Source organism: Rhodovarius lipocyclicus, from assembly GCF_009900765.1.
Taxonomy (GTDB): Bacteria; Pseudomonadota; Alphaproteobacteria; order Acetobacterales; family Acetobacteraceae; genus Rhodovarius; species Rhodovarius lipocyclicus.
Map to the genome: position 1 here is coordinate 1 of NZ_JAAABL010000002.1, position 111,791 is coordinate 111,791.

Annotated in this window: 105 protein-coding genes and 1 tRNA gene (1 of these 106 running past the window's edge); 53 read left to right on the forward strand and 53 right to left on the reverse strand. The window is 70.1% G+C overall.

The features are described 5' to 3' along the window. A partial coding sequence (locus GT007_RS02855; protein ID WP_160120067.1) for a HAMP domain-containing protein occupies positions 1–1,333 on the reverse strand: 1,333 nt, incomplete at its 3' end. A 307-nt stretch (positions 1,334–1,640) separates the two neighbouring features. Between GT007_RS02855 and GT007_RS02860 the strand changes: the two genes are divergently transcribed. Then, complete coding sequence (locus tag GT007_RS02860) at positions 1,641–2,600, forward strand: tripartite tricarboxylate transporter substrate binding protein (RefSeq protein ID WP_160120068.1); 960 nt, start codon at positions 1,641–1,643, stop codon at positions 2,598–2,600. Positions 2,601–2,605: 5 nt separating this feature from the next. Then, entirely contained in the window at positions 2,606–3,283 is a 678-nt protein-coding gene (locus GT007_RS02865) for a GntR family transcriptional regulator (RefSeq protein ID WP_160120069.1), read from the forward strand. 52 nt (positions 3,284–3,335) lie between these two features. Here GT007_RS02865 and GT007_RS02870 read toward each other — a convergent pair whose 3' ends face one another. The 9 genes from GT007_RS02870 to GT007_RS02910 all read right to left on the reverse strand — a co-directional run bounded on the left by GT007_RS02870 (position 3,336) and on the right by GT007_RS02910 (position 12,216). After that, positions 3,336–5,573 carry an FAD-dependent oxidoreductase gene (locus tag GT007_RS02870; protein ID WP_160120070.1) on the reverse strand — a complete coding sequence of 746 codons (2,238 nt, stop codon included), beginning with the start codon at positions 5,571–5,573 and terminating at the stop codon, positions 3,336–3,338. A 26-nt stretch (positions 5,574–5,599) separates the two neighbouring features. Continuing rightward, positions 5,600–5,776, reverse strand: coding sequence for a hypothetical protein (locus tag GT007_RS02875; RefSeq protein WP_160120071.1), 177 nt, complete (start codon positions 5,774–5,776; stop codon positions 5,600–5,602). Then, positions 5,776–5,928 (reverse strand): hypothetical protein, encoded by a 153-nt coding sequence (locus tag GT007_RS02880; protein ID WP_160120072.1) that lies wholly within the window; start codon positions 5,926–5,928, stop codon positions 5,776–5,778. The genes GT007_RS02875 and GT007_RS02880 overlap by 1 nt, the downstream gene beginning before the upstream one ends. Before the next feature lie 27 nt (positions 5,929–5,955). Continuing rightward, positions 5,956–6,552, reverse strand: coding sequence for a cysteine peptidase family C39 domain-containing protein (locus GT007_RS02885; RefSeq protein ID WP_160120073.1), 597 nt, complete (start codon positions 6,550–6,552; stop codon positions 5,956–5,958). 275 nt (positions 6,553–6,827) lie between these two features. Further along, positions 6,828–7,820, reverse strand: coding sequence for an ABC transporter ATP-binding protein (locus GT007_RS02890; protein ID WP_160120074.1), 993 nt, complete (start codon positions 7,818–7,820; stop codon positions 6,828–6,830). Next, complete coding sequence (locus GT007_RS02895) at positions 7,817–8,788, reverse strand: ABC transporter ATP-binding protein (RefSeq protein WP_160120075.1); 972 nt, start codon at positions 8,786–8,788, stop codon at positions 7,817–7,819. Before GT007_RS02895 ends, GT007_RS02890 begins: the two co-directional genes overlap by 4 nt. 1 nt (position 8,789) lies before the next feature. Beyond that, the gene (locus GT007_RS02900; RefSeq protein WP_160120076.1) at positions 8,790–9,686 is read right to left on the reverse strand and encodes an ABC transporter permease; all 897 of its coding nucleotides are present in this window, start codon (positions 9,684–9,686) and stop codon (positions 8,790–8,792) included. Beyond that, a complete protein-coding gene (locus GT007_RS02905) occupies positions 9,683–10,657 on the reverse strand; it encodes an ABC transporter permease (RefSeq protein WP_160120077.1) in 975 nt (324 codons plus the stop codon). The genes GT007_RS02900 and GT007_RS02905 overlap by 4 nt, the downstream gene beginning before the upstream one ends. A gap of 68 nt (positions 10,658–10,725) precedes the next feature. Then, a complete protein-coding gene (locus tag GT007_RS02910) occupies positions 10,726–12,216 on the reverse strand; it encodes an ABC transporter substrate-binding protein (protein WP_328798930.1) in 1,491 nt (496 codons plus the stop codon). Positions 12,217–12,448: 232 nt separating this feature from the next. Here GT007_RS02910 and GT007_RS02915 point away from each other — a divergent pair, with 232 nt between their 5' ends. After that, positions 12,449–14,038: an ABC transporter substrate-binding protein gene (locus GT007_RS02915; RefSeq protein ID WP_160120079.1), complete on the forward strand. Its 1,590-nt coding sequence runs from the start codon at positions 12,449–12,451 to the stop codon at positions 14,036–14,038. Positions 14,039–14,044: 6 nt separating this feature from the next. On the opposite strand, the gene GT007_RS02920 is transcribed toward GT007_RS02915, so the two are convergent. Next, positions 14,045–14,686 (reverse strand): glutathione S-transferase, encoded by a 642-nt coding sequence (locus tag GT007_RS02920; RefSeq protein WP_236571464.1) that lies wholly within the window; start codon positions 14,684–14,686, stop codon positions 14,045–14,047. Positions 14,687–14,781: 95 nt separating this feature from the next. On the opposite strand from GT007_RS02920, the gene GT007_RS02925 reads away from it, so the two are divergent. The 10 genes from GT007_RS02925 to cysG all read left to right on the forward strand — a co-directional run bounded on the left by GT007_RS02925 (position 14,782) and on the right by cysG (position 25,784). After that, positions 14,782–15,342: a TetR/AcrR family transcriptional regulator gene (locus GT007_RS02925; protein ID WP_160120080.1), complete on the forward strand. Its 561-nt coding sequence runs from the start codon at positions 14,782–14,784 to the stop codon at positions 15,340–15,342. A 71-nt stretch (positions 15,343–15,413) separates the two neighbouring features. Next, positions 15,414–15,848 (forward strand): hypothetical protein, encoded by a 435-nt coding sequence (locus GT007_RS02930; RefSeq protein WP_160120081.1) that lies wholly within the window; start codon positions 15,414–15,416, stop codon positions 15,846–15,848. Positions 15,849–15,943: 95 nt separating this feature from the next. Next, a complete protein-coding gene (locus GT007_RS02935) occupies positions 15,944–16,495 on the forward strand; it encodes an ANTAR domain-containing response regulator (RefSeq protein WP_236571465.1) in 552 nt (183 codons plus the stop codon). 203 nt (positions 16,496–16,698) lie between these two features. Then, complete coding sequence (locus GT007_RS02940; RefSeq protein ID WP_160120082.1) at positions 16,699–17,736, forward strand: ABC transporter substrate-binding protein; 1,038 nt, start codon at positions 16,699–16,701, stop codon at positions 17,734–17,736. Positions 17,737–17,742: 6 nt separating this feature from the next. Continuing rightward, positions 17,743–19,002, forward strand: a complete 1,260-nt coding sequence (locus tag GT007_RS02945; protein WP_160120083.1) for a CmpA/NrtA family ABC transporter substrate-binding protein — start codon at positions 17,743–17,745, stop codon at positions 19,000–19,002. A 3-nt stretch (positions 19,003–19,005) separates the two neighbouring features. Next, positions 19,006–19,884 (forward strand): nitrate ABC transporter permease, encoded by an 879-nt coding sequence (gene ntrB, locus GT007_RS02950; RefSeq protein ID WP_160120084.1) that lies wholly within the window; start codon positions 19,006–19,008, stop codon positions 19,882–19,884. 11 nt (positions 19,885–19,895) lie between these two features. Beyond that, complete coding sequence (locus GT007_RS02955) at positions 19,896–20,690, forward strand: ABC transporter ATP-binding protein (RefSeq protein ID WP_160120085.1); 795 nt, start codon at positions 19,896–19,898, stop codon at positions 20,688–20,690. A gap of 2 nt (positions 20,691–20,692) precedes the next feature. Beyond that, positions 20,693–21,907 carry an NAD(P)/FAD-dependent oxidoreductase gene (locus GT007_RS02960; RefSeq protein ID WP_160120086.1) on the forward strand — a complete coding sequence of 405 codons (1,215 nt, stop codon included), beginning with the start codon at positions 20,693–20,695 and terminating at the stop codon, positions 21,905–21,907. Then, complete coding sequence (locus GT007_RS02965; RefSeq protein ID WP_160120087.1) at positions 21,904–24,456, forward strand: nitrate reductase; 2,553 nt, start codon at positions 21,904–21,906, stop codon at positions 24,454–24,456. The genes GT007_RS02960 and GT007_RS02965 overlap by 4 nt, the downstream gene beginning before the upstream one ends. After that, positions 24,456–25,784, forward strand: a complete 1,329-nt coding sequence (gene cysG / locus GT007_RS02970) for a siroheme synthase CysG (protein ID WP_160120088.1) — start codon at positions 24,456–24,458, stop codon at positions 25,782–25,784. Before GT007_RS02965 ends, cysG begins: the two co-directional genes overlap by 1 nt. Before the next feature lie 234 nt (positions 25,785–26,018). Here the strand turns inward: cysG and GT007_RS02975 are convergent, their stop codons facing one another. The 12 genes from GT007_RS02975 to GT007_RS03030 all read right to left on the reverse strand — a co-directional run bounded on the left by GT007_RS02975 (position 26,019) and on the right by GT007_RS03030 (position 37,655). After that, positions 26,019–27,593 (reverse strand): ABC transporter ATP-binding protein, encoded by a 1,575-nt coding sequence (locus tag GT007_RS02975; protein ID WP_160120089.1) that lies wholly within the window; start codon positions 27,591–27,593, stop codon positions 26,019–26,021. A gap of 58 nt (positions 27,594–27,651) precedes the next feature. Further along, positions 27,652–28,689: an ABC transporter permease gene (locus GT007_RS02980; protein WP_160120090.1), complete on the reverse strand. Its 1,038-nt coding sequence runs from the start codon at positions 28,687–28,689 to the stop codon at positions 27,652–27,654. Then, positions 28,686–29,405 (reverse strand): DUF3891 family protein, encoded by a 720-nt coding sequence (locus tag GT007_RS02985; RefSeq protein WP_160120091.1) that lies wholly within the window; start codon positions 29,403–29,405, stop codon positions 28,686–28,688. Before GT007_RS02985 ends, GT007_RS02980 begins: the two co-directional genes overlap by 4 nt. 3 nt (positions 29,406–29,408) lie before the next feature. Further along, positions 29,409–30,500 (reverse strand): microcin C ABC transporter permease YejB, encoded by a 1,092-nt coding sequence (locus GT007_RS02990; protein ID WP_160120092.1) that lies wholly within the window; start codon positions 30,498–30,500, stop codon positions 29,409–29,411. A 98-nt stretch (positions 30,501–30,598) separates the two neighbouring features. Then, positions 30,599–32,431 carry an extracellular solute-binding protein gene (locus GT007_RS02995; RefSeq protein ID WP_160120093.1) on the reverse strand — a complete coding sequence of 611 codons (1,833 nt, stop codon included), beginning with the start codon at positions 32,429–32,431 and terminating at the stop codon, positions 30,599–30,601. Between the two features lie 155 nt (positions 32,432–32,586). Further along, complete coding sequence (locus GT007_RS03000) at positions 32,587–33,027, reverse strand: copper chaperone PCu(A)C (RefSeq protein ID WP_160120094.1); 441 nt, start codon at positions 33,025–33,027, stop codon at positions 32,587–32,589. A gap of 12 nt (positions 33,028–33,039) precedes the next feature. Next, positions 33,040–33,357, reverse strand: coding sequence for a hypothetical protein (locus GT007_RS03005; RefSeq protein ID WP_160120095.1), 318 nt, complete (start codon positions 33,355–33,357; stop codon positions 33,040–33,042). Next, positions 33,357–33,866: a YcnI family protein gene (locus GT007_RS03010; protein ID WP_160120096.1), complete on the reverse strand. Its 510-nt coding sequence runs from the start codon at positions 33,864–33,866 to the stop codon at positions 33,357–33,359. The genes GT007_RS03005 and GT007_RS03010 overlap by 1 nt, the downstream gene beginning before the upstream one ends. Before the next feature lie 3 nt (positions 33,867–33,869). After that, entirely contained in the window at positions 33,870–35,939 is a 2,070-nt protein-coding gene (locus GT007_RS03015; protein WP_160120097.1) for a TonB-dependent receptor family protein, read from the reverse strand. A gap of 63 nt (positions 35,940–36,002) precedes the next feature. After that, positions 36,003–36,374, reverse strand: coding sequence for a DUF2946 family protein (locus GT007_RS03020; protein WP_160120098.1), 372 nt, complete (start codon positions 36,372–36,374; stop codon positions 36,003–36,005). A 31-nt stretch (positions 36,375–36,405) separates the two neighbouring features. Continuing rightward, positions 36,406–37,011 (reverse strand): RNA 2',3'-cyclic phosphodiesterase, encoded by a 606-nt coding sequence (gene thpR, locus GT007_RS03025; RefSeq protein WP_201451780.1) that lies wholly within the window; start codon positions 37,009–37,011, stop codon positions 36,406–36,408. An 89-nt stretch (positions 37,012–37,100) separates the two neighbouring features. Continuing rightward, positions 37,101–37,655 (reverse strand): arylesterase, encoded by a 555-nt coding sequence (locus tag GT007_RS03030; protein WP_457852332.1) that lies wholly within the window; start codon positions 37,653–37,655, stop codon positions 37,101–37,103. 88 nt (positions 37,656–37,743) lie between these two features. Here GT007_RS03030 and GT007_RS03035 point away from each other — a divergent pair, with 88 nt between their 5' ends. The 4 genes from GT007_RS03035 (at position 37,744) to GT007_RS03050 (ending at position 42,125) form a co-directional block, all read left to right on the forward strand. Beyond that, a complete protein-coding gene (locus GT007_RS03035) occupies positions 37,744–38,463 on the forward strand; it encodes an ABC transporter ATP-binding protein (RefSeq protein WP_160120100.1) in 720 nt (239 codons plus the stop codon). Next, entirely contained in the window at positions 38,460–40,961 is a 2,502-nt protein-coding gene (locus tag GT007_RS03040) for an ABC transporter permease (RefSeq protein ID WP_160120101.1), read from the forward strand. The genes GT007_RS03035 and GT007_RS03040 overlap by 4 nt, the downstream gene beginning before the upstream one ends. 205 nt (positions 40,962–41,166) lie before the next feature. Continuing rightward, positions 41,167–41,952 carry a Bax inhibitor-1/YccA family protein gene (locus GT007_RS03045; RefSeq protein WP_160120102.1) on the forward strand — a complete coding sequence of 262 codons (786 nt, stop codon included), beginning with the start codon at positions 41,167–41,169 and terminating at the stop codon, positions 41,950–41,952. Positions 41,953–42,050: 98 nt separating this feature from the next. After that, a tRNA-Gly gene (locus GT007_RS03050) sits at positions 42,051–42,125 on the forward strand. Positions 42,126–42,223: 98 nt separating this feature from the next. Here GT007_RS03050 and cobA read toward each other — a convergent pair. Continuing rightward, positions 42,224–43,033, reverse strand: a complete 810-nt coding sequence (gene cobA, locus GT007_RS03055) for a uroporphyrinogen-III C-methyltransferase (RefSeq protein ID WP_160120103.1) — start codon at positions 43,031–43,033, stop codon at positions 42,224–42,226. 295 nt (positions 43,034–43,328) lie between these two features. After that, positions 43,329–44,876 (reverse strand): bifunctional metallophosphatase/5'-nucleotidase, encoded by a 1,548-nt coding sequence (locus GT007_RS03060; protein ID WP_160120104.1) that lies wholly within the window; start codon positions 44,874–44,876, stop codon positions 43,329–43,331. A 134-nt stretch (positions 44,877–45,010) separates the two neighbouring features. Here GT007_RS03060 and GT007_RS03065 point away from each other — a divergent pair, with 134 nt between their 5' ends. The 3 genes from GT007_RS03065 to GT007_RS03075 are packed head-to-tail and all read left to right on the forward strand — an operon-like array spanning position 45,011 to position 47,232. Continuing rightward, positions 45,011–45,916, forward strand: coding sequence for a sulfite exporter TauE/SafE family protein (locus tag GT007_RS03065; protein WP_160120105.1), 906 nt, complete (start codon positions 45,011–45,013; stop codon positions 45,914–45,916). Beyond that, on the forward strand, positions 45,916–46,749 hold the full coding sequence (locus tag GT007_RS03070) for a TIGR02186 family protein (protein ID WP_160120106.1): 834 nt from the start codon (positions 45,916–45,918) through the stop codon (positions 46,747–46,749). Before GT007_RS03065 ends, GT007_RS03070 begins: the two co-directional genes overlap by 1 nt. After that, positions 46,750–47,232 carry a universal stress protein gene (locus GT007_RS03075; protein ID WP_160120107.1) on the forward strand — a complete coding sequence of 161 codons (483 nt, stop codon included), beginning with the start codon at positions 46,750–46,752 and terminating at the stop codon, positions 47,230–47,232. Between the two features lie 234 nt (positions 47,233–47,466). Here the strand turns inward: GT007_RS03075 and GT007_RS03080 are convergent, their stop codons facing one another. Further along, positions 47,467–48,840 (reverse strand): leucyl aminopeptidase family protein, encoded by a 1,374-nt coding sequence (locus tag GT007_RS03080; protein ID WP_160120108.1) that lies wholly within the window; start codon positions 48,838–48,840, stop codon positions 47,467–47,469. Further along, positions 48,779–50,251: a leucyl aminopeptidase gene (locus GT007_RS03085; RefSeq protein ID WP_160120476.1), complete on the reverse strand. Its 1,473-nt coding sequence runs from the start codon at positions 50,249–50,251 to the stop codon at positions 48,779–48,781. The genes GT007_RS03080 and GT007_RS03085 overlap by 62 nt, the downstream gene beginning before the upstream one ends. 97 nt (positions 50,252–50,348) lie before the next feature. On the opposite strand from GT007_RS03085, the gene GT007_RS03090 reads away from it, so the two are divergent. Genes GT007_RS03090 through GT007_RS03105 form a run of 4 tightly spaced genes read left to right on the forward strand, consistent with a single transcriptional unit; the run spans position 50,349 to position 53,176 of the window. Next, the gene (locus tag GT007_RS03090) at positions 50,349–51,116 is read left to right on the forward strand and encodes a 3'(2'),5'-bisphosphate nucleotidase CysQ family protein (RefSeq protein WP_160120109.1); all 768 of its coding nucleotides are present in this window, start codon (positions 50,349–50,351) and stop codon (positions 51,114–51,116) included. Further along, positions 51,113–52,078, forward strand: coding sequence for an L-threonylcarbamoyladenylate synthase (locus tag GT007_RS03095; protein WP_160120110.1), 966 nt, complete (start codon positions 51,113–51,115; stop codon positions 52,076–52,078). The genes GT007_RS03090 and GT007_RS03095 overlap by 4 nt, the downstream gene beginning before the upstream one ends. Before the next feature lie 16 nt (positions 52,079–52,094). Further along, positions 52,095–52,655, forward strand: coding sequence for a chromate transporter (locus GT007_RS03100; protein WP_160120111.1), 561 nt, complete (start codon positions 52,095–52,097; stop codon positions 52,653–52,655). Beyond that, a complete protein-coding gene (locus tag GT007_RS03105) occupies positions 52,652–53,176 on the forward strand; it encodes a chromate transporter (protein WP_160120112.1) in 525 nt (174 codons plus the stop codon). Before GT007_RS03100 ends, GT007_RS03105 begins: the two co-directional genes overlap by 4 nt. A 9-nt stretch (positions 53,177–53,185) precedes the next feature. Here GT007_RS03105 and GT007_RS03110 read toward each other — a convergent pair whose 3' ends face one another. Together GT007_RS03110 and GT007_RS03115 are read right to left on the reverse strand one after the other, a co-directional pair. Then, positions 53,186–54,040, reverse strand: a complete 855-nt coding sequence (locus GT007_RS03110) for an SAM-dependent methyltransferase (protein WP_160120113.1) — start codon at positions 54,038–54,040, stop codon at positions 53,186–53,188. Beyond that, complete coding sequence (locus tag GT007_RS03115; protein ID WP_160120114.1) at positions 54,040–54,396, reverse strand: hypothetical protein; 357 nt, start codon at positions 54,394–54,396, stop codon at positions 54,040–54,042. The genes GT007_RS03110 and GT007_RS03115 overlap by 1 nt, the downstream gene beginning before the upstream one ends. Positions 54,397–54,473: 77 nt before the next feature. Here GT007_RS03115 and GT007_RS03120 point away from each other — a divergent pair, with 77 nt between their 5' ends. Continuing rightward, complete coding sequence (locus GT007_RS03120; protein ID WP_160120115.1) at positions 54,474–55,424, forward strand: ArsR/SmtB family transcription factor; 951 nt, start codon at positions 54,474–54,476, stop codon at positions 55,422–55,424. An 18-nt stretch (positions 55,425–55,442) separates the two neighbouring features. Continuing rightward, on the forward strand, positions 55,443–58,949 hold the full coding sequence (metH, locus tag GT007_RS03125; protein WP_160120116.1) for a methionine synthase: 3,507 nt from the start codon (positions 55,443–55,445) through the stop codon (positions 58,947–58,949). A gap of 175 nt (positions 58,950–59,124) precedes the next feature. Here the strand turns inward: metH and GT007_RS03130 are convergent, their stop codons facing one another. Further along, the gene (locus GT007_RS03130; RefSeq protein WP_160120117.1) at positions 59,125–61,845 is read right to left on the reverse strand and encodes a valine--tRNA ligase; all 2,721 of its coding nucleotides are present in this window, start codon (positions 61,843–61,845) and stop codon (positions 59,125–59,127) included. A gap of 104 nt (positions 61,846–61,949) precedes the next feature. On the opposite strand from GT007_RS03130, the gene GT007_RS03135 reads away from it, so the two are divergent. The 3 genes from GT007_RS03135 (at position 61,950) to fabF (ending at position 64,650) form a co-directional block, all read left to right on the forward strand. Beyond that, on the forward strand, positions 61,950–62,912 hold the full coding sequence (locus GT007_RS03135; protein ID WP_160120118.1) for a D-2-hydroxyacid dehydrogenase: 963 nt from the start codon (positions 61,950–61,952) through the stop codon (positions 62,910–62,912). A gap of 189 nt (positions 62,913–63,101) precedes the next feature. After that, positions 63,102–63,341: an acyl carrier protein gene (locus GT007_RS03140; RefSeq protein WP_160120119.1), complete on the forward strand. Its 240-nt coding sequence runs from the start codon at positions 63,102–63,104 to the stop codon at positions 63,339–63,341. A 28-nt stretch (positions 63,342–63,369) separates the two neighbouring features. Continuing rightward, positions 63,370–64,650: a beta-ketoacyl-ACP synthase II gene (gene fabF, locus GT007_RS03145; protein WP_268894537.1), complete on the forward strand. Its 1,281-nt coding sequence runs from the start codon at positions 63,370–63,372 to the stop codon at positions 64,648–64,650. Positions 64,651–64,765: 115 nt separating this feature from the next. Here the strand turns inward: fabF and cmk are convergent, their stop codons facing one another. Together cmk and aroA are read right to left on the reverse strand one after the other, a co-directional pair. Next, positions 64,766–65,392: a (d)CMP kinase gene (gene cmk, locus GT007_RS03150; RefSeq protein WP_160120120.1), complete on the reverse strand. Its 627-nt coding sequence runs from the start codon at positions 65,390–65,392 to the stop codon at positions 64,766–64,768. Continuing rightward, on the reverse strand, positions 65,389–66,732 hold the full coding sequence (gene aroA, locus GT007_RS03155; protein ID WP_160120121.1) for a 3-phosphoshikimate 1-carboxyvinyltransferase: 1,344 nt from the start codon (positions 66,730–66,732) through the stop codon (positions 65,389–65,391). The genes cmk and aroA overlap by 4 nt, the downstream gene beginning before the upstream one ends. 82 nt (positions 66,733–66,814) lie before the next feature. On the opposite strand from aroA, the gene GT007_RS03160 reads away from it, so the two are divergent. Together GT007_RS03160 and GT007_RS03165 are read left to right on the forward strand one after the other, a co-directional pair. Next, the gene (locus tag GT007_RS03160) at positions 66,815–67,135 is read left to right on the forward strand and encodes a TIGR02300 family protein (RefSeq protein ID WP_160120478.1); all 321 of its coding nucleotides are present in this window, start codon (positions 66,815–66,817) and stop codon (positions 67,133–67,135) included. 296 nt (positions 67,136–67,431) lie between these two features. Then, positions 67,432–68,169 (forward strand): response regulator transcription factor, encoded by a 738-nt coding sequence (locus GT007_RS03165; RefSeq protein WP_160120122.1) that lies wholly within the window; start codon positions 67,432–67,434, stop codon positions 68,167–68,169. Positions 68,170–68,215: 46 nt separating this feature from the next. Here GT007_RS03165 and GT007_RS03170 read toward each other — a convergent pair whose 3' ends face one another. Both GT007_RS03170 and GT007_RS03175 read right to left on the reverse strand, forming a co-directional pair. Then, positions 68,216–69,385 carry a pyridoxal phosphate-dependent aminotransferase gene (locus tag GT007_RS03170; protein ID WP_160120123.1) on the reverse strand — a complete coding sequence of 390 codons (1,170 nt, stop codon included), beginning with the start codon at positions 69,383–69,385 and terminating at the stop codon, positions 68,216–68,218. A 1-nt stretch (position 69,386) separates the two neighbouring features. After that, positions 69,387–70,820: a gamma-glutamyltransferase gene (locus GT007_RS03175; protein ID WP_160120124.1), complete on the reverse strand. Its 1,434-nt coding sequence runs from the start codon at positions 70,818–70,820 to the stop codon at positions 69,387–69,389. A 169-nt stretch (positions 70,821–70,989) separates the two neighbouring features. On the opposite strand from GT007_RS03175, the gene GT007_RS03180 reads away from it, so the two are divergent. Continuing rightward, the gene (locus tag GT007_RS03180) at positions 70,990–71,718 is read left to right on the forward strand and encodes a DsbA family protein (RefSeq protein ID WP_160120125.1); all 729 of its coding nucleotides are present in this window, start codon (positions 70,990–70,992) and stop codon (positions 71,716–71,718) included. A gap of 94 nt (positions 71,719–71,812) precedes the next feature. On the opposite strand, the gene GT007_RS03185 is transcribed toward GT007_RS03180, so the two are convergent. Genes GT007_RS03185 through GT007_RS03205 form a run of 5 tightly spaced genes read right to left on the reverse strand, consistent with a single transcriptional unit; the run spans position 71,813 to position 77,601 of the window. Then, complete coding sequence (locus GT007_RS03185; protein ID WP_160120126.1) at positions 71,813–73,405, reverse strand: ABC transporter ATP-binding protein; 1,593 nt, start codon at positions 73,403–73,405, stop codon at positions 71,813–71,815. After that, the gene (locus GT007_RS03190) at positions 73,402–74,232 is read right to left on the reverse strand and encodes an ABC transporter permease (RefSeq protein WP_160120127.1); all 831 of its coding nucleotides are present in this window, start codon (positions 74,230–74,232) and stop codon (positions 73,402–73,404) included. Before GT007_RS03190 ends, GT007_RS03185 begins: the two co-directional genes overlap by 4 nt. Before the next feature lie 4 nt (positions 74,233–74,236). Further along, positions 74,237–75,214, reverse strand: a complete 978-nt coding sequence (locus GT007_RS03195) for an ABC transporter permease (protein WP_160120128.1) — start codon at positions 75,212–75,214, stop codon at positions 74,237–74,239. Further along, complete coding sequence (locus GT007_RS03200; RefSeq protein ID WP_236571466.1) at positions 75,215–76,807, reverse strand: ABC transporter substrate-binding protein; 1,593 nt, start codon at positions 76,805–76,807, stop codon at positions 75,215–75,217. Positions 76,808–76,812: 5 nt separating this feature from the next. After that, positions 76,813–77,601, reverse strand: coding sequence for a VOC family protein (locus tag GT007_RS03205; RefSeq protein WP_160120130.1), 789 nt, complete (start codon positions 77,599–77,601; stop codon positions 76,813–76,815). A 288-nt stretch (positions 77,602–77,889) separates the two neighbouring features. Between GT007_RS03205 and GT007_RS03210 the strand changes: the two genes are divergently transcribed. Further along, on the forward strand, positions 77,890–78,201 hold the full coding sequence (locus tag GT007_RS03210; RefSeq protein WP_160120131.1) for a hypothetical protein: 312 nt from the start codon (positions 77,890–77,892) through the stop codon (positions 78,199–78,201). Between the two features lie 88 nt (positions 78,202–78,289). On the opposite strand, the gene GT007_RS03215 is transcribed toward GT007_RS03210, so the two are convergent. Both GT007_RS03215 and typA read right to left on the reverse strand, forming a co-directional pair. Next, the gene (locus GT007_RS03215; RefSeq protein WP_160120132.1) at positions 78,290–78,928 is read right to left on the reverse strand and encodes a hypothetical protein; all 639 of its coding nucleotides are present in this window, start codon (positions 78,926–78,928) and stop codon (positions 78,290–78,292) included. Between the two features lie 277 nt (positions 78,929–79,205). Beyond that, entirely contained in the window at positions 79,206–81,047 is a 1,842-nt protein-coding gene (typA, locus tag GT007_RS03220) for a translational GTPase TypA (protein WP_160120133.1), read from the reverse strand. A gap of 287 nt (positions 81,048–81,334) precedes the next feature. Here typA and GT007_RS22735 point away from each other — a divergent pair, with 287 nt between their 5' ends. The 3 genes from GT007_RS22735 to GT007_RS03230 all read left to right on the forward strand — a co-directional run bounded on the left by GT007_RS22735 (position 81,335) and on the right by GT007_RS03230 (position 83,218). After that, on the forward strand, positions 81,335–81,466 hold the full coding sequence (locus GT007_RS22735) for a hypothetical protein (RefSeq protein ID WP_268894538.1): 132 nt from the start codon (positions 81,335–81,337) through the stop codon (positions 81,464–81,466). Positions 81,467–81,532: 66 nt separating this feature from the next. After that, positions 81,533–82,465 carry a DMT family transporter gene (locus GT007_RS03225; protein WP_236571467.1) on the forward strand — a complete coding sequence of 311 codons (933 nt, stop codon included), beginning with the start codon at positions 81,533–81,535 and terminating at the stop codon, positions 82,463–82,465. Positions 82,466–82,546: 81 nt separating this feature from the next. After that, on the forward strand, positions 82,547–83,218 hold the full coding sequence (locus GT007_RS03230; protein WP_236571512.1) for a class I SAM-dependent methyltransferase: 672 nt from the start codon (positions 82,547–82,549) through the stop codon (positions 83,216–83,218). On the opposite strand, the gene GT007_RS03235 is transcribed toward GT007_RS03230, so the two are convergent. Genes GT007_RS03235 through GT007_RS03250 form a run of 4 tightly spaced genes read right to left on the reverse strand, consistent with a single transcriptional unit; the run spans position 83,187 to position 86,609 of the window. Next, positions 83,187–84,110, reverse strand: a complete 924-nt coding sequence (locus tag GT007_RS03235; RefSeq protein WP_160120135.1) for a metal ABC transporter permease — start codon at positions 84,108–84,110, stop codon at positions 83,187–83,189. The two genes, GT007_RS03230 and GT007_RS03235, sit on opposite strands and share 32 nt — an antisense overlap. After that, the gene (locus tag GT007_RS03240) at positions 84,107–84,940 is read right to left on the reverse strand and encodes a metal ABC transporter permease (protein ID WP_160120136.1); all 834 of its coding nucleotides are present in this window, start codon (positions 84,938–84,940) and stop codon (positions 84,107–84,109) included. The genes GT007_RS03235 and GT007_RS03240 overlap by 4 nt, the downstream gene beginning before the upstream one ends. After that, a complete protein-coding gene (locus GT007_RS03245; RefSeq protein ID WP_236571468.1) occupies positions 84,937–85,638 on the reverse strand; it encodes a metal ABC transporter ATP-binding protein in 702 nt (233 codons plus the stop codon). The genes GT007_RS03240 and GT007_RS03245 overlap by 4 nt, the downstream gene beginning before the upstream one ends. A gap of 8 nt (positions 85,639–85,646) precedes the next feature. Then, positions 85,647–86,609: a metal ABC transporter solute-binding protein, Zn/Mn family gene (locus GT007_RS03250; RefSeq protein ID WP_236571469.1), complete on the reverse strand. Its 963-nt coding sequence runs from the start codon at positions 86,607–86,609 to the stop codon at positions 85,647–85,649. A gap of 168 nt (positions 86,610–86,777) precedes the next feature. Here GT007_RS03250 and GT007_RS03255 point away from each other — a divergent pair, with 168 nt between their 5' ends. The 10 genes from GT007_RS03255 (at position 86,778) to thrC (ending at position 96,087) form a co-directional block, all read left to right on the forward strand. After that, positions 86,778–87,047, forward strand: a complete 270-nt coding sequence (locus GT007_RS03255; RefSeq protein ID WP_268894542.1) for an ArsR/SmtB family transcription factor — start codon at positions 86,778–86,780, stop codon at positions 87,045–87,047. Positions 87,048–87,197: 150 nt separating this feature from the next. After that, positions 87,198–88,079 (forward strand): cytochrome c oxidase subunit II, encoded by an 882-nt coding sequence (gene coxB, locus GT007_RS03260; RefSeq protein ID WP_236571471.1) that lies wholly within the window; start codon positions 87,198–87,200, stop codon positions 88,077–88,079. A gap of 20 nt (positions 88,080–88,099) precedes the next feature. Further along, positions 88,100–89,683: a cytochrome c oxidase subunit I gene (gene ctaD, locus GT007_RS03265; RefSeq protein WP_160120140.1), complete on the forward strand. Its 1,584-nt coding sequence runs from the start codon at positions 88,100–88,102 to the stop codon at positions 89,681–89,683. Positions 89,684–89,692: 9 nt separating this feature from the next. Continuing rightward, positions 89,693–90,643, forward strand: coding sequence for a heme o synthase (locus GT007_RS03270; RefSeq protein ID WP_160120141.1), 951 nt, complete (start codon positions 89,693–89,695; stop codon positions 90,641–90,643). Continuing rightward, positions 90,640–90,765 carry a hypothetical protein gene (locus tag GT007_RS22740; protein ID WP_268894539.1) on the forward strand — a complete coding sequence of 42 codons (126 nt, stop codon included), beginning with the start codon at positions 90,640–90,642 and terminating at the stop codon, positions 90,763–90,765. The genes GT007_RS03270 and GT007_RS22740 overlap by 4 nt, the downstream gene beginning before the upstream one ends. Further along, positions 90,762–91,400, forward strand: coding sequence for a cytochrome c oxidase assembly protein (locus GT007_RS03275; protein WP_160120142.1), 639 nt, complete (start codon positions 90,762–90,764; stop codon positions 91,398–91,400). Before GT007_RS22740 ends, GT007_RS03275 begins: the two co-directional genes overlap by 4 nt. 97 nt (positions 91,401–91,497) lie before the next feature. Then, entirely contained in the window at positions 91,498–92,349 is an 852-nt protein-coding gene (locus tag GT007_RS03280) for a cytochrome c oxidase subunit 3 (protein WP_160120143.1), read from the forward strand. 64 nt (positions 92,350–92,413) lie between these two features. Then, positions 92,414–93,169 (forward strand): SURF1 family protein, encoded by a 756-nt coding sequence (locus GT007_RS03285; RefSeq protein ID WP_160120144.1) that lies wholly within the window; start codon positions 92,414–92,416, stop codon positions 93,167–93,169. Between the two features lie 23 nt (positions 93,170–93,192). After that, positions 93,193–94,674 carry a carboxypeptidase M32 gene (locus GT007_RS03290; protein WP_160120145.1) on the forward strand — a complete coding sequence of 494 codons (1,482 nt, stop codon included), beginning with the start codon at positions 93,193–93,195 and terminating at the stop codon, positions 94,672–94,674. 3 nt (positions 94,675–94,677) lie between these two features. Then, entirely contained in the window at positions 94,678–96,087 is a 1,410-nt protein-coding gene (gene thrC / locus GT007_RS03295) for a threonine synthase (protein ID WP_160120146.1), read from the forward strand. Between the two features lie 218 nt (positions 96,088–96,305). Here the strand turns inward: thrC and metX are convergent, their stop codons facing one another. Continuing rightward, positions 96,306–97,442, reverse strand: a complete 1,137-nt coding sequence (gene metX, locus GT007_RS03300) for a homoserine O-acetyltransferase MetX (RefSeq protein WP_160120147.1) — start codon at positions 97,440–97,442, stop codon at positions 96,306–96,308. A gap of 73 nt (positions 97,443–97,515) precedes the next feature. On the opposite strand from metX, the gene GT007_RS03305 reads away from it, so the two are divergent. The 3 genes from GT007_RS03305 to GT007_RS03315 are packed head-to-tail and all read left to right on the forward strand — an operon-like array spanning position 97,516 to position 100,290. Further along, positions 97,516–98,325 carry a chorismate mutase gene (locus GT007_RS03305; RefSeq protein ID WP_160120148.1) on the forward strand — a complete coding sequence of 270 codons (810 nt, stop codon included), beginning with the start codon at positions 97,516–97,518 and terminating at the stop codon, positions 98,323–98,325. Beyond that, positions 98,322–99,410, forward strand: coding sequence for a histidinol-phosphate transaminase (gene hisC, locus GT007_RS03310; RefSeq protein ID WP_160120149.1), 1,089 nt, complete (start codon positions 98,322–98,324; stop codon positions 99,408–99,410). The genes GT007_RS03305 and hisC overlap by 4 nt, the downstream gene beginning before the upstream one ends. Further along, positions 99,403–100,290, forward strand: coding sequence for a prephenate/arogenate dehydrogenase family protein (locus tag GT007_RS03315; protein WP_160120150.1), 888 nt, complete (start codon positions 99,403–99,405; stop codon positions 100,288–100,290). Before hisC ends, GT007_RS03315 begins: the two co-directional genes overlap by 8 nt. A 94-nt stretch (positions 100,291–100,384) precedes the next feature. On the opposite strand, the gene phbB is transcribed toward GT007_RS03315, so the two are convergent. Together phbB and metW are read right to left on the reverse strand one after the other, a co-directional pair. Then, positions 100,385–101,107 (reverse strand): acetoacetyl-CoA reductase, encoded by a 723-nt coding sequence (phbB, locus tag GT007_RS03320; protein WP_160120151.1) that lies wholly within the window; start codon positions 101,105–101,107, stop codon positions 100,385–100,387. Positions 101,108–101,199: 92 nt separating this feature from the next. Further along, the gene (gene metW / locus GT007_RS03325; protein WP_160120481.1) at positions 101,200–101,799 is read right to left on the reverse strand and encodes a methionine biosynthesis protein MetW; all 600 of its coding nucleotides are present in this window, start codon (positions 101,797–101,799) and stop codon (positions 101,200–101,202) included. 82 nt (positions 101,800–101,881) lie between these two features. On the opposite strand from metW, the gene GT007_RS03330 reads away from it, so the two are divergent. The 4 genes from GT007_RS03330 to proC are packed head-to-tail and all read left to right on the forward strand — an operon-like array spanning position 101,882 to position 106,024. Then, positions 101,882–102,601: a glycerophosphodiester phosphodiesterase gene (locus GT007_RS03330; RefSeq protein ID WP_160120152.1), complete on the forward strand. Its 720-nt coding sequence runs from the start codon at positions 101,882–101,884 to the stop codon at positions 102,599–102,601. Further along, positions 102,598–103,866, forward strand: a complete 1,269-nt coding sequence (locus GT007_RS03335) for a M16 family metallopeptidase (RefSeq protein WP_160120153.1) — start codon at positions 102,598–102,600, stop codon at positions 103,864–103,866. Before GT007_RS03330 ends, GT007_RS03335 begins: the two co-directional genes overlap by 4 nt. Continuing rightward, complete coding sequence (locus GT007_RS03340; RefSeq protein WP_160120154.1) at positions 103,863–105,188, forward strand: TldD/PmbA family protein; 1,326 nt, start codon at positions 103,863–103,865, stop codon at positions 105,186–105,188. The genes GT007_RS03335 and GT007_RS03340 overlap by 4 nt, the downstream gene beginning before the upstream one ends. Before the next feature lie 29 nt (positions 105,189–105,217). Next, positions 105,218–106,024 carry a pyrroline-5-carboxylate reductase gene (gene proC / locus GT007_RS03345; protein WP_160120482.1) on the forward strand — a complete coding sequence of 269 codons (807 nt, stop codon included), beginning with the start codon at positions 105,218–105,220 and terminating at the stop codon, positions 106,022–106,024. 74 nt (positions 106,025–106,098) lie between these two features. Here the strand turns inward: proC and GT007_RS03350 are convergent, their stop codons facing one another. The 5 genes from GT007_RS03350 to GT007_RS03370 all read right to left on the reverse strand — a co-directional run. Continuing rightward, positions 106,099–106,632 carry a hypothetical protein gene (locus GT007_RS03350; RefSeq protein WP_160120155.1) on the reverse strand — a complete coding sequence of 178 codons (534 nt, stop codon included), beginning with the start codon at positions 106,630–106,632 and terminating at the stop codon, positions 106,099–106,101. Positions 106,633–106,812: 180 nt separating this feature from the next. Next, a complete protein-coding gene (locus GT007_RS03355) occupies positions 106,813–108,279 on the reverse strand; it encodes an NADP-dependent isocitrate dehydrogenase (RefSeq protein WP_160120156.1) in 1,467 nt (488 codons plus the stop codon). Positions 108,280–108,464: 185 nt separating this feature from the next. Then, on the reverse strand, positions 108,465–109,469 hold the full coding sequence (locus tag GT007_RS03360; RefSeq protein WP_160120157.1) for a C-terminal binding protein: 1,005 nt from the start codon (positions 109,467–109,469) through the stop codon (positions 108,465–108,467). A gap of 58 nt (positions 109,470–109,527) precedes the next feature. Further along, on the reverse strand, positions 109,528–110,544 hold the full coding sequence (locus GT007_RS03365; protein WP_160120158.1) for a MerR family transcriptional regulator: 1,017 nt from the start codon (positions 110,542–110,544) through the stop codon (positions 109,528–109,530). Between the two features lie 64 nt (positions 110,545–110,608). After that, a protein-coding gene (locus GT007_RS03370) for a serine hydrolase domain-containing protein (RefSeq protein WP_160120159.1) crosses the window boundary here: on the reverse strand, positions 110,609–111,791 show its 3' portion. 392 nt of this gene lie beyond the right edge of the window; the window shows 1,183 of its 1,575 coding nt (coding positions 393–1,575); the start codon falls outside the window, past its right edge; it ends in the stop codon at positions 110,609–110,611.

Here is a 111,791-nt window from a genome sequence, read left to right on the forward strand (position 1 = left end):
TGACCACCGTGCCCGCCTGGTCATTCGTGCTGGCCGCCGTGTTGCTCATCGAACGCGCCGTCGCCTCCAGCTCCGTCGAGGCGGAGGACAGCATGCCCGTCAGCTCGCCGATCTGGCCCTCGAAGCCACGCACCAGGCCCGCCAGATGCTCCGCACGGCGTTCCTTCACCTGGCGCTCCGCCTCCTGCGCGGCGGACAGGCGGTCGGCCTCCGCCGAGCGTTCCCGCAGCTTGCCGACGGCGCGCGCCATCTCGCCCAGCTCATCGGGGCGGTCGGTGCCGGGCACGGTCACGTCCAGCGCGCCGTCGGCGATGTGGCCCACGGTGTCGGTCAGCGCGCGCATCGGCTGCACCAGCCGCCGCAGCAGGAACCACAGGCTGCCCAGGATCAGCAGGCTGGTGACGGCCAGCAGGCCCAGCGCGCCCAGCAGCATCAGCCCCGCCTGGCGGGTGTTGGCCGCGACCAGCGCCACCGCCTCATCCAGCGCGGCGTCGCGCATGTCGAGCAGGGCGGCCTGGGCCGGCGCGCTCCAGCGGCGGATCTCGTTGCTGGTCTGGCTCCAGCTTCCCGCGGGCGCCGCCCGGCCGATATGCGGCGCGGCGGGCGCGATCAGCGTCGTCAGGCGGGAGTACAGCTCCTCGCTCTTCGCCGTATAGGCGCTGGCCGCCGCCTGCAGGCGCGGGTTGGCGCCCAGCACCGCGATCAGCCGCCGCACCGTGTCGGATGCCTGGGCCATATGGCCCAGATTGGCCAGGGCGGCGTTGAATTCCGGCCAGGCGATGGGCCGGCCGTCGATCCAGCGGAACAGCAGCACGGTGGCGCGCCCTGAACGGTCCCGGTGGTCCATCACGGAGGAGGAGATCTCGATCAACGGCGTGGCACCGGGCTGGCTGACGGCGAGCACCCGCGCGATCCGCGCGGCTGGATCGACCAGCTTGCCCGCCAGTTCGTTGCGTGCCTGGGCCAGATCGGCCGAGAGCCGCTGGTCGCGCTGGTCCACCGGGCGGGCGAAGGCTTCATCCGCGCGCTGGCGCAGGCCGGACAGTTCGCGCGCGATCTGGGTGGGGATGGCCACGCTGTCCGCCCCCAGGGAGGAAGCCGGCATGATCTCGGCCAGCCTGGCCAGCAGCCGGTCGGCATTGGGGCGCGGGGCGCGCAGCACCGGCAGGTCGGGCGCCGGGTTGCTCATGGAACTGGTGTATTGGCCCACTTCCAGGATCAGCACGGTTTGGGCCCGCTGCAGCACGCTGATGGCTTCCGTATCCACCGAGGCCTGCCGCGCGGCCCGCCAGGTGTCGAAAGCGTGGCCGGCCGCGAAGAGGGATGCCAGCACCCCAGGCAAACCAACCGCGCAAAAACCGGCAAGGAAGAGAGTCCGAATTCTCATCGGCAAGGGCCTCCGCAATGGATCGGCTTCCTGGATAGCGGCCCGTTATGAAGAGGAGATAAAGCGCCCGCATGAAAAGGCGAATGGCGCGCCATTGCGCAAAAGCCGCGCCTGCTCCGTCATCGAGCGGGCAAGATGGCCGTCTTGGCCAAAAATGTAGTATGAAGATATGTAGTTTGCGGATTTATGTAGGATATAAAGCTGCGTCCCGCCTTCTCCGACGGGCGTCACCCTCCCGCAGGAGCATGCCGCCATGCAGCGCCGCACTTTCCATATCCAGATGGGCGCGGCCCTTGCCGCCTCGGTCTTCGCCGCCCCCGCCCGCGCGGCCAGCCTGCCGGCGTTGATCAACCTGGTGGTGCCCTTCTCCTCCGGTGGCGGCGCGGACCAGTTGGCGCGGGACTTCGCGGAGGCCGCCGGCCTGCGCGACAGCACCATCGTGGTGGACAACAAGCCGGGCGCCAACGGCGCCATCGCCACCCGCCAGGTGGCGCGGCAGCGGCCGGATGGCACCACCATCCTGCTCGGCACCTCCAGCACCCAGGCGCTGGGGCCCTTGTTCCAGAACGCCGCGGCCGACCCGGTGAACGAGTTGGCCCCCATCACCCTGCTGGCCGAAACCGCCAATGCCTTGGCTGTCTCGGCCGACGCGCCCTGGCGCACGCTGGAGGAATTCCTGGCCGCCGCCCGGCGCGGCGCCCTGACCTATGGCACCTTCGGCACCGGTTCCTCCGCGCATCTGTACGGGGTTGTGCTTGCTTCCGGCGCGGGGGTGGAGCTGGAGCACGTGCCCTATCGCGGCTCCAGCCAGGCGATGGCCGACCTGCTGGGCGGGCATGTGCAGGCCGTGTTCCTGACCACCAGCGCGCTGGATGGCCAGGCGCGCGCCGGGCGGGTGCGCGTGCTGGCCGTGACCGGCGGCCGCCGCACCGGGCTGTTCCCCGATGTGCCCACCTTCGCCGAGCACGGCATCCGCGACCTCGATTTCAACGGCTGGTTCGCGCTGTTCGGCCCCAAGGGGCTGGACGCGGAGGTGACGGAGCGCTTCGCGCGGATCAGCGCCGAGCTTGGCCGCAATACCGCCTTCACCCAACGCATGGCCCAGCAGGGCTACGACTGGGTGGGCTCCACCCCCGCGCAGCTGGAGGCCGAGCACCGCCGCTCGGTCAGCCTCTATCGCCGCATCCTGGCCGCCAACCCGATCACGCCCTGAGCACCATGCGCGAAACCGTGCCCGATGAGGCCTCCCCCCTGCGTAAGGAGGCGGAGGACGAGCTGCGGCGGATGATCCTGTCCGGCCGTTTCGCCCCTGGTGAGCGGATGAAGGAACGCGAACTGGTGGAGCTGCTGGGCATCAGCCGCACCTCCATGCGTGAGGCGCTGCGGCGCATCGAAGCCGAGGGCCTGATCACGTTGGAGCTCAACCGCGGCCCCGCCGTCACCCGCGTCACCTATGAGCAGGCCGAGGAGATTTACGAGGTCCGCAGCAGCCTGGAGGCGCAGGCCTGCGCGGGCTTCGCGCTGCGGGCCTCCAGCGCCGACGTGGCGCGGCTGCGCCAGGCGCATGAGGCCCTGCGTGTGGCCTCGGCCGCGGGCGATGTGGAGGGCGTGCTGGCCGGCAGCGATGCTTTCTACGGTGCCATCCTGCGCGGTGGCGGCAACAGCGTGCTGCGGGACATGCTGCGGCAATTGCAGAACCGCGTGGTGTTCCTGCGCCGCACCTCGCTGTCCGAAGCCGGGCGCATGCCCGAGACCTTCATCGAGTTGACCGCGATTTTCGAGGCGCTGCTGGCCCGCGACGAGCAGGGGGCGGCCAAGGCCTCCATCCATCATGTGCGGCAGGCGAGCCGTGTGGCGCTGCGCGCGATCCGGCGGAAGGACGCGACCGCCGGATAGGACCGCACGGGGGGAACGGGCCGGCGCCGCGTGAAGCGGCGCTGGGGCGCGGTCAACCCCGCCCCAGCGTCCGCTTCACCAGCGCATACCCCTGCTCCTGGTGAAACCGCACCGCGGGTTCCGAGAAATCATAGTCGCGCGACGACGCCTCCCCATCGCGCCCGTCGCGGACGAAGCGGGTGATCTCCATCCCCACCCCGTCGCCCATCCGCTGGATGTATTGCGGCCATTGCCGCACCCGCGCCCGCACCGCCGGGCCCGCCAAGTCCAGGATGTTCTCCACCAGCTCCCGGTACGCGCCGGTTAGCTCCTGCAACCGCACATCGCTGCGCACCCGCTCGGCGTAGAGGATCTCATCCCGCCGGGCCAGCACCTCCATCATGTTGCGCGGCAGGGCGCGTTCGCCGGCGAACAGGTCCACGATGAACACCCGCTTGCCGTCCGGCCCGCAGCGATCCATCACGATATCCAGCGGCGAGTTGCTGATCACCCCGCCATCCCAATAGGCATTGCCGCCGATCTCGGTCCAGGCGAAGCCCGGCGGCAGGCTGCCACTGGCCAGGATGTGGTCCGGCGTCAGGTCATCGACATAGCTGTCGAACACCTCCAGCCGGCCGGTCGCCACATTCACCGCCCCCACCAGCAGCCGCACCGGGCTGGCCCGCAGCTTCGGGAAGTCCACATAGCGCGCGATCAGCTCCCGCATCGGGGCGGTGTCGTAGAAGCTGGTCCAGCTTCCCGGCAGTGTCATCTCGCCCCCCGGCATCCAGCGCGGGCGGAAGAAATTCGGCACGCCGAAGGCCAGGATCTGCGCGGAGGCGAAGGCGCTCGCGGCCTCCGGCGGCAGCCAGCAGGGCACCTGCACCGCCAGCTCCGACCAGAAGGATTCCAGCGCCGCCGTGGCGCTGCGCGGGTTGCCCGCCACGATCGCCCCGTTCAGCGCCCCGATGGAAATGCCGGCCACGATGTCGGGGAAGACCTTCTCCTCCTCCATCGCCTTCACCACCCCGCATTCATAGGCGCCCAGCGCCCCGCCGCCCTGCAGCACCAGTACGGTCTGGGTGTGGATGCGGTTCAGCGCGAAATCCGGGTCCCGCAGCTTGGCCTCGGCGGCCTCCAGGTTCACGCGGTAGCGGATCAGCCCTTCCGCCGCGCGGGTTTCCTCCACCGGCCGGCCGATGGAGAACAGCGCCCGCGGCACCTGGTCCTTCAGATAGAACAGCGCGAAGGACTTCTCCTCCAGCGAGCCGCGCGGCACGCGCTCCAGCGCGCCCTCCGGCATGCCCAGCATGCTGAAGGTGAAGGCGCCCATGTAGCAGTAGAAATAGGAAATCTCGTCATAGCGCCGCGCCTGGCCCAGCATGTTGCGCGCCGCCAGCCGGCCCTGCTTCACCGCATTGTCCCAATGCTCGATATGCCGGCGGCAGGCGAAGACCGGGTCCTGGAAGCTGGTCACGTCCCCCGCCGCGAACACGCCCGGCGCGCTGGCCCGCAGCTGGTCGTCCACCACCACCAGCCCGCGGTCGAGCGCGAGGCCGCTGTCCCGCAGGAACTCCGTCGCCGGGGCCACGCCCACGCTGACCATCAGCAGGTCGCAGGGCAGATGCCGGCCGGTGGTGGTGACCACGCCGCGCACATGATCCTCGCCCTGGATGGTGGTCACGCTTTCGCCCAGCAGCAGGGCGATGCCGCGTGCCTCGGCCTGCTGGCGGGCATAGTCGGAGATCTCGGGCGCATCGACATGGCGCAGCAGCAGGCCGCCCATCTCCACCACCGTCACCGCCATTCCCAGCTCCGCCAGGGTCATGGCGATTTCCATGCCCAGGAAGCTGCCGCCCAGCACCACGGCCTGTTTCGCGCCCGCCGCGATCTCCCGCCGCACCGCCTCCAGCTCCGCCCAATGGCGCAGGTGATGGATGCCGGGCAGGCTCTCGCCCGGCAGGCCCAGCGCGCGCGGATGCGCGCCGGTGGCGACCAGCAGCTGGCCATAGCGCAGCTGCTCCCCCGCATCGGTCGTGACCAGGCGCTGGGCCGTGTCCAGCGCCACGGCGCGGGTGTTCAGCGCCAGCTCGATCTTGTGCTCGCGATAGAAGGCCTCAGTGTGCAGCAGGGCCGGAGCCGCGCCCAGTAGGCCCTGCTTGGAGAGCATGGGCCGTTGATACGGCGCCACACCCTCCGCCGACAGCATCAGGATGGTGCCGGTGGCGCCCTCCAGGCGCAGGGTCTCGGCGGCGGTGGCGGAGGCCGCGCCCCCGCCCAGCAGCAGATACTCCACATCACGCGGGGGCATGCGGCTTTCCGTTCCGGGTGCGGGGATCAGTTGCCGCCCGGGTCCCAGGCCGGCGGCCGGCGGCCCCAGTAATAGGGCTGCGGCCGCGGCTGCGGCGCATAGCGCGGTGCCTCACGATAGCCCCGCCCGTAATAGCCGGGCGGCGGGGGCGCCACGCAGCCCGCGATCAGCACCGCCAGGGCCAGGGCCAGCAACGCGCGCATCAGCGGCCCGTCCCCACGAAGGTGGAGAGGCCGCCGCCGATGCTGATCGTGGGGCCATAGGCGCCGGTGCGGCCCTGCCGATCTCCCTCATCCGGGGGCGGCGGGGCCGCGCAGGCGGCCAGGGCCAGCAGCAAGGGCAACAGAATGCGCATAGCCGATGATATGCGCGCCCCACCCCCTCAGGGCAAGGCAATCCCCCGCCCGGCATAGAAGCGCGCGAAATCCGCCACCCCCAGCCGCGCATCCCGCCGCGTGGCCACCGTATCGCCGGAGGGGTTGTGGAAGCGCAGCCGCCCCTGCCGGTCCTGCCCGAAGACCAGCACCAGATGCCCGCCGCGCCGGGGCGGCTCACGCCCAGGCCAGCGGATCCAGGGATGGACGGAGGCGATGAACATCCCGCCCCCCGCCAGCAGCGCGGGAATCCCCTCCGCCGGCACATCCACCAGCACCCGGGCCGGAATGCCCTGGCTGGCCAGCCAGGCCACGGCACCGGCATAGATCAGGCCCTTGATGTCGCCGTCAGGGGCCTCGACGTAACCCCCATGGGCCTGCACGGCACGGCGCAGGGCGTGAATGCTCTCCTGCCGGCCGCGCGCGGCCAACGCCATGCGCAGGCAGGCCATGCCGCACAGATGCTCGGCCCAGCGGGCATATTCATCGAGCGTTTCGGCGCCGGAAGCGGCCCAGCCCGGGTCCGTGGCCGGGGAACGGCCCGCGAGGAAAGCGCGGATCAGCGCCGGGGATTCCCATTGGGCGAAATAAGGGGGTGAGGGCATCGGTCGCGTCTACCACTTGGGGGCGTGGTCCGAGAGGGGCTTTGCCCCCCTCGGGCTCCCCCCACCAAAGGCCGAAAGGCCCTTGGAACCCATCTATTGGCGCTTCACCTTGGCAGGCCGGGCGCCATTTTTATGATAAAATTCAATGGGAAACACCTTGCCACGGTGTGGTGCCAAACTGATGGGGTGCAGGGGCCTTTCGGCTCCTGCCGGGGGTCCAGGGGGCAGCGCCCCCTGGTAGCCACTTGTCCAGGGGGCAGCGCCCCCTGGCCTGATCACCCATTCAGGTGGCACGCGCTGAGATGCCCCGGCGCGATTTCCTTCAGGGCCGGCCGTTCCAGCTTGCACCGGTCCATCGCGTGCGGGCAGCGCGGGTGGAAGTGGCAGCCTGACGGCGGGTTGAGGGGCGAGGGGATTTCCCCCTTCACCGCCGTGAAGGCCCGCTTGCGGCTTTCGATGCGCGGCACGGAGGCCAGCAGCGACTGGGTGTAGGGGTGGTTGGCGTGCTGGAAGATTTCTTCCGTCGGCGCCTGTTCCACCACCCGGCCCAGATACATGATCACCACCCGGTCGCTCAGGTGTTCCACCACGCCCAGATCGTGGGAGATGAACAGGTAGGTCAGGTCCAGCTGCCGGCGCAGGTCCATGAACAGGTTCAGCACCTGCGCCTGGATCGACACGTCGAGTGCCGCCACCGCCTCGTCGCAGACGATGAATTCCGGCTGCACGGCCAGCGCGCGGGCGATGCCGATGCGCTGGCGCTGCCCGCCCGAGAACTGGTGCGGGTAGCGCGACTTGAAGGCCGGATCGAGGCCCGCGCGGCGCATCTGCTCATCCACATAGGTGCCGAAATTGGCCCGCGTGGTCAGCCCATGCACCAGCGGCGCCTCGCCCACGATCTTGTCCACCTTCATGCGCGGGTTCAGCGACGCATAGGGGTCCTGGAAGATCATCTGGGTGGCGAGCTTGGCCTTCTTCGCCTCCTCCGGCGTCATGTGGCGCAGGTTCTTGCCGCGCCAGTACACCTCGCCATCGCTGGTGGGCATGATGCCGGCGGCCATGCGGCCCAGGGTGGATTTGCCGCAGCCGGATTCACCGACCAGGCCCACCACCTCACCCTTGCGCACCGAAAGGTCCACGCCATCGACGGCGTGCACCACTTCCTCGCGCATCGGGAAGCCGGCCTTCTTCAGCACGCGGCCCGCCAGGTCCAGCTTCTTCTCGAACCGGCGGGAGATGCCGCGCAGTTCCATGATGAATTCGCTCATGCTTCCGCTCCCTGATGGGGGTGGACGCAGCGGGCGAGGTGCCCGGGCGAGAGTTCGGCAAGGTCGGGCATGGTCTCGCAGGCCGCATCGGCGCGGGTGCAGCGCGTTTTGAACGCGCAGCCCGCGGGCAGGGAGAGCAGGGAGGGCGTCATGCCCGGGATCTGCCGCAGCGGCTCACCGCGCTTGTTGCGGCTGGGCACGGAGCCGATGAGGCCGTGGGTGTAGGGGTGATAGGGGCCGTCGAGCACCGTATTCACCTCGCCCTGTTCCACCACCCGGCCGGCGTACATCACCGCGATCTCGTCCGCGAGGCCCGCCACCACCGACAGGTCATGCGTGATCCAGACCAGGCTGGTGCCGAGGTTGGTGGCGAGCTTCTGCACCTCCGCCAGGATCTGGCCCTGGATGGTCACGTCGAGCGCCGTGGTGGGCTCGTCGGCCACGATCAGGTCGGGGCGGTGCAGCAGGGCGATGGCGATCGCCACGCGCTGGCGCATACCGCCCGAGAACTGGTGCGGATAGGATTTCAGCCGCTCATCGGGGCTGGGGATGCCCACCATGCCCAGCGCGTCGCGGGACCGCTGGCGCGCTTCCTCCCGCGAGCAATTGTCGTGGGCCAGCACCGTCTCGATCATCTGGGTATCGACGCGCAGGACCGGGTTCAGCGTCATCATCGGGTCCTGGAAGATCATGGCGATGCGGTTGCCGCGCAGGCGGCGCAGCTCCTCCTCGCCGAGGCCCACGATGTTCTGGCCCTTGAAGCGGATCTCGCCCGAGACGATGCGCCCCGGCGGGTCCACCAGCCCCAGGATGGAAAAGCCGGTGACGGTCTTGCCCGAGCCCGATTCGCCCACCAGCCCCAGCACCTTGCCGCGCCCGATGGAGAAGGAGACGCCATCCACCGCCTTCACCACGCCGGCGCGGGTGAAGAAGTGGGTGCAGAGGTTTTTGACTTCGAGGGTGTTCATCTTACTTCTTCAACCTCGGGTTCAGCACGTCTCGCAGCTGGTCGCCGACCAGGTTGATCGACACGATGGTGATCAGCAGCGCGATGCCCGGATAGAAGCTGATCCAGTACTTGCCCGAGAGCATGTACTCATACCCGTTGGAGATCAGCAGCCCCAGCGAGGGCTCCGTGATCGGCACGCCGAGGCCGAGGAAGGACAGCGTGGCCTCCAGCGCGATGGCGCGGGCGATCTGCATGGTGCCCACCACGATCAGCGGCGGCAGGCAGTTCGGCAGCAGGTGCCCGAACAGGATGCGGCGCGGCGGCAGGGCCAGACAGCGCGCGGCCTCGATGTATTCGCGCTGGCGTTCCACCAGCGCGTTGCCGCGCACGGTGCGGGCGTAATAGGCCCATTCGACCACCACGATGGCGAACACCACGTTGAAGATGCCCTTGCCCAGGAAGGCAAGGATCATCAGCGCCGCCAGGATGGCCGGGAAGGAGAGCTGGAGATCGACGAGGCGCATGATCAGCGTGTCGGTCTTGCCGCCGACATAGGCGGCCAGCAGGCCGAGCGTGGCGCCCACGGCCGCCGCGATGACGGCCGACCCCACGCCCACCACCAGGGAGATGCGCAGCCCGTACATGATGCCCGAGAGCATGTCGCGGCCCTGGTCATCGGTGCCCAGCCAATGGGTGATGCCGGAACCGCCGACGCTGCCCGGCTCCAGCCGGCCGTCCATGATGTCCAGCACCGCCAGGTCATAGGGGTCCTGCGGGGCGATCAGCGGCGCCAGCAGCGCCACCAGAACGATGATGGTGAACACCACCAGCCCCAGCACGGCGAGCTTGGAGGCGAAGAATTCGGAGACGAAACGCTGGAAGGGCGTTTCCACCCGGGGTGCGGTTGTCGCGCTCATGCCTTGCCCTCCAGCCGCACGCGCGGATCCAGCAGCGTGTAGACGATGTCCACCACCAGGTTGATGATGATGAACATCAGCACGATCATCATCAGATAGGCGACGATCACGGGCCGATCGAGCACGTTGATGCTGTCGATGATCAGCTTGCCCATGCCCGGCCAGGCGAAGACGCTCTCGGTGACGACCGAGAAGGCGATGGTGCCGCCCAGCTCCAGCCCCAGCACCGTCACCACCGGGATCATGATATTCTTGAACACATGCACGAAGGTGATGCGGAAGGGCGTCAGCCCCTTGGCGCGGGCGAACTTCACGTAGTCCATCAGCATCGTCTCCCGCACGCCGGCGCGGGTCAGGCGGATGACCAGGCTGATCTTGAACAGGGACAGGTTGATGGCCGGCAGCAGGATATGCGCCAGCCCGTCGGCGGTCAGGAAGGACCAGCGCGTGCCGAACAGCAGCGCGGTTTCGCCGCGGCCGGTGCTGGGCAGCCAGCCCAGCTGCACGGCGAACAGCATGATCAGCATCAGGCCCACCCAGAAGCTGGGCAGCGAGAAGCCCAGGATGCTGCCGGCCATGATGGTCTTGCTGAGCCGCCCCTCCGGCTTCAGCCCGGCATAGAGGCCGAGCGGCAGGCCGATCAGGATGGAGATGAACATGGAGCCGAAGGCCAGCTCCAACGTCGCGGGCATGCGTTGCAGGATCAGCTGGATGGCGGGTTCGTTGAACACGAAGCTGCGCCCCAGGTCGCCTTGCAGCGCGCGCCCCACGAACACCGCGTATTGCTGCCACAGCGGCAGGTCCAGGCCGAGGGCGCGGACGGCGCGCTCACGCTCCTCCTGGTCCGCGTCCGGCGAGATCAAGATCTCCACGGGGTCGCCCACCGCGTAGACGCCGAGGAACACAAGCAGGCTCATGGCGACCAGCACGAAGCCGGATTGCATGAGCCGTCGGAGGAGGTAAAGCGCCATGTTATCCTACTTGGGTAAGCGGCCCGCTGGTCCGCCTCCCCCGGGGGCCGGGAGAGGCGGGCAGGGCGCTAGTTCGCCGGACGGACGTCCTGCGCGCGGGTTAGTTCATCCGCGCGCGGGGTGACGGTGAAGCCGCGACGCGCGGCCCAGACATTGGTCTGGATATGCAGCGGAATGACCGCCACATCGTCCAGCGCCATGCGTTCCAGCGCGATCAGCTGCTGCTCACGCGAAGCGGGGTCGAGGTTTTGCGAGGATGCAGCGAGGCCCGCATCCAGCTGCGGGTTGCAGTAGCGCCCGCGGTTGCTGGCACCGAGGCCGGTGTCGCGGTTGAAGCAGGCGATCAGATTGCGCAGCGGGTGGCTGCCATCGGGGTTCATGCCCCAGCCCAGCAGGAAGGCCGAGAATTCCTGCCGGCCGGCGCGGCCCACGAAGGTGGCCCAGGTCTGGGCCTCCACCGCCGTGCGCACGCCCGCGCGCGTCCACATCTGGCCGATGGCCTGGATGATGCGCGCATCGTTCGGATAGCGGTCGTTCGGCCCATGCAGGGTGATGCGGAAGCCGTTGGGATAGCCGGCCTCGGCCAGCAGGCGGCGCGCGCCCTCCGTGTCGAAGCGCGGCACCGGATAGCCGGGGATGTGGCTGTGGATGCCCTGGGCCAGGAACTGGCCGGTGGCGGTGGCGCTGCCTTCCATCACGCGCTCGACGATGGCGGGGCGGTCGATCGCCATCGACAGGGCCCGGCGCACCCGCAGGTCCTTCAGCGGGTTGCGGGGCAGGGGCCGGCCGTCATTGTCGGTGATGAAGGGGCTGCCGTCCTCGCGCATGTGGTCGAGCGAGAGGTAAATCATGCGCAGGCCCGTGATCTCCTGCAGGGAGACACGGTTGTCGCGGCGCAGCCGCGCGATGTCGGCCGTCGGCACCTGGTCGATCACGTCCACATCGCCGGCCAGCAGCGCGGCGGTGCGGGCGCTGTCGTTGGTGATCATGCGGTAGGCCACGCGGGCGAAGGCCGGGCGCTCACCGAAATACTGGTCGTTGCGCTCCAGCTCGATACGGTCGCCGTTGGCGTGGCGCACCATGCGGAAGGGGCCGGTGCCGACCGCCAGCTCGCCGGAGTTGAAGCGCTCCGTGGTGGCGCCTTCATGCGTCTCGCGGTCGAGGATGAAGATGTTGGTCATATCCATCGGCAGCAGCGGGTACGGCGTGGCCGTGTGCAGGCGGATGGTCAAGGGGTCCACCACCTCGACGCGCGTGATCGGGCGCACGAAGGTGGTGAAGGAGGCCGGGCTGTTCGGCACATTGGGGATGCGGGCCAGCGTGAAGGCCACGTCATCCGCCGTGAACTCGCGGCCGTTGTGGAAGCGGATGCCCGGGCGCAGCTTGAATTCCCACACGGTGGGCTCGACCGCCGTCCAGCTCAGCGCCAGGCCCGGCTGCATGCGCGCCAGGTTGTCGGTCTCGACCAGGCGCGAATAGATCATGCTGGCCGCCGCGTTGTTCGGCGACAGCTGGTGATAGTGCGGGTCCAGGCTGGTCACCGGCGCACCCACGGCCATGGTCAGATTCTGGGCGTGCGCGGCACCAATACCCGCAGCCAGCGCCAGCCCTATGGCAGCCGCTTTCCAAAGCATCCCCGTCTCCCTGATGACGAATTTGTCACGCGCTCCTAGCAGCTTGTCCATCTGGCCGCTAGGTAAGGGGGCATTGCATCAGGCCCCGGGGGGCTCGGCAATGCCTAAACTCAAGGCAGCGCCGAAATCCCGCCGGTTTCCAGCACGGAGCCTCGCCATGACGATTTCCCTCCACCGCCGCGCCCTGGCGCTGGGCGCCACGGGCCTTGCCGCGGCTGCCGCCGGCCAAGCCCGGGCCCAGCAGGCCGCGCTGACCATCGCCACCGGCGGTTCGGTCACCAGCCTGGACCCGCATTACTTCAACGCGGCGCCGAACTCCGCGCTGGCCACGCATTTCTTCGACACCTTCACCCGCCGCACCGCCACCGCGCAGATCGTGCCGAGCCTGGCCGAGAGCTGGCGCGTGGTGGAGCCCACCGTATGGGAATTCAAGCTGCGCGCCGGCGTGAAGTGGCATGACGGCCGCCCCCTGACGCCCGAGGACGTGGTCTTCACCGTCGCCCGCGCGCCGGCGGTGCCGAACAGCCCGGGCGGCTTCGGCGGCTTCCTGCGCAGCATCGCGCGGGTGGAGGTGGTGGACCCCCTGACCCTGCGCTTCCACACCCGCTACCCCAACCCGATCCTGCCGAACGACCTCGCCTCCATCTTCATCATCAGCAAGCATGCCGGTGAGGGTGCCGCGACCGAAGACTATAACAGCGGCAAGGCCGTGATCGGCACCGGCCCCTACAAATTCGTCAGCCACCGCATGGGCGACCGCACGGAGATGGAGCGCAACCCCGACTATTGGGGCGGTCCCCAGCCCTGGGCGCGCGTGACCTATCGCTTCATCGCCAATGACGCGGCGCGCACGGCCGCGCTGATCGCGGGCGACATCGACGTGATCGACCAGGTGGCCAGCAGCGACCTGGCGCGGCTGAAGCGCGACGCCCGCATCCGCGTGGCGGAGACGGAGGGCCTGCGCTGCGTCTATCTGATGCCGGACTACAGCCGCACCGGCCCGGTGCCGGGTGTGACCGACAATGCCGGCACGCCACTGCCCGCCAATCCGTTCCTGGATGTGCGGGTGCGCCAGGCGCTGAACATCGCCATCGGGCGCGACGCGATCGCGGAGCGCATCATGGAAGGCCAGGCCACCGCCACCCGCCAGTGGCTGCCGCCCGGCACCTTCGGCTACGTGGCCGATCTGCGCCCGGGCCCGGCCGATGTGGACGGCGCGAAGCGCCTGCTGGCCGAGGCCGGCTTCCCGCAGGGCTTCAAGCTGGTGCTGACCACGCCGAACGACCGCTTTCCCAACGATTCGCGCATCGCGCAGGCAGTGGCGCAGAACTGGTCGCGCATCGGCGTGCAGACCAGCGTGGACGCGCTGCCCTGGGCCAGCTTCTCCACCCGCAGCGCGCGGCAGGAATTCGCCATGCGGCTGACCAGCTGGGGCAGCTCCCCGGCGGAGGCCAGCTACACCCTGGCCAATATCCTGCATACCTATGACCGGGACCGCCGGACGGGTGCCTCCAACTCCGGCCGGTTCTCCAGCCCGGAGCTGGACGCGATGACCCAGCGCGCCCAGGCCACCATGGACGACGACGACCGCCGCAAGCAGCTGGAGGACGCGGTGCGCTGGGTGGCGAACAACGCGCCCATCATGCCGGTGGTGCAGCTGATGCACAGCTGGGCCAGCAAGCGGAACCTGGTGGTGACGCCGCGCATGGACGAGCGCACGACGGCGCTGGAAGTGCGCCCGGCCTGAGGCCGCTCAGCCGGACATCGTGACGCGGCCGCGATAGCTCGGCCGCTCACGCATCCGGCCATGCCATTCCAGCAGGGCCTCGCAGCCCTCTGGGATGGGCAGCTGCACGATCCCGGCGAACAGCATGCCGCCGATCAGCGCGATGTCCGCCATCGAGAAGGCGTCGCCCGCCACATGGGGCTGCCGCCGCAGCACCCCGTCGAAGTATCGCAGCCCGCGCAGCGCCCGGTCGCGCTGGCGCAGGCCCCATTCCGGGTTCTGGTACAGCTCCACATCCGGCCCCAGCCCCGGGGTGGCGTGGTGGAAATAGACGCTGATGGGGTCCAGCACCTCCAGCTCGGCGCGCTTGTTCATCATGTGGATCATCCCGGCATCACGCGGGGTGGCGCCGGTCAGGGTGGGCGGGCCCGCCAGCGTGTCCAGGTACTGCGTGATGGCCGTGCATTCGGCGATGAAGCTTCCATCCGCCAGTTCCAGCACCGGCAGCGTGCCGGAATAGTTCTTCTCCAGGAATTCCGGCCGCTTGTGATCGCCCTTGTACAGGTCGACCGAGCGGAAGCGCACGCGGTCCGCCAGGCCCTTCTCGGCCAGGGCGATGCGCACCCGCGCGGGGTAGGGGCCGGTGGCCCAGTCGTGGATGGTCATCATGGGGTTGTCTACCTATCACATGGTAGGCAACCGGTAGGGCTTCCTGCTCGGCCTGTCCAGCCCTATCTATCAATTGGTAGGCAAGGGGTGCGGCGATGAGTGCGAGCGCGAAGGAGGCGATCCTGGCCGCGGCCAGGCGGGCGGCGCAGGCGCATGGCTATGGCGGGCTGAACTTCCGCGACCTGGCGGCGGAGGTGGGCATCAAGTCGGCCAGCATCCACTATCACTTCCCCACCAAGGCCGATCTGGGCGCCGCCGTCGCCCAACGATACCGGGAGGACGCGGCCGCCAGCCTCGAAGCCCTGCGCGCGGAGGCGCCCGACGCGCTGGCCGCCCTGCGCCGCTATCCGGAAACCTTCCGCCGCGCCCTGCTGACCGGGAACCGCATGTGCCTGTGCAGCTACCTGGCCGCCGAGCATGACGACCTGCCCGAACCGGTGCTGCGGGAGGTGCTGGCCTTCATGGAGGCGAATGTCGCCTGGCTGGCCAGGCAGTTGGCGGAGGCGGGGGTGGTCCCGGCCAGCCAGGCGGAACCGCGCGCCCGTGCCATGATGGCGGCCATCGCCGGCGCGCAGCTGATGGCGCGCAGCCGGGCGGAGGTGGCCGTCTATGACACGCTGATCGAGGGGTATCGCCAGGCGGGGCTGCTGCCGTAGCCATTGAAAGTATGCGGTAACCAGGCCGCCCTTATCCTTGCGTCGCTTTGCCCGCCGTAAGGAAACGACTCGTGTCCCACACTGCCGCGCCCCGCACCGTCGACGCCGATTCCGGCATGCAGGAGGGCACGATCTTCGTCGATCGCCGGGCCCTGGCCTTCAAGGAGCGCGCGCTGTGCGGCGCGCTGAATGCCCTGTGGAAGGAAAACAGCACCGGCGTGCGGGCGGCGGGCGCCAAGTTCCTGACCGCCCAGCAGCAGGTGATCCTGACCCTGAACGTGGGCGAGCAGACGGAACACCGCACCCTGGGCGCCGCGGAGCTGGCGCCGCTGCTGATCGGCTATTGCATCGGCGCGCGGCTGCCGCTGCCCGCCAGCGCGGTGAAGACCGTGACGGTGAACCCGGGCGGCGTGCTGCTGGATTTCATGCTGGCCTATTCCACTATGCCCCCCTATCGCGGCATGAAGACCCCCAGCGCGCGGGTGCTGGGGGAGTGGACGCGCTAACCCCTTCCCTTGAGGGGGCCGCTTGCCATACATCCTGAAGTTGGGGAAAGCCGGCGCCGGACCGACATGTCGGAATGGAGGCCATACTGCGAGTCTTGCTCGTCGATGCCGAAACGGAACGGGCCGCACGGCTACGCCTGGGCCTGGAGGGCGCGGGCTTCAGCGTCGTGGCCGTCGCGCCGGATGCCGCGCGGTTGACGGAGCTTGTCCGCGCCTCGGGCGCCGACATCATCGTGTGCGACATGGACGACCCCTCACGCGACGCGCTGGAATCCATGCGCGCCCTGCATCGGGATGAGCCGCGGCCGGTGGTGCTGTTCGCCAGCCGCGCCGCGCCGGAGCTGATGGCCGATGCCCTGCAGGCCGGCGTCGCCGCCTATATCACCGAGGGGCTGGACCCCGCCCGGGTGCGCCCGGTGCTGGAGGTGGCGAACCTGCAGTTCAAGGCCTTCCACGCCCTGCGGCAGGAGCTGGCCCAGGCCCGCGCCACGCTGGCCGAGCGCGAGGCGGTGGACAAGGCCAAGCGCCGGATGATGCGCGAGCAGGGCATCAGCGAACCCGAGGCCCACAAGCGCCTGCAGCGCCTGGCGATGGAACGCGGGATGAAGCTGGTGGATGTCTCCCGCAGTATTCTGGCCAAAATATAAGCAAACGGACTGCATATCGCGCATTTCCTGGCTGAATGCTGCAATGCGTGACCCGTATGGAGTCATTTCCACTTGGCATCCCGCGAATTGCCATGCATTGAAGCAGCAAGCGGAGGCCACAATGGCGTGGCCGGTCCACCGCTCCTGATCACCGCGGTCCAAAGGCGGCCCGCCAGCAGCGCTTCCAGCGCGCGGACACCGCCTTGCCAGACGACAGCTCCCTCGATTCCCCCCGTTCCGCGCGCCGTCATGCCGCGCAGGTCACCCGCATCGGCTTCGTGCCGCTGCTGGACGCCGCGCCGCTGCTGGTGGCCGAGGCCCTGGGCCTGTTCGAGGCCGTGGGCCTCAATGTCGCGCTTTCCGCCGAACCCTCCTGGGCGACCCTGCGGGACCGCATCGCCTTCGGCGCCCTGGAGGGCGCGCACATGCTCAGCCCCATGCCCATCGCGCTGGCCGCCGGGCTGGGCGGGGTGCATGCCGACATCACCGTGGCCTGCGGGCTGGGGCGCCAGGGCAATGCCATCACCCTCAGCCCCGCCCTGGCCAGCGCCTTCGCGCAGCGGGGGCCGCAGGCGCTGCGCGGCAGCACGCTCAGCGTGGTGTTCCCCTTCTCCTCCCACAACTACCTGCTGCGCTTCTGGCTGGCGCGGCTGGGGCTGGATGCCGACCGCGACATCCGCCTGACGGTGGTGCCCCCGCCGCAGGTGGCCGCCCACCTGGCCGCCGGGCGCATCGACGGCTTCTGCACCGGGGCGCCCTGGGGCAGCCACGCGGTGGCGCTGGGCGCCGGCCGGGTCATCATGAACACCGGCGACATCTGGCCCGGCCACCCGGAGAAGGTGCTGGGCTTCGACGCCGCCTGGGCCGCCGCGAACCGGGAGGCCGCGATCGGCATCACGGCCGCCACCATCGCCGCCGCCCGCTGGCTGGACGAACCCGAGAACCGCGACGACGCCGTGCGCATCCTGCGCAGCCGCGCCTTCGCGCATCTGGAACCCGAGACCATCGCCAAGGGCCTGGGTTCGGTGGGCCAGCTTTCCTTCCGCGACGCCACCTTCCCCTTCCGGTCCGAGGCCGAATGGTGGCGCGGGCAGATGCTGCGCTGGGGCCACCTGCCGGCCGTGGCCGACAGCGTCGCGCTGCTCGATGCCTGGGACCCCGATCTGTGGCGCGCCGCCGCCGGCCGCATCGGTGAGCCCGAACCCCTTACCCCACCCCAACCGACCCCGCCGCTGGAGTAGCCTCGCATGAACCGTCGCGCCGCCATCCTGTCCATCACCGCGCTGCTGGCCGCAGCCCGGGCCGCCGCGCCGCGCGGCGCCTTCGCGCAAGGGGCCACCACGCCGGAGGTCCGCAAGGCCACCCTCGGCTACATCGCGCTGACCGATTCGGCCCCGTTGATCGTGGCCAAGGAAAAGGGCCTGTTCGCCAAATACGGTATGCCCGATGTGGAGGTGAGCAAGCAGGCCAGCTGGGGCGCCACGCGCGACAACCTGGTCCTCGGCGGGGGTTCCGGCGGGATCGACGGCGCGCATCTGCTGACGCCGATGGCCTATCTGATCCACACCGGCCGCATCGTGCAGAACAACCAGCCGGTGCCGATGGCCCTCCTCGCGCGGCTGAACACCAACGGCCAGGCGATCTCGGTCGCGGCCAAGCATGCCTCCCACGGCGCGAAGCTCGATGCCTCGCCGCTGCGCCGCGTGCTGACCCCCGAAAGCAAGGTCGCGATGACCTTCCGCGGCGGCACGCATGATTTGTGGATCCGCTACTGGCTGGCGGCCGCGGGCATCGACCCGGACCGCGATGTCTCTACCATCGTCGTCCCTCCGCCGCAGATGGTGGCCAACATGCGCGTGGGCACCATGGACGCCTTCTGCGTGGGTGAGCCCTGGAATGCCCAGCTCGTCGCGCAGCGCCTGGGCTACACCGCCGCCATCACCGGTGAGATCTGGAAGAACCACCCGGAGAAGGCCTTCGCCCTGCGCGGCAGCTTCGTGGAGCAGAACCCCCACGCCACCCAGGCCCTGCTGGCCGCCACGATCGAGGCCGCGCAGTGGTGCGACGTGCCCGGCAACAAGGCGGAGCTGGCCAACATCCTGGGCCGCCGTGCCTGGTTCAACGTGCCGCCGGCCGACATCCTGCCGCGCCTGCAGGGCGTGGTGGATTACGGCGATGGCCGCAACATCACGAACCTGGACCTGACGATGAAGTTCTGGCGCGACCACGCCAGCTATCCCTTCCAGTCGCACGACCTGTGGTTCCTGACCGAGGACATCCGCTGGGGCGTGCTGCCGCCCGACACCAACACGCGCGAACTGGTCGCGCAGGTGAACAAGGAAGCGCTGTGGCGCGCGGCGGCCGAGCGCGCGGGCGTCCCGGCCTCCGCCATGCCCGCCGGCACCAGCCGCGGGCCCGAGACCTTCTTCGACGGCAAGGTGTTCGATCCGGAGAACCCGGCGGCCTACCTCGCTTCCCAGCCCATCAAGCGCAGCCCGGGGGCCTGATCCATGAACGTGCAAGCCAAGCCGGTGGCGGCTCCCGCCGCCGTCTCCACCCCCGGGCAGGGCGCCAAGCGCCCGGTGCCGGTCATTCCGCAGGACAGCCGCCTGCGCAAGATCGCGGCGGAGGTGCTGCCGCCTTTGCTGATCCTGGCCGTGCTGCTGGCCGTGTGGGAATTCGCCGGCCGCCAGCCCGGCGCCACCCTGCCCGCGCCCAGCCAGGTCTGGACGCAGAGCTACGACCTGATCGTCAACCCGTTCTATGACAATGGCGGGCTGGACAAGGGCCTGTTCTGGCACCTGTCCGCCAGCCTGACGCGCGTGTTCATGGGCTTTTCCATCGCGGCGGTGGTGGGTATCGCCACCGGCCTGCTGATCGGTACCTCCACCTTCGCCATGCGCGGGCTCGACCCCATCTTCCAGGTGCTGCGCACCATCCCGCCGCTCGCCTGGCTGCCGCTGTCGCTGGCCGCCTTCCGGGAGGCACAGCCGAGCGCCATCTTCGTGATCTTCATCACCTCGGTCTGGCCGATTATCATCAACACCTCCGTCGGCGTGCGGAACGTCCCGCAGGATTACCGCAACGTCGCCGCCGTGATCCGGCTGCGCGGCCCGGCCTACTTCCTGAAGGTCGTCCTGCCGGCGGCCGCCCCCTACATCTTCACCGGTCTGCGCATCGGCATCGGCCTGTCCTGGCTGGCGATCATCGCGGCGGAGATGCTGATCGGCGGCGTGGGCATCGGCTTCTTCGTGTGGGATGCCTGGAACAGCTCCAACCTGACCGACATCATCGTGGCCCTGGTCTATGTGGGCCTTGTGGGCTTCGCGCTGGACCGCCTCGTGGCTCTGGTCGGCCGTCTGGTTACCCGTGGCACCATGGCGAATTGAGGAGACAGACCATGCCCGCATTCCTCGACATTTCCCGCCTGACCATCGCCTTCCCGCGCAGCCCGGTGCCCGTGCTGTCCGATGTGGAACTGGCGATCGAAAAGGGCGAGTTCGTCGCCGTGATCGGCCATTCCGGCTGCGGCAAGTCCACCATGCTGAACGTGGTGGCCGGCCTGCTGGAACCCACGCTGGGCGGCGTCGTGCTGGATGGGCGCGAGATCTCGGGCCCCGGCCCGGACCGCGCCGTGGTGTTCCAGAACCATTCCCTGCTGCCCTGGCTCACCTGCTACGAGAACATCAAGCTGGCGGTGGACCAGACCCTGCGCGGCAGCATGTCCCGCAAGGAACGGCACGAATGGATCCTGCACAACCTGGCCCTGGTGCGCATGACGCATGCCAAGGACAAGCGCCCGCATGAGATCTCGGGCGGCATGAAGCAGCGCATCGGCATCGGCCGGGCGCTCGCCATGAAGCCCAAGGTGCTGCTGATGGACGAGCCCTTCGGCGCGCTGGACGCGCTGACCCGCGCGCATCTGCAGGACCAGGTGATGCAGATCCACGCGGAGCTCGGCATGACCACCATGATGATCACCCACGACGTGGATGAGGCGGTGCTGCTGTCCGACCGCATCGTGATGCTGACCAACGGCCCGAACGCGCATGTGGGAGAGATCCTGCACGTGGACCTGCCCCGCCCGCGTGATCGGCTGGCGCTGGCCAACGACCCGCGCTTCATCAACGCGCGCGCCGCCGTGCTGGAATTCCTGCACGCGCGCCACGCCAACCCGGCGCTGGAAGCGGCCTGACCATGCGCATCCTGGTGATCGGGGCCGGGCCCGCGGGGACACGCGCCGCGGTGCTCGCGGCGGAGCGCGTGCCCGGTGCCTCGGTCACCCTGTTGGGGGCGGAGCCCACCCTGCCTTACGACCGCGTGGCGCTCTCACGCCTGCTGGCGGGAGAGGTGGAGGTTGAGGCGCTGATCACCCACGACCATCAGGCGCTGGCGGCGCGCGGCGTGACCTATCGCCCCGCCACCCGGGTGGTGGCGCTGGACCGCGTGGCGCGGCTGGCCCTCACCCAGCGCAACCAGGTGGTGCCGTATGACCGGCTGATCCTGGCCATGGGGTCCTCCGCCGTGCGGCTGCCGCTGCCGGGCGCGGAGCTGCCGGGCGTCGTCTGCTATCGCGACATGGCCGATGTCCGGCACATGCTGCGCACCGCCCGCGGGCATGGGCGCGCGGTGGTGATCGGCGGCGGGCTGCTGGGGCTGGAAGCGGCGGCGGGCCTCGCGCACCGGGGCATGAAGGTCACGGTGGTGCATGGCACCGCCTGCCTGATGAACCGCCAGATCGACGACCGCGCGGGGCTGCTGCTCTCCGGCCGGCTGGAGCGGCGGGGCATCCGCTTCGCCATGCCCGCCAGCACGGTGGCCATCGAGGGCGAGGACCAGGCGACCGGCGTGCGGCTGGCCGATGGCCGGGTACTGCCGGCGCAGCTGGTGGTGATGGCCGTGGGCATCACCCCCAACACCGCTCTGGCCAAGGAAGCGGGGCTGGAGGTGGGGCGCGGCATCCGCACCGATGCGCGGCTCGTCACCTCCGACCCCGCCATCCAGGCCATCGGCGAATGCGCCGAGGTGGAGGGCGTGTGCGTGGGCCTGGTCGCCCCCGCGCTGGAACAGGCCGAGGCCGCCATCCGCGCCCTGGCCGGCGAGGCCGCCCATTGGTCGCCCCGCGCCGATTCGGCGGCACTCAAGGTCTCGGGCGCCGCGGTGTGGTCGGCGGGCGAGATCGCGGCGCCGGACACCGAGACCCTGACCCTGCTGGACGAGCAGGAGGAATGCTACCGCCGCCTCTCCCTGCGGGACGGGCGGCTGGTGGGGGCGGTGCTGTATGGCGACATCGCCGATGCCGGTTTCTACATGGACCTGATCAAGTGCCGCGCCCCGGTGGGGGACCAGCGCGCGGCGCTGCCCTTCGGCGCGGCCTTCATGAGGGATGCGGCCCTCGGGGAGGCGGCATGACGCGCACCACCTGCCCCTATTGCGGCGTGGGTTGCGGGGTGCTGGCCAGCCCGGGCGCCCCGGTGAAGGGCGACCCCGCCCACCCCGCCAATCGCGGCCGGCTGTGCAGCAAGGGCACCGCCCTGGGCGAGACACTGGCCCACCCCCACCGCCTGCTGCACCCCGAGGTGGACGGCAAGCGCGCGAGCTGGGACGCCGCGCTGGACGCGCTGGCGGAGGGCTTTCGCACCGCCCTCGATACCCATGGGCCGGAAGGGGTGGCGCTGTATGTCTCGGGCCAGTTGCTGACCGAGGATTATTACGCCGCCAACAAGCTGGCCAAGGGCTTCCTGGGCACGGCCAACATCGACAGCAATTCGCGCCTGTGCATGGCCAGCGCCGTGGCGGGGCATCGCCGCGCCTTCGGCGAGGATCTGGTGCCCGGCATCTATGACGACCTGGAACAGGCCGATCTGCTGGTGCTGGTGGGCAGCAACCTGGCCTGGTGCCACCCGGTGCTGTTCCAGCGCATCCAGGCCGCGCGGGCGGGCAAGCGCATCGTGGTGATCGACCCCCGCCGCACCGCCACCTGCGAGGGCGCGGACCTGCATCTGCCGCTGCGCCCGGGCAGCGATGTCGCGCTGTTCAACGGCCTGCTCGCGCATCTGCACGCCGTGGGTTTCTCCGCGCCGGGCATGGAGGCGGCACTGGACGCCGCGCGCGGCCTGGACGTGCCCGCCCTGACCGGTCTCTCGCCCGAGGCCATCGCCACCTTCCACGCCTGGGTCGCCGAGACCCCGCGCACCGTCACGCTGTTCAGCCAGGGGGTGAACCAGTCCTCGGCCGGGGCGGACAAGGCGAATGCCATCATCAACGCGCATCTGCTGCATGGCAGCCTGGGGCGGGCTGGCGGCGGGCCGTTCAGCGTCACCGGCCAGCCCAACGCCATGGGTGGGCGGGAGGTCGGCGCGCTGGCCAACATGCTGGCCGGCCATCTGGAATGGGACCGCCCTGGGGAGGCCGAGGCGCTCTCGGCCTTCTGGCGGGCACCGCGCCTGGCGCCGGGCCCGGGGCTGAAGGCGGTGGAGCTGTTCAACGCCGCCGCCGAGGGCCGCATCGGCGCGCTGTGGGTGATGGCGACCAACCCCGCTGTCTCCCTGCCGGCGGGCCATGCGGTGCGCAGCGCCCTGCGCCGGGTGCCCATGCTGGCTGTCAGCGATTGCGTGGCCGATAGCGACACGGTGGGCATGGCGCGCATCCGCCTGCCGGCGCTGGGCTGGGGCGAGAAGGACGGCACCGTCACCAACAGCGAGCGCGTGATCAGCCGCCAACGCCGCTTCCTGCCCGCCCCCGGAGAGGCCCGGCAGGATTGGTGGATCATCAGCCAACTCGCGGCGCGGCTGGGCTGGGGCGGGCAGTTCGCCTGGAAGGGCCCCGCCGACATCTTCCGCGAGCACGCGGCGCTGACCGGCCTGGCCCGGCCCGCCAACCGGGTGTTCGACATCTCGGGCCTGGCCGAGCTGACCGACGCCGAATACGAGGCGATGGAGCCCACCCGCTGGCCCGTCGCCCGGCGCGGCGAGCAGGGCGGGCGCCTGGCGCCGCCCGCGCGCTTCGTGCCCACCGCCTTCCGCCCGCCCGCGAACCTGCCTGGGGAGGGCCTGCCCTTCATCCTCAACACCGGCCGCCTGCGCGACCAGTGGCACACCATGACGCGCACGGGCCCGGTGCCGCGCCTGATGGCGCATCTGCCCGAGCCCTTCCTGGCCATGCACCCCGCCGACGCCCCCGCCCCCGATGGCGCGCTGGTGCGGGTGGAAGGCACGCAGGGCCAGGCCGTGCTGCGCCTGCGGCACGACACCGGGCAGCGGCGCGGCGAAGTCTTCGCCCCCATGCACTGGACCGAGGCCTTCGCCCACGGCGCGCGGATCAACACCGCCGTGAACCCCGCCGTGGACCCCGTCAGCGGTCAGCCGGAGCTGAAGCACACCCCGGTGGCGGTGGAGCCCTTCGCCTGCCGCTGGCAGGGCTTCGTGCTGGCGCGCCGGCGCCTGGCGCTGCATGCAGCCTGGCAGGCGGTGGTGCCGCTGGAAGGCGGCGTCTGGCGCCATGAGCTGGCGGGCGGCGACCAGGCGGCCCCTCGCTTCGCGGCCTTGCGTGAGGCCTGCGGCGTGCCCGGCGCCAATTGGGTGGTGCTGGAGGATGCGGCCGGCGGCCATTACCGCGCCGCCGCCCTACGCGATGGCCAGTTGCTGGCCGTGGTGTTCCTGGCCCCCGATCACCGGCTGCCCCCGCGCGACTGGCTGGCCGGGCTGTTCGCGGAAACCGCGATCGGCAGCGCCGCCCGCCGCACGATCCTGGCTGGGGCGCCCGCCAGCGGCCCGGCGCCATCCCCCACCATCTGCGTGTGCAACGGTGTTTCCCGCGCGCGGATCGAGGATGCGATCGGCGCGGGCTGCTGTTCCGTGGCCGCCGTGGGCGATGCCACCCAGGCCGGCACCGGCTGCGGCAGTTGCAGGCCGGAGATCGCCGCCCTACTTGCAGAAGCCCGCCAGCCGGAGCCCGCCTGATGCGCCATTACCCCGCCTTTCTGAAGCTGGACGGCCGCACCGTGCTGGTGCTGGGCCATGGCGAGGTGGCCGACCGCAAGGCCGAGCCGCTGCTGGCCGCCGGCGCCGTGCTGCGCCGCGCCGAACGCTTCGCGCCGGAATTGCTGGAGGGCTGCGCCCTGGCCATCGGCGCCGATGCGCCGGAGGCCGATCTGTTCGCGCTGTCCGAAACCGCGCAGGCGCGCGGCATCCCGGTGAACATCGTGGACCGGCCGGAACTCTGCAGCTTCATCATGCCCGCGATCATCGAGCGCGACGACATCACGGTGGCGGTTTCCACCGGCGGCGCCGCCCCCGTGCTGGCCCGCATGCTGCGCCAGCGGATCGAAGCCGCCCTGCCGCCGCTGATCGGCCGGGTGGCGGCGCTCGGCGCCCGGTTCCAGGCCGCCGTGCGCGCGAAGCTGCCGGCCCTGCCGGCCCGCCGCGCCTTTCTGGAGCGCGCCTTCACCGGCCGCCCCGCCGCGCTGGCCCAGGCCGGCCGCCAGGCCGAGGCCGAGGCCGCCTTCGCCGAGGAACTCGAAGCCGCCGAGACCACGCCCCCCGGCATGGTCCACCTGGTCGGCGGCGGCCCCGGCGCGCCCGACCTGCTGACGCTGCGTGCCCTGCGCCTGCTGGGCGAGGCCGATGTGATCGTGCATGACCGGCTGGTGGGCGAGGCCGTGCTGGCCATGGCACGCCGCGACGCGGAGCGCATCTTCGTCGGCAAATCCCGCGCCAACCACTGCCTGCCGCAGGAGGAGATCAACACCCTGCTGGTGCGCCTGGCCCGCCAGGGCAAGCGGGTGGTGCGGCTGAAGGGCGGTGACCCCTTCGTGTTCGGCCGCGGCGGGGAGGAAGCCCAGGAGCTGGCGCGCGAGGGCATCGCCTTCGAAGTGGTGCCGGGCGTGACCGCCGCCTTGGCCTGCGCCGCCCAGGCCGGCATTCCCCTGACCCATCGCGGCGTGGCGCGCGTGCTGACGCTGGTGACCGGCCACACGCGCGAAGGCCGGCTGGACCTGGATTTCGCGGCGCTCGCCCGGCCGGGGCAGACGCTGGCGATCTACATGGGCATCACCACCATGCCCCAATTGCTGGAAGGGCTGACCACCCACGGCCTGCCGGCCCACACCCCCGCCGCGCTGATCGAACAGGGCGGCACGCCGGCGCAGCGCGAATTGCGCGGACCGCTGGAACAGGTGGTGGAACAGGCGCCGGGCTGGGTTGGCAAAGGCCCCGCGCTGCTGGTGATCGGGGAGGCGGTGGGCGAGGCGGTGCGGATGGGCGCGCGGCACGATGCGGCGATGTGCTGATCCGAGAGGGGCTTTGCCCCCCTCGGGCTCCCCCCACCAGGAGCCGAAAGGCCCCTGGACCCCATCGGTTTGGTGCGGGTCTTGGGAGGGTGTTTCTTATTGATTTTAATCATGAAAATGGCGCACCGCCTGCGAGGATGAAGCGCCAATTCATGGGTTCCAAGGGCCTTTCGGCCTTTGGCTGGTCCAGGGCAGAGCCCTGGCCGGGGTCCGGGGGCGGAGCCCCCGGCGCCCTTACAGAAACGCCGCCTGCATCAGTTTCCGCGTATATTCCTCACGCGGGGCGGCGGTCAGGGCTTCGGCTTCGCCTTCCTCCACCATGCGGCCGTCCTTCATCACCATGATCCGGTGCGCCATGGCGCGCACCACACGCAGGTCGTGGGAGATGAACAGATAGGCCAGCCCGTGCTTCGCCTGCAGCCCGCGCAGCAGCTCCACCACCTGTGCCTGCACCGACACATCCAGCGCCGAGGTCGGTTCATCCAGCACCAGGATGCGCGGCTTCAGCACCAGGGCGCGGGCGATGGCGATGCGTTGCCGCTGCCCGCCGGAGAATTCATGCGGGTAGCGTTCCGCCATTTCCGGCGCCAGCCCCACCTCCACCAGCGCCTCGGCCACGCGGGCGTCGCGCTGGGCCTGGGACATATGGGGTTCGTGCACGGCCAGGCCCTCGCCTATGATCTCGCCGGCGGACATGCGCGGCGAGAGGCTGCCATAGGGGTCCTGGAACACGATTTGCATGCGGGCGCGCAGCGGGCGCAGCTCCGTGCGGGACAGGCCCTGGATGGAGCGGCCTTCGAGGCCGATCTCGCCCTGGCTGTCCTCCAGCCGCAGCATGGCCAGGCCCAGCGTGGTCTTGCCGCTGCCGGATTCGCCCACGATGCCCAGCGTCTCACCGGCACGCAGCGCCAGAGAGACGCCATCGACCGCCTTCACCTGCCCCACCACCCGGCGCAGCAGGCCGCGCTTGATGGGGAAATGCACGCGCAGGTCGCGGGCCTGCATCACCACCGGGGCGGCGTCGGGCACCGGGGCGGGGCGGCCGCGCGGCTCGGTGGCCAGCAGCATGCGGGTGTAGGGGTGCTGGGGGTTGGCGAAGACCTCCGCCACGCTGCCCTGTTCCACCACCTGGCCGTCCTTCATCACCACCACGCGGTCGGCCTGGCGGCGGACGATGTGCAGGTCATGCGTGATCAGCAGCATGGCCATGTTCAGGCTCTGCTTCAGCTCGGCCAGCAGGGCCAGGATCTGGGCCTGGATCGTCACGTCCAGCGCGGTGGTGGGTTCGTCCGCGATCAGCAGCTTGGGGTTGTTGGCCAGGGCGGCCGCGATCATCACCCGCTGGCGTTGCCCGCCCGAGAGCTGGTGCGGGAAGGCGCCCAGCCGCTCCGTCATGCCCGGCAGGCCGGCGCGGACCAGGGCGGCCTTCACCTCCGCCTCCAGCGCGGCGCCCGCGACGGGGCGTTGCAGGGTGATCGCCTCGCTCACCTGGCGGCCGATGCTGTGCAGCGGGTTCAGGCTGGTCATGGGCTCCTGGAAGACCATGCCGGCCAGGCCCCCGCGCAGGCGGCGCAGGGTGGCGTTGTCGGCGCGCAGCACCTCCACGCCGTCCAGGGTGATGCGGCCCTCGGGGTTGGTGCCGCCATGGGGCAGCAGGCCCAGGCAGGACAGCGCCGTGACCGATTTGCCGGAGCCGGATTCGCCCACCAGCGCCACCACCTCACCAGGGTTCACGGTGAAGGAGACGCCATGGACCACGGTCTTGCCGCGGAAGGCGACGGAGAGGTTCTCGACGGTCAGCAGGCTCATGCCGGTTGTCCCACTGTCTGGGGGCTTTGCCCGCGCCCTTGGGAAGCCAACATGCCGATCAAGAGCCTCGCCCCCCCAGCTTCCTTGGATCGAACGCGTCGCGCACGGCTTCCCCCACGAAGGTCAGCAGCGACAGCACGCCGCCCAGCACCAGGAAGCCGGTGAAGGCCAGCCAGGGCGCCTGCAGGTTGTTCTTGCCCTGGTTCAGCAGCTCTCCCAGCGAGGGCGAGCCGGGCGGCAGGCCGAAGCCCAGGAAATCCAGCGAGGCCAGCGCCGTGACGGAACCCGACAGGGTGAAGGGCAGGAAGGTCAGCGTGGCCACCATGGCGTTGGGCAGGATGTGGCGGAACATGATGGAGCGGTCCCCCACCCCCAGCGCGCGGGCGGCGCGCACATAGTCCAGGTTGCGGCCGCGCAGGAATTCCGCGCGCACCACCCCGGTCAGGCTCATCCAGGAAAACACCAGCAGGAAGATCAGCAGCGTCCAGAATCCCGGTTGGATCACGCTGGACATGATGATCAGCAGGAACAGCTGCGGCATGCCGGACCAGACCTCGATGAAGCGCTGGAACAGCAGGTCCGTCGTGCCGCCGTAATAGCCCTGCACGGCGCCGGCCGCGATGCCGATGGCGCTGGCGATGATGGTCAATGTGAAGCCGAACAGCACGGAGATGCGGAAGCCATAGATCACCCGCGCCGCGACATCGCGCGCCTGGTCATCGGTGCCCAGCCAGTTGCGGGCGCTGGGCGGGCTGGGCGCGGGGCGGCCCAGGTCGCGCACCACGCTGCCATAGGAATACCGGATGGGCGGCCACAGCGCCCAGCCCTGCTCGGCCACTTGGCGCTGCAATTCGGGGTCGTGCCAATCGGCGTCGGTGGGCAGGCCGTCGGGCAATATGTCGCTTTCGGCATAGTTCACGGCGACGGGGAACAGCCAGTGCCCATCCACCCGCGCGATCAGCGGGCGGTCATTGGCGATGACCTCGGCGCACAGCGTCAGGCCGAACAGCGCCACGAAGATCCACAGCGACCACCAGCCGCGCCGGTTCGCGCGGAAATTGGCCAGGCGCCGTTGCGTCAGCGGGGAGAGCTTCATGCGGGCGTCAGCCGGAAGCCGAGGGTTTCGCGGGGTGCCTCGGCGAGCGCGGCGCGCAGGGCCGCGGCATCGGCATAGGGGCCGCGCAGGCGCAGCGCCTCGCAGGATACGGTCAGTTCCGGCAGCGCGAGCGGCCAGGGGTCCAGCACGGCGTGAAAGGGCGTCACGCGCGTCAGCGTGGGCCCGCCGCAGGGGAAGCTCTCCTTGCCCCAGCACAGCGCCAGCGCGATGGCGTCCACCATGGCCAGCTTCAGGGAGAGGGGGGCGACCTGTTCCTCGGTCACGCCCAGCTGCGCCATCATCGCGGCCCCCCATTCGGGTTCGCGGGCGATGTAGCCCAGCAGGGCGGCGCGGGATTCCGGGCTGGGGTCGCGCAGGATGCCCATGCGGTAGATGTGGCTGCCGTGGCGCAGGATCAGCAGCGCCGCCCACAGCCCCCAATTGGCGAGCGCGAGCCGCACCCCGTTTTCCCACATCGGCACATGCTGGTGCCCGGGCACGGCGTTGAAGGCGAGGGGAAGGCCGGTCTCGGCATCGAATTGCGGCGCCTGCTCCCAGCCCTGCCAGGCCACGTCATGCTGCACGGCGGCGTTGACGATGTGGCTGAAGGGCTCCGGCCGCTCTGCCAGATGCGCCATCAGCGCGCCGGCCATCACGGCATGGGCGGGCTGGGGGGTGGCGAGGGTGCTGCCGTCGGGCTGGGGCCACAGAATCATGCGTCAGCGCCGCCCTTCAAAATCAATACGCGGGTCCACCAGCGTGTAGGTGAAATCGCTGACGATCTGCATCACCAGCCCCAGCAGCGTGAAGAAATACAGCGTGCCGAACATCAGCGGATAGTCGCGGCGGATCGCGGCCTCGAACCCCAGCAGGCCCAGGCCATCCAGCGAGAAGATGATCTCCACCAGCAGCGCGCCGGTGAACAGGATGCCGATGAAGGCCGCGGGAAAGCCCGCGATGATGATCAGCATCGCGTTGCGGAACACATGCCCGTACAGCACGCGCTGTTCCGTGGCCCCCTTGGCCCGCGCGGTCTGGACGTATTGCTTGCCGATCTCCTCCAGGAAGGAGTTCTTGGTCAGCATGGTCAGCCCCGCGAAGCCGCCGATCACCAGCGCCACCGTGGGCAGCACCATGTGCCAGGCATAATCCAGCGCGCGCTGCCAGAACGGCCAGTCCTCGGCGCCCGAACTCAGCAGCCCGCGCAGCGGGAACCATTGCAGGAAGCTGCCGCCGGCGAACAGCACCACCAGCAGCACCGCGAACAGGAAGCCCGGAATGGCATAGCCCACCAGCACGATGGCGGAGGTCCAGAGATCGAAGTTCGACCCGTCCCGCACCGCCTTGCGGATGCCCAGCGGAATGGAGACCAGATAGATGATCAGCGTGGACCACAGCCCGAGCGAGATGGAGACGGGCATCTTCTCCCACACCAGGTCCCACACCGGGCGGTCGCGGAACAGCGAGCGGCCCAGGTCGAAGCGCAGATAGCCCTTCAGCATCTCCCAGAAGCGCACATGGGCAGGCTTGTCGAAGCCGAAGGTGCGCTCGATCTCGCGCACGATGGCGGGGTCCAGGCCGCGGGCGCCGCGATAGGTGCTGGTTTCCGTGCCACTACTGCTGGGGCGGCGCAATTCGCCGGGGCCCTCGCCGGTCAGGCGGCCCATGGTCTGGCCCTCACCGCGCAGTTCCTGGATGGCCTGTTCCACCGGGCCGCCTGGCGCGAATTGCGCGACCGCGAAATTGATCAGGATGATGCCGAACAGCGTCGGCACCAGCAGCAACAGGCGGCGGAGGAGATAAGCGCCCATGGATCAGAGCCCGATCCGTCGAGGCCGGTACGGCCGCTGACGGTGACACGGCCTCTCGGCGTGAGGGTGAGACGCGAACGGGAGTTCGTGGCTCATGCTCAACGGCGCGCCTCGGTCAGGGCGCGATCTTTCGCCGCATCCACCCACCAGCTGGTGGGGAAGCCGGAGCCATAGCGCGGGTTGCGGTCCGGCCGGCCGAAACGGTCCCACCAGGCCAGGCGGAATTCGCGGCTGTGCCAGTTGGGGATGACGAAATGCTGCCACAGCAGCACCCGGTCCAGCGCATGGGTGCGGGCGATCAGCTCCTCGCGGCTGGGCGCGTTGATCACCTGGTCCACCAGCGCGTCGATCACCGGCGAGCAGATGCCCGGCACGTTCTGGCTGCCGTGCTCGTTCGCCTTCTCGCAGCTGAAATAGTCGCGCTGCTCGTTCCCGGGCGAGAGGGACTGGCCCATCACATCCACGGTCATGTCGAAGTCGAAGGCATCCATCCGCACGCGGTACTGCGCGGGGTCCACCGTGCGCACGCTGGCCTCGATGCCCAGGCGCTGCAGCCATTGCACATAGGGCAGGGCCACGCGCTCGAAGGTCGCGCTGTCCAGCAGGATCTCGAAGCGGAATTGCTGGCCCTGCGCGTTCACCAGCTTGCGGTCGCGCACCGTCCAGCCCGCCTGGCGCAACAGGTCCAGCGCGCGGCGCAGCCCCTCTCGGTTGTTGCCGCTGCCATCGGTGGCGGGCAGGCGGAAGGGCTCGGTGAACAGGCGCTCGGGCAGCTGCGCGCGGAACTGGCTCAGGATCTCCAGCTCCCGCCCCTCGGGCAGGCCGGAGGAGGCCAGTTCGCTGTTGGAGAAATAGCTGCTGGTGCGGGCATAGCTGCCGAAGAAGATGTTGGCGTTCAGCCATTCGAAATCGAACACCTGCACCAGCGCTTCCCGCACGCGGGCATCCTGGAACACCGGCCGCCGCAGGTTGAAGGAGAAGGACTGCATGCCGGTCGGGATCTCGTGGCGGATCGCCTCCCGCTTCACCAGGCCGCGGCGGATGGCCGGGAAGTCGTAGCCTGTGGCCCAGTCGCGGGCGACATTCTCCATCCGCGCATCCACCTGGCCGGCCTTGAACGCCTCGAACGCCACGGTGCTGTCGCGGAAATACTCGTATCGGATGGAGCCGAAATTGTTCAGCCCGCGCGCCGTGCCCAGGTTGCGGGCCCAGTAATCCTCCACCCGGCGATAGGTGACGGAGCGCCCGCTTTCGAACCGTTCCAGCTTGTACGGGCCGCTGCCCAGCGGGGCTTCCTGCAAGGGGCGGGAGAAGTCGCGCCCCTCCCACCAATGTTTCGGCAGCACGGGCATCTGGCCCAGCACCTGGGCCAGTTCGCGGTTCTCATTGGTCTTGAAGCGGAAGACGACGCGGCGCTCGCCCTCCGCCCGCACGGATTCCACATCGCCCCAATAGGCGCGGTAGAAAGGCCGGCCCTGGCGGACCAGCGTCTCGAAGGTCCAGACGACATCGGCCGCGGTGATGGGCCGGCCATCATGCCAGCGGGCCTCCGGCCGCAGCTCGAACGCGACACCGAGGCCGTCGGCCGGCAGTTCGATGAAGGCCGCGAGATGGGCGTATTCCGTGCTCGCCTCATCCTGGGCGGAGGAGGTCAGCGTGTCGTACAGGATGCTGGACCCCGCCGCCGGCGCGCCGCGCAGGATATAGGGGTTGAAGCTGTCGAAACTGCCGATGGCCGCGAAGGTGACGTCGCCGCCCTTGGGGGCATCGGGGTTGGCCCAGGCCCAGTGCGGGAAATCGGCGGGCAGCGCCGCCTCGCCCAACAGCGAAATGGCGTGGACGCGCCGGGGGGCGGCACCCTGGGCCAGGGAGGCGGCTGGGGCGATGGCCGGGGCGGCCATGGGGACAGCGAGCAGGGCGCGGCGTTTCATGCTGGAAGAATTGGCCTTTCCGGGGGCGGGGCGCAACCATGGGGTGGGCAGGAAGCGGGAGGGGCGCCGCCCCCAAACCGATGGAAAGTCATTTCCCCCTCAACGGGAGTTTGAGGGCAGAGCCCTCAATCCCCCGCAGAGTGAGGGCTATGCCCTCAATGCCCATGCATCCGCGCCCCGGCGCCTTGCACCGGCAGTTGCACCGTCACGCTGCCGGCGCGTTCGAACACCAGCGTCACCGGCACTTGCGTCCCCTGCTCGAAGGGCTGCTTCAGCCCCATGAACATCAGGTGGAAGCCGCCCGGCTGCAGCGTCACGGCCGTGCCGGCCGGTAGGTCGATCGCTTCCACCGGGCGCATCCGCATCACGTCGCCTTCGCGCAGGTGGGTGTGCAGTTCCACGCGGTTCGCGGCCGGGGAGGAGGCGGAGAGCAGCCGGTCCGCCCCCGCGCTGCGCAGGGTCAGGAAGCCCGCGCCCTGGCCGCCGGCGCGGGCCGCGCGCGTCCAGGGGTTTTCGACGGTGACGGTGGGCGCCTGGGCGAAGGCGCTGCACGGCCCCAGCAGGGCGGCGGCGAGGAGGATGCGGCGGGTGGTCATGGTGTGGTCCTCTCAGAAGCTGGCGTTGGCGGGGCGGTCGCCGCGCGCCTCGATGCGGGCGGCGGCGCGGGCCAGGCGCACGATGTCGGCGGCGGCGCGCATCGGGTCGCCGGTGATGCAATGCTGGCGCAGATCATGCAGCCGCGCGGTCAGCGGCGTCATCTCCCCGTCGCGCGCATGGGGGGCGGCGGCGTCCAGCGCCTCGGTGGCGGCGGACAAGCCCGCTGCGCAGACCTCCGTCATGGCGCGGTCCATTTCCTCCGGGTCGCAGGCGGCGGCGGGGACGGTGGCCAGGGCGGCGAGCGCCGCCACGGTGAACAGGCGTTTCATCAGCGGGCTCCGAGACGCAGAACGGGGGCGGGGCTGCGGGGGCGGGGATTGGCGTCGCTGGGGGTTTCCACCCAATCGCTGCGCACGCCGCCCTCGCAGAATTGCACCACCGGGAAGGCCAGGCTGGTGCCGGGCGCGTCGGGGGTGCGGATCATCAGCACGAACTCATCGTAATGGGCATCCGGCAGGGGGCCGCCCTGCCAGGCGATGGTGGCCGGCGCTTCGCGCGTCAGGCCATGGCCGTTGGAGACCGGGCGCTCCAGCGCGCGGGTGGTGATGGCGATGGTCCAGCCCGGCTTCACCATGGGGCGGGCGGCGACCACGCCCTCCGGCAGGCGGACTTCCACGCCGGTGGTGGCCGCCCCCGCGCAGCCGTGGCCGACGCGGAAGGCGATGCGCTGGTAGCTGGCGGCGGGGGCCTCCGCCAGGTCCAGCACGATATGAGCCCGGGCGGGGGACGGGGCGGGCAGCGCCGCCACGGCCAGCAGGGGCAGGATATAGGCGCGCATGGATCAGTACCTCAGCTGCAGGCCGGCGTAGATGGTGCGGCCATAGCCCGCCTCGAACAGGGCGGAGTTGGGGGAAGCCACCGTGGCGACGGAGGCGGAGGAGATGTAGCGGCGGTCGCCCAGGTTCCGGGCATCCAGGAACACGCCCACCCGCCCGTCGAACAGGTCGGCCCCCGCGCGCAGGCCGAACAGCGTGTAGGGGTTGGTGCGCAGCGTGTTGGCGTTGTCGGCGTAGAAGCCCTCCGGCACCACATCCACGTTCGGCGCGATCCAGAAGCCGCTGGCATGGCGATAGCGCAGCTCGCCGCGCAGCACGTGGCGCGGCACGCCCGGCAGCTGGTTGTTGCGCCAGGACCGGTCGCCGTCGAAATAGAAGTCGTTGAAGGTATAGGTCACCCGGCCCGACAGCGTGTCGTTCTGGCCGATCAGGTTGCGCCCCAGCGTGGCGCCCAGGCCCAGCTCCACGCCACGATGAATGGTGCGGTCCGCGTTCTGCGCGTAGCTGCTGCCGGCCACAGGCCCGACCATCAGCTGAACCTCATCCCGCAGCCAGGAGTGATAGGCCGCGACCTCCCAGTTCAGCACGCCATAGCTGCCGCGAGAGCCGACCTCCACGGTCGCCGCCCGCTGGGCCTTGAGGCGGGAGAAGCCGCCACCCAGCGGCAGGATGCCGGTCAGGTCCGACAGGGTCGGCGGCTCGGTGGACCAGGTCAGGTTGGCATAGGCCTGGGCGGTGGGGGTGATCTGGTACAGGATGCCGACGCGCGGGTTCACCCAGTTCCAGTCGCCGGAACCGCTGCTGGCCGGCGTCAGCAGGTTCCGGCTGGAGCGATAGGCCGAACCTGCCTGCAACCCGGCCACCAGGCCCAGGTTGGGCAGCACGTACAGGGTGTTCTCGAAGAAGCCGTCCGCGGTGCGGGCGCTGTTCTCGGCCGCGTAGGTCTGCGCGCCGCGGCTGCCATAGACGTTCACGTAACGCCGGTCGTTGATCGTGCCCTCGGTGTAGTTCACGCCGAAGGTGGTGACGTTGCGCAGCCCCAGGATGGAGGTCTCGACGGTGCCGCGCGCGAACAGCACCCAATCCACTGTATGGTTGTCCAGCACCTGGAAGATGGGGTGGTTCAGGTGGCGGTCCACGACGCTGGCGCCGACCTCGAAGCGCACGCCCTCCACCGGGCGGATCGAGGTGATGGTCCCGAAGCGGTAGCTCTCGATATTGCGTTGGTAGTTCAGCGCCTCATTGCTGGCGAAGGGGCGCTTCGGCGTGTTCAGCGCGGCTACCCGCGTCACCGAACCCGGAATTTCCTGCCAGATGTTGTTGTAGCTGGCGATGACCCGGGTCTCGACCTGGTCGTTCCAGCGATACACGATATTGCCGTTCAACCGCTGCTGGCGGCCGGAGCTGTGCTGGCGGAAACCGTCATCATAGCCATAGGTGCCGCTGACATAGGCATCCAGCGGGCCGAAGGTGTTGCCGTAGGCCAGCTGGCTGCGCGCGAAGCCATAGCTGCCGCCCTCGGCACGGGCGGTCAGCCCGCGGGAGGAGGTGCCGGTGTTGGTCACGAAATTGACCGCGCCGCCCAGCGTGTTGGCGCCCAGCCAGAAGCCGTTGCCGCCGCGATAGACCTCGGCGCGCTGGTAGGCCAGCGGGTCGATCTCCGCCAGATCGCCACTGCCGTCGGCCTGATTGAAGGGAATGCCGTCCTGGTACACCCGGATGCCGCGCAGGTGGAAGTTGCGGGCGATGCCGGACCCACGGATCGAGAAGCGCGAATCAGAGCCCCATTTCGGCTGGGCGAAAACGCCCGGCGTGTTCTCGAACATCTCGCGCACGCCGGTGTAGCCGGCGATCTCCTGGAACTCCTGCGCGGGTACCACGGTGTTGTTGCCGGGGCTGGACCACAGGCGCAGGCGCGCGGCTTCGTTGGTTTCCACCGCGCCCGCATTGGTCAGGCTGGGGGCGGGGGCGGTGACCTCCACGGTGGGGATGGTGGTCGCGGTCTGGGCGAAGGCACCCGAGACGAGCGCGAATGGCAATGGCGCGGCGAGCAGCGCGCGCTTGAGCGTGAACATATGTGCGTTTCCATCGAGGCATGAACGGGCGCGCGCGGGGTCAGCCGTGCGCGGCGGGTGGGTTCAGCCGATGGATGGTGGAGCCCTGGGTTGGGCGGGTGGCGCGCGCGCCTGGGGCGGCACGGCCTCGGCCGTTGCCGCCGTCCAGGCGATGCCCAGCCGGATCCAGGCCGGGCGCGGCAGCACGGGGGCCGGCACGTCGATGCCCTGCGGCAGCCCGGCGCACAGGGCGCAGAAGCCGTGCATGGCCTGCGCAGCGTCGTCCGGGTCCGCCAGGGAGATGGAGATGCCGCGCCCCTCGCTCTCGGGCCCGCAGATCACGCCATGCAGCGTGTTGGCGCCGACCGCGCCGATGCACAGCGCAGGCGCCAGCACGGCCTGGAGCAGCAGCACCAGGGCCAGAAGCCGCGCGAGAGGGGGCGGGAAGCGCCTCATACCCCGTTGTTACCGGGGCTGGCGCCCCGCTTCAACCGGCGAAGGCGACGGGATGCGGCGGGATCATCCGGCTGGGGCGTTCGGGAAGCTCCCTCCGCGGCGCCAGCTCGTATTCCACTTCCGGCACATAGGTCGCGCATTCCTTGCCGAGCAGGGAGGAGTAGAGCGTGAAGCTCTCCACCGCCACGGGCCGGGCGCGGAACAGGTTGTGCCGTTGCAGATAGGCCGCGATCTTGGCCGGGTCCGCCTGTTCCACCCGCGCCAGCGAGACATGGGGGGCGAAGCGCCGGCGCTCGGCCGACAGCCCCACCCGGCGCAACGCCGTCTCGATCTTGGTCTGCAGGTGGTTCAGGCTGTCGTTGCGCTCCGCCCCGGTCCATAGCGCGCTGGGCCGGCCCATGCGCTCGAACAGCCCCAGGCCGCGCAGGGTCAGCTCGAAGCCGCGGGCGCGGATGCCGGACAGCGCCTCATCCACCTCATCGGCCTTCCAGTTCTGGATCTCTCCGACGAAGCGCAGGGTCAGATGGTAGTTGGCGGGGCGGATCCACTTCGCGCCCGGAATGCCGGTGCCGAGGGTGGAGAGCTCCTGGCGGAGCGTCTCCGGAAGGGACAGGGCGACAAAAAGTCGCAGTGGCATGGCGGCCTCCGTAACCCGATTCGCGCACCGATTGTGCGGTGCGGCGGGGGAGGGATTCAAGAAGAGTTATTGAAAGCGCCGAGAGGGCGCTACCGCACCCCCTCCAGCAGCCGCTCCACGAAGGGCAGGATGCGCTCGATCACGATCGAGACCCCCTGCGGGTTCGGATGGATCCCATCCGCCTGGTTCAGCGCCGGGTTCCCCGCCACCCCATCCAGGAAGAACGGGTACAGGATGGTCCCCGGCCGCGCCGCCGCCAGCTCGGGGAAGATCGCCGCGAATTCCCGCCCGTAATCGGCGCCCAGATTGGGCGGCGCCAGCATGCCCGCCAGCAGCACCGGCAGCCCCCGCTGGCCGAGGCGGTCCAGGATCGCGGCCAGATTGGCCCGCGTGCTGGCGGGCGGCAGGCCGCGCAGCCCGTCATTCGCGCCCAGCTCCAGGATCACGGCCTGCGGGTTTTCCGCCAGCGACCAGTCCAGCCGGGCGAGCCCGCCCGCGCTGGTATCGCCCGAGACCCCGCCATCCAGCACCCGCACCTGGCGGCCCTTCGCGGCCAGCGCCGCCTGCAGGCGCGGCACGAAGCCCTGGCCGGGCGGCAGGCCGTAACCCGCCGTCAAACTGTCCCCCAAGGCCAGCAGCCGCACCGGATTTTGGGCAAAAGCCGCCCCCGGCAACAGACAGAAACCCAGCGCCGCCTTTTGCAGCGCAATGCGCCGCCCATATCCTGTGCCCATGGACATCGCGCAATCCGACCCTTCCGCTGCCGTGCCTGCCGTCATCGAGGCACGCGACCTGACCTTTGAGGTGGCGGGCCCGGCCGGCCGCGTCAACATCCTGAAAGGGGTGGACATGCGGGTGATGCCCGGCGAGGCGGTGGGCATCGTCGGCCCCTCCGGTTCCGGCAAGACATCCCTGCTGATGCTGCTTGCAGGGCTGGACAAGCCCACGACCGGCAGCCTGACGGTCGCGGGGCGCGCGCTGGGCGGCATGAATGAGGACGCGCTGGCCCGCTTCCGGCGGGAGGAAGTGGGCATCGTGTTCCAGTCCTTCCACCTGGTGCCGACCATGACCGCGCTGGAAAACGTGGCGATGCCGCTGGAATTCGCGGGGGACGACACGGCCTTCATCCGCGCGGAGGCCGCGCTGAAGGCGGTGGGCCTCGGCCACCGCGTGCACCATTACCCGGGCCAGCTTTCGGGCGGGGAGCAACAGCGCGTGGCCGTCGCCCGCGCCTTCGTCGCCCTGCCCAGCCTGATCCTGGCCGACGAGCCCACCGGCAACCTCGACCGCGCCACCGGGCAGCAGATCATGGAATTGCTGTTCGGCCTGCGGGAGACCTATGGCACCACCCTGGTGCTGATCACCCATGACCCGGCTTTGGCGGCCCGCTGCGACCGGCAATTCCATATGGAGGACGGCCTGCTGACCGAGCGCGACAGCGTGCCGGTATGAGGAACTGGCTGCTGGGCCTGAAACTGGCGGCGCGGGAGCTGCGGGGCGGCACGCGCGGCCTGCGGGTGGTGCTGGCCTGCCTGGCGCTGGGGGTGGCGGCGATCGCGGCCGTGGGTTCCCTGCGCGCGGGCATCCAGGCCGGCATGCAGGCCGATGGCGCGCGCATCCTGGGCGGGGATTTCGAGGTGCGCGGCGGCTATCAGCCCGTCCCGCCCGAGGTGATCGCCTGGGCCCGCGCGCGCGGCGCCGAACCTTCCCGCGTGCTGATGACGCGGGCGATGCTGGTCGCTGCCTCCGGCGAGCGCACGCTGGTGGAGTTGAAGCTGGTGGACGGCGCCTATCCGCTGTTCGGCGCGCTGGGGCTGGAGCCCGCGGTCGGCATCGCCCCCGGCACGCTGGCGGTGGAACCCGCCGTGATGGAGCGCCTGGGCCTGCGCCTGGGTGAGGAGATGCGCCTGGGCGAGGCCCGGCTGCGCCTGGCCGCCATCATCACCGAGGAACCGGACAAGGTCGCCTCCCCCACCATTTTCGGGCCGCGCGCCATGATCTCGATGGCGGATCTGGAGGCGAGCGGCCTGGCCCAGCCCGGCAGCCTGATCAACCATGAGGTGCGCTTCCGCCTGCCCCCGGGCGCGGATGCCGCGGCCTTCACGCGCGACCTGCGGGCGGCCTTCCCCGGCGCGCCGTGGCGCCTGCGCCTGGCCAGCCAGGCGGAGCCGGGGGTGAACCGCTTCCTGGACCGTGCCGCGAGTTTCCTGACGCTGGCGGGGCTGACGGCGCTGCTGGTGGGCGGCATCGGGGTGGCCACCGGCATCCGCGCCTGGCTGGAGGCGCGTGCCCGCACCATCGCCACCCTGCGCTGCATGGGCGCGCCGGCGGGCGTGATCTTCGCCACCTATCTGTGGCAGGTGCTGGCGCTGGCGGTGCTGGGCATTGCCATCGGGCTGCTGGGGGGCTGGGGGCTGACCGCGCTGGCCGCTCAGGCGCTGAGCGGCGTGCTGCCGGTCCCGCCCTCTCTGCGGCCATACCCGGAACCGTTGGCGCTGGCCGCGCTGTATGGGTTGCTGACCGCGCTGGCCTTCGCCCTGTGGCCGCTGGGCCGCGCGCGGGAGGTGCCGGGCGCCGCCCTGTTCCGGGAGGGCGCGACCACCGCCGCCCGGGGCTGGCCGCGCTGGTGGCTGGTGGCGCTGAACGCGCTGGTGGTGCTGGCCCTGGTCGCGTTGGTGGTGGCGACGGCGGAACAGCCGGTCTTCGCCCTGTGGTTCTGCCTGGGGGCGGCGGGGGCGCTCGCGCTGTTCCGGCTGGGGGCCGCGCTGCTGATGCGGGCCGTGCGCGCCCTGCCGCGCATGCGCCGGCCCGCCTGGCGGCTGGGGCTGGCGAACCTGTACCGCCCCGGCGCGCCCACGCCCATCATGGTGATCGCGCTGGGCATCGGCCTGACCACGCTGACGGCCATCGCGCAGATCCAGGGCAATCTGGCCAGCGCCATCACGGATGAGATGCCGGCGGCCGCGCCCAATTTCTTCTTCATCGACATCCAGCCCAACCAGGTGGAGCAGTTCGAGCGCCTGGTGCGGCAGGAACCCAGCGTGGCCGAGATCCGGCGCGTGCCTTCGTTGCGCGCGCGGATCGTTGCCGTGAACGGCGTGCCGGCCGAGCAAGTGCGCGCCACCCCCGACACCGCCTGGGCGCTGAACGGCGACCGGGGCCTGACCTATACCGGCCCGATGCCCGAGGGCACGCGGCTGGTCGAGGGTGCATGGTGGGCGCCGGACTATCGGGGCGCGCCGCTGGTCTCCTTCGACGCGGTGGTGGCGCGGGGCTGGGGGCTGGGGGTGGGCGGCACCGTCACCGTCAACATCCTGGGCCGGGACGTGACGCTGACAGTGGCCAACCTGCGCCAGGTGGAATGGCGGGGGCTGGGGCTGAACTTCACTATGGTGGCCAGCCCCGGCCTGCTGGAATCGGCGCCGCATACCCACATCGCCACCGTGCGCAACGACCCCGCGCGGGATGTGGCGCTGCTGCGCGCCGTGACGGACGCGCTGCCCAATGTCTCCGGCGTGCGAGTGAGGGAGGCGCTGGAGGCCGTGGGCGCGCTGCTCGGCCGGCTGGGGGCCGCACTGACGGCCACCGGCAGCGTCACCCTGCTGGCGGGCATGCTGGTGCTGGGGGGCGCCGTCGCCGCCGGCCAGCGCCGCCGCGTGCGGGAGGCCGTGGTGCTGAAGACCGTGGGCGCCACGCGCGGGCAGATCCGCTCCGCCTTCCTGGTGGAGTTCGGGGTGCTGGGTGTGGTGTCCGGCCTGCTGGCCGCCGCCGCCGGCACCGCCGCGGCCTGGGGGGTGGTGCGCTTCGTCATGCGGCAGGATTGGGTGTTCCTGCCGGGCGTGCTGGCCGGCACCGTGCTGCTGTGCCTGGGGCTGACGCTGGTGTTCGGCTATGTCGGCACCGCGCTGGCGCTGCGGGTGAAAGCCGCGCCGCTGTTGCGGAATGAGTAAGTTGGCCCGTTCCCCGGGCCAGGTGCTTGCCGGGGCCGCCCGGTAAGCCCACTCTGCGCGTTAATAGGGAATCAGCCCGTATGGGGCGCGGTGCGGAAGCTTCGTGCCGCGCCTCCATGATGAGCGTTGATTCGCATTACACGTTCTCCATATAATAGGGCGAACCGGGGTCGAACCCCCCGTCTGGAAAGGAATATCGAGAGCCATGGCTCTTCAACCCGACTACCGCTACAGCGCGACGCCCGGCTGGGGCCGCGCCTCCGCCGCAGACGCCGCGTCCATCGATGCCGGGCTGCGGAGCTACATGCTGCGCGTCTACAACTGGATGGCCAGCGGCCTGCTGCTGACGGCGATCGTGGCCTATGCCATCGCCTCCATCCCCGAGGTCGCGCAGCTGTTCTACAGCGTGGTGCGCACCCCGCGCGGCCTCGCCGTGGCGCCGACCATTCTGGGCTGGGTCGCCGTCTTCGCGCCGCTCGCTTTCGTGCTGGTGCTGAGCTTCGGCATCAACCGTATGAGCAAGTCCACGGTGCAGGCGCTGTTCTGGCTGTTCGCGATCGCGATGGGCGCCAGCATGTCCAACATCTTCGTGGTCTATACGAAGACGAGCGTGGCCAGCACCTTCTTCGCCACCTCCGGCATGTTCGCGGCCATGAGCCTGTGGGGCTACGCCACGAAGTCCGACCTGACGAAGATGGGCAGCATCATGATGATGGGCTTGTTCGGCATCATCATCGCGTCGCTGATCAACATCTTCCTGCAGAGCCCGGCGCTGGCCTTCGCCGTGTCCATCATCGGCGTGGTGGTGTTCTGCGGCCTGACCGCCTGGGACACCCAGCGGATCAAGTCCGACTACATCGAGTACAGCTATGCCGAAGGCACGGACGAGGCCGCCAAGCGCTCCGTCATGGACGCCCTGGCGCTGTACCTGAACTTCGTGAACCTGTTCCAGCTGATGCTGCAGTTCATGGGCGTGCGCAACCAGGACTAAGCCCTGGCCGCCTTGCCGAAACCATCGGCCCCGGTGGAGGTTCATGCCTCCCCGGGGCTTTTGCTTTCCGGCGGTTCCGGCTATCCTGCCGCGCAGATGCGGGCGTAGTTCAGAGGTAGAACGTCAGCTTCCCAAGCTGAATGTCGTGGGTTCGATTCCCATCGCCCGCTCCATCCCCCTTAGCGCCACAGCGCGGCCAGCGCCGTCACCCCCACCACCGCCAGGCTGGCCCACAGCACCAGCCAGGCCGGGGCCTGCCATTCCGGGTCTGTCACGCGCGCGCCTGGGCCAATGCCGGCGCCAGGGCCGGCAGCAGCACCCCCGCCAGCGCCGCCACGGCGCCCACCACCACCAGCGCGGGTCCAGGCAGCCCGGCGCGCCGCACCGCCAGCGTGCAGCCGCCCAGCGTGCTGTGCAGCACCACCTGCTCGGGCATGGAGGCCGCGGCGATCACCGCCACCGGCGTTTCCAGCGCCAGCCCGCCCTCGATCAGCTTCACGCTCAGTTCATCCAGCTTCGACATGGCCATGAAGGCCGCGATGCTGCCGCCGGTCCGCGCCAGCGCGCCCCAATCCAGCCCGGGCAGCGCGCCCGTCTCGTCATGCGCGGTCACGAAGGTGACGGCGCTGGCCAGCCCGCGCTGGGTCAGCGGAATCCCCGCCGCCGCCGGCGCCGCCAAGCCCGCCGAGACCCCCGGCACCACCCGCCAGGTGATGCCCGCCTCGGCACAGGCCGCCGCTTCCTCTCCACCGCGGCCGAAGATGAACGGGTCGCCGCCCTTCAGCCGCACCACGCGCAGCCCGGCGCGCGCGCCCGCCACCAGCCGGGCATTGATGCGCGGCTGCGGCACCGGGGCCGCACCCTTGCGCTTGCCCACCGCCACGATCTCCGCCCCCGGGCGGACATGGCGCAGCACCGCACGGCCCGACAGCGCGTCATGCAACACCAGGTCAGCCTGGTTCAGCGCCTGCACCGCACGCAAGGTCAGCAACGCCGGGTCGCCAGGCCCGGCACCCACCAGCCAGACCTCGCCCGGGGGGAAATGCGCGCCAGCAAGGGCTGATGGATATTGAACGGACATGAAGCGTATTATGGGGATGGTCGCGCCGTATGGCCAGAGGGCGTGCCGAGAGGGCTCCGCCCCCTCGGGCTCCCCCGCCAGGAGCCGAAAGGCCCCTGGACCCCAGGAGTTTGGAGTGGGTCTTGGAAAGGTGTTTCTTTTTGAAATTTATAATGAAAATGGCGCCTGACCTACCAAGGTCAGCGCCAAACGGTTGGGGTGCAGGGGCCTTTCGGCTCCTGCCGGGGGTCCCCAAAGGGAGGATGATGGCGGCGCCCCTTGGCCTGCGGAGCCACCACGCCCCAAAAATGTGAAATTACCGCCCCAGCTGTTCCACCATGGCGTCTTCCACAGCCGGCCCCGCGTCATAGGCTTCCAGCGCCTGGTCCCGGAACATCGTGTATCCGTCCCCGCCTTTGCGGCTGAAGTCGTTGGTCGCGATCAGATAGGCCCGTTCCATCTCCAGCGGCCGCCAGCGCTCGCCCTCGCGCACTTCCACATCCTGGGCGCGCTGGCCGATCGGTGCCTCCGCCACCAGCCGGTAGCGCAGGCCCGACAGTTGCGGGAAGCGCCCATCCGCGTCCGGCAGGCGCGAGAGGCCGGATTCCAGCGCGTCCTTCACCACATGCCCGCGCAGCACCATGCGGGCGACGGTGTTCTGGAAGGGCAGCATGGTCAGCACGTCGCCCCAGGTGACGGTGCCGCCCGGCAGCCCCGCGCGCATGCCGCCGCCGTTCATCCAGCCGATCTCGGCGCGCGGCACGGCGCGGCGGATGGCCTCGGCGGTCAGTTCGCCCAGTTCGCAGGCTTCCAGCCGGCAGCGGGCCAGGGGCAGTTCGCGCGGCAGGGTGGCGACGGGGCGGTGGCGCCATTCCTCCAGCGGGGCCGCGAGTTCGGCCACCAGGGCGGCCACCTGCGGGTCCTGCGGGATGTCGGCGGTCAGTTCGCGCATCACGCCGCGCGTGGCGGCCACGCGGCCGTCCGGCGCCACGTCCAGGTCCAGCCGGCCCAGATAGCGGCCGTGGCAGCCCGCCTGCACGATGCGCGCGCCGGATTGCTCGACGGGGTAGGGGCCCTCGGCGCCCGGCAGGCCGTTGGCCAGCAGGGTGTGGCTGTGCCCGCCTATGATCACGTCGATGCCCTGCACATCCTCGGCCAGGCGGCGGTCGGCGGTCAGGCCCAGATGGCTGAGGGCGACGACCACGCAGGGCCCCTGGCGCCGGGCCTCGAACACCGCGCGGTCCATGGTTTCCGCCGGGTCGTTGAAGCGCAGGTTCGGCCCGGGTGAGGACAGCCCCGGGGTTTCCGGCGTGGCGAGGCCGACCACCACCACCCGCAGCCCGTCCAGCGTGGCGACGATGCCGGAGCGCAGCTTGCCCGCCAAAGCGGGTTCGGTGCTGGCATCCAGGTTGGCGGCCAGCACGGGGTGGGCCACGCGGTCCACATAGCGGGCCAGGTTTTCCGGGCCATTGTCGAATTCATGGTTGCCCGTGGTCATGGCGGCGGGGCGCAGCAGGGCCTGCACGCGGGCCTCGGCCTCTCCGCGGTAGCGGGTGTAGAACAGGCTGCCCATGAACTGGTCGCCGGCGTCGAGCAGGATGGGCGCGCGGCCCTCGGCGGCCGCGGCCTCCCGCCCCTGGCGGATGGCGGTGGCCAGGCGGGCGGCGCCGCCATAGCAGGGCCGGCCCTCCACGCAGGCGGTGCTGCTGGCGCTGATGGGCTCATGCCGGCTGTGGAAATCGTTCATGTGCAGCAGGCTGATGCGGTGGGCCGCCTGGGCCTGGGCCGGCTGCAGAACGGGGGCCGCCAGCAGCGCCAGGGACTGCCGGCGAGAGACGGAAAACAGGGTGCGACGCGAAACCATGCACCCATCAAGCGCGAGGCGCGGTGCTCACGCAAGTCTTGTGTAACTCTGTGTGAATCCTGTCTTGCCTGCCCTTATCGCGCCGCAATCCTCGGCGCATAACCGACACTCCCGAATACCGGAGACGGTTCGCGATGCAGGTCTATTTGCCCATCGCCGAGATGAGCGTGAATGCCTTTCTGCTGATCGGCATTGGCTTTGGCGTGGGCTGGCTGTCGGGCCTGTTCGGGGTGGGGGGCGGGTTTCTGCTCACACCTTCGCTGTTGCTGCTGGGGGTGCCGGCGCCGGTCGCGGTGGCATCCGGCGCCAACCAGGTGCTGGGGGCCTCCGTCTCGGGGCTGATCGCGCAGTGGCGGCGCGGCAATGTGGATTGGGCGATGGGCGTCGTGCTGGTGGTGGGCGGCCTGATCGGCAGCGCCATCGGCACCCAGTTCTTCGCCTGGCTGCGCAGCCTGGGCCTGGTCGATGCGGTCGTCGCCATCTTCTACATCGTGGTGCTGGGCAGCCTGGGCAGCCTGATGGTGATGGAAAGCGTGCGCGCCATCCTGCGCCGCCGCGCCGCCGTGCCGCGCCGGCTGCACCAGCATTTCTGGATGCACGGGCTGCCGCTGAAGGTGCGGTTCCGCAAGTCGCGCCTGTTCATCTCCGTCATCCCGCCGGCGGTGGTGGGGGTGCTGATCGGCCTGCTCTCGGCCGTGATGGGTGTGGGCGGCGGCTTCATGCTGGTGCCGGCCATGATCTATCTGATCGGCATGCCGACCTCGGTCGTCATCGGCACCTCGCTGTTCCAGATCGTGTGCGTCACGGCCGGTGTCACGGTGCTGGCGGCGGTGCAGATGGGCTCGGTCGATATCGTGCTGACGCTGCTGCTGCTGGTCGGCGGCGTGGTGGGCGCGCAGTTCGGCGCGGCGCTGGGTGGGCGGCTGCGGGGTGAGGAAACCCGCTTCCTGCTCGGCGCGCTGGTGCTGGGGGTGGCGGCACTGCTGGGATGGGGGCTGATCCAGGCGCCGGAGCGCCTGTTCAGCCTGACTTTTGACTGATGCGGCGGCTTCTCCTCCTGCTCGGGCTGCTGGTGGTGGGTGCCGGGCCGCTGGGCGCGCAGACCACCCTGACGCAGCCGCCCTCTGGCCAGCCCCGCATCGCTGTGCCGCTGGAGCCGCCGCTGGCCCCGGCCCGGCCCGCCGCGGCGCCCGAATCGCCGCTGATCGCCCATCTCAGCCAGCAATCGGCCGAGATCTCCACCACCTTCGCCGGTTCCTCCATCTTCGTGTTCGGTTCCTCCGCCGTGCCGCTGGGGCTGGATGGCGCGGATGTGGTGGTGGTGGTGCGCGGCCCGACCGATGCCGTGACGGTGCGCCGCAAGGTCCGCATCCTGGGCATGTGGTTCAACGGCCCCTCCAGCCGGTTCGAGAATGTGCCCGGCTTCTACGGCGTGGCCGGCACCATGCCCGCCTGGCACGTGCTGCCGGAGGAGTTGCGCCGCCAATACGGCATCGGGCTGGACGCGCTGGAGTTCCAGCGCAGCGGCGCCAGCAGCGGCAATTTCCGCCAGGCGCTGGAGGATCTGCGCCGCGAACAGCAATTGTGGCTGGAGGACAGCGCCCCCGTGCGCGTCGAGGCCGGCCGCTTATTTTATGTCCGCCTGCCGCTGCCCGCCACCGTGCCCGCCGGCGACTACGCGGTGGAGGTGATGCTGGTGCGCAACCGCCAGGTGATCGCGCACCAGGAACTGCCCTTTGTCGTGGAGCGCGTGGGCACGGCGGCGACCATCGCGGATGTTTCGCGGGGGCAACCCTTGCTCTACGGTGTGCTGTGCGTGCTGCTGGCGGGGTTCGCCGGCTGGCTCGGCAGCGTGCTGTTCCGGAGAGGTTGAGTGCCCGAAGAAGAGGCCCGCAGGAATCGCGTCTTCCTGGTGGTGGTGGATGACAGCCCCGAACGCGCGGTGGCCCTGCAATACGCGTGCCTGCGCGTGAAGCATTCCGGCGGGCGCGTGGCGCTGCTGCGGGTGCTGGAACCGGCGGGGCAGACGGAATGGGCCGGCATCGGCGCCCTGCTGGCCGAGGAACGCCGCGCCGAGGCCGAACAACTGATGGGCGGCCTGGCCGCCCAGGTGAACGAAATCACGGGCGGGGTGCCGATCATCCTGATCCGCGAAGGCGACCCACGGGAGGAATTGCTGAAACTGCTGGCCGAAGACCCGCGCGTGTCCATCCTGGTGCTGGCGGCGGCAGGCGGGGGCAGCGGGCCCGGGCCGCTGATCTCGGCCCTGGTGGGGCGGCACGCGCACCGGCTGAAAGTGCCGATGACCATCGTGCCGCCGAGCCTGACACAGGAAGATTTGCAGCGGGTGACGTGAAGGCTGGGGAAGGCGCCGCCTTCCCCAGACCCCATCCGCTGGGGAGATAAGATCTCCCCAGGCCCCTGCGAGGAGTTTCGGGTCTACGCTCATCTTATATAATTGATATTATTATGTAAATTTATCGGAAACACGCTCTCAGGACAGGTACTGCCCCCAAACTGATGGAAAGTAATGGGGGAGCTTGAGGGGGAAAGTCATTTCCCCCTCAACGGGAGTTTGAGGGCAGCGCCCTCAACCTTCCACCAACCCCTCCAGCAGCCTCGCCCCAAACCCTGTCGGCGCGCCTTTCGCGGCCAGCGGCGTATCTTCCTCCGCCGTTTCCACCCCGGCGATATCCAGGTGCGCCCAGGCTGTCTCCCCCACGAATTCCTTCAGGAAGGCCGCGGCGTGGCACGCATCCGGCAGCAGCCTGCCGGCCGGGGCGCATTGCAGGATGTCGGCGATATCGCTGTTCAGGTCCTCGCGGTGGGCGGTGCCGATGGGCATGGGCCACAGATATTCGCCCACCACCTCGCCCATCGTCATCAGCGCGTCGCGCAGGGTGGGGTTGTTGCCGAACAGGCCGGCGCGATGGTGGCCCAGCGCGGTCACGATGCTGCCGGTCAGGGTGGCGATATCCACCACGGCGCGCGGGGCGTGCCGGGTGATGGCGTGGTGCAGCGCGTCGGCCAGGGCCAGGCGGCCCTCGGCGTCGGTATCCATCACCTGGATGCTGCGGCCGGAGGCACTGATCAGCACATCCCCGGGGCGATAGGCATCGGCGCCGATGGCGTTCTCGGCCACCGCCAGCACGGCCACGGCGGCACCCGCCGCACCGCGCAGCGCCAGCGCCAGCATGGCCCCGGCGCAGGCGGCGGCCCCGGCCATGTCGGCGCGCATCGCCTCCATCCCCAGGGCGGGCTTGATGGAGATGCCGCCATTGTCGAAGCACAGCCCCTTGCCGACGAAGGCGATGGGCTGGCCCGCGCCCTTCCATTCCAGCGTGACCAGATAGGGGCCGGTGGGCGCGGCCCGCCCCACGGCCGAGAGCGCGCCATAGCCGCGCCGCTCCAGCTCCTGCGGGCCGAGCACCGAGACGGTCAGCCCTTCCTCGGCCAGGGCCTTCATCCTCTCGACGAAGTTGGCGGGCGTCAGCCGGTTGGCGGGTTCGGCCACCAGGGCGCGGGCGAACAGATTGCCCGCCACGGCGGCGGCGGCGCGGGGCCACAGGCGGCGCGCTTCCTCCGGCGCGCGGCACAGCACCAGCAGAGCGGGTTTCAAGCAGGTCGGCGCGCCCTTGGGCATGCGCCAGGCGCGCAACGCCGCCCCGGTGGCGATGGCGACGGCCGCATCGGTCGGCCATTCCCGGGCGTCGATTTCCAAGCCCCGGCTGGGTTCGGCCAGCGCGGCCCAGGCGCGCGCGCCGTCCGCCTCGTCGCCCAGGCTGGGGTCCAGCGCGATGGTCTGGCCCTGGGCGTCGAAGCCGTTCTCCAGCCCGATCGCGGCCCGGGCGGAGAAATGCTCCGTCACGGCCGCGAAGCGCACCGTGACGGGCAGGAAGGTGTCAGCCCTCGTAATGGTCGGCCACCAGTCGGTCGAGCAGCCGCACGCCGAAGGCCGTGGCACCCTTGGGCACGGTCGCCGTGTCCTTGCTGGACCAGGCGGTGCCCGCGATGTCCAGGTGCACCCAGGGGCGGCCCTGCACGAAGCGCTGGATGAACTGTGCCGCCGTGATCGACCCGCCCGGCCGGCCGCCGACATTCTTCATGTCCGCGATGTCGGATTTCAGGCCCTTGTCGTAGGCCTCGCCCAGCGGCATCCGCCAGCAGGCCTCGCCGGTGGTGGTGCCCGCTTCCAGCACCTGCGCGGCCAGCGCGTCGTCATTGCTGAACAGGCCCGCGTGCTCGTGGCCGAGCGCGATGATGATGGCGCCCGTCAGCGTGGCCAGATCGACCATCCATTTCGGATCGTACTGCGTGATCGCGTAGTGGATGACATCGGCCAGCACCAGCCGGCCCTCGGCGTCGGTGTTGATCACCTCGATGGTCTGGCCGGAGGCGCTGGTCACCACATCGCCCGGGCGCTGCGCGTTGCCGCTGGGCATGTTCTCCACCAGCCCCACCAGCCCCACCACATCGGCCTTGGCCTTGCGGCCGGCGAGTGCCGCCATCAGCCCGATCACGGTGCCGGCGCCGCCCATGTCCCACTTCATGTCCTCCATGCCGCCGGCGGGCTTGATGGAGATGCCGCCGGTGTCGAAGGTCACGCCCTTGCCGATGAAGCAGATCGGCTTGTCGCCCTTCTTCGGGGTCACGCCCTTCCAGCGCATGGCCACCAGGCGGGCTTCCTGCGCGCTGCCCTGGGCCACGCCCAGCAGCGCGCCCATGCCCAGCTTCTTCATCTCCTTCGGGCCAAGGATCTGCACCTGCACGCCCAGGGCCTCCAGCGCCTTGCAGCGCTCGGCCATCTCGGCCGGGTACAGCACGTTGGGCGGTTCGGAGACGAGGTCGCGCGTCAGGAACACGCCCTCGGCCACGGCCTTGAAGGGGGCGAAGGCGTTCTTGGCGGTGGTGGGGTTGGCCGCGGCCAGGGAGAGCTTGGCGAGCTTCGGCTTGTCCTCCGCCTTCTCGGTGGTGCGGTATTTGTCGAAGCGATAGCTGCGCAGCAGCGCGCCCATCGCCACCCGCACGGCCACCGGGGCGTCCAGCGCGTCGGTGGCGACCAGGGCGGCGGTCTCGCCGCTGATGGCGGGCCAGGCGCTGCCGCCGGCGGCCTCGGCGCCCTCGGGCGTCAATTTGTCCAGCGGGCCGAGGCCGATGGCCACCAGCTTGGTCAGGCCGGGGGCCGGGGCCCAGATGGTCGCGCTCTGGCCCTTGCGGCCCTTGAAGCCCGCTGCATCCAGCGCGCGGGCTATGGCGCCGTCCGCGGCCTCATCCAGGGTTTTCAGCAGGCCCGCGGGCTCCGCGCCCTCGGCCAGCAGCGCAACGATGGCGCCGGCCTTGGGCAGGGCAGGCTTGACGAAGGAGATTTCGAGCATCGGTGCGTCCATGCGGTTGCCGTTACACGCAAGAATAGGCGGGTTTGCGCCGCTGCCTACCCTTGCGCGGCCCGCGGCTTCGGAGCAACGAAAAGGGATGGAGAACGCCCCTGATCTGCTGGAACTGGCTGGGACCCTCGCGCGCGCCGCGGGGCACGCCATCATGGGCGTGCGCGCCCAGGGCTTCACGGTGGACCACAAGCCCGATGCCAGCCCCGTGACCGTGGCCGATACCCTGGCCGAGGCCCTGATCACCGAGGGGCTGGTCCCCACCGGCATCCCCGTGGTGGCGGAGGAAGCGGTGGCGGGCGGCGATTGCCCCGAACCCGCGCCGCTGTTCTGGCTCGTCGATCCGCTGGACGGCACCAAGGAATTCGCCAAGGGCCGCGACGAATTCTGCGTCTGCATCGGGCTGGTGCGCGGCGATGCCCCGGTGCTGGGCGTGCTGTACCTGCCTGTGACGCGGGAATTGTTCGGCGGCATCGTGGCCAGCCGCACCGCCTGGAAGGAGGTGGACGGCACCCGCCGCCCCATCCAGGCCCGCACCCCCCCGCCCGAGGGCCTGCACGTGCTGGACAGCCGCAGCCACGCGAAGCCGGAGGCGCTGGCGAAGATGCTGGCGGGCATGACGGTGGCGGAAAGCCGGCCCATGGGCTCGGCCATGAAATTCGCCCGCGTGGCGGAAGGCGCGGCGGACCTTGCCCCCCGCCCCGGCCCCACCATGGAATGGGACACCGCGGCGGGCCAGGCGGTGCTGGAGGCCGCGGGCGGCCGGGTGACGATGCTGGACGGCGCGCCCCTGCGCTATGGCAAGCCGGGCTATCTGAATTCCGGCTTCATCGGCTGGGGCCGCGCCCCGGCATGACGGTGCTGACGCGGGATATCGAGGAAGCGGCCCGGCTGCTGCGCGCGGGCCAGCTGGTCGCCTTCCCGACCGAGACCGTCTATGGCCTGGGCGGGGATGCCACCGACGACCACGCCGTGGCCGGGATTTTCGAGGCCAAGGGCCGCCCGCATTTCAACCCGCTGATCTGCCATTACCCGGATGCCGAGGCGGCCTTCGCCCATGTGCTGGCCGATGACCGGGCCCGCGCCCTGGCCGCGCAATTCTGGCCCGGCCCGCTGACCATGGTGCTGCGCCGCCACCCGAAATGCCCGGTGGCGCTGCTGGCGGGGGCGGGGCTGGATACGCTGGCGGTGCGCGTGCCCGCCCACCCCGTGGCGCAGGCGCTGCTGCGCGCGGTGGGCCGGCCGGTGGCCGCACCCTCGGCCAACCGCTCCGGCCGCATCAGCCCGACGAGTGCCGCGCATGTGATGGCCGAGCTCTCCGGCCGGATCGCGGCGGTGCTGGAGGGCGGCGATTGCGAGGTGGGGGTGGAAAGCAGCGTGCTGGACCTTTCCAGCGGCGGCGCCGTGCTGCTGCGCCATGGCGGCGTGACGCGGGAGGCGATCGAGGCCGTGATCGGCCGCGTCGGCACCGCCCTGCCCATCACCGCCGCCCCCGCGCCCACGCTGCGCAGCCCGGGGCTGCTGCTCTCCCACTACGCGCCCGGGCTGCCGGTGCGGCTGAACGCCACGGATGTGTCCCCGGATGAGGCGCTGCTGGCCTTCGGCTCGCCGCTGCCGGGGGCGCGCCTGACCTGGAACCTGTCGGAGGGGCAGGACCTGCGGCAGGCCGCCGCCCGGCTGTTCGCCGGGCTGCGCTGGCTGGATGAGGAAGGCACGCGGCTGGGCTGCGTGCGGATCGCCGTGCAGCCCCTGCCCGAGGCCGGGCTGGGGGCCGCCATCAACGACCGGCTGACGCGCGCGGCGGCACCACGGGAATAAGAAAGAAGGGGCGTCCATGACGGAACGACATGTGCCGACAGTCCGGGAATTGTTCCTGGCCTTCCTGCAGATCGGCGGGCTGGCCTTCGGCGGCGCGGTCGCCTTCGCGCGCTCCGTGCTGGTGGACCAGCGCGGCTGGCTGACCGAGCGCGAATATGCCGAGCTGCTGGGGCTGGGCCAGGTGCTGCCGGGGCCGAATGTGGGCAATTTCTCGGTGATCTATGGCCGGCAATGCCGGGGGCTGGCGGGTTCGCTGGCGGCGCTGGGCGGCTTCATCCTGCTGCCGCTGTGCGTGGTGCTGGGGCTGGTGGCGCTGTGGGTGCAGTATGGCCAGAACCCGACCATGGACGCCTTCATGAAGGGGGTGGCCGCCGCCGCCGCCGGGCTCGCCATGGGCTCCGCCCTGAAATCCTTGACCAAGCTGAAACTGCCGCTGGAACAGCTGGCGGCGGTGGCCATCATCTGCGCCCTGGCCGCCTGGTGGCGGGTGCCGCTGGGCTGGATCATCCTGGTCTGCACGCCCATCACCCTGGCGATGGCGCTGTATCGCGGCTGGCAGAAGAGGAAAGCGGCATGAGCCCCTCGCCCTTCGAGATCCTGCTGCAATTCTCCCTGCTTTCCATCCTGGCGGTGGGCGGGGCCAATGCGCTGGCGCCCGAGATGCACCGCCTGCTGGTGGACAGCCTGCATTGGATGGACGACGCCACCTTCATCCAGCTCTATGCGCTGGCGCAGGCGGCGCCGGGGCCGAACATCCTGTCGGCCAGCGTGCTGGGCATGCATCTGGGCGGCTTCCCCGGCATGCTGGCGGCCACGGTGGGCATTCTGGGCCCGGCGGCGGTGATCGCCTTCATGGTCGGCGGTGCGATCGAGCGGCTGAAGAAGGCCTGGTGGATCAAGCCCGCCCAGGCCGGGCTGGTGCCGGTGGCGCTGGGCCTGATGATGGCCAGCGGCGCCATCCTGGGTGAGGCGGCCGCGAGCTTCTGGGCCGCGCCCATCATCACCGTGGCGATGGCGCTGTTCGTGTGGCTGACCAACCGCAACCCGCTGTGGATGCTGCTGGCCGGCGGTGTGGTGGGCGTGCTGGTGGCGGGGTAACCCGCCCGTTCACTCCGGCCGCCGCGCCGTCAGCATCCGGTAGCGCACGCTGCCGTCGCCCAGCAGGGTTTCCAGCGTCATGCCGCCCAGATCGGCCTCGCTGCGATAGCCGAGGCCGAACAGCCGTTTCCACCGCGCTTCCCGCGCGCGGGCGGCGATGCGGGGCGCCAGCTCGGCGGCGGGGCGGTTGAGCGTCAGCGGCGTCAGGTCGCGCTCCGGCCCCGGCACCAGCCCGGCGGCGGTGCAATGGGCCAGCCAGACGGCGCGGCTGGGCGCCACCGGCGCGCGCCAGCAGCGGCGGAAGGTGGCGACGCGGGCCGCGGCCTCCGGCGGCAACCCTTCCTCCGGCATGTCGTCCACGATCGTCAGCCAGCCGCCCGGGGCCAGCTGGGCCGCCAGCGCCGCGATGGTGGCCGCCGGGGTGGGGGAGTGGATCAGGCTCTCGATGCCGTAGATCCAGTCATAGGGGCCGGGCGGCGGCGCGTCGAAACTGCCGACATGCAGCCGCACGGCCTCCCCCAGCCCGCGCGCGGCGGCTTCCTGGTTGCCGCGCCGGACCTGGATGTCCGACAGCGTCACGCCGGTCCAGGCCCCGCCCAGCTTCGGCGCCAGCTCCAGCATGGTGGCGCCGTAGCCGCAGCCGGCATCCAGCACGCGGGGGGCGGCGGGCAGGGGGATGGCCCCGGCCATCAGCCGGTGCACCACGCCGGGGCTGGTCTCGCCGCCATCCGGGTCGCGCAGAGCGCGGTGCACGGGCTGGGCGGCGTTGCCGGTCTCCCCGCGCATCACGCGCATCCATTCCAGCTTGTCGAGCCAGCGGTAATACCGCGCGACGTCGCGGCGGTGGGCCTCGGCGGTCTCCATCAGGCGGGCCGGAAGCGGGCGACGGTCAGGATGTCGCGGGTCATGGCGTCCTCTATCATGGCGCGGCCGCGCGGGGTGCGGGGCAGGGCGATCACGCGGTCGAACCAGGGCCCGCCCATGGCGCGCCCCCGGAACAGGGTGGCCAGCGCCGCGGGCACCGCGCCCTGGCCCTGGCAGCAGGTGCAGGCGGCGGGGTGGGCGGCGCCCTCATCCGGGGTGAACAGCACCAGGGGGGTGCCGGCGGGCAGCCCCTCGGGCGGTTCGGCCTCGGCCAGCAGGGCATAGCCGCCGCCGGGCGGCAGGGCGGGGGTTTCCAGCAGCGTGACGGGCACGCGGGCGTCGATCTTCCAACTCATCGCATAGACATAAGGATATCTTTATGTGATAGAAGGGCTACCCTTCGCATTCCCAGCCTACCATGTGACTGGAACCCATGGACACCATCCTCACCCAGCTTCGCGCGGCGGCAGAGCCCACCCGGCTCCGCCTGCTCGCGCTCTGCGCCCGCGGCGCGCTGTGCGTGAGCGACCTGTGCGACGTGCTCGGCCAGTCCCAGCCGCGCCTGTCCCGCCACCTGAAGCTGCTGGTGGAGGCCGGGCTGCTGGAACGCATCCCCGAGGGCGCCAACGCCTATTTCCAGCTGCCGCGCGATTCCGCCCTGGTGCGCGACATCCTGGCCCGCCTGCCGGAAAACGACCCCCTGCTGGCGCAGGACCGCCGCCAGGCCGCCCGCATCGCGGCGGAGCGTGCGCGCGCCGCCAGCGACGCCTTCCTGCGCGACGGCGCCGATTGGGATGAGATGCGCGCGCTGGACCTGCCGGCGGCCGCGATGGAACAGGCCATGCTGGCCGCCCTGCCGGCCCATGTCGGCCGGGTGCTGGATATCGGCACCGGCACCGGCCGCCTGCTGGAACTGCTGGCCGAACGCGCCGACAGCGCGCTGGGCGTGGATGCGAGCCGCGAGATGCTGGCCCTGGCCCGCGCCCGGCTGGCCGAACGGGGCCTCGCGGCGCGCGCCACCGTGCGCCAGGCGGACATGTACCGCCTGCATTTCGCCGATGGCGCCTTCGACGTCGTGGCCATGCAGATGGTGCTGCACTACGCCGAGGACCCCGCCGCCGCGATCCGGGAGGCCGCCCGCGTGCTGGCCCCCGGGGGCCAGCTGCTGCTGGTGGACCTGGCCGAGCACGACCGCGCCGAGATCATCGCCCGCCACGCCCATCGCTGGCCGGGTTTTTCCGACCAGCAGCTCGATGCCTGGCTGCATGCCGGGGGTTGCGCCATGCGCCGGGTGGAGCGCATCCCGGGGCCGATGTTCGTCGGCCTCTGGCTGGCGGAGCGCCTTCCCGCCTCCACCACCGCCGAACCCGCTTTCGCTCTTTAATCCAGAAAGAACAACGCCATGTCCCGTCCGCATCTGCTCGAAGCGTTGAAGTCCCACGTCCTGCTCTGCGACGGCGGCACGGGCAGCATCGTGCAAGGCATGACGCTGGATATCGAGCGCGACTATTGGGGCAAGGAGAACTGCACGGATGTGCTCGTGCTCTCCCGCCCCGACATGGTGCGGGAGATCCATCGCGGCTACTACGCCGCCGGCGCCGACATGGTGCTGACCAACAGCTTCGGCGGCAGCCCCATTACCCTGGCCGAGTTCGATCTGGGCGACCGCGCCTTCGAGATGAACAAGCTCGCGGTGGAAATCGCGCGGGAGGCGGCGGAGGAATTCACCGATGGCCGCCACCGCTGGGTGGTGGGCGATATCGGCCCGGGCACCAAGCTGCCGAGCCTGGGCCACATCGACTACGACACGTTGGAAGCCGCGCTGACCGTGCAGTGCCGCGGCCTGATCGCGGGCGGCGCCGACGCGCTGCTGACCGAAACCAACCAGGACACGCTGTTCATCAAGGCCGCCGTCAACGCCGCCAAGATCGCGCTGCGCGAAGCGGGCAAGGACATCCCCATCTTCGTGCAGGCGACGGTCGAGACCACGGGCACGCTGCTGGTGGGCCCGGACATCGCCGCCGCCGCCACGGTGGCGCATGCGCTGGATGTGCCGCTGCTGGGCCTGAACTGCGCCACCGGCCCGCAGGAAATGGCCGAACACGTCCGCTTCCTGAGCCAGAACTGGCCCGGCCTGATCTCCGTGCAGCCCAATGCCGGCCTGCCGGAGCTGGTGGACGGCCAGACCTACTACCCGCTCGCCGCCGCCGACATGGCGGTGTGGATGGAACGCTTCGTGATGGAATACGGGGTGAACCTGATCGGCGGCTGCTGCGGCACCAACACCAACCATATCGGCGCGCTGGATGCGATGCTGCGCCGGCTGGGCGGTGCCAACCATCGCCCGGCGCCGGTCGTGCGGAAGTATCACTGGGTGCCGTCGGTGGCCTCGCTGTATGGCGCGACCTCGCTGCGGCAGGAAAACGCCTATTTCTCGATCGGCGAGCGCTGCAACGCCAATGGCTCCAAGGCGTGGCGCGAGCGCCAGGCGGCGCATGACTGGGACGGGTGCCTGGCCATCGGGCGTGAGCAGGTGGCCGAGGGCTCCAACAGCCTGGACATCTGCACGGCCTTCGTCGGGCGCGACGAGATGTCGGAGATGAACGAGGTGATCCGCCGCTTCACCGCCAGCGTGAACGCGCCGCTGGTGATCGACAGCACGGAAACCCCGGTGATCGAGGCCGCGCTGAAGCTGCATGGCGGCAAGCCCATCATCAACTCGATCAATTTCGAGGATGGCGAGGGCCATGCGATCGAGCGCCTGAAGCTGGCCAAGAAATTCGGCACCGCCGTGATCGCGCTGACGATCGACGAGGTGGGCATGGCCAAGACCGCCGAGGACAAGCTGCGCATCGCCACCCGCCTGGTGGAATTCGCCTGCGGCAAGTACGGCCTGCCGCAGTCCGACCTGATGATCGACCCGCTGACCTTCACCATCGCCACCGGCAATGAGGACGACCGCAAGCTGGGGCAATGGACGCTGGAAGGCATCCGCATGATCCGGGACAAGTTCCCGGACATCCAGATCATCCTGGGCCTGTCGAACATTTCCTTCGGCCTGAACCCGGCCGCGCGCCATGTGCTGAACAGCGTGTTCCTGGACCATGCGGTGAAGGCCGGCATGACCGGTGCCATCGTGCATGTGTCGAAGATCAAGCCCCTGCACCTGATCCCGCCCGAGGAGGTGAAGGTCATGGAGGACCTGATCTTCGACCGGCGCGAGGAAGGCTATGACCCGCTGCAGAAGCTGCTGGAGATGTTCGCCGGCCGCAAGGCCGCCGATGCCGTGGCCAAGGTGCGCGCCGAAACCCCCGAAGGCCGCCTGAAGGACCGCATCGTCGATGGCGACCGCAAGGGGCTGGAGGACGACCTGAACGAGGCCCTGGCCAAGGGCATGACCCCGCTGGCCATCATCAACGACGTGCTGCTGGACGGCATGAAGGTGGTGGGCGAGCTGTTCGGCGCGGGCAAGATGCAGCTGCCCTTCGTGCTGCAATCCGCCGAGACGATGAAATCCGCCGTCGCCTTCCTGGAGCCGCTGATGGAGCGCGTGGAAGGCCAGGAGAAGGGCATCATGGTGCTGGCCACGGTGAAGGGCGATGTGCACGACATCGGCAAGAACCTGGTCGATATCATCCTGACCAACAACGGCTACAAGGTGATCAACCTGGGCATCAAGGTGCCCCTGGCGGACATGGTGGCGGCCGCGCGCGAGCATAAGGCCCATGCCATCGGCATGTCCGGCCTGCTGGTGAAATCCACCGTCGTGATGCGCGAGAACCTGGAGGAGATGCAGCGCCAGGGCCTCGACATCCCCGTCATGCTGGGCGGCGCCGCGCTGACGCGCAACTACGTCGAGGATGACTGCGTCCGTGCCTATGGCGGCGAGGCGGGGAATGGCCGCGTGGCCTATGCCCGCGATGCCTTCGATGGCCTCACGCTGATGGACAAGGTGGTCGGCAACGGCTTCGACGACTACCTCTCGGCCATCCAGACTAAGCGCGTGGGCAAGTCCCGCAACGAGAAGCGCACGTTGGGCACGGCCGACCCGCGCGGCTTCCAGCCGGTGGACATCAACTACGCCCAGGGGCGCCGCAAGCGCATCATGGACGGGCTGGCGCCCGTCACGCCGCCCTTCTGGGGGGCGAAGGTGATGGAGGCGGCACCCCGCGCCCTGGTGCCCTTCATCAACGAGCGCAGCCTGTTCCAGTTCCAGTGGGGCTTCCGCAAGCAGGGCCGCAGCCTGGAGGATTTCCTGGGCTGGGCGAAGCAGGAGCTGCGCCCGGTGCTGCGCCGCATGCTGACGCTGACCGAGGAGCAGAACATCCTCAAGCCGCAGGCCATCTACGGCTATTGGAAATGCGCGGGGCAAGGCAACGACGTGGTGCTGTTCGAGGAGGACGGCGTGACCGAGGCCGTCCGCTTCACCATGCCGCGCCAGCCGAAGGAGGATGGCGAGTGCATCGCCGACTTCCTGCGCGACATCGAGGACCCGGTGCGGGACGTGATCGGGCTGCAGGTGGTCACTGTCGGCCAGAAGGCCAGCGACGTGGCGCGGGAGTGGTTCGAGGAGAACCGCTACCAGGATTACCTGTACCTGCACGGCCTGTCGGTGGAGATGGCCGAGGCGATGGCGGAATACGTGCACAAGCGCATCCGCGCCGAGCTGGGCTTCGCCGCCGAGGATGAGCCGGATATCGAGAAGATGCTGGCCCAGGGGTATCGGGGCGGGCGCTATTCCTTCGGCTATCCGGCCTGCCCGAAGCTGGAGGACCAGGAGCCGCTGCTGAAGCTGCTGAAGGCGGACCGCATCGGGGTTTCGATCAGCGACGAGTGGCAGCTGCACCCGGAGCAGTCCACCAGCGCCATCGTGCTGCATCACCCGAAGGCGAAGTACTTCACGGTGTGAGGGGATGCGAGAGGGCGCCGCCCTCTCGCGCTATGCTGGGATCAACCGCTCTCCTAGTCGAGACCCTATCATGAAAATGGCGCCTCACCGGCCAAGGTGAAGCGCCAATTCCTGGGTTCCAAGGGCCTTTCGGCCTTTGGCGGGGAGAGTTCGAGAGGGGCGGCGCCCCTCTCGTTCAGCCGCCCAACCGTTCCAGCACACCCTTTTCCATCACCAGCTTCTCACTGAGGCTGCGCTTGCGCTCGTGCATTTCCTCCAGCACTTCGGGCTTGGCGCGGGCCATGAAGTCGGCGTTGGCCAGCCGGGCCTCGGTGGAGGCGAGGTCCTTTTCCAGCTTCTCGATATCCTTGCGCTTGGCCTTGCTGGCGCCGGCGCGGTCGATGGGCGCGCCCACGTCGATCATGAAGATGTGGCCGCGGAAGGGCATCTGCGCGCAGTGCTCCGAATCTCCGACAGCAGGATCGCGGGTCCCATAAGGCTTGTCTTCTTGCAGCGCCACTTTGGCCAGCCGAGAAATGGCGCCGGCATTGCCTTCGACCAAGCTGGAGAGGGAGGGGCCGGGGTCTTCAAAGGCCCGAGCACCCCGCCAGATCGGCAGCGTCGCCCCCAGCCAGGCCTTGGCATTGGCCGGGTCCAGCTTGGCGAATTCGCCGCGCGTGGCGCGCACTTCCTCGATGAAGGCGATGGCCCAGTCGATGCCGCCGGCGTTCAGGTCCTCGGTCGAGAAGGCGGGCACTTCGGGCCAGGGGGCGGTCACCAGCCCCACGGCGTCGCCATAGCCCAGCTTCTCCCACAGCTCGGCCGTGATGTAGGGCATGACCGGGTGCAGCAGCTTCAGGATGGTGCCCAGCGCGTATTGCGCGGCGCCCTTCACCTGCGCCTGCTCGTCGGTCGCCTCGCCGCCCAGGGTGGGCTTGGCCAGCTCGATGAACCAGTCGCAGAAGGTGCCCCAGGTGAAGGCGTAGGCGCCGTTGGCGTAGTCGTCGAAGCGGAAGCCCTCGATGGCGGCGCTGGCGGCCAGCACGGCGGCATCGGTCTTCTCCAGGATCCAGCGGGCCAGCGGTGCCGTCGCGTCCTCCCGCTTCCAGGCGGGGTCGGGCGCGATGCCGTTCATTTCCAGGAAGCGCGCGGCGTTCCAGATCTTGGTGGCGAAGGCGCGGTAGCCTTCCATCCGCTGCTTCGCCAGCTTGATGTCGCGGCCGGGGCTGGCCAGCGCGCACAGGGTGAAGCGCACGGCGTCGGCGCCATAGGCGTCGATCAGCTCCAGGGGGTCCATCACGTTCCCCTTGGACTTCGACATCTTCTGGCCCTTCTCGTCGCGGACTAGGCCGTGGATGACGACGGTGGAGAAGGGAGCGACGCCGGTGCAGTACTCGCCCATCATCATCATCCGGGCGACCCAGAAGAAGATGATGTCGAAGCCCGTGACCAGCACATTGGTGGGGTAGTGCTTGGCGAGCGCCGGCGTCTGTTCCGGCCAGCCCAGCGTGCTGAACGGCCAGAGTGCCGAGCTGAACCAGGTATCGAGCACATCCGGGTCGCGCGTCAGCGCCACGCCGGGGCCGGCCAGGGCCTGGGCCTCGGCCTCATCGCGGGCGACATAGACCTGGCCATCCGGCGCGTACCAGGCCGGGATCTGGTGCCCCCACCACAGCTGGCGGGAGACGCACCAGGGCTGGATGTCGCGCATCCAGGCGAAGAAGGTATTTTCGAACAGCTTGGGCTCGAACTTCACCCGGCCGGTCTCGACGGCCTCGATCGGGCGCTGGGCCAGGGTGGCGGCATCGACATACCACTGCATGGTCAGGCGCGGCTCGATCGGCACGCCGGAGCGGTCGCCATGCGGCACCTGGTGGGTGTGGGGTTCGACCAGCACCAGGGCCTCGGTCGCCTCCAGCTCGGCCACGATGCGCTTGCGCGCCTCGAAGCGGTCGAGGCCCTCCAGGCTGTTGAGGAAGTCGCTGCCTCGCCCGATCTCGGCCAAGGTCACCCGGCCCTCGGCGTCCAGCATGGTGGGGCTGGCCAGGTTATGGCGCTTGCCCACCTCGAAATCGTTGAAGTCGTGCGCGGGGGTGATCTTCACCGCGCCCGTGCCCTTTTCCGGGTCGGAATAGGCATCGGCCACGATGGGGATGCGCCGGCCGGTGATGGGCAGGATGACGTGCTTGCCGACGAGCGCCGCGTAGCGCTCATCCTCCGGGTGCACGGCCACCGCTGTGTCGGCCAGCATGGTTTCCGGGCGGGTGGTGGCCACCACGATCTCGCCGCCGCCCTCGACCGGGTAGCGGATGTGCCACAGGCTGCCCTTCACCTCCCGGCTCTCGACCTCGAGGTCGGAGATCGCGGTCTGGAACACCGGGTCCCAGTTCACCAGGCGGGTGTCGCGATAGATCAGGCCATCGCGGTGCAGGCGCACGAACACCTCGATGACGGCCTTGGACAGGCCCTCATCCATCGTGAAGCGTTCGCGCGGCCAGTCCACGCTGGCGCCGAGGCGCCGCAGCTGGCGGGTGATGGTGCCGCCGCTCTCGGCCTTCCAGGCCCAGACGCGGCGCAGGAATTCCTCGCGGCCCAGTTCGCGGCGGCCGGGCTGCTGGGTCTGCGCCAGCTGGCGCTCCACCACCATCTGGGTCGCGATGCCGGCGTGGTCGGTGCCGGGCATCCACAGCGTGTCGTCGCCCTTCATGCGGTGGTAGCGCACCATCACGTCCTGCAACGTGTTGTTCAGCGCGTGGCCGATGTGCAGGCTGCCGGTGACGTTGGGCGGCGGGATGACGATGGTGAAGGGCGCGGCCTCCTCCCGCCCTGGCTGGCTGGCGTTGAAGCAGCCGGAGGCTTCCCAGCGCTCATACAGCGCGGTCTCGAAGCTGGCGGGGTCGAAGGTCTTGTCGAGCATGGGGCGTAACTTCCCCTTCGAGGGCGCGCGGTCAAGGGCGGGGGCGGGATGGCTGCCCTGAAACACCCCCTTTGCACCCGCCGCGCCTGCCTTAGGCTGGCCGCATGAAGCTCCTCATCACCCGGGCCGCGCTGGCCGAGGCCGGTTCCCTGCCCCCCGCCGTCGAGCCCATGCTGTACGACCCGGCGCACCCGCCCAGCGGTTTCGACGCGGCCTTCCTGTCGCGTGAGCTGTTCTCGGGCGGGTCCCGGGACGCCCCGCCGCCGGCCTGGCGCATCTTCGTGGAATCGCTGGTGGCGAATCCGGGGCTGCAATGGTTGCAGATCCATTCCGCCGGCGCCGACCGGCCCGTGTACCGGGAGCTGATGGCGCGGGGCGTGCGCGTCACGACCTCGGCCGGGGCGAATGCGGTGGCGGTGGCGCAATCGGCGGTGGCGATGCTGATGGGGCTGTCGCGCGGCCTGCCGGGCTGGGTCGAGGCCCAGGCCGCCCGCCGCTGGTCCCCCGCGAAATTGCCCTTTCCGCCTGACCTGGCGGGGCAGCGTGCCACGGTGGTGGGCATGGGCCCGGTGGGCCAGGAGATCGGCCGCCTGCTGGCCGCCGTGGGGCTGACGGTGCGCGGCCTGTCGCGCAGCGCGCGCGCGGTGCCGCCCGAGGGGTTCGTCAGTGCCGGGGTCTATGCCGATCTGGCGGGGTTGTTGCCGGAGACGGACTGGCTGGTGCTGGCCTGCCCGCTGGCGGAGGCCACGCGCGGCCTGCTGGGGGCCGGGCAGATCGCGGCGCTGCCGAAGGGGGCGGGGCTGGTCAATGTCTCACGCGGGGGCGTGGCGGATGAGGCGGCGGTGCGGGCCGCGCTGGAAAGCGGCCAGCTGATGGGCGCCTATGTGGACGTGTTCAGCCAGGAGCCGTTGCCGCCCGACAGCCCGTGGTGGAGCACGCCGAACACCATCATTTCCTCCCACGCCGCGGGGCCGGCGGCGGGGAACATGATGCGGGCGGCCAGGATCTTCCGGGACAATCTGGACAGGTTCCTGGCGGGCGGGGCGCTGGTGAATGAGGTGCGGTGAGGGGCACCCATGACCCTTCCGCGGCCGCCCGATGTCGCGGCACCCCTTGCCTTCTGCCGCGCACCCCGTTAACCCCCGAAGCCTGTCCGGCCCGCCCGGCGGTGCCCGGATTCCGGGCGGCGCCAGCACGGCCCGGCCGAAGGGTCAGTTTCAGCGCCCGGCATGCGGGGCCAGCCAGGAGATAGAGAGATGAGCGAAGTCGCCGACAAGGTGAAGAAGATCGTGGTGGAGCACCTCGGCGTCGAGGAGAGCAAGGTGACGGAAACCGCCTCCTTCATCGACGACCTGGGCGCCGACAGCCTCGACACGGTCGAGCTGGTGATGGCCTTCGAGGAGGCCTTCGGCGTGGAGATCCCCGACGACGCCGCCGAGAAGATCGGCACCGTCAAGGACGCGATCGACTTCATCGAAAAGCAGAAGGCCGCCTGAAGAGCGGCTGGCCGGGAGTAACGCCTCAGTGTTCGCACAAGGTTTCGCGCCGCGCCGCGTGGTCGTCACCGGCATGGGAATCGTCAGCCCCTTGGGCGTTGGCGCAGATCATGTCTGGGGGCGGCTTGTCGCTGGTGAGAGCGGTATCAGCGCCATTCAGGGCTTCGATGTGAAGGACCTTCCGGCGAAGGTGGCGGGCCAGGTGCCCGCCGGTTCCCGCGCCGACAACCGGTTCGACCCATCGGAATACATCCCGGTCAAGGAACAGAAGAAGATGGACCGCTTCATCCAGCTCGCCTACGCGGCGGCTGTGGAAGCGGTCCAGGACAGCGGCTGGGAGCCGGAGGACGAACCCTCGCGTGAGCGCACGGGCGTCATGATCGGCAGCGGCATCGGCGGGCTGGAAACCATCCAGGAAACCGCGAAGCTGGTGGCCGAAGGCCGCACGCGCCGCATCTCGCCCTTCTTCATCCCGGCCTCGCTGGTGAACCTGGCCTCCGGCCACGTCTCCATCCGCTATGGCTTCAAGGGCCCTAACCATTCGGCCGTGACCGCCTGCGCCACCGGCGTGCATGCCATCGGTGACGCGGCCCGCCTGATCGCCCTGGACGACGCTGACGTGATGGTCGCCGGCGGCGCCGAGGCCGCGATCTGCGAACTGGGCATCGGCGGCTTCTGCGCCGCCCGCGCGCTCTCCACCGCCTTCAACGACACGCCGGCCAAGGCCTCCCGCCCTTGGGACAAGGACCGCGACGGCTTCGTGATGGGTGAGGGATCGGGCGTGCTGGTGCTCGAGGAATACGAGCATGCCAAGGCCCGCGGCGCGAAGATCTACGCCGAGGTCGTGGGCTACGGCATGTCCGGCGACGCCTACCACATCACCTCGCCCTCCGAGACGGGCGACGGCGCCTTCCGCTCCATGCGCAACGCCCTGCGCAGCGCGGGTGTTGCGCCGTCCGAGGTGCAGTACGTGAACGCCCACGGCACCAGCACCCAGGTGGGCGACAACATCGAGCTGAGCGCGGTGGAGCGCCTGTGGGCCGAGGCTGGCAACAAGCTGGCCATGAGCAGCACCAAATCCGCCACCGGCCACCTGCTGGGCGCCGCCGGCGCGATCGAGGCGATCTTCTCGATCCAGGCGATCCGCACCAACACGGCCCCGCCGACGCTGAACCTGGAAGAGCCCTCTCGCGAGACGGTGATCGACCTGGTGGCGAAGGAAGCGCAGAGCCGGAAGATCGACGTGGTGCTGTCCAACAGCTTCGGCTTCGGTGGCACCAACGCTTCGGTGGTGTTCAAGCGGGTCTGATTCGCGTCCGTTTCGATACGGCTGAACGCCGTCCGGGGCATCCCCGGGCGGCGTTTTTGTTAGGTGGCGGCCCCAGGCGGGGCCCGCCGCGCGTCAAAAGATGTTTCCGCAGGAATCAGCCGCGCCCCAGCAGCCTCATCGCGGCCTGGAAGGCGGCCTCCGCATCCAGCTCGCTGGTGTCCAGCAGCTTGGCGTCCTCGGCGGGCTTCAGGGGCGCCACGGCGCGGTTTATGTCCTGCTCGTCACGGGCGCGGATCTCGGCCAGCACGGTCTCGTATTCCGCGGCCTGGCCGCGCCCCTGCAGCTCCAGGAAGCGGCGCCTGGCGCGCACCTCCGGGCTCGCGGTGACGAACAGCTTGGCGTCGGCCTGGGGGAACACCACGGTGCCGATGTCCCGGCCATCCAGCACCGCGCCGTTCTCGGCGCCGAAGCGGCGCTGGAAGTCCAGCAGGGCCGCCCGCACGGCGGGGATGGCGGCGACCGCGCTGGCGGCCCGGTCGGCGTCCGGGCCGCGCAGGTCGGCGCGGGTGGTGTCGGCGGCGGTCAGGGTCTGGGCGGCGCTGGCGGCGGCGGCGGGGTCACGCGGGTCGGCGCCCGCATCCAGCACGCGGCGCCCCACGGCGCGGTACAGCAGCCCGGTGTCGAGGTAGGGCAGCCCCAGCGTGGCGGCCAGCCGGCGGGCCAGCGTGCCCTTGCCGGCGGCGGCCGGGCCATCCACCGCGATGATGGGCGGGCGGCTCACGCCGGCACCACCACATCCGCGCCGGCGGCCCGGTTCATCAGCGCGGCGAAGCCGGGGAAGCTGGTGTCGATGAAGGCGCCGTCGTCCACCGCCATGCCATCCCGCGCCGCCAGGCCCAGCACCAGCCCGGACATGGCGATGCGGTGGTCCATATGGGTCACGACCGTACCGCCCCCCTGCGGGGTGCCGCCCTGCACGATCATGTCATCGCCCTCGATCGCCACGGCCACGCCCGCGGCCTGCAACAGGGCGGCGGTGGCCGACAGGCGGTCGCTTTCCTTCACCCGCAGTTCCTTCAGGCCCAGCATGCGGGTGGGCCCGCGCGCGGCGGCGGCGGCCACCGCCAGGATGGGGTACTCGTCGATCATCGAGGGCGCCCTTTCCGCCGGCACGGTGATGCCGTGCAGCGGGCGGGATTCCACCAGCAGGTCGCCCACGGGCTCCCCGCCCTCCAGGCGCGGGTTCTGCACCACGATGCCCGCGCCCATCTCGTTCAGCGTGTCGAAGATGCCGGCGCGCAGCGGGTTCAGCCCCACATGCTCGATCACGATGCGGCTGCCGGGCACCAGCAGGGCAGCGACGGCCAGGAAGGCGGCGGAGGACGGGTCGCCCGGCACCACCACCGGGGCTGCGGTCAGTTCCGGCTGGCCCACCAGCTCGATCACGCGGCCATGGCCGTGATGGGCCACCCGGACGGTGGCGCCGAAATGGCGCAGCATGTTCTCGGTGTGGTCGCGGGTCGCCTCGGGTTCGATAACGCGGGTGGTGCCGCGCGCGCAGAGGCCCGCCAGCAGGCAGGCCGACTTCACCTGGGCCGAGGCCACCGGCAGCGTGTAGTCCAGCGGCAGGGGCGTCGCGGCGCCCTTCACGGCCAGCGGCAGGCGCCCGCCGTCGCGGTACCAGAACGCGGCGCCGGTGGCCGCCAGCGGGTCCGTCACGCGCTTCATGGGGCGGCGGCGCAGAGAGGCATCGCCGGTCATCACGGCGAAGATCGGGTGGCCCGCCAGCAGCCCGCAGATCAACCGCGCGGCGGTGCCGGAATTGCCCATATCCAGCACGTCCGCGGGTTCGGTCAGGCCGCCGATGCCGCGCCCGGCCACGCGCCAGCTGCCGGGGCCCAGATGCTCCACGCTGGCGCCCAGCAGGCGCATGGCGGCGGCGGTGCGCAGCACATCCTCGCCTTCCAGCAGGCCCTCGATCTCGGTGGTGCCGATGGCCAGCGCACCGAACATCAGCGCGCGGTGGGAAATGGACTTGTCGCCGGCCACCCGGAAATGCCCGGAAAACGGCGATTTGGGCGGCGCGGAGCGCAGGGGGCGGGGTGCTGTGCTGGACGTCATGGCGCAGGTGGTTTGACAGGGGGTTGAGCGCATGGCAATGCGCCGCACCTTCTGTTTCCTCTCATTGGTGAAGGCGACCACCATGGCGAAGCCCGAACTCGGTTCCAAGCGCACCTGTGTGTCCTGCGGCACGAAATTCTACGACCTGGGCCGGCAGCCAGCCCAGTGCCCCAAGTGCGGCACCGAGCAGCCGGCGGAGCAGCCCCGCCTGCGCCGCGCCGCCGCCCCGGTGGATGACAAGCTGAAGAAGCGCGCCGCGACGCCGGAGGCCGAGACCGACGACGTGGAGCTGGACGACGTGGACACCGACGCGGCCGGCCTGGAAGCGGACGAGCTGGAAGACGAGGACGAGGCCATCGAGGCCGAGATCGAGGTGGAAGACACCCGCGACGAAGAGGGCTGAAGCCCTCCCCTTTCGCCGGGTCGCGGCGAACACCCCGGCGGGGTCCGCCAGCCGGGGTGGGGAGGGACTTACCCGTCATGGTTGCAGAGCGCGAGCGGCGCCCCGGAAGGGGGGCGTCGCTTTTTTTGTGGCAGTGGCCGAGATTCAGCCCTATGTTCCCAGGACGTTCCTCGGAATCCGGTGATAAATCTTAAAGAATCTTGTTAATGAGACGTTAGATACACGTAAAAGCTGTGGACTACACACCAATAGGTTGTATTCTTGGGGCACCAGCAACCCAAAAGGGCCCCTCAACCATGCGTATCCTGCTCGCCGAAGATGACCGGACGATTGCCAAGGGCATCAATTTCATCCTGCAGCAATCCCGTATGGTCGTGGACACCGCCGAAACCGGCGCCGAGGCCCTCGAACTCGCCAAGCTCTATGATTACGACGCCATCATCATGGATGTGATGCTGCCCGACGGCGAAGGCTATGAAGTCGTCCGCCGCATCCGCGCGGCGCGCAACAACGCCCCCATCCTGATGCTCTCGGCCCAGACGCGCGCCCAGGCCAAGATCAAGGGCCTGCAGGCCGGCGCCGACGACTACATGGCCAAGCCCTTTGACCAGGATGAGCTGGTGGCCCGCCTGCACGCCATCATCCGCCGCTCCAAGGGCTTCAGCCATTCCCGGCTGGAGGTGAACGGCGTGGTGATGGACCTGGCCGCGCGTGAGGTGCTGGTGAACAGCCAGCCCGTGCCGCTGACCAGCAAGGAATACGCCATCCTGGAACTGCTGGTGCTGCGCCGTGGCGCGGTGCTGTCGAAGGAGAATTTCCTCGACCACCTCTATGGCGGCATCGACGAGCCGGACGCCAAGATCATCGACGTCTTCATCTGCAAGCTGCGCAAGAAGCTGGCCAGCTCCGGGGTGGACAACCTGATCGGCACGGTCTGGGGCCGTGGCTATATCGTGCGCGATACCACGGGCGCCGCGCCGCGCCTGCCGGCCGCGCTGGCCGCCCACAACTTGGCCGAAGCGCGCGTGGCCTGACCCCGCGCGGGCCGGTTCACCGGGCGAGAGGGGCGCGCCCGGTGAATCAGCGGCCCAGCCATTCCTTCAGCCGGGCAGGGGCCTGGCGCATCTCCTCCACCGGGCCGCAATAGCTGAAGCGGACGAACCGCCCGCCGCGCCCGCTGTCGAAATCCACGCCCGGCGTGGCCGCGATGCCCGCATGCTCCAGCATCCGCGCCGCGAACTCCACGCTGTCATTCGTCAGGCGTGAGACATCGCACCACAGGTAGAAGGCGCCATCGGCCGCCGCGATATCGGTGAAGCCCGCCCCGGGCAGGCCCGCCAGCAGGGCGGCGCGGCTTTCGGCATAGCGCGCCTTGTTGCCTTCCAGCTCCTCGCGGCAGTCCATCGCGGCCTCGGCCACCAGCTGGCTGATGTGCGGCGTGCTGATGAACATGTTCTGCGCCAGGCATTCCACCGGGCGCACCAGATCCTCCGGCAGCAGCAGCCAGCCCACGCGCCAGCCGGTCATGGACCAGTATTTGCTGAAGCTGTTCACCACCACGGCGCTGTCGCTGAAGCTGGCGGCGGTGCTCTCGGGCACCGTCCCCCAGGACAGGCCATGGTAGATCTCGTCCGAGATCAGCCGCACGCCGCGCTGGTCGCACCATGCGGCGATGGCGCGCAGTTCCTCCGGCGCCAGCATGGTGCCGGCGGGGTTGCAGGGGCTGGCGACGATCAAGCCATCGGGCAGCGGATCCAGTCTCTCCAGCATGGCGATGCTGGGCTGGAAGCGCGTCTCGGGCCCGGCCGGCAGCAGCACCGGCTCCATGCCGAGCGCGGTCAGGATATTGGCGTAGGGCGGGTAATAGGGGGCGGCCATCGCCACCCGGTCGCCCCGGTCGAAGGCCGCCAGGAAGGCCAGCGGAAACGCGCCGGAGGCCCCCACCGTGACCGCGATGCGGCGCGGGTCCACCGCCTGGCCGTAACGCTCGGCATAGTGCCGGGCGATGCGCTCGCGCAGGCTGGGCAGGCCGAAGGCCTCGGTATAGCCCATGGGCGCGCGGGCGTTCAGGGCCCGCATGGCGGCCTCCACGGCGCCCTGGGGGGCGCCGGTGGCGGGCTGCCCCACCTCCATGCGCAGGATGCCGGGGGCGCCGGGTGGCAGGCTGGCCGCGCGGGCATTGGCGGCGGTGATGACATCCATCACCAGGAAGGGCGGCGCGTGCGCCCCCTTGCCGACCTTCAGCGCCATGTCAGTCCACCGCACCCAGCGCGACGCCCGTGCCGCGCGAGTCGGAGACGGCGGCGCAGGTGGATTGCGAGCCCGGCAGGTAGTTGCGGCAGCCGCCGAACTGGGTGCGGCCCCGGGCGGTGGTGTTCGCGGCCACGGCGTCGGTGGGCGACAGGCGATCCACCTCCAGCGCGTGCAGGGGGGCGGCGACGGCCAGAGGCGCGTCCGCCTGGCCGGAGGCAGCGACGGCCGCGCGCAGCGCGCGGATGTTCGGCGCCCAGGCGATGGCGGCCGACATCAGCGGCGGGTTCACCCGGCCGGTGCCCGGCGCGGCGGCGGCGATGAAGCCCAGCCCCGGCACCATGCGCCCGGTGCCGAACAGGTTGTTCAGCGTGAACACGCAGCTGACGGCGCCGCCGGAGCGGTCGAACACCGCCAGCGCCGTGCTGGCGGGCAGGCTGTCCAGGTTGCCGGCGGGCAGGTCGGCGCGGTCCATCAGGGCCGCAGCGTCGCCTTGCACGCCCGCGCGGGCGGCGGCGGCCACGGCCATGGCGCGGGCCTGGGCGGCCTGCATGCCCTGCCCGGCGCCGAGCGCGCGGAAGGCGGCACCCACCGCCAGCCCGCCATCCAGCGGCAGCAGGGCGATGCGGTCACCGCCGCGCCCGTCGATCACGGTGGCCGGGCCCAGGGCGGGCACGGCGGCGCGCAGCTCGTCCAGGCTCATATGCCCGCCGCCGGCCTGGGGCATGGCATCGGCGATGCGGCGCGCCATGGCGCCCTGGTGCATGTCGGCCACACCCAGGGTGCGCAGCGCGGTGAAGCTGCCGGCCAGCTCGGAATTGGTGAAGCGCTCGCCCACCGGCAGCACATTGCCCTGGCGGGTGAACAGGGCGCGGATCTGCGGATCGCGGAACAACGGCTCCTGCACGGCCTGGATATCGGCCAGCAGCGCGCGGGACATGGTGGTGCCGAAGCGCGCCATCTGCTCGGCCGGGGCGATCAGCTCCTCGAAGGGGCGGCCGCCGGGCATGCGGGTGGTCAGGGCGAACAGGCCGCGCGCCATCAGCGGCACGGCGGCCGGGCGGTCGGCATCGGCCACGCTGCCGGCGCGGGCGCCCGGCATGAAGATCACGGCCTCCGGCGCCTCACGCCGCGGGTGATAGACGAGGCAGGCCCCACCCCCGCCGAGACCGGCGCGGGAGGGCAGGGTGACGCTGAGCACGAAGCCCGCGGCGGCGGCGGCATCGGCGGCGGAGCCACCGGCGCTCAGCACCGCGCGGGCGGCGGCGGCGGCGTTGGGTTCCTCGGCGGCGACACCGCCCAGGAAGCCCGGCACATGCCCCTCACGCCCCGCTGGTGGCAGGTTGGGGCCCGCCAGGAAATCCCGTGCCGTGGAACAGCCAGCGAGGCTGGCGGCGGCCAGCATGGCCAGGAAAGGCGCGCGCTTCTGCTGCATCAGGTCACTGGGCTCCATACGAATATGCCAGCGCCCGGATAGACGCCTTCCAGCCCCCCGGCAACATCGCCGCGCGGAACTTGCGGCCCGGGGGCGGCGTAACAAGGCCGGGAGGCGGTTCTGCCGGGGGTCATCCTGCGCTAACCTGGCCCCCGAGAAAGGAATTCGCATGTCCCTGTCACGCCGCGTCGCCCTGGGGGCGTTCCTGGCCCTGCCGGCCCAGGCCGCCCTCGCCCAGGCCCTGACCGAGGCGCAGCGCGCGGAGGTGCTGGACATCCTGCGCCGCGCCCTGCGCGACGACCCGTCCATTCTGCGCGATGCCCTGGCCTCGCTGGAAACCGCCGACCAGACCGCCCAGGCCGAGGCCGCCCGCCAGGCGCTGGCCAGCAACGCCGACGCCCTGTTCCGCAACCCGGAGGACCCGGTGAAGGGCAACCCCCAGGGCCGCGTGACCATGGTGGAGTTCTTCGACGCCCGCTGCGGCTACTGCAAGGCGATGCACCCCACCATGGAGGAAGCGATCCGCCGCAATTCCCAGCTGCGGGTGGTGCTGAAGGATATCCCGATCCTGGGGCCGAACTCCGTGCTGGCCAGCCGGGCGCTGTTCGCGGCGCAGCGGCAGGGCAAGTACGTCCAGCTGTATGACGCGCTGATGCGCGGCCGCGACGACACCACCGAGGCGGTGCTGCGGCGTGAGGCGGAGCGCCTGGGCGCCGACTGGGCCCGGCTGCGGCGGGACATGGACGACCCCGCGATCATGCGGCGCATCGAGGCGAACGTGAATCTGGCCCGCGCGCTGAACATCCAGGGCACGCCGGCGATGGTGGTGGGCAGCACCATCATCCCCGGCGCCGTCAGCCTGCAGCAGCTTGAGGCGGCGATCGCGGCGGCGGCCTGATCCCGGCGGTCGAGGACTCGACCGCCGGGATCAGTCTTGATCCGCCCTCAGACGCCGGGCGCGGCCATCCGGCCGCTTGGCTTCGCCGGACTGCTCAGCCAGCCTCCAGCACGCTGCGCCCCGGCACCGCCGCCAGCAGGCTTTGCGTGTAGGCGTGGCGGGGGTTGGTGAAGACCTCCGCCACCGGCCCCGCTTCCGCGATGCGGCCGTTCTGCATCACCACCACCTCGTCGCACAGCTGGGCGGCCACGCGCAGGTCGTGGGTGATGAACAGGATGGACAGGCCGAGCCGCCCTTGCAGGTCCCGCAGCAGCTTCAGCACCTGCGCCTGCACCGAGACATCCAGCGCCGAGACCGGTTCGTCGGCCACCAGCACCTCCGGCTTCATGGCCAATGCCCGGGCGATGCCGATGCGCTGGCGCTGCCCGCCTGAGAATTCATGGGGGTAGCGGCGCACCGCCTCCGGCTCCAGCCCCACCAGGGCGAACAGGCGGCGGGCCTCGGCCCAGGCTTCCGCGCTGGAGGTGCCGGCGGCGATCGGGCCCTGCGCCACCTGGGCGCCCACGCTGCGGCGCGGGTTCAGGGAGGCATAGGGGTCCTGGAACACCATCTGCGCCAGGTGGGCGGCCTTCTGCCGGTCCTGCGTCAGCGGCTGGCCCGCGATGCGGATGGTCCCGCCATCCAGGCCCATCAGCCCCACCACGCAGCGCGCCAGCGTCGATTTGCCCGACCCGCTCTCCCCCACGATGCCCAGCGTGGTGCCGCGCTTCAGCGTGGCGGTCACGCCATCCAGCGCCTTCACGGCCTTGCGCCGGCGGAAGATCCCGCGTGAGGCATAGGTCTTGGTCAGCCCCACCAGCTCCAGCACCGCCCCGGTGTCTGGCAGGGGGCGGGTGGGGGGCGCGTTCAGCGGCGGCACGGCGGCCAGCAGCGCCTGGGTATAGGGGTGTTGCGGGCGCAGCAGCACCTCGCCCACCGGGCCTTCCTCCACCACATGGCCCAGCTGCATCACCGCCACGCGGTCCGCGATTTCGGCCACCACGCCGAAATCATGGGTGATGAACAGCACCGCCGTGTTGTGGCGCTGTTGCAGATCCTTGATCAGCTTCAGCACCTGGGCCTGGGTGGTCACGTCCAGGGCGGTGGTGGGCTCGTCGCAGATCAGCAGCTCGGGTTCCAGCGCCAGCGCCATGGCGATCATCACCCGTTGGCGCTGCCCGCCCGAGAGCTCATGCGGGAAGGCGTTCAGCGCGCCGGCGGGGTCGGGCAGCTGCACTTCCTCCAGCGCCGCCAGGGCGCGGGCCAGGGCCTCGCGCTTCGACAGGCCGCGATGGACGATCCACATCTCCGAAAGCTGGCCGCCCACGGTCATCAGCGGGTTCAGCGCCGTCATGGGTTCCTGGAACACCATGGCGATGCGGGCGCCGCGCGTGGCGCGCCACTGCGCGGGCGTTAGCGCCAGCAGGTTGTCCTGGCCGAGGGTGATGGAGCCGCGCTCCACCGCCAGCCCCGGCGCCAGCAGCCCCATCACCGCGCTGGCGGTGACGGATTTGCCGCTGCCGCTCTCGCCCACCACGCACAGGATCTCACCGGGTGCCACGGCCAGGCTGATGCCGGCCAGCGCATGGGTGCGGTCCCCGCCCCGGGGCAGCAGGATGGACAGGTCCTGGATACGCAGGCCGCTCATCGGGGTGCCAGCCGCGGGTTCAGCGCGTCGTTCAGCCCCTGGCCCAGCAGGGACACGCCCAGGATGGCCAGCAGGATCGCCACCCCCGGAATGGCCGAGACATACCACTCCGTCCGCAGCACGCTGCGCCCGAGGCCGATCAGGTTGCCCCAGCTCGGCACGTTCGGGTCCGACAATTGCAGGAAGGCGAGGGAGCTTTCGAGCAGGATCGCCACCGCCATCACGACCGAGGCATAGACGATGACCGGCGGCAGGGCATTGGGCAGAACCTCCCGGAAGATCAGGTGCCAGTCCGGCAGGCCCTGGATGCGCGCGGCATAGACGAATTCCCGCGTGCGGAGCGACAGGAACTCCGCCCGCGTCAGCCGCGCGACCGGCGGCCAGGAGACGAGGCCGATCGCCACCGTCACCACCTCCATCGTCGAGCCGAACACCGCCACCAGCACCAGCAGCAGCAGGAAGTTGGGCAGGGTCTGGAAGGCCTCGGTCAGGCGCATCAGCACCGTGTCGGCCGCGCCGCCATAGAACCCCGCCACCGCCCCGATGCCGATGCCGATCACCACCGCGATGGAGGTGGCGACAAAGCCGATCAGCAGCGAGATCCGCGCGCCATGGAACAGCTGCGCCGCGATGTCGCGGCCCGACGGGTCGGTGCCCAACGGAAAGCGCGGATTGGCGCCGGGCCATTGCAGCGGGCGCCCGGCCAGGCCCAGCGGGTCATTCGGATACAGCAGGGGCGCCGCCAGCCCCATCGCCACCACGGCCAGCACCAGCAGCAGGCCGATGATGGCGGGCGGGCTGCGGAAGAACGCCTTCAGCGCGCGCATGCCCTCAGCCCCCCGACACGATGCGTGGGTCGAGCTTCGCGTAGAGCAGATCGACCAGGAAATTGATGGCGATGACCAGCAGCGCCGAGACGAAGACGATACCCAGCAGCGTGTTCAGGTCCCGCTGCACCACGCTCTCATAGGCCAGCCGCCCGAGGCCCGGCAGGGCGAACACCGTCTCCACCACCACCGATCCGCCCAGCATGGTGCCCGCCTGCAGCCCGATCAGCGTGATCATGGGCAGCATGGCGTTGCGCAGCACGTGGCGCGTCACGATGCGGGTTTCCGTCAGGCCCTTGGCGCGGGCGGTGCGGACGAAATCCAGGCTCAGCACCTCCAGCATCGAGGCGCGCATGATCCGCAGGTAGATGGCCAGGAAGATCAGCCCCAGCGTCAGCGTCGGCAGCACCAGGTGCCGCGCGATGTCGAGCGTCAGGGCCAGGCCCGTCAGCCCCTCCCCGATCTCGTAGAAGCCGCCGGCCGGGAACCATTGCAGGTGCACGCTGAATAGCACGATGGCCATCAGCCCGAACCAGAAGCTGGGCGTGGCATAGAAGATCAGGCCGAGGGTGGAGATCAGCGTGTCCGGCCAGCGGTTCACCCGCCGCGCCGCCAGCACGCCCAGCACCAGCCCGAAGAAGAAGGCGAAGGACAGGGCGGCGGCCATCAGCAGCAGGGTGGCCGGCAGGCGCTCCAGGATCACGGTGGCCACCGGCTTGCCGTAGATGGCCGAAAAGCCCAGGTCGAGCGTGACCAGCCGCAGCAGGTATTGCCCCAGCCGCGCCGCGATCGACAGGTCCAGCCCATAGAAGCGACGCAGATCCTCGGCCAGGGCGGCGTCGCCGCCGCCCATCTGCGCCATCAGCGCGTCCACCGTGTCACCCGGGGCGAGTTGCAGCAGCAGGAACAGCCCGACCAGGATCAGCACCAGCGTGGGCAGCGAGGCGGCGAGCCGCCGCCCCGCGAGGGCCAGCACCCGCATTCAGGAAGCGAGCCAGGTGTCGTGCCAGGAGGAGGAAGCCCAGCGCGGATTGTTCGCCGCGTTGCGCACCCGCTTGTTGAACACCGAGACGAAGATCTGCTCGATCGGCGTCAGGATGGGCACGTCGGTCTGGGCCAGCTTCTGGAACTCGGCGTAGAGGGCGCGGCGGCGGGCGGGGTCCACCTCGGTGGCGGCGTCGTCGATGGTGCGGTCCATCGCGTCGGACTGCCAGCCCCACTGGTTGGTCCAGGGTGCGCCCTTGGGCTGGCCCGAGCGGTACCAGACGGTCGTCGAAACCGCCGGGTCGTTGCGGTACTGGTGCCAGCCGGTCGCCAGGTCGAAGGACCAGTCATTGTAGACGCTGCGCAGGAAGCCCGCGGCGTCCAGCCGCACGATCTCCACCCGGATGCCCACCTGTTGCAGCGATTGCTGGAGATAGGTGGCGAACAGCGAGATGTCCTCGCCCCAGGGCGCCGGCAGCAGCCGGACGGAAAAGCGCACGCCGCCCGCGCCGCGCCGCTGCCCGGCCTCATCCAGCAGGCGGTTGGCCAGCGCCACGTCATAACCGATCTGCGGGATGCCGCTGGTGGGGTAATAGGCGGTGGAAACCGACGGGATCGGCCCCGTGCCCACCTTGGCGAAGGTGCCGAGGAAATTCTCGATGAAGAAGGGGATGTTCAGCGCATGGCCGATCGCCTTGCGCACCCGCACATCCGCCAGCACCGGGTTGCGGTGGTTGAATTCGACCGTGTTGGTGCGGGCGTTGCCCTCGTTGCCCTTGGTCGTCACCTCGAACCGGGCATCGCGCGACAGGCGCTGGAAGTCGGAGATGGCGAGCGAGGAATAGGGGCTGAACAGGATCTGCCCGGCCTCCATCTGCGCCGCCGCCGCCGCGCGGTCGCTGATCACCCGCCACACCACACGGTCGAGGTAGGGCAGCTCGGGGCGCCAGTAATTCGTGTTGCGCTCTGCGATGATGAACTGGCCGCGCTCATACTGCACGAACTTGAAGGGGCCGGTGCCGATGGGCGCGGTGTTGGCCGGGTTCTGCCGGATGTCGCCGGTTTCGTAGATGTGCTTGGGCGAGATGTAGCCCAGGTCCGGCAGGGCGCGCAGCAGCAGGCCCTGGGGCATCGGGCGCTCGTATTTGAAGACGGCCGTGTGGGCGTCGGGCGTTTCGACCGCCGTCAGGAACTGCTGCAGCGTGGTGCCGTAGTTCAGGATCTTCTTCCACATCTCCATCGCCGTGAACGCCACGTCGGCGGAGGTGAAGGGCTTGCCGTCATGCCAGGTGACACCCTGGCGCAGCTTGAAGGTGTGGGTCTTGCCGTCGGGGCTCGATTTCCAGGATTCGGCCAGCACCGGCACCGGGTTGCCGTCATTGTCCAGGTCCACCAGGGCTTCCTGGATCTTGCCGCCGACGATGTAGACGCCGGTGGAGGCCTGGAGCGAGGGGTTCAGGATGCGCTGCTCGGTGGCGAAATGCACCGTCAGCACGCCGCCCTTGCGGGGCGTTTCCTGCGCCATGGCACCGGTGGGGATCATGCCGGCGGCGCCAAGCAGCAGCGTGTCGCGGCGGTTGAGTGCGGTCATGGAGGTCATCCTTCGAAGATCACGGCCGTGCCGGTGGCGAACACGGGCGGCCTGGGCGTCGGGGTCGAGAGGATCATGGCGGCGCCGCCCTCGATGGGCAGGGCCGCCGCCTCACATCGCGCCAATGCCGCGATGGCCGCGCGGGGGGCGAAGCCGATGCCGGCGCGATTGGGTCCGGTGTCCACCACGCGGAACACGCCGTCCTGGCGCACCTCGCCCTCGATCAGCCGGGCCAAGTGGGCGGCGGCCGCATCGGGGGTTTCGGTGGCGACCAGGGCGCGCTTGATGCCCGTCACGCCATTGGGGTGGCGCTGCAATTCCGGCACCCAGACTGCGCCGCGCGTGTGGTGCTGGCAGGCGAAGATGCGCATGCCGCCCGGCGCCTCGTCCCGCGGGTAATGGAAGACGGAAAAACGCGCCTCCGCCTCGCCGCCATCGGGCAAGGGCACGGGGCGGCCGAAATGCACCGGGCCGTTGGTGCCCGACAGGCCCTTGGCGCGCAGCGCGGCGGCGCCCTTCTCGGCATCGGTGGTGGTGAAGGCGGCGCGTTCCAGCCCCTCCCGCCCCGCCAGGAAATCGCGCAGCGCCACATTGTTGGGGGTGGGGTTCACCACGCCCAGCAGCTCCAGGTAATCCTCGCCGAACATCATGGTGTAGTTGCCGCTGCCCATATGGGCGCTGTGCAGGCCCCGGGGCGAGAGCGTGAAGCCCAGCGCCGCCCATTCGGCCGCCGCCGCATCCAGGTCGCGCACGGCGACGACCAGATGGTCGAGGCCGATCAGAGTCTCGAGCATCGTGCTCCCCCACAGAGTGCCCTGATGTTAGGCATCAAAATTGCCGCACCGCAACATGGCAGTCACACAGCCGTGCTGCCGGAGCCCGCAGATTTCCACGGCTTTTGCAGACCGGAAAGCCTCCTCGTTTGTGTCATGCCGAAGACGTTTCCGTTGCAATTCGCATCATACGCTCAGCGTATGGGCATCATGCCTATGCTTGATTGGGAAAACCGAGCAGCCGGGTGCATCTCCCTCCTCACCGGAAGGGCGGCGACGGGTCGCCGCCCATCACACAGGAGACCGAAGATGAACCGCTTTATGATGGCCGCCGCCGCCGCTGTCCTGATGACCTCCACCGCCGCCTTCGCCGAGGAAGCCCCCCGCCTGACCGGCGATTTCGCCAGCCAGCATGTCGAGTACGGCCAGGCCGCGCGCGGCAATGTCGTGGGTGGCGGCTTCGCCATGGTGACGGGCGTGGATGAGGAAGGCCGCCCCGTGATCACCTACGCCGACTCCACCAGCACCCAGCAGGGCCTGGCCGGCAAGGTGCCGGCGGTGGTGAACCAGGCTGGCCGCGACCGCACCATCTGGGTGCCGGCCAACGGCGTGCGGGGCTAACCCCCACAGGCGCGCCATTCCCGGGTTCCATGCCCCGGGGATGGGGGCCTGAAGAACCGGCTCTCCCGCACCGGGAGGGCCGGTTTTTTTATTTGCGCCGGACGATCCAGCCGGTGAACGCGCCCGCCCCGCTGTCGTAGCTGGGCTGGGAGCCGGGGGGCAGCAGGGTGATGTGCACGTCCCCGTCGCCCGGGTCGTTCACCATGGCCCAGGGCAGGCCGCCGATCGTCACCACCTCATCCACCACCACGAAATGGCCGCCGCCGGCCTTCCAGGCGATGTGGACGATCACGGGCGCGCCCGCGCCCACGCCGTCCGCGATCGCCTTGCTGACACCGGCGGGGCCGGCCCAGAACAATTCCCAGGCGCCGCAGCCCAGGCGCTTCAGCACTTCGGGGTGGTTCTTCGCATCGGTGTAGGCGGTGCCGTCATACACGGTGCCGACCACATCGCCGTACACCTTGTAGACGAGCGGCTCGGTCTTCACGGCATAGTCCAGCGCCTGGCGCCCCAGATCGAGACCCATGGAGCCGCCAGCCACGGGCACCACGCTCATCAAGGCACCGGCCGCCATGCCCGCCGCCATCAGTCCTTTTTTCAACTTGAAGTTGATCATCAGGATAGAGGCGATGCCGCAGGAATTCACCTTCTCCTGCTGATGCACCACATGGACGGTGTTGTAGGGCGTGAACCGGATATGCCAGTTCTTCAGACTGCCTTCGGCCATTTCGCCCTCCGCTGTGGCGGCAGGTTATTGGCGCGACGCATGGCAGTGCAAGCGACGATCCGATGGATTTAGATCATCATCCGATCAGATGGAATCATCTGATCGGATAAAGATGATCGTGAAAACAAATAGCTAGAGCGGTTGCCGTGAGCCGGTGCGAACGGAAACCGCTCTAGCCGCCGTGACAAAAAAAGGGCGGCTTCCATTCAAAATGAAGGAAGCCGCCCCCTGAATTGATGAAACTCTATTGGCGGCGCCATGCTGCGCCGCCAGAACATCAGGCCATCGCGCTCTCGGAACGGCGCGCATGCTTCTTGCGCTCATGCGGGTCCAGATAGCGCTTGCGGATGCGGATGGCGGAGGGCGTGACCTCCACCAGCTCGTCTTCCTCGATATAGGCGATGGCCTGTTCCAGGCTCATCTTCCGGGGCGGGATCAGCAGCAGGGCCTCATCCTTGCCGGCGGCACGGATGTTGGTCAGCTTCTTTTCCTTGATCGGGTTCACGTCCAGGTCGTTCTCACGCGAATGCTCGCCGAGGATCATGCCCTCGTACACCTTCACGCCCGGATCGACGAACAGCTGCCCGCGGTCCTGCAGGGCGAACAGCGCGTACTGCACCGCCTCGCCATCGGAGTTGGAGATCAGCGAGCCCTTCACGCGGCCCTCGATGGTCCCGGCCCAGGGCTGATAGCCCAGGAACAGCCGGTTCATCATGCCGGTGCCGCGCGTGTCGGTCATGAACTCGCCGTGGTAGCCGATCAGGCCGCGCGACGGGATGTGGAAGGTCAGGCGCACCTTGCCGCCGCCCGAGGGGCGCATGTCCTGCATCATGCCCTTGCGGCGGGCCAGCTTCTCGACCACCGCGCCGGAGAATTCCTCGTCCACGTCGACGAGCACTTCCTCGAAGGGCTCCTCGCGCTCGCCGGTTTCCTCGTTCTCGCGCGTCAGCACGCGGGGGCGGCCGATGGTCAGTTCGAAGCCCTCGCGGCGCATCGTCTCGATCAGCACGCCCAACTGCAATTCGCCGCGGCCGGCCACCTCGAAGGCGTCCACCTCGTTGGAGACGGTCACCTTGATGGCGACGTTGCCCTCGGTTTCCTTGAACAGACGGTCGCGGATCTGGCGGGAGGTGACCTTCTTGCCCTCGCGGCCGCCCAGCGGGCCGTCATTGATGCGGAAGGTCATGGCCAGCGTCGGCGGATCGACGGGGATGGCGGGCAGCGGCTCGGTCACTTCCGGGGAGCAGATGGTGTCCGGGATCGTGGCGTCCGACAGGCCGGCGATGGCGATGATGTCGCCCGCCTGCACTTCGTCCACCGGCACGCGGTCCAGGCCGGAGAAGGTCATCAGCTTGGTCAGCCGGCCCACTTCCACCTGGCTGCCGTCCTGGCGCAGCACCTTCACGGGCATGTTCACCCGGGCCACGCCCTGTTCCACGCGCCCAGTCAGGATGCGGCCCAGGAAGTTGTCGGCCTCCAGGATGGAGGCGTTCATGGCGAAGGGCTTGCTCGCGTCCACATTGGGCGCGGGCACATGGGACAGGATCAGGTCGAACATGGCCGACAGGTCCTTGCGGGGCCCGTCCATGGTCAGGTCCGCCCAGCCCTGGCGGCCGGAGGCGAACATGGTGTGGAAGTCCAGCTGCTCGTCGGTCGCGCCCAGGGCGGCGAACAGGTCGAACACCTCGTTGTGCACCTCGTCGGCGCGGGCGTCCTGGCGGTCCACCTTGTTGATGACCACGATGGGCTTCAGGCCACGGGCCAGCGCCTTGGTCAGCACGAACTTGGTCTGGGGCAGGGGGCCCTCGGCGGCGTCGCACAGCACGATGGCGCCATCCACCATGGACAGGATGCGCTCGACCTCACCGCCGAAATCGGCGTGGCCTGGCGTGTCCACGATGTTGATCTTCACGCCCTTCCACTCCACGGCCGTGGACTTGGCGAGGATGGTGATGCCGCGCTCGCGCTCCAGGTCGTTGCGGTCCATGGCGCGCTCGGCCACCGCCTGATTGGCGCGGAAGGCGCCCGCCTGCTTCAGCAGATTGTCCACCAGCGTGGTCTTGCCGTGGTCAACGTGCGCGATGATCGCGACATTGCGAATGTTTTGCGGGGCGCTCATGGCGCGGCTCCTTATATCTGGCAGCGCCGCCCAAGGGCGCCGGCGGCCAGCCTCGAGGGGCAGTGGCCAGGCATAAGGGCGGGTCTCGGGCGGCACCGGGCCGCCTTCGCTGCGCCGCACATAGTGAATGCGGCGCCGAAACGCCAGGGGGATTCGGCAAGTGATGGGATGCCATGACGCATGGCACCCCCGCGAAAGGCGCTTCGTATCCCCGCCATCGTCGATTCCGATTGGCAACCCGAGGCCCGTTAGCGCTTTGTTATCGAGGCCAGAGTAGGAGAACGCCGATGTCTCGCCCCCATTCCGCAGGCCGCGCCACCGCCCGGGCGGCCGCACCCACCCTGCTGCCGGCGCTGGTGCTGGGCGGCGGGTTGTTGCTCAGCCTGATCATGATTGTCCACGCCCTGCATATGAACTGAGGCCGCAGGGCTGCATTGCCCTTCTGAATGCTTGTCCGGCCATGCCGGGCGCGAGACACTGGGCAGGTGAACAACCTTTCATCTTTCCTGCGCCAGCGGCTGCGTGGCCCCGCGGCCGGCATCGCGTTGCAGATGTTCGCGCTGGTGCTGTTCGTCTGCATGGACACCACCTTCAAGCTGATGGCGGCGCATCTGCCGGTGCCGCAGTTGGCCTGGGCGCGCTTCCTGGGTTCGGCGATCGCGGTGTGGGGGTTCCTCGCCATTCTGGGCAAGGGCAGCCTGCCTTGGCGGTCCCGCGCGCCGGGGCTGCAGGCGCTGCGCAGCCTGGCGCTGGGCGGTTGCACGCTGTTCTTCGCCTCGGCGCTGCATTTCCTGCCGCTGGCCGATGCCACGGCGGTGAATTTCGCCACCCCCCTGCTGACCGTGGCTGCCGCCGCCCTGTTCCTGGGGGAAAAGGTGATCCCCCGGCGCTGGCTGGGCGTGGTGATCGGGCTGCTGGGGGTGATGCTGGCCATCCGCCCGCCCTTCATCACCGGAGAGGCCCCGCCCCACCCCGCCTATCTGCTGCCGCTGGGCTCGGCCGCCGCCTTCGCGCTGTATGCGGTGCTGACGCGCAAGCTGGCCATGCTGGACGATTCGCGCACCACCATCCTGCATACCGGTCTGGCGGCCACGCTGGTGTTCAGCCTGTTCATGCCCTTCGTCTGGGTGCCGCCCAGCCTGGGGCAATGGGGGGCGATGCTGGCTCTGGGGGTGCTGGGGGGCGCCAGCCACGGCATCATGGTGCTGGCCTATGCCCGCGCGCCGGCCTCCGTGCTCGCGCCGCTGTCCTATTTCCAGCTGATCTGGGCGGGGGTGTCCGGCTGGCTGGTGTTCAACGACGTGCCGGACCGCTGGACGCTGATCGGCGCCAGCATCATCCTGGGCGGGGGCATGATGACCATCTGGCCGGCCCGCCCGCGCGCCCTGCCGGCCGGTGCCATGGCCCAGCAAAAGTGACAGGCATGTTGCTCAGACTGGACACGGCGCCCCCCCGGCGCTAACGCTCCCTTCATTGCCTCCCCTAAGGGAACCACGGCCATTTCCTCGCTCCACCTCTCCCGCGAAGAACGGGACCACCCCCGCGCCGCGCTGGACGCGGCTTCCGTTCGCGATGCCTATCGCCGCTGGGCCGGTATCTACGACGTGGCGTTCGGCGGTGTCTCCGCCATCGGCCGCCGCCGCGCGGTGGAGGTGGTGAACATGCTGCCCGGCAACCGGGTGCTGGAAGTGGGCGTGGGCACCGGCCTCGCCCTGCCGCAATACCGGCGCAACCTGGATGTGGTCGGCATCGACCTGTCCCGCGACATGCTGAAGAAGGCCCGCCAGCGGGTGGAGGGCCAGAAGCTCACCCATGTCCAGGGCCTGCTGGAGATGGATGCCGAGAACATGGCCTTCGCCTCCGGCAGTTTCGACGTGGCGGCGGCGATGTTCGTGGCCTCCGTCGTGCCCGACGCGAAGAAGCTGTATGCCGAGATGTCCCGCGTGGTGCGCCCGGGCGGGCACCTGCTGTTCATGAACCATTTCGCGGCCGAAGGCGGTTTCCGCTGGTGGCTGGAGCGCACGATGGCCCCGCTGTCGCGCGTGCTGGGCTGGCACCCGGATTTCATGGTGACCGACCTGCTGGACCCCGAGACGACCCGGATCGAGGCGCGCGAGGCCTGCCCGCCGTTCGGCCTGTTCACCCTGGTGCGGGTGCGCAACGGCGGCTGAGTCGGGCCCGCCTGACCAGCGCGGCGCCCGCCACCATCAGCCCCGCCAGCACGCCGATGCTGCCCGCCGCGTTCACCGTGACGCCGCCCAGCGCCATCGGCAGCGGCCCGGCCAGCACATAGCCCAGCACCGCCACCCCTGACCCCAGCGCGGCCCCACCCAGCACCTGGCGGAGGTAGCGCCGCGTCAGCAGCCGCATCGCGGCCGCGGGCGCCACCAGCAGCGCCACCACCAGGATGCTGCCCACCGCCTCGAACGCCGCGACCGCGGCGGCGGCGACCAGCAGGTTCAGCGCCGCCTCCAGCCGGCGCACCGGCAGGCCCAGGGCGGCGGCGTAATCGGCGTCGAAGCACAGCAGTTTCAGCGGCCGCCACAATGCCGCGACCGTCAGCCCCGCCAGCGCCGCCACCCCCAGCAGCAGCCACAGCCCATGCGGCAGGGCGGCCAGCGCCACCGGGTCGATCAGGCTGGAAAGCCCCGTGGCCTCGGGCCACAGCAGGGTTTCCATCTGGCCGAACAGCACGCAATCCACGTCCAGATCCACGCTGCGGGCGCCCGTCACCTCCAGCAGCACCAGCCCCAGCGCGAAGAAGCCGGTGAAGACGATGCCGGTGGCGGCCCCGCCCTCCATCCGCGCGCGGGTGCGCAACTGCCCGATCAGCCAGGCGGCCAGCATGGCGGCCAGCCCCGCCCCTAGCAGCACCGGTAGCCCACTGCGCGCGCCGCTGACCGCGAAGCCCAGCACGATGCCCGGCAGCACGGCATGGGTGATGGCATCGCCCAGCAAGGCCTCTCGCCGCAGCACCAGGAAGCTGCCCAGCAGCCCGCACACGCCCCCCGCCAGCAGCGCGGCCAGCAGCGGGGGCAGGTCCAGTTGCAGGAATTCCGTCATCGCCCGCGCACCAGCAGGGCGGAGACGAAGAACGCCACCCCCACCAGCACCACCGCGGCGCCGGTCGGCCAGCCCTCATGCCCCGCAGAGATCATCGCGCCCAGCAGCCCGCTGGCCCCGCCCACGGCGCAGGCGGTGGCGAACATCCCCGGCAGGCGGCGGTTCAGCAGCCGGGCGGTGGCGGCCGGCAGCACCAGCAGCGCCACCACCAGCACCAGCCCCACCGCCGGCAGCCCCGCCACGCAGACCAGCAGGATCAACCCCAGCAGCGCCGCGTCCACCCAGGCCACGCGCAGGCCTTGCAAGGCCGCGAACTCCGCGTCGAAGCACAGCGCCGTCAGGCGCGGGAACAGCGCCAGCACCGCCAGGACGCAGAACAGCGCCAGCGCCCCGGCGGCCCAGGCATCCTCCGCCCGCATGGTCGCGGCCTGGCCCAGGATGAAATGGCTCAGCCCCGCCTGGGCCACGCCCGGCAGCACCTGCACCACCGACAGCCCGACCACCCCCAGCGCGTAAAAGCTGGCCAGCACCACCGCGATCGCCGTGTCTTGCCGGATGATGCGCGTGGCCGAGAGCCCCTGCACCGCCCACAGCCCCAGCCCCCCGGCGACGGTCCCGCCCAGCAGCAAGGGCGGCAGGGCGCGCGGGTCCCACCCCATCAGGGCCGAGACGATCGCCGCCCCCACCACTCCGGGCAGGGCGGCATGGCCCATGGCATCCGCCATCAGCGCCCGGCCGCGCAGCAGCGCGAAGCAGCCCACCGCCCCCGCCGCCACGCCCAGCAGGGCGCAGCCCAGCATCACGATCAGGGTGTTGTGGCTGAGGATCATGCCGCCACGGGCGCGCCGTAGGTTTTCACGATGGTCTCGGGCGTGAAGACCTCCGCGACTGGGCCGGCGGCCACGCTGCGCACGTTCAGCATCAGCGCGTGCTGGAACACATGCGGCACCGAGGCCAGGTCATGATGCACCGCCACCACGCTGCGCCCGCCCTCCACCAGGCGGCGCAGCACGCGGATGATCTCGCGCTCTGTCGCGGCGTCCACGGCGGCCAGGGGTTCGTCCATCAGCAGCAGGTCCGCCTGCTGGGCCAGGCAGCGGGCCAGGAACACGCGCTGCTGCTGCCCGCCGGAAAGCTGGCCGATCGGGCGGTCCGCCAGGTCCTGCAGGCCCACCTCCGCCAGGGCGGCGCGGGCGGCGGCGCGCTCGGCGGCGGGCAGGCGGCCCCACCAGCGGCTGCGCGGCTGGCGGGCCATGCACACCACATCCAGCGCGGTGGCCGGGAAATCCCAATCCACCGACTGCCGCTGCGGCAGATAGCCCACGCGGTGGCGCACGGCATCCAGCGGCTGGCCGAAGAACAGCGCCTCGCCCTCATGCGGGATCAGGCCGAGCGCCGCCTTCAGCAGGGTGGATTTCCCGGCGCCGTTGGGGCCGATGATGGCGACCAGCCCGGACGGGACGGACCAGCTCACGTCCCGGACAGCGAGCTGTTCGCCATAGCGCACCGTCAGGCCGCGCAACTGCATGGGGGCGGTCATGCGGCCAGCCGCCCATGCAGCCCGCCCGGCGGCGCCTCGCCGCCCAGGGCGCGGGCGATGGTGGTGATGTTGTGGTCCAGCATCCCCTCCAGCGTGCCGGCATAGGTGCCAGGCCGCCCCAGCGAATCGGAATAGAGCAGGCCCCCCAGCACCACCCGGTGGCCGCGCGCAGCCGCCCCCTCGATCAGCGCGCGCATGGCGCGGTCGGGCACCGAGGCCTCGGCGAAGACGGCCGGGACGCGGCGCGCGACGATCAACGCCACCAGCTGCTCGATGCGTTGCAGGGAGGCCTCCGACTCGGTGGACAGGCCCTGGATGCTTTCCACCTCGATCCCGTGGCGCCGGCCGAAATAGCCGAAGGCATCATGCGCCGTGACCAGCACGCGGCGGCCGGCGGGCAGCGGGGCCAGGGCGGTGGCGGCGTAGTCGTGCAGGCGGCGCATCCGCGCCTGGTATTCCGCCAGGCGCCCGGCCAGCGGCGCGCCGGGCAGCAGCGGCGCCAGCGCCGGCACCAGGCTGGCCGCGGCCTGTGCCCACAGCAGCGGGTCCATCCATATATGAGGGTCCGCGGCATCGGGGAATTCGGGGGCGAAGCGCAGCTCGGCGCGCGGCAGCGACTCGGCCATGGCCAGCACGCGGCGCCCGGAGCGGGCCAGGCGCTGCAGCACCTCATCCATCCGCCCTTCCAGCCGCAGGCCGTTCAGCACCACCAGGTCGGCGGCCAGCAGCCGGGCCGTGTCGGCGCGGGTGGGGCGATACAGGTGGGGGTCCGTGCCCTCGCCCATCAGGCTTTCCACCTGGGCGGCGGGCAGGGCCAGGGCCGACACGGCATCGGCCAGCATGGCCGTGGTGGCCAGGATGCGCACCCGGCCCTGGGCGCTGGCGGGCCCGGCCAGCAGCGCCCCCGCCAGCGCGCGGCGCGGCAGGCTGGAAGCCCCTATGCCTGAATAGCTATTCACGTCTTCAGATTTTCCCGGATTTTCAAGGACTTGCATTTGAGTGTGAATGCAGAATTCCTGCCCGTCCAGGCGGATCGGCGCTGGACGCGGGCGTCGCAACCACGGATGCTGTGTTACATGCCCCTTCCCGCGCGGATCCCCGAAGACCAGGTTGTCGAACTGGCGGAAATGTTCCGCCTCATGAGCGATCCCACACGGCTGAAGATCATCCTGGCTTGCCTGGATGCTCCGGCGGCGGTGGGGGAAATGGCGGAAAGGCTCGGGATTTCCGGCAGCCTCGTCTCCCACCACCTGCGGCTGCTGCGCGCGGCGCGGCTGTTGCAGGCGGACCGGCGCGGGCGGCAGGTGTTCTATGTGGTTGGCGACCCGCATATCCGCTCCATGCTGGCGGATATGGTGGACCATGTGGCCGAGGGCGACGCCGAGGTGGAGGCCTGAAAAGGGCGTCTCCTGAAACCTCTGACAGTTACAGGCCAATGCCTTGTCCGGCCGCCGCGCTGCGACTATGGTCCGGCCGGAAGCCCTCGTCCTTGATGGGGGTCAAGGCGTGCGCACTTTTGTGGGGACTGTGCCGGTATGCGAAGCGGAATGCGCGGATTGTTTGTCGGGATGATGGCGCTGGCCGCGCTGCTGGTCTCAGGGGCGGCTTTCGCCTCCGAAACCACGCTGGGCGCGCCCGTCCCCTGGGGCATGGGCCTGCAGGCTGCCGGTGGCGTCATCAAGGAACGGATCCATGATCTGAACCAGATGGTGTTCTGGATCATCGTGGTCATCACCATCTTCGTCGGCCTGCTGCTGGCCTGGGTGGTGTTCCGCTACAATGCGAAGTCCAACCCGGTGCCCAGCACCACCAGCCACCACACGGGCCTTGAGATCGCCTGGACCCTGGCGCCGGTGCTGATCCTGCTGGTGATCGCCATCCCGTCCTTCCGCCTCGTCTACTTCGAGGACCGGACGCGTGAGGCCGACATCACCATCCAGGTGCAGGGCCGCCAGTGGTACTGGAACTACGCCTTCCCGGACAATGGCGGCTTCAACTACGACAGCCGCCCGATCGACGCGGCCGACATCCGCGGCGACCAGCTGCGCAACCTGTCGGTGGATGAGCCCCTGGTGATCCCGGCCGGCGCCAATGTGCGCGTCATCACCCAGGGCGTGGACGTGATCCACTCCTTCTTCGTGCCCTCGCTGGGCGTGCAGCGCTACGCTATCCCCGGCCGCACGATCGAGACCTGGTTCCGCGCCGAACGCCCGGGCACCTATTACGGCCAGTGCAACCAGATCTGCGGCGTGAACCACTGGAACATGCCCATCGAGGTCCGCGCCGTGCCGCGCGCCGAATTCGAAACCTGGGTGGCCAGCGCCCGCCAGCGCTTCGCCAGCACCATGCCCGCTTCCGAGCAGGCCGTGGCCGCCGCCCCCGCCGCTCCGGCTGATGCCGGCGCCCTCACCATCGCCGAACTGCGCTAAGAGAAGAGAGGCAAGGGACCATGGCCGACGCCGCCCACGCTGACCATCACGACCACACGCCCGGCTTTGTGTCGCGCTGGTTCTTCAGCACGAACCACAAGGACATCGGCACGCTTTATATCCTGTTCGCGCTGGTTTCCGCGATCGTGGGTATCGGGCTGTCGCTGCTGATGCGCCTGGAGCTCGCGCATCCCGGCATGCAGTATTTCGCCGACGGCCAGATGTGGAACGTCGCGGTCACCGCCCATGGCGTGGTGATGGTGTTCTACGTCGTCATGCCCGCGCTGATCGGTGGCTTCGGCAACTGGTTCGTGCCGATCATGATCGGCGCGCCGGACATGGCCTTCCCTCGCCTGAACAACATCAGCTTCTGGCTGATGGTGCCGGCCCTGGCGCTGACCGTGGCCAGCCTGTTCGTCGGCGGCGCCGGCACGGGCTGGACGCTGTATCCGCCCCTGTCCGACATCCAGTATCAGCCGAGCGCGGGCGTCGACATGGCGCTGTTCGGCCTGCATCTGGCGGGCGCCAGCTCCATCCTGGGCGCGGCCAACTTCATCACCACCATCTTCAACATGCGCGCCCCGGGCATGACGCTGCACAAGATGCCGCTGTTCGTGTGGTCCATGCTGGTCACGGCCTTCCTGCTGCTGCTGTCGGTGCCGGTGCTGGGTGGTGCGATCACCATGCTGATCACGGACCGCAACTTCGGCACGGCCTTCTTCAAGCCGGCCGGCGGCGGTGACCCGGTGCTGTTCCAGCACCTGTTCTGGTTCTTCGGCCACCCCGAAGTGTACATCATGATCCTGCCGGCCTTCGGCATCGTCAGCCACGTGATCTCCACCTTCTCCAAGAAGCCGGTGTTCGGCTACCTGGGCATGGCCTACGCCATGGTGGCCATCGGTGTGGTCGGCTTCATCGTGTGGGCGCACCACATGTACCAGTCGGGCATCAGCGTCGACACGCGCGCCTACTTCATGGCGGCGACGATGGTGATCGCGGTGCCGACGGGCGTGAAGATCTTCTCCTGGATCGCCACCATGTGGGGCGGGTCCATGAAGTTCGACACGCCGATGCTGTTCGCGCTCGGCTTCATCTTCCTGTTCACCGTGGGTGGCGTGACGGGCGTGGTGCTGGCCAATGCCTCCATCACCCAGATCCTGCACAACACCTATTACGTGGTGGCGCACTTCCACTACGTGCTGTCGCTGGGCGCGGTGTTCGGCATCTATGCCGGCATCTACTACTGGCTGGGCAAGATGTCCGGCTATCAGTACCCGGAGACGCTGGGCAAGATTCACTTCTACCTGACCTTCGTCGGCGTGAACCTGACCTTCTTCCCCATGCACTTCCTGGGCAACCAGGGCATGCCGCGCCGCTATCCGGACTATGCCGACGCGCATTCGGGCTGGAACCTGGTGGCCTCGATCGGCAGCTACATCTCCGTCGCCAGCCTGGTGTTCTTCTTCTACGTGCTGTTCGTGACCTTCACGAAGCGCCAGAAGGCGGCCGCCAACCCCTGGGGTGAAGGTGCGACGACGCTGGAGTGGCAGGTGTCCTCCCCGCCGCCGTTCCACACCTTCGAAGAACTGCCCCGGATCCGCTAAGGGCCAAAGATGAGCGACAGCGCCATCATCGAACAGGCGGGGGGGGCTTCGGCCCCCCTCGATTTGTCTCCGGGGTCGGAGGTGCGGGACTGGTTCACGCTGCTGAAGCCGCGTGTGCTGAGCCTCGTCGTCTATACCGGCGTGGCGGGGCTGCTGGTGGCACCCGGGCACATGAACCCGGTGCTGGCCTGCACCGCCATCCTGTGCATCGCGCTGGCCGCGGGTGCGGCGGGCGCCATCAACATGTGGTACGACCGCGACATCGACGCGGTGATGCGCCGCACCGCGAACCGCCCCATCCCGGCCGGGCGGATCGAGGCGGGCTCGGCGCTGGCCTATGGTGTGGCGCTGTCCTTGTTCTCGGTCGTGGTGATGGGGCTGGCCACCAACTGGCTGGCCGCCGGCGTGCTGACCGGCTCCATCCTGTTCTACACCGTGATCTACACGGCCTGGCTGAAGCGCCGCACGCCGCAGAACATCGTCATCGGCGGCGCCGCCGGCGCTTTCCCGCCGCTGATCGGCTGGGTGGCCGCCACGGGCTCCATCAGCGCCGAGCCGCTGATCCTGTTCGCCATCATCTTCTTCTGGACGCCGCCGCATTTCTGGTCGCTCAGCCTGTGGGCGCATGCGGATTACGCCCGGGCCGGCGTGCCCATGCTGCCGGTGGTGGCGGGGCCGCGTGAAACCCGCCGCCAGATCGTGCTGTACACCGTGCTGCTGCTGCCGCTGGCGCCGCTGCCCTGGTTCCTGGGGATGACCGGGCCCGTCTATGGCGTCACCGCCATTGCGCTCGGCCTGTGGTTCCTGCGCCATGCCATCGCCGTGCTGCGCGATGCGCAGGATGAGCGCGGGGCCACCCTGAACAACGACGCCGCCGCGCGCCGCTGCTTCAAATATTCGATTTCCTACCTCTTCATCCTGTTCGGCGTGCTCGTGCTGGACCATCTGGTGCTGACATGAACACGAACGAACAGGAATTCCTCCGCCGCCGGCGGCAGCGCAACTGGGCCATCCTGCTGGCGCTGCTGGGGTTGGTGGTGCTGTTCTATTTCGTCTCCGTTGCCAGGCTGATGCGGACATGACGGCGCCCGACGAACTGCGCCGCCGCAACCGGCGCACCATGCTGACGGCCATGGGCTTCGTGGGCGTCATGACCGGCGTCGCCTTCGCGGCCGTGCCGCTGTACAACTTGTTCTGCCGTGCCACCGGCTTCAACGGCACTCCCATGCTGGGCAGTGCGGCGCCCGGCGCCGCCGAGGGCCCGGCGCTGACCATCCGATTCGTGGCGGCCACGCACCCTGACCTGCCCTGGTCCTTCCGGCCGGAGCAGGTGAGCATGCAGATCCGCCCGGGTGAGGAAGGGGTGGCCTTCTACGCCGCCCGCAACCAGGGCAGCACGCCCGTCACCGGCATCTCGACCTATAACGTGACGCCGGAGGTAGTGGGCCGCTATTTCCACAAGACCGCCTGCTTCTGCTTCACCGAGCAGACGCTGGCGCCGGGGCAGAGCGCGGACATGCCGCTCTCCTTCTGGGTGGACCCGGCGATGTTCCAGGACATCGACACGCGCACCATCCGCACCATCACCGTCTCCTACACCTTCTTCCGCAGCCTGGACGACGCGGAGCGCAGCGGCGCCCTGGCGAATGCGGGCCCGCATGTCGGCCCCGCGCCGGAAGGCATTACCGCGGGCGTGCGCCCCCGAGCCACGCAGTGAGCATCGGGATGCCACGCAGTGAATTTCGTAATCTTGATTCCGGCCGCGTTTGCGTGGACAAAAGGCCGGAAGCTCTCCCGGGGACCCAGGATCGAGAATGGCCAGCACTGTGAACACCGCGACGGGCGCTGAACCCGCCCTGCACAAGCACCCCTACCACCTGGTGGACCCCTCCCCCTGGCCGATGCTGGCCAGCTTCGGGGCGGGCACCCTGCTGCTCGGCATCATCATGTTCGCGCACTACAACATCCACTGGGTGTTGGGCGTGGGCTTCCTGGGCACGGTGATCGTGGCCGCCCTGTGGTGGCGCGACGTCATCAAGGAATCCCGCACGCCGGGCATGCACACCGCCATCGTGCAGATCGGCATGCGCTACGGCATGATGCTGTTCATCGCCTCCGAGGTGATGTTCTTCGTGGCCTTCTTCTGGGCCTATTTCCACTTCGCGCTGTATCCGTCCCATGTGTCGGGTTCCACCGCCGCGCTGTGGCCGCCCGCGGGCATCAAGACCTTCGACCCGTTCAACCTGCCGCTGTTCAACACGCTGCTGCTGCTGCTGTCGGGCTGCACCGTGACCTGGGCGCATTGGGGCGTGCTGCACAATGACCGCAAGGCGCTGATCCAGGGCCTGTCGATCACCGTGGCGCTCGGCCTGCTGTTCAGCTGCGTGCAGGCCTATGAATATTCCCAGGCGCCCTTCGCCTTCAATGGCGGCGGCATCTACTCCTCCACCTTCTTCCTCGCCACCGGCTTCCATGGCTTCCACGTGATCGTGGGCACCGTGTTCCTGGCGGTGTGCCTGGTGCGCGCCATCAAGGGCCACTTCTCCGCCGAGCGGCATTTCGGCTTCGAGGCCGCCGCCTGGTACTGGCACTTCGTGGACGTGGTGTGGCTGTTCCTGTTCGTGTCCATCTACATCTTCGGCGCGGGCGAAATCGCGCATCACTGATATCCGCCCGGCCTGATGGCCGGGCTGCCCGCCCGGCCGGGTAACCCGGCAAGTGGAGCGCAGCATGAATGACCAACCGGAACTGAAAGGGGGGCCCAGCGCCCCCCTTTTGCATTGGCAGCGCATCATCCTGCCCAGCTTCGCGGCCCTGCCGGTGCTGGCCATCCTGCTCGGCCTCGGCCTGTGGCAGATGCGGCGGCTGGAATGGAAGAACGCCATCCTGGACAGCCTGGCCGCCGCCCAGGCCGCCCCCCCGGTGCCTGCCGGCGCCAGCGCCGCGCCCTTCACCCACATCTCCGCCACCGGCCGCTTCCGCCATGACCAGGAGATCATCCTGGGCGCCGAGGTGCGCGGCACCGTGCTGGGCGCCGACCTGATCACCCCGCTGGAGCGCGAGGGCCTGCCGCCCCTGCTGGTCGATCGCGGCTGGGTGCCGCAGACCCGCCAGGGCGTGGAGCGCCCGGAGGGCACCGTCACCGTCACCGGCTGGGCCCGCCCTTCGGAGCGCGGGGGCATGCTCTCGGCCAGCGACAGCCCGGCGACGCGGCAGTTCTTCAACTTCGACATCCCGGCGATGGGGGCGGCACTGGGCATCGCGCCCGCGCCCTTCGGGCTGGTGGTGGTGGGGCAGGGCGCGGCCCGCCCGGCGGGCGTGCTGGGCGCCGGCCCCGCGGCCCATCAGGGCGCCGTGCCCGACCCCGCGCGGGGCTTCCCCCAGCCCGACAACCCGCATCTGGGCTATGCCATCACCTGGTTCAGCCTGGCGCTGGTGTGGTGCGCGGTGTTCGGCGTGTGGGCCTGGCGGCGTATCCGCGACTAGCGGGCTTTGCTACACCACCCCGCATGACCGCCGCCTATGACCGCCTGAAAACCCGCTTCGCCCGCATCGCCGCCCTGGGCGAGGCCAGCGCCATGCTCGGCTGGGATGCCTCGGCCATGATGCCCCCGGGCGGCGGTGCCGCGCGCGGCGAGCAATTGGCCACCATCGCGGGCCTGTGCCATGAGCTGCTGACCGCCCCCGAAGTGGCCGACGACCTGGCTGCCGCCTCCGCCACGGGCGAGTGGGACAGCGCCAACCTCGACCTGATGCGCCGCGCCCACACCCGCGCCACCGCCCTGCCGACCTCGCTGGTCGAGGCGACCACCCGCGCCAATTCCGCCTGCGAGAAGATCTGGCGCGAGGCCCGCCGCACCAGCGATTTCGCCCTGGTCCGCCCGGCGCTGGAGGAGGTGGTGCGCTTGCAGCGCGAAACCGCGACCGCCCTGGCGCCCGCCCTCGGCCTCAGCCCCTATGACGCGCTGATGGACGGCTTCCAGCGCGGCGTCACGGCCGCCGAGGTGGAACCCATCTTCGCGGCCTATGAGACTTTCCTGGCCCATGCCCTGCCGCGCGCCGAGGAGATCCAGGCCCGGCGCGGCCACGCCACCCCGTTGCCCGGCCCCTTCCCGGTCGCCACCCAGCGCGACCTGGCCCGCCGCATGTCCCTGCGCATGGGGCTGGAGGCGGAGCACTCCCGCCTGGACGAATCGCTGCACCCGTTCTGCGGCGGCACGCCGACCGATGTGCGCATCACCACCCGCTATCGTGAGGACGATGCCGCCCAGGCCCTGCTGGGCGTGCTGCATGAGACCGGCCACGCCCTGTATGAGCGCGGCCTGCCCACCGCCTATGCCCTGCAACCGGTCGGCGAGGCCGCCGGCATGGCCGCGCATGAAAGCCAGTCCCTGATCATCGAGATGCAAACCTGCCGCTCCGATGCCTATCTGGCGTTCCTGGGGCGGGAGCTGCACGCGGCCTTCGGCGGCCCCGCCGCGCCCTATGCGGCGGACAATCTCGGCAAGCTCTGGCGCCATGTGGAGCGCGGCTTCATCCGCGTGGACGCCGATGAGATCACCTATCCCGCCCACATCATCCTGCGCTTCCGCATGGAGCGCGCGCTGATCGCGGGCGATCTGGCCGTGGCCGACATCCCCGGCGCCTGGAATGAGGGGCTGCACCGGCTGCTGGGCATCACGCCCCCGGACGACGCGCGCGGTTGCCTGCAGGACATCCACTGGCATGACGGCGCCTTCGGCTATTTCCCCAGCTACACGCTGGGTGCCATGGCCGCCGCCCAGCTGATGCGCGCCGCCCGCCTCGCCATCCCCGACCTCGACACCCGGCTGGAGCAGGGCGACGCCTCCGCCCTGATCGCCTGGCTGCGCACCCATGTGCACAGCCAGGGCAGCCGCCTGGGCTTCCAGGACCTGCTGCGCGCCGCCACCGGCAAGCCGCTGGACCCCGCCGATTTCCAGGCCCACCTCACCGCCCGTTATCTGGACTGACCGATGCGCTACGTTTCCACTCGCGGCCAGGCCGCGCCCCGTGACTTCGAAGGTGTTCTGCTGGCCGGCCTCGCCGAGGATGGCGGGCTGTTCATGCCCGAATCCTGGCCGCAACTGACCGCCGAGGACCTGCGCGCGCTGCGCGGCCTGCCCTATGCCGATGTCGCGGCGCATGTCATCGGCCTGTTCACCGGCGGTACCATCGCCCAGGCCGATCTGCTGGCCATGTGCCGCGACGCCTATGGGCGGTTCGACCACGCCGCCGTGGTGCCGCTGGTGCAGCTCGACACGCGCGTCTTCGCGCTGGAACTGTTTCACGGGCCGACGCTGGCCTTCAAGGACATGGCCTTGCAGCTGCTCGGCCGGCTGTTCGACCATGTGCTGGCCAAGCGGGGCGAGCGCATCGCCATCGTGGGCGCGACCAGCGGCGACACCGGCAGCGCGGCCATCGAGGCCTGCCGCGACCGCGCCGCCGTGGATATCGTGATCCTGCACCCCGAAAACCGCACCAGCGAGGTGCAGCGCCGCCAGATGACCACGGTGCTGTCGCCCAACGTGGCGAACATCGCGCTGCAAGGCAGTTTCGACGATTGCCAGGATGCGGTGAAGGCGATGTTCAACGACGCCGCCTTCCGTGGCGAGATGCATCTGGCCGCCGTGAACAGCATCAACTGGGCCCGCATCGCGGCGCAGATCCCTTACTACATCTACGCCGCCCTTCAGCTGGGCGCGCCGGAGCGCAAGGTCGCCTTCTCCGTCCCCACCGGCAATTTCGGCAATGTGCTGGCGGCTTATGCCGCGCACCGCATGGGCCTGCCGGTGGAGCGCTTCATCATCGGTTCCAACCGCAATGACATCCTGGCCCGCTTCCTGGCCAGCAACGACATGACCATGCGCGCGGTGGAGCCCTCGCTCTCCCCCAGCATGGATATCCAGGTCAGCAGCAATTTCGAGCGCCTGCTGTTCGAACTGCTGGGCCGCGACGCCGCCGCCACCGCCGCGCAGATGAGCCGCTTCCGCGCCGAGGGCCGCATGCCCATCCCCGACGCCGCCTGGAAGCAGGCCCGCGCGCAGTTCCACGGCTTCACCCTGGACGACGCCGGCACGCTGGTGGAAATGCGCCGCCTGCACGCCGAGGCCGGGGGCTACATCGCGGACCCGCACACCGCGGTCGGCACCGCCGCCGCCGCCGCGCATATGCCGCAAGACCAGGCCGTGCCCGTGGTGGTCGCGGCCACCGCACACCCGGCGAAATTCCCGGACGCGGTGCGGGAAGCCCTGGGCATCACACCGCCGCTGCCCGCGCATCTGGCCGACCTGTACCAGCGCGAGGAACGCTTCACCGTGCTGCCGAACAACCTGGATGGGCTGGAAGCCGCCGTGCGGTCGCATGCGCGGCGGAACGCGCCGTAAGACCGGGGGACGCTGCCCCCAAGGCACGGAAAAGACCGAGGGGCTCTGCCCCTCGGGCACCCCGCCAAAGGCCGAAAGGCCCTTGGAACCCATTGATTGGCGCTTCACCTTGGTGGGTGGGGCACCATTTCCATTATAAAATTCAATGGGAAATACCCTGGCAGGACCGGTGCCAAACTGCTGGGAGGGCGAGGGAGGCAAAGCCTCTCTCGGTCTCCCTAAACCCCCGAATCCCGTGCCGCCCCCGCGACGAACCCGCCCAGCGCCCGGTGGAAATCCGGCTCATCCAGCAGGAACGCGTCGTGGCCTTTGTCCGAGGTGATCTCGACGAAGCTGACCCGTGCCGCGGCCGCGTTCATCGCCTGCACCAGCCGCCGGCTTTCCGCCGTGGGGAACAGCCAGTCCGAGGTGAAGGAGCACACGAAGAATCGCGGCCCATCCCCCCGGAAGGCCTTGTGCAGCGCGCCTTCATGTTCCGCCGCCAGGTCGAAGTAATCCATGGCGCGGGTGATGGTCAGGTAGGAATTGGCGTCGAACCGCCGCACGAAGCTGCTGCCCTGGTGGCGGAGGTAGCTTTCCACCTCGAACACGTCCTCCAGGAAGGTGACGGCGTTGGCCCCGCGCAGGCGGCGGCCGAATTTGCGCGTCAGCGCTTCCTCGGACAGATAGGTGATGTGCGCGACCATGCGCGCTACCGCCAGGCCCGTCGCCGGGATGCGCCCTTCGGCCCAGTAGCGCCCGCCGCGATAATCGGGGTCTGCGCGCACGGCGGCGCGGCCGACCTCGTTGAAGGCGATGTTCTGCGCGGAATGGTGGCTGGCGGTGGCGATGGGGGCCACCGCGAACACCGATTCCGGAAAGGTCGCGGCCCATTCCAGCGCCTGCATGCCGCCCATGCTGCCGCCCAGCACGGCCAGCAGCCGGTCGATGCCCAGATGCTCCACCAGCTTCTTCTGGGCGCGCACCATGTCGCGGATGGTGATGGTCGGGAAATCCGTGCCCCAGGGGGTGCCGTCCGCCCGGCGTTCGCGCGGGCCGGAACTGCCCATGCAGCCGCCCAGCACATTGGCGCAGATGACGAAGAAGCGGTCGGTGTCGATCGGCAGGCCAGGGCCCACCAGATTGGCCCACCAGCCGCCCTTGCCCGTCAGGGGCTGGGTTTCGGCCACATACTGGTCGCCGGTCAGCGCATGGCAGATCAGCACGGCGTTGCTGCGCGCGGCGTTCAGCGTGCCATAGCCGCGCCAGGCGACCGTCAGCGGCGCCAGATGCACCCCGCAATCCAGCATCAGCCCCTCCGGAAAGCGGGTGGACTGGTGCTCGATCTCGGGGAAGGGCTGGATCAGGGCTGACATTGTGCTTTCCCGACATAGGCCGGAGCGAGCGGGGCTTCAACCTGGGGCCACCCGGGGCTATTGCTGGGTCCGCATGAATACTCTCGCCAATGTCCGCGCCGAACTCGATGCCATCGACGACGCCCTGCACGACCTGCTGATGCGTCGCGCCGACGTGGTGGCGGGGCTCGCCGCCAGCCGCGCCAAGGCCGGTGGCCCCACCCTGCGCCCGGGGCGGGAGGCCCGCATCCTCCGCCGCCTGCTGGGGCGCCATTCCGGCCCCCTGCCGCGCGCCGCCCTGGTGCGTCTTTGGCGAGAGATGTTCGCCACTTCCATCCGCCAGCAGAACAGCTTCTCCCTCGCGCTGCACGGCGTGGGCGACAGCGTGCCGAAGCTGGTGGCCGAGCATTTCGGCATGGGCATGCCCACGCGCTCCTACTCCACGCCCTCCCAGGCGCTGGCGGCGGTGGGCAATGGGGATGCCGCCATCGCCGTGCTGCCCTTCCCCAGTGAGGCCGATCCGGCGGAGCTGGAGTGGTGGCCCGCGCTGGACGCGCCGCGCCTGGCCGTCGTCGCCCGCCTGCCCTTCTACGCCGAGGGCAACCCCGGCCCCGAGGCGCTGATCGTGGCCCATGGCATGCCGGACCCGTCGGACGACGACCGCTCCCTGCTGCTGGTCGAGGCCGACCCGGAACTGTCGCGCGGGGCCGTGCTGCAGGGCCTGGCCGAGGCCGGGATCACCGCGCGGCTGCTGATCGTGCGCCGCAACGCCGGCCTCTCGCGCTTCCTGTTCGATGCCGATGGCCTGATCGAGCCGGGTGACGCCCGGCTGGCCGCGCCCAATTTCATCCGCACGCGCCTGCTCGGCGCCTACGCCACGCCCATCAGAGGGATTTCCGCATGACCGCCCCCGCGCCCCGCCCCAGCATCCTGTCGATCGAGGCCTACGCGCCGGGCGAGAGCAAGATCCCTGGCGTGAACCGGATCATCAAGCTCTCCTCCAACGAGGGCGCCTTCGGCCCGCCGCCCTCGGCGATGGAGGCGTATATCGCCACCGCCAAGGAGCTGCACCGCTATCCGGATGGCGGCAGCACCGCGCTGCGCAACGCCATCGGCGCGCGCTTCGGCCTCGATCCCGCGCGCATCATCTGCGGCGCCGGCAGCGATGAGATCCTGCTGCACATCATCCAGGCCTATGGCGGCGAAGGCACCGAGCTGGTGATGAGCGCGCATGGCTTCACCATGTACGACATCACCGGCCGCTATGCCGGCTGCCGCGTCATCAAGGTGCCCGAGAAGAACCTGACGGCCGATGTGGATGCCATGCTGGCCGCCGTGGGCCCGCGCACCCGCATCGTCTGCCTGGCCAACCCGAACAACCCCACCGGCAGCCTGCTGCCGCAATCCGAGGTGGAGCGCCTGCAGAAGGGCCTGCCGGAGGATGTGCTGTTCGTGCTCGACGCCGCCTATGCCGAGTATGTGACCGACCCCGATTACGACGCCGGCGCCAAGCTGGTGGACAGCACCAAGAACACCGTGATGACCCGCACCTTCAGCAAGGTGTTCGGCCTGGGCGGCATGCGCGTGGGCTGGGGCTATTTCCCGCAGGGCATCGCCGATGTGATCAACCGCATCCGCGGCCCGTTCAACGTGAACATCGCGGCCCAGGCCGCCGCGGTCGCGGCGCTGTCGGAGCCGGGCTGGATCGAGACCTCCGTCGCGCACAACAATGAATGGCGCGCGAAGCTGAGCGCGGCGCTGGAGGCCTGCGGCGTGAAGGTGTGGCCCAGCCACGGTAACTTCATCCTGGCCGATTTCGCCACCGCCGAGCGCGGCAAGGCCGCCGACGCCGCCCTGCGCGCGCGCGGCCTGATCGTGCGCGCCATGGGCGGCTACGGCCTGCCGCAATGCCTGCGCATCACCATCGGCACGGCAGAGGAATGCACGATGGTGGCCGACGCCATCGCCGCTTTCATGAAGAATGGCTGACACGCTTTTCCAGCGGCTCTGCATCATCGGGCCGGGGCTGATCGGCGGTTCCATCGCGCGCATGGCCCGTGCGCGCGGCGACATCGCGGCCCATATCGTCACCACCGCCAAATCCCAGGCGAGCCGGGAGCGCGTGCGCGAACTCGGCTTCGCCGACACCGTGGCCGAGACCCTGGCCGAGGCGGTGACGGGGGCGGATTGCGTCATCCTGTGCGTGCCCGTGGGCGTCTATGCCGAGGTGATGGCCGAGATCGGCCCGCACCTGGCCCCCGGCGCCATCCTGACGGATGCGGGCAGCACCAAATCCTCCGTCGTGCGGGATGTGCGGCCGCATCTGCCGGCCTATGTGCGCTTCGTGCCCGCCCACCCCATGGCCGGCACCGAGCACAGCGGCCCCGATGCGGGTTTCCCCGAACTGTTCCAGGGGCGCTACTGCATCATCACCCCGCTGGAGGACACGGACCCCGGCGCGCTGGGCAAGGTGCGCGCGATGTGGGAACGCGCGGGCAGCATGATCGAGACCATGGACCCCGCCACCCATGACAAGGTGGTCGCCATGGTCAGCCACCTGCCGCATCTGATCGCCTTCACCATCTGCTCGACGGCGGACGACCTGGCCGAGGAAACCCGTGAGGCGGTGCTGAAATTCGCGGCCTCCGGCTTCCGGGACTTCACGCGTATCGCGGCCAGCGACGTGGACATGTGGCGGGACATCTTCCTGAACAACCGCGACGCGCTGCTGGAAATGCTGGCACGCTTCAGCGAGGACGCGCACGCGCTAGGGCGCGCCGTGCGCTGGGGACAGGCGGACTTCATCGAGGACCGGCTGGCGCGGGGGCGGAAGATCCGGCGCGGGCTGATCGAGCGGAAGCAGGCGTAGAAGGCCGAGGGGCTCTGCCCCTCGGGTACCCCGCAAAGGGCCTTTCGGCTCCTACCAGGAGAGCGCGAGAGGGCGCCGCCCTCTCGCATCGCCCTCAATACATATGCTGCCCGCCATTGATCGACAGCGTGGACCCGGTCACGAAATCCGCGTCATCCGCGGTCAGGAACTTCACCCCGCGCGCGATATCCTCGGCCCGGCCCAGCCGGCCCATGGGGATGCGCGCCACGATCTTTTCCAGCACGTCCGGCGGCACGGCGCGCACCATTTCGGTGTCCACATAGCCGGGGGCGATGGCGTTCACGGTGATGCCGAACTTCGCCCCTTCCTGCGCCAGGGCCTTGGTGAAGCCATGGATGCCCGATTTCGCGGCGGCGTAGTTCACCTGGCCGTACTGCCCGGCCTGGCCGTTGATGGAGCCGATGTTCACGATGCGCCCGAACTTCGCGTGCAGCATCCCGTCCCACAACAGCTTGGACAAATTGTAGCAGGATCCGAGGTTGGTATCGATCACCTCATCCCACATGGTGCGGCTCAGGCGCTTCATGGTGCCGTCGCGGGTGATGCCGGCGTTGTTCACCAGGATCTCGATCGCGCCATGCTCGGCCTCGATGCTTTTCACCGCCGCCGCGCAGGCGTCGAAATCCGAGACATCGAACTTGTAGCAGGGAATGCCGGTACGTTCCGTGAACGCCTTGGCGGCCGCGTCATTGCCCGCGTAGTTCGCCACCACCCGGCGGCCGGAGGCCAGAAGCGCCTCGCTGATCGCGGCGCCGATCCCGCGCTGCCCACCCGTTACCAATGCCAATCTGCTCATCTGCTGCGTCCTCCGTCGCCCCTGGGACAACGTCTCACTCATCGCGGCGCAGCATCAAGAGGCAGGCGCGTGGCAATCGGCAAATCAGCGCTCTAGCGCCGCCGCAGCTGGAACAGCGCCTGTTCGCCGAACAGGTTGGCCAGGCGCGGAAAGCGCCGCCAGGGGGATTTCAGCCCCTCATCATCGGCGGCCATCCATTGTTCCACCACATAGCCGTCCATCTCGCACAGGTCGAAGAAGTCGCGGATGGTGCAGGGGTGGATGTTGGGCGTTTCGAACCAGTGGCGGGACCAGGTCTCGGTCATCGGCATGCGCCCGGTCCACAGCAGCTGCCAGCGCACCAGCCAATGGCCGAAATTGGGGAAGCTGACGATGACGTGCCGGCCGATTCGCGACATCTGCCGCAGCACCTCACGCGGGCGCTCCACCGCCTGCATGGTGCGCGACAGCACGACGAAATCGAAGGCGCCATCGGGGTAGAAGGCCAGGTCGTTGTCGGCATCGCCGTGAATGACCGCGAGGCCCGAGGCCACGGCGCGCGTCACCTGGGCCATGTCGATCTCGATGCCGCGGGCATCGGCGCCCTTGTTGGTGGTCAGGTAATCCAGCAGCGCGCCGTCGCCGCAGCCGATATCCAGCACGCGCGCGCCATGGGGGATCATCTCCGCGATCAGGCGCAGGTCCACACGCATGTTCTTGGCGATGTACTGGATGGGGCCTTCGGGCATGGGCCCTGCATAGAGCAAAACCGCATCCGGGTGTAAGTGGAGGGCCATGATCACGCTCTGCGCCCATCGCGGCGGTGCCCTGCTCTGGCCGGAAAACTCCCTCACCGCCTTCCGCCATTCCCTCGCCCTGCCGGTCGAGGAGGTGGAATGCGACGTGCATCTCTCCTCCGACGGCGTGGTGATGGTCCATCACGACGCGACGCTGGACCGCATGACCGGGGCGACCGGCCCCATCGCCCACCGCACGGCGGCCGAACTCGCGGCCATCCCCATCCGCGGCCTGTCCGAGGGGCTGCCCACCCTGGCCACCCTGCTGGAGCTGGTGGCCCAGAGCGGCAAGCTGCTGCGCCTCGAGATCAAGGCCGACCACGAGAACCGCCACGACCCGCGCCTGCTGGCCGGCGTGCGCGCGGAGCTGGACCGCATCCCGGCCCGCGTGCGCGTCATGTCCTTCCAGCCCGCCACCCTGGCCCCCGGCCTGTTCCCGGACCAGGACCTGCTGATGCGGCCCAGCGACATGGGCTGGCACGATGCGGCCTCCCTGAACGCGGCCGCCGCCGCCTGGCGCTGCAACGGCATCGGCTTCGGCTTCGAGACCACCCTGCTGCCCGAAATCCTGCCCGGCATCGCCGGCATCACCAACATCTGGCGCGCGGATACGGAGGCGGCGCTGACCACCGCCTTCGCCATGCGTCCAGATTCCATCACCACTGATGACCCCGTGCTGGCGCTCAAGCTGCGGGACGGGCTAATGAATTCCCCATGAACGAAGAGCCAGTCCGCGTCACGCGCCTCCCCTCCGGGCTCGTGGTCGTCTCCGAATCCATGCCCCGCGTGGAGACGGTGTCCATCGGCGCCTATGTCGCGGCCGGCACCCGCCACGAAACGGCCGAGGAGAACGGGGTTTCCCACTTCCTCGAACACATGGCCTTCAAGGGCACGGAGCGGCGCGATGCCGCCGCCATCGCGCGTGAGATCGAGAATGTCGGCGGGCAGATCAACGCCTACACCGCGCGCGAGAACACCGCCTATTACTGCAAGGTGCTGAAGGAGGATGTGGGCCTGGCCGCCGACATCATCGGCGACATCCTCAGCCATTCCAGCTTCGTGCCCGAGGAGCTGGAGCGCGAGCGCGGCGTGATCCTGCAGGAGATCGGCCAGGCGAACGACACGCCGGACGATATCGTGTTCGACCATTTCCAGGCCATCGCCTATGGCGACCAGCCCATGGGCCGCCCCACCCTGGGCACCGACACCATCATCAAGGGCATGAAGCGGGAGGCGCTGACGGGCTACATGTCCCGCCACTACGGCCCCTCCAGCATGGTGGTCTCGGCCGCCGGCGCGCTGAGCCATGAGACGCTGCTGGACCTCGCGGGCAAGCATTTCTCCCAGCTGCCCAGCGGCGCGGCGCCCGCCATGGAGCCCGCCCGCTACACCGGCGGCGAGTTCCGCGAGGAACGCGACCTGGACCAGGTGCATGTGGTCCTCGGCTTCGAGGGCGTGTCCTATTCCGACCCGGACACCCATGCGGCCATGTTGCTCTCGGCCCTGCTGGGCGGCGGCATGTCGTCGCGCCTGTTCCAGGAGATCCGGGAGAAGCGCGGCCTCGTCTATTCCATCTACAGCTACACCCAGCCCTTCGCGGATTCCGGCCTGTTCGCCATCTACGCCGGCACTGGCGAGAAGGAAGCGGGTGAGCTGGTGCCCGTGACGCTGGAGGAACTGCGCCGCGTGCAGGGCGACGTGACGCAGGATGAGCTGGACCGCGCCAAGGCGCAGCTCCGCGCCTCCCTGCTCATGAGCCTGGAATCGACCGGCAGCCGCTGCGAGCAGCTGGCGCGCCAGTTGCAGGTGCATGGCCGGGTGATCCGCACGGAGGAGACGAAGGCCAAGATCGCCGCCGTCACCATCGCGGACATCCAGCGCGTGGCCACCCGCATCTTCCGCGGCAAGCCGACGCTGGCCGCCATGGGCCCGGCCGGGCATGTCCCGGGCCTGGGCCACATCACCGAGAAGCTGGCGGCATGAGCAACCTCGACCGGCTGGCGGCTCTGGTCGAGGCCGCCCGCCGCGCGGGGGCCGACGCCGCCGATGCGCTGCTGATCGAAAGCCAGTCCCTGTCGGTCCAGCGGCGCCTGGGCCAGACCGAGCATCTGGAACGCGCGGAATCCACCGATATCGGCCTGCGGGTGTTCCTGGGCGCGCGCAGCGCCGTGGTCAGCAGCAACGCGACGGATGTGGCGGGCTTCGCGGCGCTGGCCGAACGCGCGGTCGCCATGGCGCGCGTGGTGCCTGAGGATCCCTTCGCCGCGATCCCCGAGGCGCGGCCGCTGCCCGCCGTGGCGCTCGATCTGGTGGACCCCACCGAGCCCACCGCCGAGCAGCTGATCGCCCGCGCCTCGATCGCCGAGGAAGCCGCGCTGGCCGTGCCCGGCGTGACCAATTCCGAGGGCGCCGAGGCCGGCTGGAGCCGCAACCGCATCGCGCTGGTCACCAGTCGGGGCTTCGCGGGGGAATATGCCCGCACCGGGCACAGCGTTTCCGCCAGCGCCCTGGCCGGGACGGGCACGGGGATGGAGCGGGACTACGATTATTCCTCCGCCGTGCATCTGGAGGATCTGGAGGACGCGGCCCTGATCGGCCGCCGCGCGGGCGAACAGGCGGTGCGCCGCCTGAACCCGCGCCGGGCCAGCACCGCGCGCATCCCGGTGGTGTATGACCCGCGCGTGGCGGGCAGCCTGCTGGGGCATCTCTCGGCCGCGCTGAACGGGGCGGCGGTGGCGCGCGGCACCTCCTTCCTGAAGGATTCGATGGGCAAGCAGGTGCTGGCCCGGGGCCTGCGCGTGACGGATGACGCGACGCGCCGGCGTGGCCTGCGCAGCCGCCCCTTCGACGGCGAGGGCACCCCCACCGCGCCGCTGGCGCTGGTCGAGGACGGGGTGCTGCGAAGCTGGGTGCTGGATGGCCGCAGCGCGCGCCAGCTGGGCCTGGCCAGCACCGGCCATGCCAGCCGTGGCACCAGCGGCCCGCCGGGCCCGGCCACCACCAATCTGTGGCTCGCCCCCGGCCATGTCACGCCGCGTGAGCTGATGGAGGACATCGCCGAGGGGCTGTACGTGACCGAGATGATCGGCATGGGCGTGAACCCCATCACCGGCGACTACAGCCGGGGTGCCGCGGGCTTCATGATCCGCCACGGCGAACTGGCCGAGCCGGTCAGCGAGATCACCATCGCGGGCAAGCTGCCGGAGATGTTCCTGCACATCACCCCCGCCTGCGACCTGATGTTCAAGCGCGGCACGGACGCGCCGACGCTGCGGGTGGATGGCATGACGTTGGCGGGGCGTTAGTATCCCGCCGCATTTCGGGGGACCCAATGATGCCACCTTTACTGTTGATCGGCTGCGGCAAGATGGGCGGCGCGATGCTGGCCGGCTGGCTGGAGCAGGGGCTGCCGCCCGAAACCGTGGTGGTGGAACCCCATGCGGAGGCGGTCGCGGCCTTCGCCGGCCGGGTGCGCCATGTGGCCAGCATCGCGGAAATCCCGGCCGATTTCGTCCCCGCCGCCGTCATCCTGGCCACCAAGCCGCAGGAGGCACCGAACGCCCTGCCGCAGCTGGCACGGCTGGTGGCGCATGCGCCGGTCTTCGTGTCCATCATGGCGGGCCAGACCGTGGCCGGCATGTGCCGGCTGCTGGGCGGTGACGCCGCCCGCGTGGTGCGCGCCATGCCCAACACCCCCGCCGCCGTGCGCCAGGGCTTCACCGTGGGCTTCGCTGGCCCGGGCGTGACCGCCGAGCAGCGCGCCCTGGCCGACACGCTGCTGCGCGCCGTGGGCGACGCCGCCTGGATCGAGGACGAGGCGCTGATCGACGCCGTCACCGCTGTCTCTGGCGGTGGCCCGGCCTATGTCTTCCTGCTGGTGGAGGTGATGGCCGCCGCCGGCGTCGCCCAGGGCCTGCCGGAGGAGCTGGCCATGCGCATGGCCCGCGCCACGGTCGCCGGCAGCGGCGCCCTGCTGGCCGCCAGCCCGCAGGATGCCGCGACCCTGCGCAAGAACGTGACCAGCCCCAAGGGCACCACCGAACGCGCCCTGGCCGTGCTGATGGATGAGGCCGCCTGGCCCGACATCATGAAGAAGGCGATCGCGGCCGCCACCGCGCGGTCCCGCGAACTGGCGGGGTAGGGCTTTGGCCCAGCCATGAAAAAGGCCCGGCCGCCTCTCGGCGCCGGGCCTTTTTTTGCGGGCCGTGCGGCCTGTTACAGCGGCACGCAGCGATAGACGTTGTCATGGCCCAGGGCGAGCATCGCCATGGTGCCATCCGGGCAGGAGGACTGCTGCCCGCCGGCCGGCGCGATGCCGTTGGACCAGCGCAGGGCCACCTGGCGGTTGCCGGTGCAGACGCGGCGGCCGCGCACGGTGGAGCAGCTGTTGGCCTGCTGGCGGGCGGCCTGGCCGCGCACCGTGGCGGCGTTGGCCGAACCGCGCAGCATGGCAGGCTGGGCGCGCATGTTGCTGGAGGTGGTGGCCACCCGGCGCAGCAGCGGCGAGGCCTGCGGGCCGCGCGCCGCGGTCACGGAACGGCTGGTGCCGCGCGGCGCGGTGGCGCGGGGTGCGGCGGCCCGGGCCACAGCGGCCCGGGGAGCGGCGGCGGCGCGGGGCGCCTGGCGGCTCAGCTGGCTGCGGGCGCCGGCGCCCTGGTCATTGCGGGCGGCGGAAGCTGGCGAGGAAACGGCCACCAGCAATCCGATACCGGCCATCAGCGCGAGGCGCGCGATCGACGTGAAACGCATGGATAAACCCCCCAAGAAAACTCCCACGAGGTGTTTCGCAATATTTCCCACAGCCTGGCAACCCCGAATCGGCGATGTCATCTGGCGAAACCGTGCGAGGCCACCTCATGCATCTGCATGATGCCCCGGCGCTGGGCACGGCCCCCCGGCCATGCCCAAGCCCGCGGCAATGGCTTGGCGTTACTGGCCCTGGGCCAGGGAATAGCCCAGCTTGCCGTTGAAACTGAACAGGTTCTCGGTCTTGCCGATGGAGATCCCGGCCTCGACCAGCCGGCTCTGCAGCGCGATCACATCCTGCGCCGTGCCCGTGCCCGCGAACTCGAAGCGGCCACGGAACTGGTCGGTGCAAAAAGTCTCGGGCAGGCCGTTCGGCCACACCTTGGCGCTGCGGTTGGTGATCAGCGTCAGGGGCAGGGCCTCGGTGGCGGCGGTCTTCAGGATGGCGGCCAGGGCCTCGGTGCCGTCGCGCCATTCCACGAAGATGTCCACGCCCTTCAGCACCTTCTCCTCCGGCACGCGGCGCACCGGGGGCGGCAGGGGCACGGCGCCCTTGCTGGGTTGGCAGGGCTTCAGCTTCTTCGGCACCTCGCCCATGCGGGCGATCACGGCCTGGGTGAAGGCCTTGGTGCCGACCTTCTGCTTCGTCTCGGGGCCGGACATGTCGCCAGTGTGGATGCCGGCCTCGATGGTCGCGGCCCAGGCGTTGAAGGCGCGCGCCGCGGCCTCGCCCTGGCCGGCGAATTGCAGCATCTCCACCCCCGCCAGGAACAGGCCGGAGGGGTTGGCGATGCCCTTGCCCGTGATGTCCGGCGCGGAACCGTGCACCGCCTCGAACATCGCGCCGTGCTCACCGATATTGGCCGAACCAGCGAGGCCCACGGAACCCGCGACCTCGGCCGCGATGTCGCTGACGATGTCGCCATACAGGTTGGGCGTGACCACCACGTCGAACCGCTCGGGGTTCACGGCGATCTTGGCGGCGCCGATGTCCACGATCATGTGGTCATGCGCGATCTCGGGGTATTCGGCCGCAATCTCATCGAAGCAGCGATGGAACATGCCATCGGTCAGCTTCATGATGTTGTCCTTGACCAGGCAGGTCACCTTCTTCCGCCCGGCCAGGCGCGCGAAGTCGAAGGCATAGCGGATCACGCGCTCGCTGCCCGGGCGGGACAGCAGCTTCAGGCACTGCACCACCTCGTCGGTCTGGCGGTGCTCGATGCCGGTGTAGAGGTCTTCCTCATTCTCGCGCACGATCACCAGGTCCATGTCCGGGTGATAGGTGGGCACATAGGGGGCATAGCCGCGCACGGGGCGCACATTGGCGAACAGGCCGAGGCCGGTGCGGATCGTCACGTTCAGGGATTTGTAGCCGCCGCCCTGCGGGGTGGTGATCGGCGCCTTGTACAGCAGCTTGGTGCGGCGGATGGAGGCCCAGGCATCGTCCGTCAGCCCCGAGGTGAAGCCGGCCTTGTAGACCTTCTCGCCGACCTCGATTTCCTCGATCGCCAGCCTGGCGCCCGCGGCTTCCAGAATGGCGAGGGAGGCTTCCATGATCTCGGGGCCGATACCGTCTCCCCGGGCGACCGTGACGGGCGTGGTGCCCGTCTCGGGTTTCAACTGCGCGGGAGAAGGCTGGACCGTCATGCGGAAGCTCCGGGCATATGTTGCGGTGCGTTAGTTGCGCCGCAACAGAGTGAAAGGCAAGCGGGCAGGCGGGCCCGCCCACGCTTCCTGGGCCATAAAGCCTTCGGAGTCCTTGCTGCGCCGCAAAGGCCTCACCGGCCGGGCGCGCCGCCCTTTGCGCGGCGGGATGGCTGCGCGGCTGGGGCTTATGCTTCCGGCGGAATCACATTCGTCCTGAGGCCCTTCAGCAGCACATCCCGCATCGTCTCGGCGCTTTTGCTGCGGATGTCGTCCCAGGCCTCTGGCGTGTGGAAGGCGCTGTGCGGGGTGATCACGAGGCGCCCCTTCAGCCATTCCTCCTTCGCGCGATAGGCGCGCAGCAGGCTGGGGAAGGGCTCGACCGGCGGTTCCACCGGCAGCACATCCAGCCCGGCCCCGGCGATATGGCCGCTGCGCAGCCCGGCCTCCAGCGCGTCCAGGTCCAGGATCGGGCCGCGCGCGGTGTTCACCACCACGGCGCCCGCCGGCAGGTGGCCCAGCGCGTGGGCGTTCACCAGCCCATGGGTTTCCTTCGTCAGCGGGCAATGGATGGACAGCACGTCGGCCTGGGCCATCAGCACCTCCAGGTTCGGCGCGCGGCGGATGCCCAGGGCGCGTTCCACCCCGTTGGGCAGATGCGGGTCGAAGAACACCACGTCGAAGCCGAAGGCCTTGGCCCGCAGCGCGGCGGCGGTGCCGATGCGCCCCAGCCCCAGCACCGCGAAGCGCTGCACCGACATCCGCCGGATCAGCGGCGTGCGGATCACGCCCCAATCCGCCGGCGGGGTCTCGCGCTGGGTTTCGTGATGCAGGAACAGCCCGCGCCGCAGCCCCAGCGCCAGGGAGATGGCGTGATCCGCCACTTCCTCGGTGCCGTAATCGGGCACGTTGCACACGGTGATGCCGCGCCGGGCGCATTCGGCGCGGTCCACTCGGTCATACCCCACGCCCATGCGCACCACGACGCGCAGCTTGGGAAAGCGCGCCAGCTGGTCGCCCGGCACGGCCAGGCGCAGGGTCATCAGCCCCTCGGCCTGGGCGCAGAGCTCGTCCGGCAGTTCCGACAGATGCGAGCGAGCCGAACCGCGCAGGATGCGCGCGCCCGCGCCGAAGATCGGTTCCTCGACATGGTTGTCGGGGTACAGGCCCTCGGGTTCGAGAATGATGGTCATTGTTGTCCTCCCGCCCGCAGAGTGCGGGAGGATGCGGGTGCGGGCAATCGGCGCCTTGTCAGGCAAGCCGGGCGGTCATCCCCTCGGTGCGCGCCCGCACCTCGGGCGGGGCGAGGCAACTCGCCAGTGCCTCCTGGCCCGGGGCGCCCGGCCAGGGGGCCACGCGCATCGGCGGGCTGTGGTTGGCGGGGCAGAACAGGATCGCCTCCTCCGGCCCCACCGACCCCAGCTCCAGGATCGCGCTGGAGCGCGTGAGCAGGAACAGCGGCCGCCCGCCCGGCCCGCGCCGGCGCAGATGGGCGGCCAGCGCCTGCTGCGCCGCCTGGTCCAGCCCCTGTTCCACCAGATCCACCACCAGGGCGGCCGGCCCTTCGGCCTCCAGCCCGGTCAGCAGGGTCAGCAGCGCGTCAGAGGCGGTGGCGCCATCCTCCTCCAGCCAGGCCAGGGCGCGTTCCACCCGCGCGCGCAGGGCGGGGTCGGCGGCCAGCAGCGCCCGCGCGGCCTCCACCGGCCGTTCCAGCCCCAGGAAGGCGGCGCCCGGCAGGGTTTCGGCCAGGCGCCGGGCCAGCCGGGTCTTGCCGCTGCCCAGGGGGCCGGTGATGTAGGTCAGCGGCTTGAGGTCGCGCAGCTCGAACCGCTCGCCGCCCCAGGGCCAGGGCAGGTCGAAGGCCACCGCGATTTCGGCGGCCGGGCGCAACAGGCGGCCCAGTTCGCCGGTGGCCGGGGCCTGGCCCCGCGACAGGCCGGCCCGCAGCGCGCGCACCTTCGCCACGGTTGCGGCCAGGTCGCGCGCCCGGTCCTCCAGCGCCGCCTGGTGCAGGGCCAGGGCGGGCTCCAGCGCCCGCGCATCGCCCGCCAGCACGCGCGCCACCTGCGCCAGGCTGAGGCCGAGCGCGCGCAGCGCCGCGATCTCACCCGCCCGGGCCATCTGTTCGGGGCCATAGGCGCGCCAGCCGGCCTCGCTGCGCGGCGGGGCCAGCAGGCCGCGCTGCTCATACAGCCGCAGCGCCTTGCTGGAGACGCCGAGCCGACGGGCGGCCTCGGCGGGGTTCAGGAACCGGTCGGAAGGGGGCACGAATCACCTCATGGCGGGTTGACCGTGCCGTCTATCGGGCCAGCCCCAGGGGCCGGGTCAAGCCTCAATCCAGCCGGGTGAAGCGCAGCCCCCGCGCGCGGGAGCCATTGACCAGCAGCCCCGTCACCCGCCCGGCCTCGCTGCGGGTGAAGCGCACATCCCACCAATGGTCGAACAGCGCGCCCGGGCTGTGGAAGCGGGCGAAATCCTCGGCCAGCCCCTCGGTGCGGAAGGGGCCGGAGCGGGCGTGCGGGCCCTCCACCGTCCAACGCCCGTCGGGCGCGATGGTCCAGGTCGCGTCCAGGTCGGGGCAGACATAGGTGCCGGGCGCGTCCTCCGGCAGCGGCAGCGGACCGTTGGTGCGGATCAGCGGCGCGGAATGCCCTGCTTCCTCATGCAGCAGGAAGGCCTCCCCATCGCGTTCCAGCGCGAAGTGGATGGTGCCGCGCGCGGAGGCCAGCCGGCCTTCCTCATTGGGCGCGAGCGCGAAGGCGGTGCCGTTCTGCCGCGCCATCGGGCGGCCCTTTTCCACCCACAGGTCGAAGCTGCGGCCGCCGGGGGTGATGTCCTCGGCTATCCAGCTGCCGGTGATGCCGTCCAGGCTGGGCAAAGCGGGGGCGGGGTGCAGCACGCGCTCCAGCGCCGCCTCCAGCATGGATTGCGCGAGTGCCCCGGGGTCCGCCGCGCCGTTGTTGCTGATGACGATCACCGCCACGCCCTGCTGCGGCACGCGCTGGAACGCCGTCTTGAACCCCGGCCACAGCCCCCCGTGGGAGGTGATGGAGACACCGCGCCATGTCTCCACCTGCAACCCGCGGCGATAGGTGTTGGGGGTGCCGTTGGTGAAGGGCAGGGGGGTGACCAGCTGTTCCTCCAGCCCCTGGAAGGCCCCGCCCTCGCAGGCCGCGACCCACAGCGCCAAGTCCTCGATGCCCGAGACCAGCCCGCCCTCGCCGCCCAGCGCGAAGCCGTGCGGCGCGCGGATGAAGCCCGGCCCGCGCCGGACATAGCCAGTGGCCAGCCCGGGCACCGGCACATGCACATCCGGGGTGTGGCGCGTGCGCGTCATGCCGGCGGGGGCGAAGATGCGGGTTTCCAGGAAGGATTCCAGCGTGTCGCCGGTGATCTTCTCCACCACCAGCCCCAGCAGGCGGAAAGCGCTGTTGGAATACAGGAAGCGGCTGCCGGGCTCGAAGTTCAGCCCCGCGCTGCGCGCGATCGCGGCATCCAGCGACCCGCCGGGGATG

Bases quoted from the DNA above. Each gene is read 5' to 3' on its own strand.
- GT007_RS03280 (WP_160120143.1), top strand. From the start codon at position 91,498: ATGGCCAGCACTGTGAACACCGCGACGGGCGCTGAACCCGCCCTGCAC.
- GT007_RS03105 (WP_160120112.1), top strand. From the start codon at position 52,652: ATGAGCCCCTCGCCCTTCGAGATCCTGCTGCAATTCTCCCTGCTTTCC.
- GT007_RS03035 (WP_160120100.1), top strand. From the start codon at position 37,744: ATGGACATCGCGCAATCCGACCCTTCCGCTGCCGTGCCTGCCGTCATC.
- GT007_RS03245 (WP_236571468.1), bottom strand. From the start codon at position 85,638: ATGCAGTTGCGCGGCCTGACGGTGCGCTATGGCGAACAGCTCGCTGTC.
- GT007_RS03135 (WP_160120118.1), top strand. From the start codon at position 61,950: ATGAAGCTCCTCATCACCCGGGCCGCGCTGGCCGAGGCCGGTTCCCTG.
- GT007_RS02865 (WP_160120069.1), top strand. From the start codon at position 2,606: ATGCGCGAAACCGTGCCCGATGAGGCCTCCCCCCTGCGTAAGGAGGCG.
- GT007_RS02880 (WP_160120072.1), bottom strand. From the start codon at position 5,928: ATGCGCATTCTGTTGCCCTTGCTGCTGGCCCTGGCCGCCTGCGCGGCC.
- GT007_RS03170 (WP_160120123.1), bottom strand. From the start codon at position 69,385: ATGGCGCTGAAGGTCGGCAAGGGGGCGCACGCGCCGCCCTTCCTGGTG.
- phbB (WP_160120151.1), bottom strand. From the start codon at position 101,107: ATGAGCAGATTGGCATTGGTAACGGGTGGGCAGCGCGGGATCGGCGCC.
- GT007_RS03340 (WP_160120154.1), top strand. From the start codon at position 103,863: ATGAGCAACCTCGACCGGCTGGCGGCTCTGGTCGAGGCCGCCCGCCGC.
- GT007_RS03015 (WP_160120097.1), bottom strand. From the start codon at position 35,939: ATGTTCACGCTCAAGCGCGCGCTGCTCGCCGCGCCATTGCCATTCGCG.
- GT007_RS03115 (WP_160120114.1), bottom strand. From the start codon at position 54,396: ATGAGTTGGAAGATCGACGCCCGCGTGCCCGTCACGCTGCTGGAAACC.
- GT007_RS03205 (WP_160120130.1), bottom strand. From the start codon at position 77,601: ATGCTCGAGACTCTGATCGGCCTCGACCATCTGGTCGTCGCCGTGCGC.
- GT007_RS03070 (WP_160120106.1), top strand. From the start codon at position 45,916: ATGCGGCGGCTTCTCCTCCTGCTCGGGCTGCTGGTGGTGGGTGCCGGG.
- GT007_RS03270 (WP_160120141.1), top strand. From the start codon at position 89,693: ATGAGCGACAGCGCCATCATCGAACAGGCGGGGGGGGCTTCGGCCCCC.
- GT007_RS03090 (WP_160120109.1), top strand. From the start codon at position 50,349: ATGGAGAACGCCCCTGATCTGCTGGAACTGGCTGGGACCCTCGCGCGC.
- GT007_RS02960 (WP_160120086.1), top strand. From the start codon at position 20,693: ATGCGCATCCTGGTGATCGGGGCCGGGCCCGCGGGGACACGCGCCGCG.
- GT007_RS03095 (WP_160120110.1), top strand. From the start codon at position 51,113: ATGACGGTGCTGACGCGGGATATCGAGGAAGCGGCCCGGCTGCTGCGC.
- GT007_RS02860 (WP_160120068.1), top strand. From the start codon at position 1,641: ATGCAGCGCCGCACTTTCCATATCCAGATGGGCGCGGCCCTTGCCGCC.
- GT007_RS03200 (WP_236571466.1), bottom strand. From the start codon at position 76,807: ATGACCGCACTCAACCGCCGCGACACGCTGCTGCTTGGCGCCGCCGGC.
- GT007_RS03160 (WP_160120478.1), top strand. From the start codon at position 66,815: ATGGCGAAGCCCGAACTCGGTTCCAAGCGCACCTGTGTGTCCTGCGGC.
- thrC (WP_160120146.1), top strand. From the start codon at position 94,678: ATGCGCTACGTTTCCACTCGCGGCCAGGCCGCGCCCCGTGACTTCGAA.
- proC (WP_160120482.1), top strand. From the start codon at position 105,218: ATGCCACCTTTACTGTTGATCGGCTGCGGCAAGATGGGCGGCGCGATG.
- GT007_RS03285 (WP_160120144.1), top strand. From the start codon at position 92,414: ATGAATGACCAACCGGAACTGAAAGGGGGGCCCAGCGCCCCCCTTTTG.
- GT007_RS03045 (WP_160120102.1), top strand. From the start codon at position 41,167: ATGGCTCTTCAACCCGACTACCGCTACAGCGCGACGCCCGGCTGGGGC.
- GT007_RS02925 (WP_160120080.1), top strand. From the start codon at position 14,782: ATGAGTGCGAGCGCGAAGGAGGCGATCCTGGCCGCGGCCAGGCGGGCG.
- GT007_RS02920 (WP_236571464.1), bottom strand. From the start codon at position 14,686: ATGATGACCATCCACGACTGGGCCACCGGCCCCTACCCCGCGCGGGTG.
- GT007_RS02985 (WP_160120091.1), bottom strand. From the start codon at position 29,405: ATGATTCTGTGGCCCCAGCCCGACGGCAGCACCCTCGCCACCCCCCAG.
- GT007_RS03175 (WP_160120124.1), bottom strand. From the start codon at position 70,820: ATGCAGCAGAAGCGCGCGCCTTTCCTGGCCATGCTGGCCGCCGCCAGC.
- cobA (WP_160120103.1), bottom strand. From the start codon at position 43,033: ATGTCCGTTCAATATCCATCAGCCCTTGCTGGCGCGCATTTCCCCCCG.
- GT007_RS03060 (WP_160120104.1), bottom strand. From the start codon at position 44,876: ATGGTTTCGCGTCGCACCCTGTTTTCCGTCTCTCGCCGGCAGTCCCTG.
- GT007_RS03305 (WP_160120148.1), top strand. From the start codon at position 97,516: ATGAATACTCTCGCCAATGTCCGCGCCGAACTCGATGCCATCGACGAC.
- ctaD (WP_160120140.1), top strand. From the start codon at position 88,100: ATGGCCGACGCCGCCCACGCTGACCATCACGACCACACGCCCGGCTTT.
- metH (WP_160120116.1), top strand. From the start codon at position 55,443: ATGTCCCGTCCGCATCTGCTCGAAGCGTTGAAGTCCCACGTCCTGCTC.
- metX (WP_160120147.1), bottom strand. From the start codon at position 97,442: ATGTCAGCCCTGATCCAGCCCTTCCCCGAGATCGAGCACCAGTCCACC.
- GT007_RS03210 (WP_160120131.1), top strand. From the start codon at position 77,890: ATGAACCGCTTTATGATGGCCGCCGCCGCCGCTGTCCTGATGACCTCC.
- GT007_RS02905 (WP_160120077.1), bottom strand. From the start codon at position 10,657: ATGGCGCTTTACCTCCTCCGACGGCTCATGCAATCCGGCTTCGTGCTG.
- ntrB (WP_160120084.1), top strand. From the start codon at position 19,006: ATGAACGTGCAAGCCAAGCCGGTGGCGGCTCCCGCCGCCGTCTCCACC.
- GT007_RS03190 (WP_160120127.1), bottom strand. From the start codon at position 74,232: ATGCGCGCGCTGAAGGCGTTCTTCCGCAGCCCGCCCGCCATCATCGGC.
- GT007_RS02900 (WP_160120076.1), bottom strand. From the start codon at position 9,686: ATGAGCGCGACAACCGCACCCCGGGTGGAAACGCCCTTCCAGCGTTTC.
- GT007_RS02980 (WP_160120090.1), bottom strand. From the start codon at position 28,689: ATGAAGCTCTCCCCGCTGACGCAACGGCGCCTGGCCAATTTCCGCGCG.
- GT007_RS03165 (WP_160120122.1), top strand. From the start codon at position 67,432: ATGCGTATCCTGCTCGCCGAAGATGACCGGACGATTGCCAAGGGCATC.
- GT007_RS03110 (WP_160120113.1), bottom strand. From the start codon at position 54,040: ATGGAGACCGCCGAGGCCCACCGCCGCGACGTCGCGCGGTATTACCGC.
- GT007_RS03275 (WP_160120142.1), top strand. From the start codon at position 90,762: ATGACGGCGCCCGACGAACTGCGCCGCCGCAACCGGCGCACCATGCTG.
- GT007_RS03360 (WP_160120157.1), bottom strand. From the start codon at position 109,469: ATGACCATCATTCTCGAACCCGAGGGCCTGTACCCCGACAACCATGTC.
- GT007_RS03330 (WP_160120152.1), top strand. From the start codon at position 101,882: ATGATCACGCTCTGCGCCCATCGCGGCGGTGCCCTGCTCTGGCCGGAA.
- GT007_RS03240 (WP_160120136.1), bottom strand. From the start codon at position 84,940: ATGATCCTCAGCCACAACACCCTGATCGTGATGCTGGGCTGCGCCCTG.
- GT007_RS03335 (WP_160120153.1), top strand. From the start codon at position 102,598: ATGAACGAAGAGCCAGTCCGCGTCACGCGCCTCCCCTCCGGGCTCGTG.
- coxB (WP_236571471.1), top strand. From the start codon at position 87,198: ATGCGCGGATTGTTTGTCGGGATGATGGCGCTGGCCGCGCTGCTGGTC.
- GT007_RS03195 (WP_160120128.1), bottom strand. From the start codon at position 75,214: ATGCGGGTGCTGGCCCTCGCGGGGCGGCGGCTCGCCGCCTCGCTGCCC.
- GT007_RS02890 (WP_160120074.1), bottom strand. From the start codon at position 7,820: ATGAGCGAATTCATCATGGAACTGCGCGGCATCTCCCGCCGGTTCGAG.
- GT007_RS03235 (WP_160120135.1), bottom strand. From the start codon at position 84,110: ATGACGGAATTCCTGCAACTGGACCTGCCCCCGCTGCTGGCCGCGCTG.
- GT007_RS03255 (WP_268894542.1), top strand. From the start codon at position 86,778: ATGTTCCGCCTCATGAGCGATCCCACACGGCTGAAGATCATCCTGGCT.
- GT007_RS02965 (WP_160120087.1), top strand. From the start codon at position 21,904: ATGACGCGCACCACCTGCCCCTATTGCGGCGTGGGTTGCGGGGTGCTG.
- GT007_RS03290 (WP_160120145.1), top strand. From the start codon at position 93,193: ATGACCGCCGCCTATGACCGCCTGAAAACCCGCTTCGCCCGCATCGCC.
- GT007_RS03130 (WP_160120117.1), bottom strand. From the start codon at position 61,845: ATGCTCGACAAGACCTTCGACCCCGCCAGCTTCGAGACCGCGCTGTAT.
- GT007_RS02885 (WP_160120073.1), bottom strand. From the start codon at position 6,552: ATGCCCTCACCCCCTTATTTCGCCCAATGGGAATCCCCGGCGCTGATC.
- GT007_RS22740 (WP_268894539.1), top strand. From the start codon at position 90,640: ATGAACACGAACGAACAGGAATTCCTCCGCCGCCGGCGGCAGCGCAAC.
- GT007_RS03040 (WP_160120101.1), top strand. From the start codon at position 38,460: ATGAGGAACTGGCTGCTGGGCCTGAAACTGGCGGCGCGGGAGCTGCGG.
- GT007_RS03020 (WP_160120098.1), bottom strand. From the start codon at position 36,374: ATGAGGCGCTTCCCGCCCCCTCTCGCGCGGCTTCTGGCCCTGGTGCTG.
- GT007_RS03005 (WP_160120095.1), bottom strand. From the start codon at position 33,357: ATGAAACGCCTGTTCACCGTGGCGGCGCTCGCCGCCCTGGCCACCGTC.
- GT007_RS03315 (WP_160120150.1), top strand. From the start codon at position 99,403: ATGGCTGACACGCTTTTCCAGCGGCTCTGCATCATCGGGCCGGGGCTG.
- GT007_RS02910 (WP_328798930.1), bottom strand. From the start codon at position 12,216: ATGGCCGTGGGTGCGCCGGTGACCAGCCTGGACCCGCACTATCACCAG.
- GT007_RS02875 (WP_160120071.1), bottom strand. From the start codon at position 5,776: ATGCGCGCGTTGCTGGCCCTGGCCCTGGCGGTGCTGATCGCGGGCTGC.
- GT007_RS03180 (WP_160120125.1), top strand. From the start codon at position 70,990: ATGTCCCTGTCACGCCGCGTCGCCCTGGGGGCGTTCCTGGCCCTGCCG.
- GT007_RS03000 (WP_160120094.1), bottom strand. From the start codon at position 33,027: ATGACCACCCGCCGCATCCTCCTCGCCGCCGCCCTGCTGGGGCCGTGC.
- aroA (WP_160120121.1), bottom strand. From the start codon at position 66,732: ATGACGTCCAGCACAGCACCCCGCCCCCTGCGCTCCGCGCCGCCCAAA.
- GT007_RS02955 (WP_160120085.1), top strand. From the start codon at position 19,896: ATGCCCGCATTCCTCGACATTTCCCGCCTGACCATCGCCTTCCCGCGC.
- cysG (WP_160120088.1), top strand. From the start codon at position 24,456: ATGCGCCATTACCCCGCCTTTCTGAAGCTGGACGGCCGCACCGTGCTG.
- GT007_RS02915 (WP_160120079.1), top strand. From the start codon at position 12,449: ATGACGATTTCCCTCCACCGCCGCGCCCTGGCGCTGGGCGCCACGGGC.
- GT007_RS02975 (WP_160120089.1), bottom strand. From the start codon at position 27,593: ATGAGCCTGCTGACCGTCGAGAACCTCTCCGTCGCCTTCCGCGGCAAG.
- GT007_RS02870 (WP_160120070.1), bottom strand. From the start codon at position 5,573: ATGCCCCCGCGTGATGTGGAGTATCTGCTGCTGGGCGGGGGCGCGGCC.
- GT007_RS03120 (WP_160120115.1), top strand. From the start codon at position 54,474: ATGGACACCATCCTCACCCAGCTTCGCGCGGCGGCAGAGCCCACCCGG.
- thpR (WP_201451780.1), bottom strand. From the start codon at position 37,011: ATGCCACTGCGACTTTTTGTCGCCCTGTCCCTTCCGGAGACGCTCCGC.
- GT007_RS02945 (WP_160120083.1), top strand. From the start codon at position 17,743: ATGAACCGTCGCGCCGCCATCCTGTCCATCACCGCGCTGCTGGCCGCA.
- typA (WP_160120133.1), bottom strand. From the start codon at position 81,047: ATGAGCGCCCCGCAAAACATTCGCAATGTCGCGATCATCGCGCACGTT.
- GT007_RS02895 (WP_160120075.1), bottom strand. From the start codon at position 8,788: ATGAACACCCTCGAAGTCAAAAACCTCTGCACCCACTTCTTCACCCGC.
- GT007_RS03065 (WP_160120105.1), top strand. From the start codon at position 45,011: ATGCAGGTCTATTTGCCCATCGCCGAGATGAGCGTGAATGCCTTTCTG.
- GT007_RS03185 (WP_160120126.1), bottom strand. From the start codon at position 73,405: ATGAGCGGCCTGCGTATCCAGGACCTGTCCATCCTGCTGCCCCGGGGC.
- GT007_RS22735 (WP_268894538.1), top strand. From the start codon at position 81,335: ATGTCTCGCCCCCATTCCGCAGGCCGCGCCACCGCCCGGGCGGCCGCA.
- hisC (WP_160120149.1), top strand. From the start codon at position 98,322: ATGACCGCCCCCGCGCCCCGCCCCAGCATCCTGTCGATCGAGGCCTAC.
- GT007_RS03350 (WP_160120155.1), bottom strand. From the start codon at position 106,632: ATGCGTTTCACGTCGATCGCGCGCCTCGCGCTGATGGCCGGTATCGGA.
- GT007_RS03100 (WP_160120111.1), top strand. From the start codon at position 52,095: ATGACGGAACGACATGTGCCGACAGTCCGGGAATTGTTCCTGGCCTTC.
- GT007_RS02990 (WP_160120092.1), bottom strand. From the start codon at position 30,500: ATGGGCGCTTATCTCCTCCGCCGCCTGTTGCTGCTGGTGCCGACGCTG.
- GT007_RS03140 (WP_160120119.1), top strand. From the start codon at position 63,102: ATGAGCGAAGTCGCCGACAAGGTGAAGAAGATCGTGGTGGAGCACCTC.
- GT007_RS03085 (WP_160120476.1), bottom strand. From the start codon at position 50,251: ATGCTCGAAATCTCCTTCGTCAAGCCTGCCCTGCCCAAGGCCGGCGCC.
- GT007_RS03010 (WP_160120096.1), bottom strand. From the start codon at position 33,866: ATGCGCGCCTATATCCTGCCCCTGCTGGCCGTGGCGGCGCTGCCCGCC.
- GT007_RS03355 (WP_160120156.1), bottom strand. From the start codon at position 108,279: ATGACGGTCCAGCCTTCTCCCGCGCAGTTGAAACCCGAGACGGGCACC.
- GT007_RS03215 (WP_160120132.1), bottom strand. From the start codon at position 78,928: ATGGCCGAAGGCAGTCTGAAGAACTGGCATATCCGGTTCACGCCCTAC.
- metW (WP_160120481.1), bottom strand. From the start codon at position 101,799: ATGCGTGTGGACCTGCGCCTGATCGCGGAGATGATCCCCCATGGCGCG.
- GT007_RS02995 (WP_160120093.1), bottom strand. From the start codon at position 32,431: ATGAAACGCCGCGCCCTGCTCGCTGTCCCCATGGCCGCCCCGGCCATC.